At 70.3% G+C, this 107,054-nt stretch carries 130 protein-coding genes, 1 tRNA gene and 2 pseudogenes (2 of these 133 cut by a window edge); 33 read left to right on the forward strand and 100 right to left on the reverse strand.

Translation table 11 applies throughout. The features are described 5' to 3' along the window. Positions 1–276, reverse strand: partial view of a VOC family protein gene (locus tag AC07AG_RS06300; RefSeq protein ID WP_478752429.1) — the 5' portion only. 144 nt of this gene lie to the left of the window's left edge; 276 of the gene's 420 nt are visible here — the first part of the coding sequence; the start codon lies at positions 274–276; its stop codon lies off the left edge, out of view. 161 nt (positions 277–437) lie between these two features. On the opposite strand from AC07AG_RS06300, the gene AC07AG_RS06305 reads away from it, so the two are divergent. Both AC07AG_RS06305 and AC07AG_RS06310 read left to right on the forward strand, forming a co-directional pair. After that, positions 438–1,115, forward strand: a complete 678-nt coding sequence (locus AC07AG_RS06305) for a DUF4389 domain-containing protein (RefSeq protein WP_478752431.1) — start codon at positions 438–440, stop codon at positions 1,113–1,115. A 37-nt stretch (positions 1,116–1,152) separates the two neighbouring features. After that, positions 1,153–1,566 carry an NUDIX hydrolase gene (locus AC07AG_RS06310; RefSeq protein ID WP_361054409.1) on the forward strand — a complete coding sequence of 138 codons (414 nt, stop codon included), beginning with the start codon at positions 1,153–1,155 and terminating at the stop codon, positions 1,564–1,566. On the opposite strand, the gene AC07AG_RS06315 is transcribed toward AC07AG_RS06310, so the two are convergent. The 3 genes from AC07AG_RS06315 to AC07AG_RS06325 all read right to left on the reverse strand — a co-directional run bounded on the left by AC07AG_RS06315 (position 1,556) and on the right by AC07AG_RS06325 (position 6,787). Then, positions 1,556–2,317: a hypothetical protein gene (locus tag AC07AG_RS06315; protein ID WP_478753897.1), complete on the reverse strand. Its 762-nt coding sequence runs from the start codon at positions 2,315–2,317 to the stop codon at positions 1,556–1,558. The two genes, AC07AG_RS06310 and AC07AG_RS06315, sit on opposite strands and share 11 nt — an antisense overlap. A 71-nt stretch (positions 2,318–2,388) precedes the next feature. Next, the gene (locus AC07AG_RS06320; RefSeq protein WP_478752434.1) at positions 2,389–3,768 is read right to left on the reverse strand and encodes a hypothetical protein; all 1,380 of its coding nucleotides are present in this window, start codon (positions 3,766–3,768) and stop codon (positions 2,389–2,391) included. A 79-nt stretch (positions 3,769–3,847) separates the two neighbouring features. Then, positions 3,848–6,787, reverse strand: a complete 2,940-nt coding sequence (locus tag AC07AG_RS06325; protein ID WP_478752436.1) for a glycoside hydrolase family 2 TIM barrel-domain containing protein — start codon at positions 6,785–6,787, stop codon at positions 3,848–3,850. A 186-nt stretch (positions 6,788–6,973) separates the two neighbouring features. Here AC07AG_RS06325 and AC07AG_RS06330 point away from each other — a divergent pair, with 186 nt between their 5' ends. Continuing rightward, positions 6,974–7,654 (forward strand): pyridoxamine 5'-phosphate oxidase family protein, encoded by a 681-nt coding sequence (locus AC07AG_RS06330; protein ID WP_478752438.1) that lies wholly within the window; start codon positions 6,974–6,976, stop codon positions 7,652–7,654. A 33-nt stretch (positions 7,655–7,687) separates the two neighbouring features. Here the strand turns inward: AC07AG_RS06330 and AC07AG_RS06335 are convergent, their stop codons facing one another. The 5 genes from AC07AG_RS06335 to AC07AG_RS06355 all read right to left on the reverse strand — a co-directional run bounded on the left by AC07AG_RS06335 (position 7,688) and on the right by AC07AG_RS06355 (position 13,732). Next, positions 7,688–8,959 (reverse strand): hypothetical protein, encoded by a 1,272-nt coding sequence (locus tag AC07AG_RS06335; protein WP_478752440.1) that lies wholly within the window; start codon positions 8,957–8,959, stop codon positions 7,688–7,690. After that, positions 8,947–10,182, reverse strand: coding sequence for a hypothetical protein (locus AC07AG_RS06340; protein WP_478752442.1), 1,236 nt, complete (start codon positions 10,180–10,182; stop codon positions 8,947–8,949). The genes AC07AG_RS06335 and AC07AG_RS06340 overlap by 13 nt, the downstream gene beginning before the upstream one ends. A gap of 116 nt (positions 10,183–10,298) precedes the next feature. Continuing rightward, positions 10,299–11,189 carry a GAF and ANTAR domain-containing protein gene (locus tag AC07AG_RS06345; RefSeq protein ID WP_478752444.1) on the reverse strand — a complete coding sequence of 297 codons (891 nt, stop codon included), beginning with the start codon at positions 11,187–11,189 and terminating at the stop codon, positions 10,299–10,301. A gap of 24 nt (positions 11,190–11,213) precedes the next feature. Next, positions 11,214–13,136 carry a CheR family methyltransferase gene (locus AC07AG_RS06350; protein ID WP_478752446.1) on the reverse strand — a complete coding sequence of 641 codons (1,923 nt, stop codon included), beginning with the start codon at positions 13,134–13,136 and terminating at the stop codon, positions 11,214–11,216. After that, positions 13,136–13,732, reverse strand: a complete 597-nt coding sequence (locus AC07AG_RS06355) for a chemotaxis protein CheB (RefSeq protein WP_478752448.1) — start codon at positions 13,730–13,732, stop codon at positions 13,136–13,138. The genes AC07AG_RS06350 and AC07AG_RS06355 overlap by 1 nt, the downstream gene beginning before the upstream one ends. A 188-nt stretch (positions 13,733–13,920) precedes the next feature. Here AC07AG_RS06355 and AC07AG_RS06360 point away from each other — a divergent pair, with 188 nt between their 5' ends. Together AC07AG_RS06360 and AC07AG_RS06365 are read left to right on the forward strand one after the other, a co-directional pair. Continuing rightward, entirely contained in the window at positions 13,921–16,464 is a 2,544-nt protein-coding gene (locus tag AC07AG_RS06360) for a polysaccharide lyase family 8 super-sandwich domain-containing protein (RefSeq protein ID WP_478752449.1), read from the forward strand. Positions 16,465–16,660: 196 nt separating this feature from the next. Next, a complete protein-coding gene (locus AC07AG_RS06365) occupies positions 16,661–17,149 on the forward strand; it encodes an RDD family protein (protein ID WP_478752451.1) in 489 nt (162 codons plus the stop codon). 19 nt (positions 17,150–17,168) lie between these two features. Here AC07AG_RS06365 and AC07AG_RS06370 read toward each other — a convergent pair whose 3' ends face one another. Together AC07AG_RS06370 and AC07AG_RS06375 are read right to left on the reverse strand one after the other, a co-directional pair. Then, the gene (locus tag AC07AG_RS06370) at positions 17,169–17,375 is read right to left on the reverse strand and encodes a ferredoxin (RefSeq protein WP_478752453.1); all 207 of its coding nucleotides are present in this window, start codon (positions 17,373–17,375) and stop codon (positions 17,169–17,171) included. 17 nt (positions 17,376–17,392) lie between these two features. Next, positions 17,393–18,610, reverse strand: coding sequence for a cytochrome P450 (locus AC07AG_RS06375; protein ID WP_478752455.1), 1,218 nt, complete (start codon positions 18,608–18,610; stop codon positions 17,393–17,395). 351 nt (positions 18,611–18,961) lie between these two features. Here AC07AG_RS06375 and AC07AG_RS06380 point away from each other — a divergent pair, with 351 nt between their 5' ends. Then, positions 18,962–19,831 (forward strand): radical SAM protein, encoded by an 870-nt coding sequence (locus tag AC07AG_RS06380; RefSeq protein WP_478753899.1) that lies wholly within the window; start codon positions 18,962–18,964, stop codon positions 19,829–19,831. Positions 19,832–19,841: 10 nt separating this feature from the next. After that, positions 19,842–20,252 (forward strand): nucleotide triphosphate diphosphatase NUDT15, encoded by a 411-nt coding sequence (locus AC07AG_RS06385; RefSeq protein ID WP_478752457.1) that lies wholly within the window; start codon positions 19,842–19,844, stop codon positions 20,250–20,252. Here AC07AG_RS06385 and AC07AG_RS06390 read toward each other — a convergent pair. From AC07AG_RS06390 to AC07AG_RS06400, 3 genes are all read right to left on the reverse strand, one after another. Further along, on the reverse strand, positions 20,224–21,924 hold the full coding sequence (locus AC07AG_RS06390; RefSeq protein WP_478752459.1) for a hypothetical protein: 1,701 nt from the start codon (positions 21,922–21,924) through the stop codon (positions 20,224–20,226). The genes AC07AG_RS06385 and AC07AG_RS06390 overlap by 29 nt on opposite strands. A 43-nt stretch (positions 21,925–21,967) precedes the next feature. After that, the gene (locus AC07AG_RS06395) at positions 21,968–22,738 is read right to left on the reverse strand and encodes a S1 family peptidase (protein ID WP_478752461.1); all 771 of its coding nucleotides are present in this window, start codon (positions 22,736–22,738) and stop codon (positions 21,968–21,970) included. Positions 22,739–22,870: 132 nt separating this feature from the next. Next, the gene (locus AC07AG_RS06400; RefSeq protein ID WP_478752463.1) at positions 22,871–23,440 is read right to left on the reverse strand and encodes a hypothetical protein; all 570 of its coding nucleotides are present in this window, start codon (positions 23,438–23,440) and stop codon (positions 22,871–22,873) included. A gap of 173 nt (positions 23,441–23,613) precedes the next feature. Here AC07AG_RS06400 and AC07AG_RS06405 point away from each other — a divergent pair, with 173 nt between their 5' ends. Then, positions 23,614–24,456: a dienelactone hydrolase family protein gene (locus AC07AG_RS06405; RefSeq protein WP_478752465.1), complete on the forward strand. Its 843-nt coding sequence runs from the start codon at positions 23,614–23,616 to the stop codon at positions 24,454–24,456. Here AC07AG_RS06405 and AC07AG_RS06410 read toward each other — a convergent pair. Beyond that, the gene (locus AC07AG_RS06410) at positions 24,426–25,451 is read right to left on the reverse strand and encodes an AraC family transcriptional regulator (protein ID WP_478752467.1); all 1,026 of its coding nucleotides are present in this window, start codon (positions 25,449–25,451) and stop codon (positions 24,426–24,428) included. The genes AC07AG_RS06405 and AC07AG_RS06410 overlap by 31 nt on opposite strands. Before the next feature lie 70 nt (positions 25,452–25,521). On the opposite strand from AC07AG_RS06410, the gene AC07AG_RS06415 reads away from it, so the two are divergent. The 3 genes from AC07AG_RS06415 to AC07AG_RS06425 all read left to right on the forward strand — a co-directional run bounded on the left by AC07AG_RS06415 (position 25,522) and on the right by AC07AG_RS06425 (position 30,001). Continuing rightward, positions 25,522–27,168, forward strand: a complete 1,647-nt coding sequence (locus AC07AG_RS06415) for a flavin-containing monooxygenase (RefSeq protein ID WP_478752469.1) — start codon at positions 25,522–25,524, stop codon at positions 27,166–27,168. Between the two features lie 218 nt (positions 27,169–27,386). Next, on the forward strand, positions 27,387–28,529 hold the full coding sequence (gene rsgA / locus AC07AG_RS06420) for a ribosome small subunit-dependent GTPase A (protein ID WP_478752471.1): 1,143 nt from the start codon (positions 27,387–27,389) through the stop codon (positions 28,527–28,529). A gap of 119 nt (positions 28,530–28,648) precedes the next feature. Then, a complete protein-coding gene (locus AC07AG_RS06425; RefSeq protein WP_478753901.1) occupies positions 28,649–30,001 on the forward strand; it encodes a DNA-3-methyladenine glycosylase 2 family protein in 1,353 nt (450 codons plus the stop codon). Positions 30,002–30,172: 171 nt separating this feature from the next. Here the strand turns inward: AC07AG_RS06425 and AC07AG_RS06430 are convergent. After that, a pseudogene (locus AC07AG_RS06430) lies at positions 30,173–30,388 on the reverse strand (PNPOx family protein); the annotation flags it as partial. A 42-nt stretch (positions 30,389–30,430) separates the two neighbouring features. Here AC07AG_RS06430 and AC07AG_RS06435 point away from each other — a divergent pair. Next, on the forward strand, positions 30,431–32,074 hold the full coding sequence (locus tag AC07AG_RS06435; protein WP_478752473.1) for a recombinase family protein: 1,644 nt from the start codon (positions 30,431–30,433) through the stop codon (positions 32,072–32,074). 246 nt (positions 32,075–32,320) lie between these two features. Further along, a complete protein-coding gene (locus AC07AG_RS06440) occupies positions 32,321–32,560 on the forward strand; it encodes a helix-turn-helix transcriptional regulator (RefSeq protein WP_478752475.1) in 240 nt (79 codons plus the stop codon). Between the two features lie 58 nt (positions 32,561–32,618). Here AC07AG_RS06440 and AC07AG_RS06445 read toward each other — a convergent pair whose 3' ends face one another. The 30 genes from AC07AG_RS06445 to AC07AG_RS06590 form a co-directional block, all read right to left on the reverse strand. Continuing rightward, entirely contained in the window at positions 32,619–32,882 is a 264-nt protein-coding gene (locus AC07AG_RS06445; protein WP_478752477.1) for a hypothetical protein, read from the reverse strand. Beyond that, positions 32,860–33,198, reverse strand: coding sequence for a DUF397 domain-containing protein (locus tag AC07AG_RS06450; RefSeq protein WP_478752479.1), 339 nt, complete (start codon positions 33,196–33,198; stop codon positions 32,860–32,862). The genes AC07AG_RS06445 and AC07AG_RS06450 overlap by 23 nt, the downstream gene beginning before the upstream one ends. 246 nt (positions 33,199–33,444) lie before the next feature. Continuing rightward, positions 33,445–33,759, reverse strand: coding sequence for a hypothetical protein (locus AC07AG_RS06455; protein WP_478752481.1), 315 nt, complete (start codon positions 33,757–33,759; stop codon positions 33,445–33,447). Beyond that, complete coding sequence (locus AC07AG_RS06460) at positions 33,756–34,220, reverse strand: hypothetical protein (protein WP_478752483.1); 465 nt, start codon at positions 34,218–34,220, stop codon at positions 33,756–33,758. Before AC07AG_RS06460 ends, AC07AG_RS06455 begins: the two co-directional genes overlap by 4 nt. An 86-nt stretch (positions 34,221–34,306) precedes the next feature. Then, complete coding sequence (locus AC07AG_RS06465; RefSeq protein WP_478752485.1) at positions 34,307–35,146, reverse strand: helix-turn-helix domain-containing protein; 840 nt, start codon at positions 35,144–35,146, stop codon at positions 34,307–34,309. Continuing rightward, positions 35,143–35,883 (reverse strand): DUF6879 family protein, encoded by a 741-nt coding sequence (locus AC07AG_RS06470; RefSeq protein ID WP_478752487.1) that lies wholly within the window; start codon positions 35,881–35,883, stop codon positions 35,143–35,145. The genes AC07AG_RS06465 and AC07AG_RS06470 overlap by 4 nt, the downstream gene beginning before the upstream one ends. An 863-nt stretch (positions 35,884–36,746) precedes the next feature. Continuing rightward, entirely contained in the window at positions 36,747–37,034 is a 288-nt protein-coding gene (locus AC07AG_RS06475) for a hypothetical protein (RefSeq protein WP_478752489.1), read from the reverse strand. Between the two features lie 37 nt (positions 37,035–37,071). Continuing rightward, the gene (locus tag AC07AG_RS06480) at positions 37,072–37,458 is read right to left on the reverse strand and encodes a hypothetical protein (RefSeq protein WP_478752491.1); all 387 of its coding nucleotides are present in this window, start codon (positions 37,456–37,458) and stop codon (positions 37,072–37,074) included. Then, positions 37,455–37,700: a hypothetical protein gene (locus AC07AG_RS06485; protein WP_478752492.1), complete on the reverse strand. Its 246-nt coding sequence runs from the start codon at positions 37,698–37,700 to the stop codon at positions 37,455–37,457. Before AC07AG_RS06485 ends, AC07AG_RS06480 begins: the two co-directional genes overlap by 4 nt. A gap of 12 nt (positions 37,701–37,712) precedes the next feature. Continuing rightward, positions 37,713–38,630, reverse strand: coding sequence for an N-acetylmuramoyl-L-alanine amidase (locus AC07AG_RS06490; RefSeq protein WP_478753903.1), 918 nt, complete (start codon positions 38,628–38,630; stop codon positions 37,713–37,715). Beyond that, positions 38,630–38,944 carry a hypothetical protein gene (locus tag AC07AG_RS06495; protein ID WP_478752494.1) on the reverse strand — a complete coding sequence of 105 codons (315 nt, stop codon included), beginning with the start codon at positions 38,942–38,944 and terminating at the stop codon, positions 38,630–38,632. Before AC07AG_RS06495 ends, AC07AG_RS06490 begins: the two co-directional genes overlap by 1 nt. A 62-nt stretch (positions 38,945–39,006) precedes the next feature. After that, positions 39,007–40,623: a right-handed parallel beta-helix repeat-containing protein gene (locus AC07AG_RS06500; RefSeq protein WP_478752496.1), complete on the reverse strand. Its 1,617-nt coding sequence runs from the start codon at positions 40,621–40,623 to the stop codon at positions 39,007–39,009. A gap of 12 nt (positions 40,624–40,635) precedes the next feature. Continuing rightward, the gene (locus AC07AG_RS06505) at positions 40,636–43,953 is read right to left on the reverse strand and encodes a hypothetical protein (protein WP_478752498.1); all 3,318 of its coding nucleotides are present in this window, start codon (positions 43,951–43,953) and stop codon (positions 40,636–40,638) included. A gap of 6 nt (positions 43,954–43,959) precedes the next feature. Continuing rightward, positions 43,960–46,266: a phage tail protein gene (locus tag AC07AG_RS06510; RefSeq protein ID WP_478752500.1), complete on the reverse strand. Its 2,307-nt coding sequence runs from the start codon at positions 46,264–46,266 to the stop codon at positions 43,960–43,962. A gap of 227 nt (positions 46,267–46,493) precedes the next feature. Further along, positions 46,494–46,997 (reverse strand): DUF7426 family protein, encoded by a 504-nt coding sequence (locus AC07AG_RS06515; protein ID WP_478752502.1) that lies wholly within the window; start codon positions 46,995–46,997, stop codon positions 46,494–46,496. Next, on the reverse strand, positions 46,997–47,467 hold the full coding sequence (locus tag AC07AG_RS06520; RefSeq protein WP_478752504.1) for a phage tail tube protein: 471 nt from the start codon (positions 47,465–47,467) through the stop codon (positions 46,997–46,999). The genes AC07AG_RS06515 and AC07AG_RS06520 overlap by 1 nt, the downstream gene beginning before the upstream one ends. A 9-nt stretch (positions 47,468–47,476) precedes the next feature. Beyond that, positions 47,477–47,908, reverse strand: coding sequence for a minor capsid protein (locus tag AC07AG_RS06525; RefSeq protein WP_478752506.1), 432 nt, complete (start codon positions 47,906–47,908; stop codon positions 47,477–47,479). A 59-nt stretch (positions 47,909–47,967) separates the two neighbouring features. Continuing rightward, complete coding sequence (locus tag AC07AG_RS06530) at positions 47,968–48,318, reverse strand: hypothetical protein (RefSeq protein WP_478752508.1); 351 nt, start codon at positions 48,316–48,318, stop codon at positions 47,968–47,970. Next, complete coding sequence (locus AC07AG_RS06535) at positions 48,315–48,623, reverse strand: hypothetical protein (protein WP_478752510.1); 309 nt, start codon at positions 48,621–48,623, stop codon at positions 48,315–48,317. Before AC07AG_RS06535 ends, AC07AG_RS06530 begins: the two co-directional genes overlap by 4 nt. A 2-nt stretch (positions 48,624–48,625) precedes the next feature. Next, the gene (locus AC07AG_RS06540) at positions 48,626–49,033 is read right to left on the reverse strand and encodes a head-tail connector protein (protein ID WP_478752512.1); all 408 of its coding nucleotides are present in this window, start codon (positions 49,031–49,033) and stop codon (positions 48,626–48,628) included. 12 nt (positions 49,034–49,045) lie between these two features. Next, entirely contained in the window at positions 49,046–49,555 is a 510-nt protein-coding gene (locus AC07AG_RS06545) for a hypothetical protein (protein WP_478752514.1), read from the reverse strand. Positions 49,556–49,570: 15 nt separating this feature from the next. Continuing rightward, on the reverse strand, positions 49,571–50,128 hold the full coding sequence (locus tag AC07AG_RS06550) for a hypothetical protein (protein ID WP_478752516.1): 558 nt from the start codon (positions 50,126–50,128) through the stop codon (positions 49,571–49,573). After that, on the reverse strand, positions 50,125–50,487 hold the full coding sequence (locus tag AC07AG_RS06555; protein WP_478752517.1) for a hypothetical protein: 363 nt from the start codon (positions 50,485–50,487) through the stop codon (positions 50,125–50,127). Before AC07AG_RS06555 ends, AC07AG_RS06550 begins: the two co-directional genes overlap by 4 nt. Before the next feature lie 2 nt (positions 50,488–50,489). Beyond that, positions 50,490–51,554, reverse strand: a complete 1,065-nt coding sequence (locus tag AC07AG_RS06560) for a major capsid protein (RefSeq protein WP_478752519.1) — start codon at positions 51,552–51,554, stop codon at positions 50,490–50,492. 16 nt (positions 51,555–51,570) lie between these two features. After that, the gene (locus tag AC07AG_RS06565) at positions 51,571–52,374 is read right to left on the reverse strand and encodes a hypothetical protein (RefSeq protein ID WP_478752521.1); all 804 of its coding nucleotides are present in this window, start codon (positions 52,372–52,374) and stop codon (positions 51,571–51,573) included. 394 nt (positions 52,375–52,768) lie between these two features. Continuing rightward, entirely contained in the window at positions 52,769–53,908 is a 1,140-nt protein-coding gene (locus AC07AG_RS06570) for a phage minor capsid protein (RefSeq protein ID WP_478752522.1), read from the reverse strand. Further along, a complete protein-coding gene (locus tag AC07AG_RS06575; RefSeq protein WP_478752524.1) occupies positions 53,868–55,445 on the reverse strand; it encodes a phage portal protein in 1,578 nt (525 codons plus the stop codon). Before AC07AG_RS06575 ends, AC07AG_RS06570 begins: the two co-directional genes overlap by 41 nt. Continuing rightward, positions 55,429–55,632 (reverse strand): hypothetical protein, encoded by a 204-nt coding sequence (locus AC07AG_RS06580; protein ID WP_478752526.1) that lies wholly within the window; start codon positions 55,630–55,632, stop codon positions 55,429–55,431. The genes AC07AG_RS06575 and AC07AG_RS06580 overlap by 17 nt, the downstream gene beginning before the upstream one ends. Beyond that, on the reverse strand, positions 55,632–56,927 hold the full coding sequence (locus tag AC07AG_RS06585; RefSeq protein WP_478752528.1) for a PBSX family phage terminase large subunit: 1,296 nt from the start codon (positions 56,925–56,927) through the stop codon (positions 55,632–55,634). Before AC07AG_RS06585 ends, AC07AG_RS06580 begins: the two co-directional genes overlap by 1 nt. Before the next feature lie 9 nt (positions 56,928–56,936). Next, positions 56,937–57,431, reverse strand: coding sequence for a helix-turn-helix domain-containing protein (locus AC07AG_RS06590; RefSeq protein WP_478752530.1), 495 nt, complete (start codon positions 57,429–57,431; stop codon positions 56,937–56,939). 113 nt (positions 57,432–57,544) lie between these two features. Here AC07AG_RS06590 and AC07AG_RS06595 point away from each other — a divergent pair, with 113 nt between their 5' ends. Next, positions 57,545–58,090, forward strand: coding sequence for a PH domain-containing protein (locus tag AC07AG_RS06595; protein WP_478752532.1), 546 nt, complete (start codon positions 57,545–57,547; stop codon positions 58,088–58,090). Positions 58,091–58,540: 450 nt separating this feature from the next. Continuing rightward, the gene (locus AC07AG_RS06600) at positions 58,541–59,779 is read left to right on the forward strand and encodes an IS110 family RNA-guided transposase (RefSeq protein WP_478752534.1); all 1,239 of its coding nucleotides are present in this window, start codon (positions 58,541–58,543) and stop codon (positions 59,777–59,779) included. Positions 59,780–59,829: 50 nt separating this feature from the next. Here AC07AG_RS06600 and AC07AG_RS06605 read toward each other — a convergent pair whose 3' ends face one another. From AC07AG_RS06605 to AC07AG_RS06615, 3 genes are read right to left on the reverse strand one after another with little or no spacing between them, the layout of a single operon-like run. Next, entirely contained in the window at positions 59,830–60,042 is a 213-nt protein-coding gene (locus AC07AG_RS06605) for a hypothetical protein (protein WP_478752536.1), read from the reverse strand. 48 nt (positions 60,043–60,090) lie between these two features. Beyond that, positions 60,091–60,441, reverse strand: a complete 351-nt coding sequence (locus AC07AG_RS06610; protein WP_478752538.1) for a hypothetical protein — start codon at positions 60,439–60,441, stop codon at positions 60,091–60,093. Positions 60,442–60,460: 19 nt separating this feature from the next. Then, positions 60,461–60,808, reverse strand: a complete 348-nt coding sequence (locus tag AC07AG_RS06615; protein ID WP_478752540.1) for a DUF6011 domain-containing protein — start codon at positions 60,806–60,808, stop codon at positions 60,461–60,463. 109 nt (positions 60,809–60,917) lie between these two features. Here AC07AG_RS06615 and AC07AG_RS06620 point away from each other — a divergent pair, with 109 nt between their 5' ends. Together AC07AG_RS06620 and AC07AG_RS06625 are read left to right on the forward strand one after the other, a co-directional pair. Then, positions 60,918–61,136, forward strand: a complete 219-nt coding sequence (locus tag AC07AG_RS06620; protein WP_478752542.1) for a hypothetical protein — start codon at positions 60,918–60,920, stop codon at positions 61,134–61,136. After that, positions 61,133–61,474, forward strand: coding sequence for a hypothetical protein (locus AC07AG_RS06625; RefSeq protein ID WP_478752544.1), 342 nt, complete (start codon positions 61,133–61,135; stop codon positions 61,472–61,474). The genes AC07AG_RS06620 and AC07AG_RS06625 overlap by 4 nt, the downstream gene beginning before the upstream one ends. A 66-nt stretch (positions 61,475–61,540) precedes the next feature. Here AC07AG_RS06625 and AC07AG_RS06630 read toward each other — a convergent pair whose 3' ends face one another. From AC07AG_RS06630 to AC07AG_RS06680, 11 genes are all read right to left on the reverse strand, one after another. Then, positions 61,541–61,852, reverse strand: a complete 312-nt coding sequence (locus AC07AG_RS06630) for a hypothetical protein (protein WP_478752545.1) — start codon at positions 61,850–61,852, stop codon at positions 61,541–61,543. Positions 61,853–61,992: 140 nt separating this feature from the next. Then, the gene (locus AC07AG_RS06635) at positions 61,993–62,172 is read right to left on the reverse strand and encodes a hypothetical protein (RefSeq protein ID WP_478752547.1); all 180 of its coding nucleotides are present in this window, start codon (positions 62,170–62,172) and stop codon (positions 61,993–61,995) included. 84 nt (positions 62,173–62,256) lie between these two features. After that, entirely contained in the window at positions 62,257–62,466 is a 210-nt protein-coding gene (locus AC07AG_RS06640; RefSeq protein WP_478752549.1) for a hypothetical protein, read from the reverse strand. A 77-nt stretch (positions 62,467–62,543) separates the two neighbouring features. Beyond that, positions 62,544–63,170: a hypothetical protein gene (locus AC07AG_RS06645; RefSeq protein ID WP_478752551.1), complete on the reverse strand. Its 627-nt coding sequence runs from the start codon at positions 63,168–63,170 to the stop codon at positions 62,544–62,546. Continuing rightward, on the reverse strand, positions 63,167–63,676 hold the full coding sequence (locus AC07AG_RS06650) for a hypothetical protein (protein WP_478752552.1): 510 nt from the start codon (positions 63,674–63,676) through the stop codon (positions 63,167–63,169). The genes AC07AG_RS06645 and AC07AG_RS06650 overlap by 4 nt, the downstream gene beginning before the upstream one ends. After that, positions 63,673–64,197 (reverse strand): hypothetical protein, encoded by a 525-nt coding sequence (locus AC07AG_RS06655; RefSeq protein WP_478752554.1) that lies wholly within the window; start codon positions 64,195–64,197, stop codon positions 63,673–63,675. Before AC07AG_RS06655 ends, AC07AG_RS06650 begins: the two co-directional genes overlap by 4 nt. Further along, complete coding sequence (locus AC07AG_RS06660; RefSeq protein WP_478752556.1) at positions 64,194–64,397, reverse strand: hypothetical protein; 204 nt, start codon at positions 64,395–64,397, stop codon at positions 64,194–64,196. Before AC07AG_RS06660 ends, AC07AG_RS06655 begins: the two co-directional genes overlap by 4 nt. After that, positions 64,394–65,272 carry a protein transporter Sec31 gene (locus tag AC07AG_RS06665; protein ID WP_478752558.1) on the reverse strand — a complete coding sequence of 293 codons (879 nt, stop codon included), beginning with the start codon at positions 65,270–65,272 and terminating at the stop codon, positions 64,394–64,396. Before AC07AG_RS06665 ends, AC07AG_RS06660 begins: the two co-directional genes overlap by 4 nt. A 17-nt stretch (positions 65,273–65,289) precedes the next feature. Next, a complete protein-coding gene (locus AC07AG_RS06670) occupies positions 65,290–65,433 on the reverse strand; it encodes a hypothetical protein (protein ID WP_478752559.1) in 144 nt (47 codons plus the stop codon). 24 nt (positions 65,434–65,457) lie between these two features. Next, positions 65,458–65,847: a hypothetical protein gene (locus AC07AG_RS06675; RefSeq protein ID WP_478752561.1), complete on the reverse strand. Its 390-nt coding sequence runs from the start codon at positions 65,845–65,847 to the stop codon at positions 65,458–65,460. Beyond that, complete coding sequence (locus tag AC07AG_RS06680) at positions 65,844–66,041, reverse strand: hypothetical protein (protein ID WP_478752563.1); 198 nt, start codon at positions 66,039–66,041, stop codon at positions 65,844–65,846. The genes AC07AG_RS06675 and AC07AG_RS06680 overlap by 4 nt, the downstream gene beginning before the upstream one ends. 195 nt (positions 66,042–66,236) lie before the next feature. Here AC07AG_RS06680 and AC07AG_RS06685 point away from each other — a divergent pair, with 195 nt between their 5' ends. From AC07AG_RS06685 to AC07AG_RS06695, 3 genes are all read left to right on the forward strand, one after another. Beyond that, positions 66,237–66,533 carry a hypothetical protein gene (locus AC07AG_RS06685; RefSeq protein ID WP_478752565.1) on the forward strand — a complete coding sequence of 99 codons (297 nt, stop codon included), beginning with the start codon at positions 66,237–66,239 and terminating at the stop codon, positions 66,531–66,533. A gap of 2 nt (positions 66,534–66,535) precedes the next feature. Beyond that, positions 66,536–67,036, forward strand: coding sequence for a DUF6221 family protein (locus tag AC07AG_RS06690; protein WP_478752567.1), 501 nt, complete (start codon positions 66,536–66,538; stop codon positions 67,034–67,036). A 71-nt stretch (positions 67,037–67,107) separates the two neighbouring features. Next, positions 67,108–67,347, forward strand: coding sequence for a hypothetical protein (locus AC07AG_RS06695; protein WP_478752569.1), 240 nt, complete (start codon positions 67,108–67,110; stop codon positions 67,345–67,347). Positions 67,348–67,406: 59 nt separating this feature from the next. Here the strand turns inward: AC07AG_RS06695 and AC07AG_RS06700 are convergent, their stop codons facing one another. Continuing rightward, the gene (locus AC07AG_RS06700; protein ID WP_478752571.1) at positions 67,407–67,760 is read right to left on the reverse strand and encodes a hypothetical protein; all 354 of its coding nucleotides are present in this window, start codon (positions 67,758–67,760) and stop codon (positions 67,407–67,409) included. Positions 67,761–68,043: 283 nt separating this feature from the next. Here AC07AG_RS06700 and AC07AG_RS06705 point away from each other — a divergent pair, with 283 nt between their 5' ends. The 6 genes from AC07AG_RS06705 (at position 68,044) to AC07AG_RS06730 (ending at position 70,841) form a co-directional block, all read left to right on the forward strand. Beyond that, complete coding sequence (locus AC07AG_RS06705) at positions 68,044–68,292, forward strand: hypothetical protein (protein WP_478752573.1); 249 nt, start codon at positions 68,044–68,046, stop codon at positions 68,290–68,292. A gap of 66 nt (positions 68,293–68,358) precedes the next feature. Further along, on the forward strand, positions 68,359–68,625 hold the full coding sequence (locus AC07AG_RS06710; RefSeq protein ID WP_478752574.1) for a hypothetical protein: 267 nt from the start codon (positions 68,359–68,361) through the stop codon (positions 68,623–68,625). A 10-nt stretch (positions 68,626–68,635) separates the two neighbouring features. Next, the gene (locus AC07AG_RS06715; RefSeq protein WP_478752575.1) at positions 68,636–68,989 is read left to right on the forward strand and encodes a DUF6233 domain-containing protein; all 354 of its coding nucleotides are present in this window, start codon (positions 68,636–68,638) and stop codon (positions 68,987–68,989) included. Positions 68,990–69,127: 138 nt separating this feature from the next. Next, entirely contained in the window at positions 69,128–69,796 is a 669-nt protein-coding gene (locus AC07AG_RS06720) for an HNH endonuclease family protein (protein ID WP_478752577.1), read from the forward strand. 98 nt (positions 69,797–69,894) lie between these two features. Continuing rightward, positions 69,895–70,119 carry a hypothetical protein gene (locus AC07AG_RS06725; RefSeq protein ID WP_478752579.1) on the forward strand — a complete coding sequence of 75 codons (225 nt, stop codon included), beginning with the start codon at positions 69,895–69,897 and terminating at the stop codon, positions 70,117–70,119. A 98-nt stretch (positions 70,120–70,217) separates the two neighbouring features. Further along, positions 70,218–70,841: a hypothetical protein gene (locus AC07AG_RS06730; protein ID WP_478752581.1), complete on the forward strand. Its 624-nt coding sequence runs from the start codon at positions 70,218–70,220 to the stop codon at positions 70,839–70,841. 161 nt (positions 70,842–71,002) lie between these two features. On the opposite strand, the gene AC07AG_RS06735 is transcribed toward AC07AG_RS06730, so the two are convergent. The 32 genes from AC07AG_RS06735 to AC07AG_RS06890 form a co-directional block, all read right to left on the reverse strand. Next, a tRNA-Asp gene (locus AC07AG_RS06735) sits at positions 71,003–71,126 on the reverse strand. After that, positions 71,115–71,822: a hypothetical protein gene (locus AC07AG_RS06740; RefSeq protein ID WP_478752583.1), complete on the reverse strand. Its 708-nt coding sequence runs from the start codon at positions 71,820–71,822 to the stop codon at positions 71,115–71,117. Before AC07AG_RS06740 ends, AC07AG_RS06735 begins: the two co-directional genes overlap by 12 nt. 192 nt (positions 71,823–72,014) lie before the next feature. Beyond that, entirely contained in the window at positions 72,015–72,326 is a 312-nt protein-coding gene (locus AC07AG_RS06745) for a hypothetical protein (RefSeq protein ID WP_478752585.1), read from the reverse strand. After that, on the reverse strand, positions 72,323–73,252 hold the full coding sequence (locus AC07AG_RS06750) for a hypothetical protein (RefSeq protein WP_478752586.1): 930 nt from the start codon (positions 73,250–73,252) through the stop codon (positions 72,323–72,325). The genes AC07AG_RS06745 and AC07AG_RS06750 overlap by 4 nt, the downstream gene beginning before the upstream one ends. Before the next feature lie 378 nt (positions 73,253–73,630). After that, entirely contained in the window at positions 73,631–73,975 is a 345-nt protein-coding gene (locus tag AC07AG_RS06755; RefSeq protein WP_478752588.1) for a hypothetical protein, read from the reverse strand. Next, a complete protein-coding gene (locus AC07AG_RS06760) occupies positions 73,972–74,355 on the reverse strand; it encodes a hypothetical protein (protein WP_478752590.1) in 384 nt (127 codons plus the stop codon). The genes AC07AG_RS06755 and AC07AG_RS06760 overlap by 4 nt, the downstream gene beginning before the upstream one ends. Further along, positions 74,352–74,618, reverse strand: coding sequence for a hypothetical protein (locus AC07AG_RS06765; protein WP_478752591.1), 267 nt, complete (start codon positions 74,616–74,618; stop codon positions 74,352–74,354). The genes AC07AG_RS06760 and AC07AG_RS06765 overlap by 4 nt, the downstream gene beginning before the upstream one ends. After that, positions 74,615–75,100 carry a helix-turn-helix transcriptional regulator gene (locus AC07AG_RS06770; protein WP_478752593.1) on the reverse strand — a complete coding sequence of 162 codons (486 nt, stop codon included), beginning with the start codon at positions 75,098–75,100 and terminating at the stop codon, positions 74,615–74,617. The genes AC07AG_RS06765 and AC07AG_RS06770 overlap by 4 nt, the downstream gene beginning before the upstream one ends. Further along, positions 75,093–75,851 (reverse strand): hypothetical protein, encoded by a 759-nt coding sequence (locus tag AC07AG_RS06775; RefSeq protein ID WP_478752595.1) that lies wholly within the window; start codon positions 75,849–75,851, stop codon positions 75,093–75,095. The genes AC07AG_RS06770 and AC07AG_RS06775 overlap by 8 nt, the downstream gene beginning before the upstream one ends. A gap of 77 nt (positions 75,852–75,928) precedes the next feature. Beyond that, a complete protein-coding gene (locus tag AC07AG_RS06780) occupies positions 75,929–76,522 on the reverse strand; it encodes a hypothetical protein (protein WP_478752597.1) in 594 nt (197 codons plus the stop codon). Between the two features lie 34 nt (positions 76,523–76,556). Beyond that, positions 76,557–76,904 carry a hypothetical protein gene (locus tag AC07AG_RS06785; RefSeq protein WP_478752599.1) on the reverse strand — a complete coding sequence of 116 codons (348 nt, stop codon included), beginning with the start codon at positions 76,902–76,904 and terminating at the stop codon, positions 76,557–76,559. A gap of 37 nt (positions 76,905–76,941) precedes the next feature. Further along, entirely contained in the window at positions 76,942–77,646 is a 705-nt protein-coding gene (locus AC07AG_RS06790; protein WP_478752601.1) for a hypothetical protein, read from the reverse strand. A gap of 93 nt (positions 77,647–77,739) precedes the next feature. Next, positions 77,740–78,042 (reverse strand): helix-turn-helix domain-containing protein, encoded by a 303-nt coding sequence (locus AC07AG_RS06795; protein WP_478752603.1) that lies wholly within the window; start codon positions 78,040–78,042, stop codon positions 77,740–77,742. Further along, positions 78,039–78,914: a hypothetical protein gene (locus AC07AG_RS06800; protein WP_478752605.1), complete on the reverse strand. Its 876-nt coding sequence runs from the start codon at positions 78,912–78,914 to the stop codon at positions 78,039–78,041. The genes AC07AG_RS06795 and AC07AG_RS06800 overlap by 4 nt, the downstream gene beginning before the upstream one ends. A 94-nt stretch (positions 78,915–79,008) precedes the next feature. Beyond that, positions 79,009–79,446, reverse strand: a complete 438-nt coding sequence (locus AC07AG_RS06805; protein WP_478752606.1) for a hypothetical protein — start codon at positions 79,444–79,446, stop codon at positions 79,009–79,011. A gap of 22 nt (positions 79,447–79,468) precedes the next feature. Then, positions 79,469–79,750 (reverse strand): hypothetical protein, encoded by a 282-nt coding sequence (locus tag AC07AG_RS06810; RefSeq protein ID WP_478752608.1) that lies wholly within the window; start codon positions 79,748–79,750, stop codon positions 79,469–79,471. 34 nt (positions 79,751–79,784) lie between these two features. Next, positions 79,785–80,093: a WhiB family transcriptional regulator gene (locus tag AC07AG_RS06815; RefSeq protein ID WP_478752610.1), complete on the reverse strand. Its 309-nt coding sequence runs from the start codon at positions 80,091–80,093 to the stop codon at positions 79,785–79,787. Further along, positions 80,090–80,719: a hypothetical protein gene (locus tag AC07AG_RS06820; protein ID WP_478752612.1), complete on the reverse strand. Its 630-nt coding sequence runs from the start codon at positions 80,717–80,719 to the stop codon at positions 80,090–80,092. The genes AC07AG_RS06815 and AC07AG_RS06820 overlap by 4 nt, the downstream gene beginning before the upstream one ends. Further along, entirely contained in the window at positions 80,716–80,985 is a 270-nt protein-coding gene (locus AC07AG_RS06825) for a hypothetical protein (protein ID WP_478752614.1), read from the reverse strand. Before AC07AG_RS06825 ends, AC07AG_RS06820 begins: the two co-directional genes overlap by 4 nt. Beyond that, positions 80,985–81,824 (reverse strand): exonuclease domain-containing protein, encoded by an 840-nt coding sequence (locus AC07AG_RS06830; protein WP_478752616.1) that lies wholly within the window; start codon positions 81,822–81,824, stop codon positions 80,985–80,987. The genes AC07AG_RS06825 and AC07AG_RS06830 overlap by 1 nt, the downstream gene beginning before the upstream one ends. Then, on the reverse strand, positions 81,821–82,603 hold the full coding sequence (locus AC07AG_RS06835; protein WP_478752618.1) for an ERF family protein: 783 nt from the start codon (positions 82,601–82,603) through the stop codon (positions 81,821–81,823). The genes AC07AG_RS06830 and AC07AG_RS06835 overlap by 4 nt, the downstream gene beginning before the upstream one ends. Then, positions 82,600–83,649: a lambda-exonuclease family protein gene (locus AC07AG_RS06840; protein WP_478752620.1), complete on the reverse strand. Its 1,050-nt coding sequence runs from the start codon at positions 83,647–83,649 to the stop codon at positions 82,600–82,602. Before AC07AG_RS06840 ends, AC07AG_RS06835 begins: the two co-directional genes overlap by 4 nt. Continuing rightward, on the reverse strand, positions 83,646–84,140 hold the full coding sequence (locus AC07AG_RS06845; RefSeq protein WP_478752621.1) for a hypothetical protein: 495 nt from the start codon (positions 84,138–84,140) through the stop codon (positions 83,646–83,648). The genes AC07AG_RS06840 and AC07AG_RS06845 overlap by 4 nt, the downstream gene beginning before the upstream one ends. After that, positions 84,140–84,316: a zinc finger domain-containing protein gene (locus AC07AG_RS06850; RefSeq protein WP_478752622.1), complete on the reverse strand. Its 177-nt coding sequence runs from the start codon at positions 84,314–84,316 to the stop codon at positions 84,140–84,142. Before AC07AG_RS06850 ends, AC07AG_RS06845 begins: the two co-directional genes overlap by 1 nt. Further along, on the reverse strand, positions 84,313–84,984 hold the full coding sequence (locus AC07AG_RS06855; protein WP_478752624.1) for a hypothetical protein: 672 nt from the start codon (positions 84,982–84,984) through the stop codon (positions 84,313–84,315). The genes AC07AG_RS06850 and AC07AG_RS06855 overlap by 4 nt, the downstream gene beginning before the upstream one ends. Continuing rightward, the gene (locus tag AC07AG_RS06860) at positions 84,981–85,352 is read right to left on the reverse strand and encodes a hypothetical protein (RefSeq protein WP_478752626.1); all 372 of its coding nucleotides are present in this window, start codon (positions 85,350–85,352) and stop codon (positions 84,981–84,983) included. The genes AC07AG_RS06855 and AC07AG_RS06860 overlap by 4 nt, the downstream gene beginning before the upstream one ends. After that, entirely contained in the window at positions 85,349–85,720 is a 372-nt protein-coding gene (locus tag AC07AG_RS06865; protein WP_478752628.1) for a hypothetical protein, read from the reverse strand. Before AC07AG_RS06865 ends, AC07AG_RS06860 begins: the two co-directional genes overlap by 4 nt. Beyond that, positions 85,717–85,995, reverse strand: coding sequence for a hypothetical protein (locus AC07AG_RS06870; protein ID WP_478752630.1), 279 nt, complete (start codon positions 85,993–85,995; stop codon positions 85,717–85,719). Before AC07AG_RS06870 ends, AC07AG_RS06865 begins: the two co-directional genes overlap by 4 nt. Continuing rightward, on the reverse strand, positions 85,992–86,375 hold the full coding sequence (locus tag AC07AG_RS06875) for a hypothetical protein (RefSeq protein ID WP_478752632.1): 384 nt from the start codon (positions 86,373–86,375) through the stop codon (positions 85,992–85,994). Before AC07AG_RS06875 ends, AC07AG_RS06870 begins: the two co-directional genes overlap by 4 nt. Further along, complete coding sequence (locus AC07AG_RS06880) at positions 86,372–86,824, reverse strand: DUF6197 family protein (RefSeq protein ID WP_478752634.1); 453 nt, start codon at positions 86,822–86,824, stop codon at positions 86,372–86,374. The genes AC07AG_RS06875 and AC07AG_RS06880 overlap by 4 nt, the downstream gene beginning before the upstream one ends. A 91-nt stretch (positions 86,825–86,915) precedes the next feature. Beyond that, entirely contained in the window at positions 86,916–87,104 is a 189-nt protein-coding gene (locus AC07AG_RS06885) for a hypothetical protein (RefSeq protein WP_478752636.1), read from the reverse strand. Continuing rightward, complete coding sequence (locus AC07AG_RS06890; protein ID WP_478752638.1) at positions 87,101–87,373, reverse strand: helix-turn-helix domain-containing protein; 273 nt, start codon at positions 87,371–87,373, stop codon at positions 87,101–87,103. The genes AC07AG_RS06885 and AC07AG_RS06890 overlap by 4 nt, the downstream gene beginning before the upstream one ends. Before the next feature lie 287 nt (positions 87,374–87,660). Here AC07AG_RS06890 and AC07AG_RS06895 point away from each other — a divergent pair, with 287 nt between their 5' ends. After that, complete coding sequence (locus AC07AG_RS06895) at positions 87,661–88,074, forward strand: XRE family transcriptional regulator (protein WP_478752640.1); 414 nt, start codon at positions 87,661–87,663, stop codon at positions 88,072–88,074. Between the two features lie 155 nt (positions 88,075–88,229). Beyond that, on the forward strand, positions 88,230–88,508 hold the full coding sequence (locus tag AC07AG_RS06900; RefSeq protein WP_478752642.1) for a hypothetical protein: 279 nt from the start codon (positions 88,230–88,232) through the stop codon (positions 88,506–88,508). A 78-nt stretch (positions 88,509–88,586) separates the two neighbouring features. Here the strand turns inward: AC07AG_RS06900 and AC07AG_RS06905 are convergent. From AC07AG_RS06905 to AC07AG_RS06920, 4 genes and pseudogenes are all read right to left on the reverse strand, one after another. Continuing rightward, positions 88,587–88,751 (reverse strand): annotated as a pseudogene (locus AC07AG_RS06905) (pyridoxamine 5'-phosphate oxidase family protein); the annotation flags it as partial. Between the two features lie 9 nt (positions 88,752–88,760). Beyond that, on the reverse strand, positions 88,761–91,109 hold the full coding sequence (locus tag AC07AG_RS06910; protein WP_478752644.1) for a glycosyl hydrolase family 95 catalytic domain-containing protein: 2,349 nt from the start codon (positions 91,107–91,109) through the stop codon (positions 88,761–88,763). 190 nt (positions 91,110–91,299) lie between these two features. Continuing rightward, positions 91,300–91,782 (reverse strand): DUF456 domain-containing protein, encoded by a 483-nt coding sequence (locus AC07AG_RS06915; protein ID WP_249586990.1) that lies wholly within the window; start codon positions 91,780–91,782, stop codon positions 91,300–91,302. 243 nt (positions 91,783–92,025) lie between these two features. Next, the gene (locus AC07AG_RS06920; RefSeq protein WP_478752647.1) at positions 92,026–93,009 is read right to left on the reverse strand and encodes a helix-turn-helix transcriptional regulator; all 984 of its coding nucleotides are present in this window, start codon (positions 93,007–93,009) and stop codon (positions 92,026–92,028) included. Between the two features lie 204 nt (positions 93,010–93,213). On the opposite strand from AC07AG_RS06920, the gene AC07AG_RS06925 reads away from it, so the two are divergent. The 3 genes from AC07AG_RS06925 to AC07AG_RS06935 all read left to right on the forward strand — a co-directional run bounded on the left by AC07AG_RS06925 (position 93,214) and on the right by AC07AG_RS06935 (position 100,426). Beyond that, the gene (locus tag AC07AG_RS06925; protein ID WP_478752649.1) at positions 93,214–96,987 is read left to right on the forward strand and encodes a S8 family peptidase; all 3,774 of its coding nucleotides are present in this window, start codon (positions 93,214–93,216) and stop codon (positions 96,985–96,987) included. 130 nt (positions 96,988–97,117) lie between these two features. Continuing rightward, complete coding sequence (locus tag AC07AG_RS06930) at positions 97,118–98,620, forward strand: protein phosphatase 2C domain-containing protein (protein WP_478752651.1); 1,503 nt, start codon at positions 97,118–97,120, stop codon at positions 98,618–98,620. A gap of 63 nt (positions 98,621–98,683) precedes the next feature. Continuing rightward, the gene (locus tag AC07AG_RS06935; RefSeq protein ID WP_478752652.1) at positions 98,684–100,426 is read left to right on the forward strand and encodes a pyruvate dehydrogenase; all 1,743 of its coding nucleotides are present in this window, start codon (positions 98,684–98,686) and stop codon (positions 100,424–100,426) included. A gap of 7 nt (positions 100,427–100,433) precedes the next feature. On the opposite strand, the gene AC07AG_RS06940 is transcribed toward AC07AG_RS06935, so the two are convergent. Beyond that, positions 100,434–103,490 carry an alpha-mannosidase gene (locus tag AC07AG_RS06940; RefSeq protein ID WP_478752654.1) on the reverse strand — a complete coding sequence of 1,019 codons (3,057 nt, stop codon included), beginning with the start codon at positions 103,488–103,490 and terminating at the stop codon, positions 100,434–100,436. Positions 103,491–103,707: 217 nt separating this feature from the next. Between AC07AG_RS06940 and AC07AG_RS06945 the strand changes: the two genes are divergently transcribed. Further along, positions 103,708–104,190: an ATP-binding protein gene (locus AC07AG_RS06945; RefSeq protein WP_478752656.1), complete on the forward strand. Its 483-nt coding sequence runs from the start codon at positions 103,708–103,710 to the stop codon at positions 104,188–104,190. A 39-nt stretch (positions 104,191–104,229) separates the two neighbouring features. On the opposite strand, the gene AC07AG_RS06950 is transcribed toward AC07AG_RS06945, so the two are convergent. Together AC07AG_RS06950 and AC07AG_RS06955 are read right to left on the reverse strand one after the other, a co-directional pair. Continuing rightward, positions 104,230–105,294 (reverse strand): DUF2637 domain-containing protein, encoded by a 1,065-nt coding sequence (locus tag AC07AG_RS06950; RefSeq protein ID WP_478752658.1) that lies wholly within the window; start codon positions 105,292–105,294, stop codon positions 104,230–104,232. A 232-nt stretch (positions 105,295–105,526) separates the two neighbouring features. Further along, entirely contained in the window at positions 105,527–106,378 is an 852-nt protein-coding gene (locus AC07AG_RS06955; RefSeq protein ID WP_478752660.1) for a (2Fe-2S)-binding protein, read from the reverse strand. 180 nt (positions 106,379–106,558) lie between these two features. On the opposite strand from AC07AG_RS06955, the gene AC07AG_RS06960 reads away from it, so the two are divergent. Continuing rightward, on the forward strand, positions 106,559–107,054 hold the 5' portion of the coding sequence (locus tag AC07AG_RS06960; RefSeq protein ID WP_478753905.1) for a GntR family transcriptional regulator. 248 nt of this gene lie beyond the right edge of the window; 496 of the gene's 744 nt are visible here — the first part of the coding sequence; the start codon lies at positions 106,559–106,561; its stop codon lies off the right edge, out of view.

Genomic DNA, 107,054 nt, shown 5'->3' on the forward strand with positions numbered 1-107,054 from the left:
CGCCGCGTCGACGCCCTGGGGCGTCTCGCAGTGGAAGGCGAGGCCGATGCGGCCCGCGCTCTGCGGCGGCTCCCAGTTCTCGTCGAAGGAGCGGATGGTCTCCTCCGTGTCGAACGCGATGCGCAGACCGCCGGGGAGCGCCGCCTCGACATGCGGCTGGCCCTCGGAACCCTCGGGGAACTCCAGGCCCAGGCGGCGGTAGAAGGCGAGTGTGGCGGCCATGTCGGAGACGACGATGCCGACGAGGTCGAAACGGGGTGTGATCTTCGTGTTCATGCTTCGCAGCGTAGACAGTCGCCGTCGGCCCGTCTTGAAGAAAACGGACCGTGCGTAGGGGCACCGCGCAAACGGACGCCGCGCCACTCCTTGCCGCCGCCCGCGCACGGTCGTACATGTGCAGGAGGTCCACAGCACGGGGGCGAGGGGAGCTGACCGCCATGTCCGCCACGTCTGCCGCCGTGCCCGCGTCGCCCGATCTCGACAAGCACCACCCGGCAAGTCCGGTCCGTCTGGAGGTGCGGGACGACGACGAGGTGCTGTCCCGCTGGCTCTGGCTGGTGAAGTGGCTGCTCGTGATCCCGCACCACGTCGTCCTGTTGTTCCTCTGGATCGCCTTCCTGCTCGTCACCGTGGTCGCGTTCTTCGCGATCCTGATCACCGGCGGCTATCCACGCGCGCTGTTCGACTTCAACGTCGGTGTGATGCGCTGGACTTGGCGCGTCGAGTACTACGCGTACGGATCGCTCGGCACCGACCGCTATCCGCCCTTCTCGCTGCGCGAGGTCGCCGACTACCCCGCTCACCTGGACATCGCCTACCCCGAGCACCTCTCCAGGGGACTCGTCCTCGTCAAGAGCTGGCTCCTGATCCTGCCGCAGCTCCTGGTGGTCGGTCTGTTCACGGGCGGCATGCGCGTCAGCTTCGGCCTCGCCGGGATCATCACCTTCTTCGCGGGCGTGTCCCTGCTCTTCACGGGCCGATACCCCCGCGGCATGCACGAACTCAACGTCGGTCTGCACCGATGGGCCGCGCGCGTCCTGGCCTATGGCCTGCTGCTCACGGACGTGTACCCGCCGTTCCGCCTCGACCAGGGAGACCGGGAGCCCCTTGGCTGACTGTCCCGGTCCCCGAATCCTCGCTACGGTGGGTGCCATGGACTTGCCGAGCGACAACCGACTGGCGGCTGCCGTCGTGGCGCACCGCGGGCGTGTGCTGCTCGTGCGGCGCAGTGAGACCGAGCGGTTCCTGCCACGGGTGTGGGGCGTCCCCTGCGGGAAGCTGGAGCCGGGCGAGAGTCCGCTGGACGGGGTGCTGCGGGAGCTGAAGGAAGAGACGGGACTGCGCGGCGAAGTGCTGCGCAAGGTCGGCGAGTCGTCCTTCGTGAGCCGGTATCGCGGGCACGAGGTCAAGAACTGGCAGGACAACTTCCTGGTGCGGCCGCTGAGTCTTGAGGTGTCGCTGCCGCATCCCGACCAGGACCACCGCTGGCTCGCCCCTGCCGACCTCGGCACGGTCGAGATCGACGACTACAACCTGGACATCGTGCGGCAGGCGTTCAGCGGCTGAGCAGTTCCGCGAGCGACTCCAGCTCCGCCAGGTACTCCTTCACGTCCATCGGCCGCTTGACGACCGCCTCCGCGCGGCCGCCCACGCCTGAGCCCGAGTCGGTCGCGTCGGCGAACACGTCCGTGTACCGCCGCCGCCCCGCACCCGTCTCCAGGAACAGGGTCACCGCCGTCCCCGCCGATGCGCACCACGCGCGGTGCAGGGCGTACGACGGCAGTCCGTAACCGCTGCCCGTGCCGTACTCCGCGGTCTGCGTGAGCCGCAGCCGCGCCGGGCCCGCCGGCTCCAGGAGCCAGTGGCCCTCCACGTCCGACAGGGATTCCCTGAACCAGGACGCCGCGATGCCGCTCTCGCCCGGTTCGGCGGTGTTGCGCAGCGGCTCGTACAGCTCCATGCCGAGCGTGCCCCGCACCACGTAAGAGGCAAGCGGCGAGCGGTGGTTGTGGATGTCCTCGCGGCCCGCCGAGCGCGTGCCGGGGTGCCAGACGTGCGCGCGCAGCATGTGCCCCGGGCCGCCGTCGATCAGGAGCAGCTTGTCGAATCCGAGCACGTGGCGGTACGAGAGGAGCGCGCAGGCCGAGGGGGCGCCGACGCCCGACGCCAGTTCGCGCACCAGGTCGAAGAGCCGTCCGGGGGAGCCCAGTTCGGCGACGACCGCACGCGCCGCCCGCACCAGCTGGTCCTCGGGCAGCGCCGCGTCCAGGGTCCCTTCGAGAAGATGCCGGGCCCTGTGGACGTGCCGACCACCCATGCGGTCACTCTCCCCCTCGGTCGCGAGCGCGCCGCCGGGGATCAGCAGCCCGTGGATCGGTCGCCCGTGGATCAGCCGCCCGGCTGATACATCCATACGGCATGCGCCCGCAGCGCCGAAAGCCCTTGATAGGTCATCCACATCGGGCGGCCGAGATCGTACCCGTCCCAGTTCCAGATGCCGTCGTCCTGCTGGCGCCACACCGCGCCGACCGCGCCGGCCACCAGCGCGTGCCACGCCTCCTCGCGGCCCTCCTCCGCCGCGATCTCCCAGGCGCCCGGCGTGAGCAGCGCCCGCATCATCCAGGCGGCGGTGAAGTGCCGTACGGAGAGCACCTCTTGGCGCCAGGAGTCGACCGGATGCGGGCGGCGCACCTCCTCCTGGGTGTTGCGCAGGTCGGCGCAGTCCTCGTGGGCGGGGGCCGGGCAGGCGAGCAGCCAGCGGATGCCGTCCTCGCGGGCGGCGCGGGTGTTGTTGTCCTCGCCGAGCACGCGGGCCGCGCGGTCGAGGGCGACCACCGCCTGAGCCGTGTGCACCGCCGACGGGCGCGTGACCGGGGCGCGCAGGGCGGGGCCCCAGCAGCGCCGGTGCTCCCGCAGGGGATCGGTGACCGTACGGTCGACCAGCTCGGCCCGCAGCCGTGCCAGGTCGGGGGAGTCCGGCGCCGCGCGCAGCAGTCCGCGCAGCATGGTGGTCACGACATGGGTCCTGCCGAGGCCGGACGGTTCGAGCTCCTCGGTGAAGCGTGCCGCGCACTGCGCCGCCTCCTCCGCGAGGCGCCCCGGATCCGCGCCCGCCCGCGCGAGCGCGCCGAGCACGAGGGCGGTCACCTCGGGTCGCGGTGTCGACCCCTGCGAGCGCGCGGCCCAGCCGCCGTCCGCGAGGCGGAGGCGCCACAGGGTCTCCACCAGCTCGGAGGCTCTCAACCTCCCGTCGTGCACGCCGAGTTCGAGCACAATGTGCAGTCCGTACGCGGTGCCGGTCGGGGTGGGCCGCACCGGCAGCGTCGGCTCGTCGAGGGCGTGTGCCCAGCCGGTGAGGCGGCCGCTCCCCGGGGCGTCGACGGTGGCGAGCTCCGCGGTGAGCGTGGCATACGTGGCGGCGGCGAGCCGCGGGAACGGGCCGGAGGCGGGCGCGGCCCGCGGCCCCGGAGGTGCGGGCCGCCGGGTGCTGCCGTCCGCGTCCGCCCTGGCCCGGATCAGCGCGGCGGCCAGCCAGGCGGCGACGCCCGTGCCGATGCCGCTGACCGCGGCGATCGCATAGCGGGCGGTGTCGCCGGAGATCGAGTCCGGCAACACGCCCACCAGGGACTGGAACACCGCGTACCCCGTGGCGGCGCAGCCGAAGCCGCCGAGCCACCCCACGAACCGGCCGGGGCGTGAGTCGCCCGGCGGGGGAGGAGGGGTGAACGGTGGCCTCAACGGACTGCGGCCCAGCCGCGGTTGTGACAAGGGGTGCTCCCTCCCCCCAAGGCGGCACGTGGTTCGACGGTGACGTCCAGTCTAGTGCTGAGTCACCGGAAAACCCCGGTCAGAGCGAGGTTCGCTCCGGCGGAGGTCCTACCGGTGGCGGCACCTGGGGTGTGGCGTCGCGGCGCGAGAAGGTGAACGCGAACTCGGCGGGTGCCGCGTGGAGTTGGTGCTGCGGCAGCACCCCCGGCCCACAGGACTGCGAGCCGATGCCGTGCTGCCCGTGGTCGAGATGGACCCAGACCGTGTCGCCGGGCACCAGATCCGTGCGGTGCGTGGCCGCGTCCAGCTGCTCGGTGGTCCAGCGGCGCGCCGTGAACCAGAAGGCGGGCTCACCGACCACGCGCACCCCCGCACCGTCGAAGCCCGCCCGCAGCTCGGCCCAGCGGACGTCCGCGCGGGCGCCGTTCTCCTGCGGGCGCACATAGGGGGTCTGCATCCGGTCGACCTGCATGAACCAGGTGCCGATGCCGGAAGCCGCCGCCGTGTCCGGATACGCCTCGTGGGGACCACCGCCGAACCAGTGCGCGACTCCGTACGCCGCCGGAAGGCCGAGCCGGACGCCGAGCCGGGGCAGCGGCACGGTCCACTCGCCCTCGGGCATCACGGACACGGTGAGACGCAACTGGGTGCCGTCGGAGGTCCAGCGGTAGACGGTGCGCAGACCGATGTCGCGTGCGGCGGGTGCCACGCGGGTGCGGACGGTGAGCGCTTCGTCCGTCAACTCGACCGCGTCCAGGCGGTGTTGCATCCGGTGCAGACCGAGCTCACGCCAGACGAGCCCGTTGCGCTGCCCGCCCTGCCAGGAGGCTCCGTTGTCGTTGTCGGTGGGGGCGCGCCAGATGTCCAGGCGCGGCGCGCTGGTCAGGGGGATGTCGTTCAGGGTGCGCAGCTCACCGGTGCGGGAGTCGAAGGTGCCGGGGCCGAGGGTGATGAAGTCCCCCTCACGCTGCGGGCGTTCGCCGGTCGCGGCACGGATGGCGGGTCGTGGCGAGACGCGGAACTCGGCCCGCGCGACGCCGTGGTCCAGCTTCGTCCAGTTCGTCGTCGTGACGCCCACCGTCGCCGTCAGGTGCAGGAAGGTCTCGGCGTCGCGGCTCGCCAAGGGTGGATCGGGCAGCTTCAGCTCGACGGATTCACCGGGGCCGAGCTCCGGCGGCACGGCCAGCTCTCCGGCCGCGTAGGCCTCGTCGTGGTCGCTGATGTACGTCCACTCGAAGGACAGATGCGAGAGGTCCGCGAAGTCGTGCAGATTGGTGACCCGGACCGTCCCCGCGCCCGCGTCGTACGCGAAACCCACCGGCTGGATGACCCGCATGTACGCGTCGAGCCCCGGCGACGGCATCCGGTCGGGGAAGACCAGGCCGTCGCAGACGAAGTTCCCGTCGTGCAGCTCCTCGCCGAAGTCGCCGCCGTAGGCGTAGCCGAACTCCGGGTGCGCGAGGCCGTGGTCGATCCACTCCCAGATGAAGCCGCCCTGGTTGCGCTCATGGGCGTCGAACAGCGCCTGGTACTCGCTCAGGCCGCCGGGGCCGTTGCCCATCGCGTGACCGTACTCGCAGAGGATGAAGGGGAGTTGGCGTCGTGACCGCGGGCCTTCCGTGTCCTCGCGTCGGCCGATGCGCTCGACCTCGGCGTGGTCGGCGTACATGCGCGAGTACATGTCGGTGTCCGCGCAGGTCGCGTCGCCCTCGTAGTGGATGAGGCGGTCGGCGTCCCGTGCGCGGATCCAGCGCGCCATGGCGGTCAGGCCGCGGCCCGTCCCGCACTCGTTGCCGAGGGACCAGATGATCACCGAGGCGTGGTTCTTGTCGCGCTCGACCATGCGGGCGGCGCGGTCGAGGAGGGCGGGCGTCCAGCGGTCGTCGTCGACCGGGTTGCCGCGCCACCCCTGCTCGGTGAAGCCGTGGGTCTCCAGGTCGCACTCGTCGATGACCCACAGGCCGAGCTCGTCGCAGAGGTCGAGGAAGGCGGGGTGCGGCGGATAGTGGCTGGTGCGCACGGCGTTGATGTTGTGCTGCTTCATCAGCAGGACGTCGGTGCGCATGGTGGCGAGGTCGAGCGCGCGGCCCGTCTCCGGGTGGAACTCGTGCCGGTTCACACCGCGGAACAGGATCCGGCGGCCGTTGACCTTGATGAGCCCGTCCTCGACGGCGACCGTACGGAAGCCGATCCGCAGCGGGACGCGCTCACCCGCCGTGGCCAGGACCCCGTCGTACAGGCGGGGCGTCTCGGCCGTCCAGGGCTCGACGTCCACCGTCACCGACTCGCCCGTGGCGACATCGATGCCCAGCTCGGGCACGCTGACCCAGCCCTCCACATCCGATTCGACCCGCAGTGTCCCCGTCCCCGCGCGGTGGTCGTACGAGGCGTGCGTGAAGAAGTCGAGCGCGCAGCCCTCGGGGCGGTGCAGCAGGGTCACGTCCCGGAAGATGCCGGGCAGCCACCACTGGTCCTGGTCCTCCAGATACGAACCGGACGACCACTGGTGGACGCGGACGGCGAGGACATTGCCCGATGGCTTCAGGAGGTGGCCGACCGTGAACTCGTGCGGAAGCCGGGAGCCCTTGAAGTCGCCGAGCTCCGTGCCGTTCAGCCAGACGCGGGCGCAGGACTCGACGCCGTCGAAGCGCAGCGTCGCGCCGCCGGCGGTCGTCGTGGGCCAGTCGTCCGGCAGGTCGAAGGTGCGCAGGTGGTCGCCGGTCGGGTTCTCGGTGGGAACGCGGGGCGGATCGACCGGGAAGGGATAGACCATGTTGGTGTAGATGGGCGCGCCGTGCCCCTGCAGCACCCAGTGTCCTGGCACCGCCACGGTGTCCCAGGCCCCGGCGTCGTAGCCGTCCGCGGCGAAGGAGTCGTCGGCGGTGTCGGCGGCCGGGGAGAGCCGGAAGCGCCAACTGCCGTTCAGGGAGAGGGAAGTGGCGTCCGACCGTGCGTACCACGCGCGGGGCGGGAGGCTGCCGGTGCCGGGGGATACGTCCTCAAGGTAGGGGAGATCCATGGCTTCCATCAGACAGCGGGGAGGTGGGACGTCACAACCGTCACGCGGCGGGGGTTGTTGGATTCTCGGCGGCGGAGTTGGACGAAAGGTGCATGGGCTGCGGATTTCGTCGTAAGCAGCGGATGGGCTGGTTGTAATTCGTTGAGGGATGGCATTTCGGGCGCGATATCGGTAGCTTGAGGAAGCGTGACCACCAGCAAACAGCGGACCACGCTCTCGGAGACCGACCGCACCCGCCACAGGCGCCTGCGCGAACAGGGCAGCCTGGACCGCGCCGACCTCGAAGCGATCCTCGACGCGGGGTTCATCTGCCATCTGGGCGTCGTGGCCGACGGCCACCCCATGGTCGTGCCCACCGTCTACGGCCGCGACGACACCCAGCTGTATCTGCACGGCTCGGTCGCCAGCCGCAGCCTGGCCGCCGACCCCGGCGCGACGATCTGCGTCACCGTCACCCACGTGGACGGCCTGATCCTGGCCCGCTCCGTCTTCGAGCACGGCGTCAACTACCGCAGCGCGATGATCTACGGTGTCCCGCGCAAGGTCACCGACCCGGACGAGAAGCTGACGGGCCTGCGCCTGCTCACCGAGCACGCGGCCCCCGGCCAGTGGGACTACGCCCGCAGCCCCAGCCGCAAGGAACTCGCGGCGACGACCCTGCTCGCCCTCTCCCTGGAGGAGGCGTCGGTCAAGACGAGCGTGGGCCCTCCGGACGACGGCGAAGGGCCGGACGCCGGGCTCGGCATCTGGGCCGGGAACCTTCCCCTGACGGCCAGTTGGGGCGCCCCGGTCGCCGACCCGCTGCTCCCGCCGGGCATCGCGGTCCCGCCGCACATCGCCGAGCGCGGCGGGACGCGGCACGGCTGAGCCGCGCCAGTCGCTTCAGCCGCGTCAGTCGCGTCAGGGTTTGGCGGAGACAGGCGTCCCGCAGCCGTGCGCCTTCGCCGAGCCCTCCGCGAACGCCTTGAGAGCGGCGCGCTGATAGGCCAGGTCGGCCGGCGTGGGCTTGTCCTTCTCTTCCTGTTGGTACGAGGGCGATTCGGACCCCGGCGGCTCGACGGTGAACAGGGCACGCTCACCGCCCTTCTCGCACTCGGCGCTCACCCAGTAGCCGCCCTCCGGGAGGCGGCCGGAGGGTGCCGCGCCGGGGATGCGGTGCTGCGCCAGGTAGTCGTAGCGGTCCTGGTAGCGATACCGCTCGTCCTGCGCGTACGGGCCGTAGGAGGCGCGCAGCCGATAGCGCCCTCCCACGTCGTCGGTCGACCTGGCGACCGGCAGGCCGTCCCCCGTCACGGTCCCGGGCCCAAGGACACACACCTCGACCGGCGTCCCGCGACGCGCGCCCTCCCACGCCCGCGCGACCTCGGAGCCGCGCTCCGGAAGGCCCCGGCAGGACGCGGTGGCGTCGGCCCGCGGCACCGACTCGTCCGCGTTCACGGGCAGCTCCACCGTGCGCGGGGGCTTGCCCAGGTCGGCGTCGCAGCCCCAGTGGCCGGAGGCGTTCGCCGCCGTGGCGGTGGCGATCCGGGCGAAGGCGGTGCGCTGCCGGGGGTCGTCGAGGGTCACGCCCTCGTCCTCGGCGTCGACCGTGACCAGGAGCCCGCCACGCCCGCGCGCGCAGTCGAGCAGGACGGCGGTGGTGGCCGAGGCCTCGCCGCCGCTGGTCGAGTCGGTGGAGAAGACGCCGTTCCAGCCGGGGCCGACCGCGACCGGCGGCAGGGAGGAGTACACGTCCGGGTAGACCCCGTCGTACTCTCCGGTGACGTCCTCGCGCCGCCGCTCCCGAGCCTCGAGGCCGGTGTCGTCCTTCGCGACCCGCTCCGGCACCGCCCGCACGTTCACCTTCACCGAGCCGTCGCGCGTGGACCTGCCCGTGTGGTGCTCGGTGTCGCGGGCGATCGTGCAGTCCACGCGCAGCGAGGCATCGCTCAGTCCGCCTTCCGCCCGGTCGCGCGTATCGTCCTCGAACGGCCCCGCGCCCAGTACGTCACGCACTTCGGCGGCCGGGAGAACCCCCTCGCAGGCCCCGGCCACCAGACGCTGCGCCACCCACCGGTCGTAGCCCCCGCTGAACCAGAAGTACCCGCCCGCCACCAGCGCGAGGGCGAGCACCGCCCCGGCCGCCGTGGTGAGCTTCCTTCCCGCCCCGGACCGCCAGGTCAGCCCTGCCACTGCTCCACCTCTCCCATGATCTGCGTGTCACGGCAGTGCGAGCGCCGGGGCCAGCCGTCGTCGGCGGCCAGATAGCGGTCGAGCACGGCCCGCGCGTCCGCCGAGATCCGCCGCCATTCCTTCCTGTCCACGACGACCTCGTCCTGGTGCCGGAAGTCGAGGGCGGGCGTGACCGTGACCCGGTGGAACGTCGGCCCGCCGTCGCACACCGACCGCGCCCAGAGTGCGAGCAGCGGATCGTCACCCGGCGTGCCGAACGTCAACCGGCCCTCGGGTCCCCGCTCGTGGCGGCTCTGCTCGGTCCCGGGGACGTGGCCGCTGTCGCCGAAGCTCTCGTACGCTCCCGCCGCGAGGACACCGGACCAGCTCTGGGCGCCCGCCGCCTTGACCTTGAGATCGCCCGCCCAGCCCGCCGTGTCGTCCCACTGTCCGCCGCACGTGCCGGCGCGCTCGCTGTAGACCCTGTCGTTCTCGTCGAACCGCCACTCGCCCCGCGCGAACCTCAGCGCCTCGGGGGAGAGCCAGTCGCAGAGCGCGTCGGCGTTCCTCGGCTTCCCGGCATCGGCCAACGGCCGTGTACCGCAGCCCTGTTCGCGGCTCACCCAGTCGGCGACCCGGACCGCGGTGCGGGACGCCAGGAGCCGGTCGGACTTGGGCATGCCGTACTCGCTTTCGGCGTGCGAGGGCAGATCCACGGAGACGAGCAGGTCCTTCGACGGCCGGACCCGCCCGCTCAGCCCCTTCGGGCACTCGGTGAGCAGGGTGGCCGACACCTGGCCGCCGTCGAGCCGGTCGTCGCTGAAGCCTGTGCCGCCCAACGTGCCGCTCGGCAAGGGCAGTTCGAAGTCTCCGGCCGGTGCTCGGGCCTTGTCGAGCACGGCCTCGGCCCTGACCCGCGCCTGTGCGTCAGGCTCACGGCCGTCGGCGTCACCGCCCCACGACAGCGTGCAGTCGAGCAGCGCCCTGCTCTGCTTGCCCGGCGTCAGCAGCGTGCCGTACTCGTCCAGTACGCCCGCCGAGTCGTCCGGCACGAAGGAGCTCAGCTCATCGGGGAGCAGGCCCGCGCAGGCCCGGGTCAGCTGGTCCTGGTTGGCGGCGATGCGGTCGTCACGCTCCTGCGACTGCGTGACGGCGATCCCGGTGCCGGTGGCCGCGAGCGCGAGGACGGCCACTCCGGAGACCACCAGCCACGTACGTCTCCGGACGTCACGCACCCTGGGCATGGCGTTCCCCTTCCCCGCGAGCCATGTCAGATGACCATCGAGCCGACACGTCGCGATGACATGTCAAGATCAGAGGAGCGACGCTATCAACCGGGGGCAGGCCTCCCGGACGAGGGTCAGGCGAGCTTCAGTTCCCCGGAGATGGCCCGCCGGGCCACCGAATCGAGGGACTCGCCCACGGCGTACGCCCGCGCCCGGATGAGGGCCAGGGCGTCATCGACCGAACGGCCCGTCTGCTGGGACAGCACGCCCGCGGCCTGGTGGACCACGGCGCGGTGATCCGTGCCGCCATAGAGGTCGGGGTCCGCGTCCGGGCCGAGCAGGACGGACTCGGTCAGCGCGTCGGCGACGGCGTCGAACGCCCCGGCCCGGACGAGCTCGGGCGGGGGATCGAAGACGGTGAGTGCCCCGAGACAGCCACCGGGCACCCGCAGGGGAAGCGCGGCGACCGAGCTCAGGCCGAGGGCCGTGAGGCCGGAGCCGTAGCCGGGCCAGCGCCTCTCCAGGTCCGCCCCCGACGCGTGGACCGCACGGCGGCTGCGGGTCGCGTCACGCCCGGGGCCCGAGGTCATGACGTACTCCAGATCCTGGGCGCCGCGCGACCGCCGGTCCGAAGCGGCGACCGCGAGCTGGTTCAGGTCCACCCCGACGAGCGTGAGCGCGGCACTGAGCGTTCCGCAGGCCTCCGCGACCCCGGACATGAACAGGGGGCCGCGATCGTCCTCGCCTCCAGCGCGCGGCGGATCCGCGCGCCCCGCCGACCATGCCCTGACGCGGCGGGCATACGTCTCCTGCAGCCTGGCCGCCGTGCGATGCCGTTCCTCGACCGCGCGGTGCCGCTCGGCCATCGTCGCGTGGAACTCGCGTCCGGACTGCGCGTAGAGCCTCTCGTGCCGCTCGGCGGTCATCGATGCCAGCGCCGCGCGTTCGCCCGCGGAGACAGCACGCTGCCAGGCGGCGTCCGCCCGGCCGTCATCCGCGCACGAACTGCCTTTCATGGCGCTCATGTTCACAGGATACGACCGGAGTCGTCAGCTGCCTTCTCCGTTGGCGAGGTCTTCCATCAGGAGGACGACGCCGCCGTTGTGGCCGTCGAACGGAGAACAGATGATCGAACAGTTGATGCTCCGCCCGATGCGGTTCACGGCGGGGATCGTCACAGGGCCCGCGCGCTTGCCGGACGCGACGCACTCCTGGATGATCCCGCGCAGGCTGTCGGTGGGGAGCCCGAAGTCCAGGGCGAAGAAGTGCTCGCCAAGGACCTCGTCGGGCCGAAGCCCCCACAGGTCGACCGCGCCGCGGTTCCAGCTCTTGGCCCGCATGTCGGCGGAGAGCACCACCACCCCCGCCGCGATGCTGCTCACCACGCCCTCCAGGAAGGCGCGGGCCTCGTCCAGGTCCGTGGTGCGCAGGCGCATCTCGTCGTTCATGGTCTCGAGCTCTTCGTTGCCGGACTGGAGCTCTTCGTTCGTCGTCTCCAGTTCCTCGTTCGTGGACTGGAGCTCTTCGTTGGTGGTCTCCAGCTCCTCGATGCTCGACTGGAGTTCCTCGTTGGTGGTCTCCAGTTCCTCGTTCGTGGACTGGAGTTCCTCGTACGCGGTCTCCAGGTCCTCGCGTACGCGCTTGACCTCGGCTTTGAGCTGCATGGCCAGGGTGACGTCCGTGAAGGTGATGTTGGTGGCGACCGGCAGGCCGGGGCCGCTCGCGATCGGCTGGATGACGATGTCGAAGTACTGGATCTCGTTGCCGATGCGCCGTTCGGCACCGTTCACCCGCAAGGTCCGGCGCTCATGGATGGCCTGGTCGATCAGGGAGCGGAGCTCGGTGGGCCGGTAGGAGAGCTCCAGGTCCCGGAAGGGGCGTCCCACGTCATGGGCCGTGAGGCCGAACTGGGACCGGGCCTCGTTGTTGATCATCACCAGAACGCCGTCGCCGTCCAGGGCGACAGCGGCACCCGGAGCCGCGTCGAGGATCAGGTCGCGCAGCTGGCGGGTGCGCGTGGCCGCCTGCATCTCGATGCCCACACCGGGTCTGATCTTCATGGGAATCGAGGGGTAGGGAGCGGCGCTGCCGCCCGGCCGGCGCCGGAAGACGCGCTGGCGGATGCTGACCGCCTCGAACCGCTCACCGTCACTCAGGAGCATCTCGGCCTTGCCGAGGAAGAGGTAGCGGCCCTCGCGCAGGGCGAAGTGGAAGCGGTCGACGATCTGGGCCTGTGCCTCGACGTTGAAGTACATCAGGGCGTTGCGGCAGACGAGGAGGTCCAGGCGGGAGATCGGGGCGTCGCGGGTGATGTCGTGGCGGCCGAAGATCACCCGGCGCCGTAGGTCGGGGCGGAAGACGTAGTGGTTGTCATGGTGCTCGAAGTACTTGTCACGCAGCTCGACCGCGAGCGATTCGAGGCTTCTTTCCGGGTACTGCCCGGCGCGGGCGTCGCGCAGAGCTTCCTCGTCGACGTCCGTGGCGTAGATCTTGACGCGGTTCAGGCTCTCCTCGATGCCGAGCGCCTCCGCGAAGATGATGGCCAGGGAGTACGCCTCCTCGCCGCTGGAACAGCCCGCGCTCCACACCCGGATCTCGTCGTCGGCACCCAGGTCCGCGATCAGCTCCGGCACCACCTCACGCTGGAGAAGCTCCCAGGCTTCCGGGTCGCGGAACATCGAGGTGACGTTGATCAGGATCGTGTTGAAGAGGGTGCGGAACTCCACCGCGTCGGTCTCGAGCAGATCGCGGTAGTCGGCGTAGTCACGCGTGCCGACGTCGTCCATCCGCTTGCGGATGCGGCGGCCGAGGGTGGACCGCTTGTAGCCGGTGAAGTCGAATCCGCGCGAGTCGCGGATGAAGCCGAGCAGGTCTTCCAGCCCTTGGTCGACCGCCGGGCCGGGCGCACGCTCGGATTGTCCGGCTCGCGGCTCGGCGCCCTTATCGGTATCGGCGCCGGACGACTCACTCATCACTGCCTCTTGTCCTCGACAAGTTCGCGGACCGCCGCGGCGATTTTCTCAAGACGGAGTACGAAGTCCGCTGCTCCCGTGTCGACCGCCGCCTGGGGCATCCCCGCAAACTGTGCGGTCTCCGGATCCTCGACGATCACGGTGCCGCCCCGGTGCTTGACCGCGGCCACGCCCGTCGCGCCGTCCACGCCCGTGCCGGTCAGGACGCAGGCGATGGCCCGCGACCCGTACGAGTCGGCCACCGACTCGAAGAGCAGGTCGGCGGAGGGGCGCACGAAGTGCACGGGGTCCCTGCTCGACAGAGCGAGAACCCCGTCGGGCCCCACGAGAAGGTGCAGGCCGGGCGGCGCGAGATACACCGTCCCCGGCTCCACGTGCTCCTGGTTCTCCGCCAGCTTCACAGCCAGCTCCGTGCGCCGCGAGAGCACCTCGGCGAGGAGTGTCCGGTGGCGTGGATCGAGGTGCTGGACCACGAGCACGGGCACGGGAAGGTCGGGGCCGAGGCGGCTCAGGAGGGCTGCCAGGCCTTGGATGCCGCCAGCTGATGACGCGACAGCCACGACGGCGTACGGCCCTGAAGTGTGCTGTTCCGACATCACATGACGAGCCTAGCCGCTGGCGGTCCGGCAAGCTGCACATGGACGGCCGGGCACCGACCCTTGTCGGAGCCCGGGGCATCTGCTTGACTCCGCCCGCCCAGAACGCCAGAACACCAGCTCGACCAGAAGACCAGAACACCAGAACGCCGCATCGCCACATCGCCAACGCACCGGCGGAGGACGCCATGGAGATCACCCGCAGACGCCTGCTGTCCGCTCTCTCGGCCGCCGGTCTCCTGGCGGTGATCCCCACGCTGCCGGTGAGCGCCGCGGCAGCCGCGGCGGACACCGCGCGCCTCCTGGCCAACACCGTGGGGATCTTCGCGGGGACCGCCGATTCCAACGCGCGCCCCGAGACGGCCGCCAAGCTCGCGGCCATCGACAAGACCGCCCGGACGAACCTGAAGTCGATGGACGACGCGGGCGATGGCGAGCTCTTCGCCGGACTGGCGCTCGGCACGGACGACGCCAACCTCAACACGGCCTACAAACGCCTGTACGAGATCGCCCTCGCCACCCGCACCCCGGGCACCTCCTCGGACCTCTACGACAACACCTCCGTGCAGCGCCGCGTCATCGACGGCCTGGTCTGGCTGCACGAGCGCCACTACGGAGACCAGTCCAAGGGCTATTACGGCAACTGGTTCAACTGGGAGATCGGCATCTCCCAGTCCGTCAGCAAGACCCTCGTACTTCTTGTCGAAGAGGTGCGGACCTACAAGCCCGGCCTCATCGCCACCTACGTCGCCTCGATGGACGCCTATCTGCGCAACGGCACCGGCGGGGACGTGAACCTCGACTCGCGCTTCCACACCGGCGCCAACCTCGCCGACATCACCACCAACCGGATCCTGCAGGGCGCGCTCATCGGCGAAGGCGGCGAGGTCCGCATCCGCAAGGCGCTCACCGACCAGCTGACGGTCTTCGTCACCATCGACCCCTACCACCTGAACCACGGGGTGACGGACGGCCATTACGCCGACGGCTCCTTCATCCAGCACGCCTCCGTCGCCTACACGGGCTCGTACGGAAAAGGCCTGCTCACCCGCGTGATCCAGACCCTCAAGATCCTCGACGGCACGGGCTTCGCGCACGGCGAGGAGCTGGTGCCGACGGTGCGGAAGTGGGTGCGCGACGGCTTCGCGCCGCTCATCTTCGAGGGCTGGATGATGGAGATCGTCAAGGGGCGCGCGGTGTCGCGGCCCGACAGCGGCTACACCGATGTCGCGGTCGTCGTCGAGGCCGTCGTCGATCTCTCCTCGCTGGCGAGCGGCGCCGACGCCACCGCGCTCAAGAGCTACGTCAAGCACATCCGCTCGACCTCGCGCGCCACGCTCAACCCCACCGGCTTCGTCTCACCGGTCAGCATCGTGCGCTACACCGACATCATCGGCGACGCATCGGTGCCGCCCGCGGACCTGAACCCCGCCTCGCGCAGCGTCGCCTTCAACGCCATGGACAAGACCGTCCACCGCAGACCGGGCTACGCCTTCGCGCTCGCGCGCAGCTCCGATCGGATCAGCAAGTACGAGTACATGAGCGGCGAGAACCTCATGCCGTGGTTCCAGGGAGACGGTGCGTACTACCTCTACCTCTCCGGCCAGGACCAGACGCAGGCGTACGGGGTCGACTACTTCACCACGGTCTCCCCGTACGGCCTCGCGGGTGTCACCGCGCCGGTCGAGCAGCGCGGGACGGTCCCCGAGCTGTACGGGAAGCCGTACTACGACAACCCCGGCCACCCGCTGAACTTCACTTCCTCCTCCGAGTCGCAGAACAAGTACGTCTACTTCCCGCGCGGCACCAACCAGTACTCAGGGGGCGCCGTCCTCGGGGCGTACGGCGCGGCCGGGGCCGTGCAGTCCAGCGATGTCGCCTTCCACGACCGGGAGTTGCTGCCGGAGGACTTCGTGGTCTACCGGGGTGCGAGCGCGACGAAGTCGTGGTTCCTGCTCGACGAGGAGATCGTGGTGCTCGCCGCGGGGGTGGGCGACGGCGCGGGGCGTGCCGTGACGACGACGGTCGACGCGCGGACCGCGGCGCCGGACGACCAGGTCTCCGTGACGGGGGAGCTGCGTGACGGCACCCCGTGGAAGGGCGCGGGCACGGGTGACCTGCGGTGGCTGCGCTACGCCAACGCCACGCGGCGCACCTCCGTCGGCTACGTCTTCCTGGACACCCCGAAGGTGCGGGTCACCCTGGACGAGGTCACCCGCAGCCGCCGGGTCGTCCGCACCGCGAACCCGGACACCCCGGTGACCCGCAGGGTCCTCGGCGTGACGGTGGACCGGGCGGCCGGGGCCAAGCCCGTCTCCCTCGCCTACGCGCTGGTGCCGAACGCGGGCGACGCGGGGCTGAGGTCGTACCGGGGCGGGCAGCCGCTGAAGGTCCTCGCGAACACGGTGCGGCTGCAGGCCGTCAGCCACACGGGCCTCGGTCTGACCGCCGCGAACAGCTTCACGTCAGGCCGCCACGAGGCCGCGGGGATGCGGATCGAGGGCTCCGCATCGGTCCTCGTACGGCGCGAGCGGCGCGGCCGGACCACCGTGGCGGTGTCCGATCCGACGATGGACCGCGACAGGGTGAGCGTGCTGCTCCGCGGCCGTTCGCTGCGGGAGGTCACGGCCGACGAGGGGGTGCGCGTGAGCCGGGTCCAGGGCGGGACCCGGATCGACGTCGCCACCCGGCACGCCTACGGACGGAGCTTCACGGTGACACTGCGCGGATAGGGCGCCCGCCGGGGCGATTTCGCCGGTGCGGCATGCGGCATGCGGCATGCGGCATGATGCCGTGATGAATGATCCACGGGGGCAGTACCAGCAACACGTTCAGTCGCAGGCGCCTTACCAGCAACACGCTCAACCACACGCGCAGTACCCGCAACACGCTCAACCACAAGCCCCGCACGGCGTGCAGCCACCGCCCGTGCCGCATCCCGGCGGGCTGCCGCATCCCGGCCGACCGCCGCGCCTGGCCGGGGACGCGCGCCGCTACATCGCGGTGGTCGTCGACCTGGTCGTCGCTCTGTACGGCGCGGTGGGGATAGCCCGGCTGACCCCGGAGACCAGCCCGTGGTGGACCCTGTACGCCCTCATACCGGTGGTGTCCTTCACCAACCAGTGCGTCCTGACCCTGCTGCTGCGCGGCAGCGTCGGGAAGCTGCTCCTCGGGGTCCGTGTGATGCGCGCCGCCGACGCGGGCCGCCCCGGACCGGTCCGCGTCCTGCACCGCTGGCTCGCAGGTCTGTGCTGGCTGCCGCTGCAGCCCTGGTACTGGCTCCGGGAGAACTTCGGCGGCAGCACGGAGAACTCGGTCCGCAAGAGCTGGACGGGCGAGCTCTACGACACCGACATCGCCGGGCTCCGTTCCGTGCGCCGGGTGGACCTCGCCGCCTGGCGGCGGCGGGGTCACTGAGCCCGCAGGGGCGGTTGGTTCAGGAGTCGTCGACGGTGACGGTCACGGCCTGCACCGGGCAGGCCCGCACGGCCTCACGCACCAGGGGGTCGCCGCCCCCGTCCTCGCGGCCGGGGAGCACCTCGCTGAAGCCGTCGTCGTCCTGGGTGAAGACGCTCGGTGCGGTGAGTGCGCACATGCCCGCACCCACACACCGCTCGGACTCGACATGGACCCGCACGCTCATCTCGTCTCCTCCAACTCCTACCAGGTGACCGGCAGTTCGAGCATCCCCTGGATCGTGTCGCCCGGCTTGAACGGAATCTCCCGGGCGGGCACGGCCAGGCGGAGCTCCGGCAGCCGGTCGAAGAGCGTCCGCAGGGCGATCTCGATCTCGGCGCGGGCGAGGTTCTGGCCGAGGCACTGGTGAATGCCGAACCCGAAGGCCAGGTGGTGGCGGTTGTCGCGGTGGAAGTCCAGTTCCTCCGGAGTCTCGTAGGCCGAGCCGTCTCGGTTGATGAGGGAGGTGGAGAAGATGACGCCGTCGTCCGCGCGAATGGTGCTGCCCGCGACGTCGATGTCCTCCTTCGCCACCCGCAGCATGCCGTCCGCGATGGACAGGAAGCGCAGCAGCTCCTCCACCACCGCGGGCATCAGTGTCCGCTCGGTGCGCAGTTCGGCGAGCTGCGCCGGGTGCTGAAGGAGGGTGAACGTGCCCAGGGAGATCATGTTCGCCGTGGTCTCGTGCCCCGCGACCAGCAGGATCGTGGCCAGGCTGACCAGCTCCTCGCGGTCGAGCGCGCCCTCGGCGAGCTGCCGGTGGATGAGCTCGTCGAGGAGCCCGTCCCCGGGCTCCCGGCGCTTGCTCTCGATCAACGCGTGGAAATACGCGTCCAGTTCGTCCCGCGCGCGCTCGGTGTCCTCGGCGCGCGGGCCACGAAGCAGCCGGCGTGACTGCTCCTCGAAGAACTCGTGATCGGCGTAGGGCACGCCGAGCAGGGCGCAGATCACCATGGACGGAACCGGCAGCGCGAACGCGCCGACCAGCTCGGCCGGCGCACCCTTCGTGATCATGGTGTCGATGAGCCGGTCGACCGTCGCCTGGATGCGCGGCCGCAGCGCGGCGATCCGCTTGACCGAGAAACTGGGGATGAGCATGCGGCGCTGCGCGTTGTGCTCGGGGTCGTCGACGCCGAGCAGGGCGACACGGCGGTTGCGTACGTTGGCGAAGCGCTCGGTGGGCGCGGGGAACGCCTCGTTCTCGCGATCGGTGGACAGGCGCGGGTCGACGAGCAGGTCACGGGCCGTCCCCTGTCCGGTGACCACCCAGACGGAACGCCCGTCGAACAGGCGGACCCGGGAGAGCGGCCGGGCCTCGCGGAGCGGTTCGTACGACTTCGGCGGGTGGTAGGGGCAGGTGCGGTCCTGCGGGAAGGCGACTGATTCGGAGGCGACTGATTCGGACACGACTGATTCCGTCATGGACTTACCTCACAAGCGGAGGGGCTCCCTTTACCTGTTCCAGTAGATGCCTGGGGCATCTATTTGGTCCACGGTAAACCAAGCCAGAAAGCGCACTGTCCAGTGGTCGAATCTGGCCGGAATCACCCCCTCCGCTCAACCCTTCTGCGTCGGGGGGAACAGGTCGGCTCCGGTCGGCTCCGGAGCACGCGGGGCGTACGGACGCGCCGTGGGGGCGTGCGGTTCGCGGGTGCGCTTGTCCGGCGTGTGCCGAGGGCAGATGTTCGGTGTGCGCCCCCTTGGGGGATTCGGCGAGATCCGTGCCCCAGGTGTCGCTAAAGTCCCCCCATGCTCATCCCCGCCTTCGTCGATATGCGGCCCATCGGAAGGTGCAATCTCAGCTGCCCCTTCTGCTTCGGCCCGAGGCATGAAGTCCCCTCCATGCCCCGGGAGACCGCACTCCGGGTCGCATCCGCGCTCAAGGACGGGGGAGTGCGTGGCGTCGTCATCTCCGGGGGTGAGCCGACCTTGCTCTCCTATCTCGCGGAGCTCGCCGCGGTACTGCGCCGACCTCACGGCGACCACCCCTCGCCGCAGGTCGTCCTCAGCACGAACGGCCTCGCACCGCTGCGCACCATGGAGCGCGTGCTGCCGAGCCTCTCCTGGATCGCGCTGCCCCTGGAGTCCGCGGACGCGGCGGAGCACAGCGCCCTGCGCACCGGAGTCGCTCCGCACCGGGAGAAGATGCTGACCCTCCTCGGCGAGGTCCGCAAGAACCACCCGCACGTCCAGGTGAAGCTCGGCACGGTCGTCACCCGGCTGAACGTAGGGGGCGCGCCCGACGTGCTGAGCCTCATCGACGACGCCTGCCTGCCCGACGTGTGGAAGGTCTACCAGATGTCCGAGACCAACTACGGTTCGGACAACCGAGATTGGCTCTCGCTCGGCGACGAGGAGTTCGAGGACGTGGTCCACCGCTGCGAGGCGGCGGCGCGGGAGCGCGGCGTGAAGCTGAGGGTCTACCGCAACCGGACCCGCACGGGCAGCTACTTCTTCATCGACCCGGACTGCGAGGTCGTCGTCATCGACGAGCGCGGGGAGCGGCGGATCGGGAACTTCTTCGCACGGCTCGCGGACGGCGACTCACCACTGGCGCACCAGGTCACGGGGGACAGGAACGTCGAGAATTTCACCGGCACTTACCCGGAGACACCGACACCGGACACGCACCCGGATGCATGAGGAGTCCGCGATGACGACACAGGTACGCGTAGGGGTCCAGGCGATCGTCCGAGCGGGCGGCCGCGTACTGCTCGGCCTGCGGGCCAACACCTTCGGCGACGGCACCTGGGGACTGCCCGGCGGGCATCTCGAAGTGGGGGAGTCCCTCTCCGGCGCCGCCTGCCGCGAGCTGGAGGAGGAGACGGGCCTGCGCGCCATCGGCACGCGCGTCGCCTGTGTCACCGACCCCGACCCGGCGGCGAACCATCACATGCAGGTCGGCGTGGAGATCCTGGACTTCGCGGGTGAACCCCGGGTCCTTGAGCCCGAGCGTTGCCTGCGCTGGGAGTTCTGGCACCTGGACGAGTTGCCGGACCCGCTGTTCGTCGGCTCGGCGGGGGTGCTGCGCAGCATCAGGGACGGTGCTCTGCATCTCCCTTGAACCGGTCGTCCGACTGCGCGCGCACGGCGTCCCGCAACGCGGTCTTGTGCTGTTCCTCGCTCGCCTCGAACTGGTCCAGGGTGCTGGCCAGTTCCCACTGGATGTCGAACTCGGCCCGGCTGTCGGAGTAATACCTGCTGTCCTTGTGGAACTCCACCTCGAGCACATTGAGTTTGCGCCGGGTCCTGCGCTCCGGATTGGAGGTGATGTAAGGCTCGAAGAATCCGCGGTCCGTGGTGAGCAGGGTCGACCCGGGGATGTCGATGTGCGTGAGGCGCAACTCGATCCGGTCGTGATACGTCTCGCGGAGCGTGCGGTAGGCGTCTATGACGTGCAGAAAAGTCTTTGAGTAGTAGTCGCTCGCCGCGATGATGTCCACGATGTTGTGCGAGTTGGGGCGCTCCGCCGTCGCGTCGTGCTTGGTGAAAATGGCGAGGTTGTTCCAAGGGCTGCTGATGATGACGTAGAAGTAACTGCCCTGATTCAGGGCGTGAATGACCTGCGGATGGAAGAGCTTCAGGTCCTTCAGGAAGAACGAGGCACCCGCGTGCGCGACCAGCCTGATCACATTGCGCTCCTGCCGCAGGGCCTGACCCTTGGCCTTGTTGCGGGCGCTGTTCTCCTGGGGTGTGTAGACATGCTCGATGAGATAAGGGAGTTCGTCCGACGGTGTGGTGGCATCTCGCATGTCGGCGAGCGCCGCGCGCAGCGCGAGCGTCTGGGAGTGGTCACGGCCCAGGGTCCTGGCGGCCGTGACGGCCGCCGAGTCGAGCAGGGACACGGCCTGCTGCCTGCGTGACGCGCAGAACGCGGTGCCGTCGGCCGCGTCGAACTCCGCCGTGGCGAGCGCCGCCTGGGCGACCAGCGTCTCCTGGTGATCGGCCCCGAGGAGCGCGGCGGCGCGGAGGTGGGAGATCTCGAGCTCGGCGAGTTCCGCCTCGATCCGCTCCTCGTCCTGCACCGCCTTGGCCGCCTGGAACCGCGCCTGGGCCAGCGCCGAACGGGCCGCGACGGCCTTCGGGTCGACGTCGTCCGTGAAGCTCGTGTACCAGTCGACCGAGGAGGCGAAGTCGCCCAGGGTGCGGGTGAGTTCGGCGGTGTCCCGGCGTATCGACGCCACTTCGACCCGCACCCAGTCGGCGGTCAGCCGTGCCTCCGGGTCGCCGCCGTAGTACTTGCCCAGGACGGTGACCGCCTTCTGCGCCCAGACCCTGGCGTCCTCCAGATGCCCGGCCCGCAGGCTCACGGCGGCCAAGTTGGCGAGGATCCTGGCGAGTTCGGGTGCCGCCGCGCGCTGCGCCCGGTTGAGGGCGTAGTTCAGGACCATGCGGGCCCGGTCGAGATCGTCGTGCTCCGCGAGCAGCGAACCGAGTTCGTTCCAGGTGTCGGCCGCGAACAGCTCCTGGTCCGCCTCGGCAAGCTCCATGTGGCGCAGGGTCACCGCGGCCAGCGCGTGCGAGCGTTCCTTCATGTCGAGCGCGAGGAGAAGCTGCGCGAGGTTGATGTGCTGGCGGGCGTGGGGCCGAAGGAGCGCGTAGGGCGCTTCGGGGCTGGTGAGGCGCTCCACATAGCCCGCGAGTGACTCCTTGAGCTCGGACCGGGCCGTGCCGTCGGCCTCCAGGGCGTCCTCCGCCGTCGCCAGCCCTTCGCTGACGTTCGCGATCGTGGTCATGTCCCCTCCGGGAGACGGGCCGCCGTGGTGGGCGGCATGCTCTTCACGGCCGGGGCCGGTGCCAGCGCAGGTTGACATAGCTGGTCACGGCGGCCAGGCCGGCGGGCACCGTGCGGTCCTTGCGGGCCAGTGCTTCCGCCTCGTGGTCCTGGCGCACCTCGTAGATGCGTTCGGAGCCGGACAGTGTCGGTTGTGGTGCGGGGTGGAACTTGAAGGTGTCGAATCGCCGCACCGCCTCGTCGATCGTGCCGGCGAACAGCGTGTCCTCCGGCGCGTCCGTGGTGGCAGGCCGTGCGACGAGGAGCCCGAGGACGACCGAAGGCCGGTCGGGGTCGGGCTCACCCCGGTCGACGGGGCTGCCGGCGAACTTCCGCACGTCGTCGTGCGCACCGTCGTGGCTCAGCCGGTGGCAGTTGACGGCCTGTTCGCCCGTGCTCTGATAGATGACCGATACGTCGCTCACGGTTCCGCGCAGCATGCCGTCGCCCGGCCGGGGGTGGACCGCCGTCCACGATTCGCCTTCGCGCGCGACATCGAAGTGGATGCCGGGAAGCGGCACCCTTTCGCCTTTCTGGAACACGATCTTCAAGAGGGCCATGTCGGCGAGGAGATCGAATTGCTGCACCTCGCCGTCCAGGTGCCTGCCGTCCGGGAGGCGGAGGAGGACCGGGCGCATGCGGTGTTCTTTGTCATCTCCCAGACAGTGTGCGGCAGTCAGGGCGAAGTACCTGGTGAGGCGCACGCCGGAACCGATGTGATCGTTGTTCCGGAATACCTGGATCAAGTGCTTCTGGTGCGGCTCGTGATGCGACATGGGTTCGTCCCCCCCGTCCGATCCCAGGAGCGAGCAACTGCCCCGCGCAGGGGGTGGATGCTCTTGCGCTGTGAATATGCAATGGTAGCCACGAACGGTTCCAGGGCGGGAGCTGACGCACAAGAAACGTCCTCAGGCCCCGAGTTGAGGAGATCCCTCCGGATCCGCCCGCCGGAAAGGGCGCCATTTCCGCCATGGTCTTCTTGGTTTCCTCTTTCCGTGCACCTCATCGCGCAGGATGCCCAGGAGCCGGTGGTCGGAATCCTCCGATTCCTCGACGAGCTCGGTGAACCTTCTCCACAGCGGGTCGGTCTGGCTCACCCGGGGATTGGTCCCCTCCTGGTTGTCCCAGTCGTGCCACGCGTTGATCCAGGAACGCATCGCCTGGAAGGCCGCCCAGTGCGCTTCGAGCACCTGATCCGTGGCGTAGATCTCGAGCCGCGCGGCGAGAACATGGACATCGCTCACCGCGGCGCCGGTGGCGTCCGGCCACTCTCCCGTGCTCGACAACTGTGCGCGCAGGTCGCCGACCCGGTGGACGGCGACCATGGCTTCTTCGTAGACGTCCATGCACCGTGACCACACGCGGTTCTCGCGCTCGCGCCTGTCCGTCGCGTGCTGGGTGAGCCAGGCCCCGGAGAAGGAGGCGATGGCGCCCATGGTCATGCCGGTGATCGCCGCTTCGGCCGGATTGAGTCCCACTCCGCAAGCATGAAGGGTCGGCCGTGACGGCGCCGCATGGTTGCGGCTGGATTTCCTACTGTGGGGTAGGCCCGTACGGCGCCCTTGTTGTACGTTCCGTCCAGCAAGCCTCGGAGCGAGGGCCGTACGCGGCAACTCCGCGAGGCGGAAGTCGAGTTGGAGGACGTTGATCCGTGGCCGACCACGACCTGACGGGGTTCACGCGGAGCCTCTTCACGCACGAGGGCACCACCCGCAAGGTCCTGCGGCGCGGGGAAGGGCCCGCCGTCATCGTGATGGCGGAGGTCCCCGGGATCACGCCCAAGGTCCTTGCCTTCGCCGAGAAGGTGGCCGCCATCGGGTGCACGGCCGTGCTCCCCGTCCTCTTCGGCACGCCGGGACGCGACGCCAACCCCAAGGCCCACGGTGCGCTGAAGTCGAATCTCTACATCGCGTCGACCATGGTGAAGGTGTGTGTGAGCCGGGAGTTCACCGCATTCGCCACCGGTCGCAGCTCGCGCGTGGTGACCTGGCTGCGTGCCCTGGCCGCGCACGAGCACAAGCGGTGCGGCGGCCCCGGAGTCGGCGCCGTCGGCATGTGCTTCACCGGCGGCTTCGCCCTGGCGATGGCCACCGACGACCGGCTGCTCGCCCCCGTGCTCTCCCAGCCCTCGCTCCCGCTGCCCGTCAACGGCCGCCGCGCGTGCACCATCGACATCTCGGACGATGAACTCGCCGTGGTGAAGGGCCGTTGCGAGCGGGACGGGCTGCGGGTCCTGGGGGCGCGGTTCAAGGGCGACCGGCTGGTTCCCGGCGACCGGTTCGCCTTCCTGCGCCGTGAGCTGGGCGATGCGTTCACCGCCGTAGAACTGGACGACAGCGACGCGAACCCCGAGGGCGTCCTCGCGCCGCACTCCGTCCTGACCGAGCACCTCATCGACGAACCGGGCCAGCCGACACGGGCGGCGCTCGACGAGGTGCTCGATCTCTTCCGTACGCGCCTGCTTCAGGAGACCGGCGGCTCGGCCGCCTCATAGCCGCGCGCCCGCACCGCTCGCGGTGTCGCACCCCACCAGCGCCGGCAGCAGCGGTTCAGGGCCGACTGCTCGGAGAGGCCGAGCAGCAGGGCGACCTGGCCCAGGGGCAGGTCGGTGCCGGTGAGGTAGCGGCGGGCCGCGCTGCGCCGCTCCTCGTCGATGATCTCGGCGAAGGTCGTTCCCTCGGCGCGCAGGCGGCGCTGGAGCGTCCGCGCGTGGACGTTCAGGAGCCGGGCGACGGTCCCGATCTCCGGCGGCGACGTGCCGAGCGACCGCCCCACGACGGCGCGCACACCGCTGACGATGTCCGAGCGCTCACTGGGCAGTTGCTCGTCGAGGTAGGCGAGCGCGAGGCGGCGCAGATGCGCGTTGCCGCCGCCCAGCGGCCGGTCGGCCAGGCTGAGCGGGACACGCAGCAGGGCCGCGGGGCGGTCCGCCTTCACGGGTACGCCGAAGAAGTCCTCGTACACCGAGAGCGGGGCAAGGAGCGGATGCGGAAGCTCGACCGAGCCCAGGCCGTAGGGGCCGACCAGGTAGACGATGGCCCGGTGCATGAAACCCAGGGAGAGGTCGATGCCCTGGGGTGGTGCCTCGACCCCCTCGCGCACGCCGTAGCGCAGGGCGGCGACCCCCGGTGTGCCGTACGGATCGGGCTCCAGGCTGAGGCTCAGCGAGCGCGCGTGGACGAAGAGGTAGCGGGTGGTGCACTCCAGGGCGTCCCCGAGGGTGGCGGAGTTCTGGATGGCGAGCGCCAGGGCGCCGAGCATGCCCAGGTCCTGCCGGGCCGCGATGCGCAGACCGAGATCCGGGCAGCCGAGATCATCGGCGGCCAGCTCCAGAACCGTGGCCATCGCCTCCTCGGGCACCAGGAGGTCGTCCACGTCGAGGGCGGCCGTGGGGCAGCCCGCCTGCCGGGCGTAGGCCTCTGCGTCACCGCCGAGCTCCGCCACCGTGGCGCGGAACCCGCGAAGACCAGCCGATCTGATCACGGACATGTCGTCCAGGGTCAAAGATCTGTCGTCCTGGGTCAATTACTGCCGGGTGTGCTTCCGGACACTGAGAAGCATGACGCACACCGCAGACTCCCGCACCGAAGGCACCGAAGGCACCGAAGGCACCGAAGGCACCGAAGGCACCGAAGGCACCGAAGTCAGTGAAGTCAGTGATGTCAGTGAAGGTGCCGAGCACATCGACGTCGTGATCGTGGGCGCCGGTCTGTCCGGCGTCGGCGCCGCCTACCGGCTGCAGACCGAATGCCCCGAGCGCTCGTACGCGATCATCGAGGCGCGGCAGTCCATGGGCGGGACGTGGGACCTGTTCCGCTACCCGGGTGTGCGCTCGGACTCCGACATGTTCACGCTCGGCTATGCCTTCAAGCCCTGGCGCGATTCGAAGGTGCTCGCCGACGGCCGGTCCATCCTCGGCTACATCAAGGAGACGGCCGCCCAGTTCGGCATCGACCGCAAGATCCGCTACGGGACCAAGGTCGTCGGCGCCGACTGGTCCACCGCGACCGCCCGTTGGACGGTGACGCTGGAGCGCACCGAGCAGGACGGCAGCCGCACCCTGACCACCGTCACCTGCGACTTCCTGTACTCCTGCGCGGGCTACTACAACTACGACCAGGGACACGCCCCCGAGTTCCCCGGCGCCGACTCCTTCACCGGCACGGTCGTGCACCCGCAGTTCTGGCCCGAGGACCTGGACCACACCGGCAAGCGCGTCGTCGTCATCGGCAGCGGCGCCACCGCCGTCACGCTGGTGCCCGCGATGGCGCGGAGCGCCGCGCACGTCACCATGCTGCAGCGCAGCCCGACCTGGATCGGCTCGCTGCCCTCGCGGGACAGGCTGGCCGACGGCATCCGCGCCGTACTGCCCGCGAACGCGGCCCACCGGGTCGTACGGACGAAGAACATCCTCTTCGCCATCGGCCTCTACCAGTTCTGCCGGCGCAGCCCGAAGGCCGCGCGCAAGCTGCTCACCGGGCTCAACAAGCGCATCGTCAAGGACGACCAGCTGGTCGCCGACCACCTCACGCCGTCGTACGACCCGTGGGACCAGCGGCTGTGCGCGGTGCCCGACGCCGATCTGTTCGAGGTCCTGAGGACGGGCGAGGCCGAGATCGTCACCGACCACATCGACCGCTTCGTCCCCGAGGGCATCCGGCTGAAGTCCGGCCGCGTCCTGGAGGCCGACGTGGTCGTGACCGCAACCGGACTCCAACTGCTCGCCTTCGGCGGCATAGAGCCGCGCGTGGACGGCCGACCGGTCGAGCTGAACCGGCAGTTCGTGTGGCGCGGCGCGATGATGACGGGCGTACCGAACTTCGCGGTCTGCATCGGCTACACCAACGCGTCCTGGACGCTGCGCGCCGACCTCACGTCACGCCTGGTGTGCAAGGTGCTCAACCACATGCGCGAGCACGACTACGCGGCCGTGGAACCGAGGCCGACGAGCACGCTGAACGAACGCCCGCTGCTCGACCTGGCCTCCGGATACGTCCAGCGCTCCATCGACGCCTTCCCCCGGCAGGGCGACCGAGGCCCCTGGAAGGTCCGGCAGAACTACGTGCTCGACGCCGCGTCGACGATGCGCACCAACCTGCGCAGGACGCTCGCGCCCACGCCGCTCTCCGCCGTGCGCCGGGCCCGTGCGGCGGCGGCCGGGGAGCCCGTCGCCGCCGGGCGGGAAAAGAGGTGGCGCTCCGCCTGAGCCCGAAGCTAGGGTTCGTTCTGTTCGTCGGTGGCCGCTCGGCCGCCGGTGCCGGTTGAGTGTGATCCAGGAGGTGTGACCGATGGCTGTCGTTGAGATGGGCGCTGCCCGCATCGAGAAGTCCGTTCATTCCACCTCCGTGGTCACCGGCTGACCTTCCTCTTTTCCACGCGCCACAGTGCGCGTGCGCCGGGGCCACCCCTGTGAAGGGTCACCCCTTGTCTTCCTCTGCATCTCCGCAGCCTTCTTCTCCGTCCTCATTTCCGTCCTCTTCTCCGATTTCCTCGCACGCTCTCGCGCCCTACGGCTGGGACGAGGACTGGGAAGCCGACTTCACTCCGTACGCGGCGCAGGGTCTGCTGCCCGGCCGCGTCCTGCGCGTCGACCGCGGCCAGTGCGACGTCGTCACGCCGGTCGGCACGGTGCGCGCCGACACCGAGTTCGTCGTGCCCCGCGACCCGATGAAGGTCGTGTGCACGGGGGACTGGGTCGCCGTGGACCCGGAGGGCGGCGATCCGCGGTACGTCCGTACGCTGCTGCCGCGCCGCACCGCCTTCGTGCGCTCCACTTCCTCCAAGCGGTCCGAGGGGCAGATCCTCGCGGCCAACGTCGACCACGCGATCATCGCGGTCTCGCTCGCCGTCGAGCTCGACCTCGGCAGGATCGAGCGGTTCCTCGCCCTGGCCTGGGAGTCCGGGGCCCAGCCCCTTGTCGTCCTCACCAAGGCCGACCTGGTCCCTGACGCCACGGGCCTGTCCTATCTCGTCGAGGACGTGGAGACATCGGCCCCTGGCGTCCAGGTGCTCCCGGTCAGCGCCACCACCGGGGAAGGCGTCGACGTCCTGTGCGCCGTCGTCTCCGGCGGTACGTCCGTCCTGCTCGGCCAGTCCGGAGCGGGCAAGTCGACCCTGGCCAACGCGCTGGTCGGCGAGGACGTCATGCAGGTCAACGCCGCCCGTGACGTGGACGGCAAGGGCCGCCACACCACGACGACCCGCAATCTCCTCGTGCTCCCCGCGGGCGGTGTCCTCATCGACACGCCGGGCCTGCGAGGGGTCGGCCTCTTCGACGCCGGGAACGGCGTCGGCCAGGTCTTCTCCGAGATCGAGGAGCTCGCGGCCGACTGCCGCTTCCACGACTGCGCCCACACCGCCGAACCCGGCTGTGCGGTACTCGCGGCCGTGGAGGACGGCACGCTCCCGGACCGCCGCCTAGAGAGCTACCGCAAGCTGATCCGCGAGAACCAGCGCATCGTCGCCAAGACGGACGCGAAGCTCCGGGCTGACATGCGGCGCATGTGGAAGCTGCGGGGCGCGGAGGGCAAGGCGGCCATGGAGGCCAAGCGGGGCCGGATCCGCTAGGTAGCGGCAGCGTCGCGGGGGTGTCGCGGGGCGTTGCGGGGGTGCTCAGGCGCCCCCGCAACGCGGTGTCCGATTTCCGCCAGCCGAAGCGCCGGCGAAGCCGCACACTGGAAGACGTGATCGATGAAGAGACCAGGTACGAGGCGGTTCGCAGCCGCGACGCGCGCTTCGACGGGGAGTTCTTCTTCGCCGTCGAGACCACAGGGATCTACTGCCGGCCAAGCTGCCCCGCCGTCACCCCGAAACGCAAGAACGTCCGCTACTACACCACCGCGGCAGCCGCCCAGGGCTCCGGATTCCGGGCCTGCCGACGCTGCCGCCCGGACGCGGTGCCGGGGTCCGCGGAGTGGAACGTACGCGCGGACGTCGTGGGCCGCGCCATGCGCATGATCGGTGACGGCGTCGTCGACCGCGAGGGCGTCCCCGGTCTCGCCGTGCGGCTCGGCTACAGCTCCCGGCAGGTGCAGCGGCAGCTCACCGCCGAGCTGGGGGCGGGGCCCGTCGCCCTCGCCAGGGCCCAACGGGCGCACACCGCGCGGGTGTTGCTGCAGACCACGGGACTGCCGATCACGGAGATCGCGTTCGCGGCGGGGTTCGCCAGCGTGCGGCAGTTCAACGACACCATCCGGGCGGTGTACGCCCTGACGCCCACCGCGCTGCGGGCCGCCGCGCCGCGTGGCGGGGGCGCGGGGCGGGCCACTCCGTCCGCAGGGGTTCCGCTGCGGCTCGCCCACCGGGGGGCCTATGAGGCGGGTGCCGTCTTCGACCTGCTCTCCGATGAGGCCGTCGACGGGGTGGAGCAGGTCTCCGGGGAGCGGGGCGGGCGCACCTACCGGCGTACGTTGCGGCTGCCGTACGGCACGGGGATCGTGGCCGTCGAGGAGAGTGATCACGGGGTCGGCGGATGGCTGGACGCCCGCCTTCACCTGACGGACCTGCGGGACCTCACCACCGCCGTGCAGCGGTTGCGGCGACTGTTCGACCTGGACGCGGATCCGTACGCCGTGGACGAGCGGCTCGGCGCGGACGCGAGGCTCGCTCCGCTGGTCGCGGCGCGGCCCGGCCTCCGCTCGCCGGGGGCGGCGGATCCCGAGGAGTACGCGGTGCGGGCGCTTGTGGGGCGCGAGGAGGCTGCGCTGCTGGTGGAGCGGTACGGGAAGGCGCTGGACGCGCCGTGCGGATCCCTCACCCACGTCTTCCCCGAGCCGGGGGCGCTCGCCGGGGAGCCGGGGCCCTTGGGGGAGCTGGCCGCTGCGCTTGCCGATGGGCGGGTTCGGCTTGATGCGGGGGCGGATCGGGAGGATGCGGAGGCGGGGCTCTCGGCGCTGCCGGGGCTGGATGCGGGGACGGTGGCCGTCATTCGGATGCGGGCGCTCGGGGATCCGGATGTGGGGTTGCCGGGGGTAGGCGTGAGCGAGGGGTGGCGGCCTTGGCGGTCTTATGGGGTGAGGCATCTGTTGACCGCGGGGTAGCCGCCTTTTCTTTCCCCAACCCCGCCCCTTCCCGAAAACCCGCTCCGGCGCGGGGGCTGACAGTTCAGCCCGGCCGGCGTTTGAGGCCATCTTTTCGGGGTCTGGGGCGGAGCCCCAGGTAGGCCCGGGGCGCAGGCACGGTTTTCGGGAAGGGGCGGGGTCGGGGACTATTTACTGCTCCAGCCCCCAGCTATGGATCCGCCGAGGATGAATCCGGATCAGCTCCTCACTGAAGTGAGGCCCCAAGTCATGCGGCCCCGTGAGGAGTTCGGCATCCCCCCGGATGTCGACCCCCCGCACCTTCCACGGCCGCTCACTCACCATGTCGTCCACGACCAGCGACACCTTCGGATTCCCCTGAAGATTGCGCCACTTCTTGGTGGTCCCGAACACCTGCGGAAGACACCTCTAACCTGCCATGCTCAACAGGTGCCTCTCGACAGTGCAATTGCCGTAGTCCGCCGCGTCGTCCGCTGCTTCATCTACGCCCGCATCAGCGAGGACCGCGAAGGCGCCCACCTCGCCACCGAGCGGCAGATCGAGGACTGCACCGAGCTCCTTGAACAGCTCTCCACGCCACAAGTCGAATACCGCCTCGTGCACGCCCCGTTCGAGGACAACGACCTCAGCGCCTACAGCGGCAAGCCCCGCCCCGACTACATCACCATGCTCGCCGCCCTCCGCAACGGCGACGCGGACTGCGTCATCGCCTGGCACACCGACCGCCTCCACCGCTCGCCCACCGAGCTGGAGGAATACATCGACGTATGCGGCCCCCGCGGAATCGACACTCGCACCGTCAAGGCTGGACAACTCGACCTCTCCACGGCCACCGGCCGCATGATCGCCCGGCAACTCGGCGTGCAAGCCCGCTACGAAGTCGAGCGGATGATCGAACGGTCCCGCCGAGCCCGGGACCAGAAAGTCGAGCGCGGCGAGTACAGCGGCGGCCCGCGGCCCTTCGGCTACGAACCCGACGGGGTGACCCCTCGCACCCTGCTGTGCCGGGACTGCGGGGCCACCGGACCGGAGGGCTTCACCAAGCGCCGGCAGTGCGACGACTGCCAAGCCATCGACCAGTTCACGTCGAAGCTGGTCTGCAAGGCCTGTGGTGCGGACGCGCTGCGGGTGACGTTCGTGTGCGACGGCTGCGGGGCCGAAGCCGCCTTCCTGGAGGGGTCGGAAGCTGACGCCGTCGCACGCTCCCTTAACGGGCTCCTCGCCGGCGCGTCGCTCGCGTCGATGGAGGACCAGCTGCTGAAGGAGGGGATGCGCACCAGCCAGAGCAGCAAGGAACGGGAGCCGCATCAGCTGAACCTCCGGTCGATCCTGATGCGGCCGCGCAACGCAGCTCTCGTGCAGCACCGCGGGGAGATCGCGGGGCGGGCGGACTGGATGGGGCTGACAGACGAGGCGACGTGGCGCAGCGCCGTCGCTGTGCTGAAGGACCCGTCCCGGATGCCGTCCGCGACGAACGCTCGCAAGCACCTCGGTTCGAACATCTATCTGTGCGGGGTGTGCGGGGCCACGCTGAAGGCGTCGTCCAAGCCGAATCGGCGGGGCGGTGGCACACGTCCGGTGTACCGGTGCCGGGTGAAGGATTGCGTGACGCGGGATCTACCGGACCTCGACGCGTACGTGATGCTGAACCTGATGGACCGCCTCGCGAAGGAGCGCATGGGGGAACTCACGGCGCGGAGGGAGGACCCTGTCGACGTGCGGTCTCTGCAGAAGCAGATGCGCTCGGCGCGGCATCGGCTCGACGAGCTCGCTACGGCGCTCGGCAACAGCGAGATGGACATGCAGGAGTGGCGTGCCGCGGCGGGGCCTGCGCGCGCTCGTCTCCAGGCGGCCGAGGACAAGATGAAGGATGCCGTGACGCGGAATCCCGCGGCCGAGCTGATCGGCGCCGACGACCCGGTCTCGGTGTGGAACAGCCCCGATTTCGATCTGTCGCGGAAGCGGTCGGCGCTCGACTATCTGGTGAGGGTGACGGTGCATCCGGCTCGGCGGGGTCGGATGCCTGGCGGTTCGTACTTCGATGAGTCGACCGTGGATGTCGAGTGGAAATGACAGCGGCCCTCGACTCGGTGAGGAGTCGAGGGCGCTGCGGCCGGCCCTCCGAGGCCTGGGGGGCTGTCGGAGGGGGGCCGGTCTGTGTAGGGCCGATGCTTGAGTGGGTCTTTGCCGCTGGCAAGGTCCATTAGTCCATTTCACTCGAACGTGTGCTCTATTCGCACAGGATGCGCACGCCCTCTGAACACGTGATCCAAAAAAGCCTAATTCATTGGGCAGACATCTGACCATGGTCGGCTTGAAGTGGGGCAGGTGCGAGACCTGCCCGAGGACGACAGCTGGATCACCGACGACCGTCGGGCCATCGGCGCAGCCATTCGCGCGGCACGCCACCACCAGGAGCTCACGCAGGACGACGTCTATCTCGCCGCCCGCATGAGCCGGTGGACCTTCCAGCGCGCAGAGGCTGGCGAAGAAATCACCATCTCCACGCTCCTCCGCATCGCCAGAGTCCTTGGTGTCCCGCTCCGCGACCTCGTGTAGCGGCGAGAGGGCTGCCGACCCCAGGCGTAGGCCGGCAGCCCCACATGCCGCGTCTCCGCTACGTGCACCGCCCCGGCTGACTCCAGTACCCGACGCGCTCGAACCGCGCCTTCGCCCTCCGGACGATCATCCGCGTCTCCTCATGCGTGCGGCCGAGCGGCGTACAGACCGGGCAGATCCAAGCGCCGCTCCAGTCCCGCTCCGTCTCCAGGGGCGGGCCCTCGTGCACATCGCAGATCGCCCCGCCCGTCAGGGACTTGGAGTTGTCCGCCGGGGCGCGGTAGATCGGGGCGGTCTCGTCAGCCTGCTGTGACGCTGGCATTCCGAAGCTCGTCCGCGCTCGCCCGGAAGTCGTCGAACTCACCCGCGATCACCCCGTCAAAGAATTTGCTGATCTCCAGTCGGCTCATGTACAGCACCGGCGACTGAGGGTCCTTGTCGTCGCTGATCGCGACCATCCGCGTGCCGTCCGGGATGCTGTGGTGCGGATGACCCGCAGCGTCAGGGGCTGCCGCCAGGATCACGCAGTCCTTCAGGATCGGGTCGAGGTCCGTACGGCCAGCCTTCCGCCAGTCCAGGCCAGGCGCGGCATGGTGTTCGTAAGGGATGGTGGTCTTGCCGTTCGTGAGCGTGCCCATCGTGAACCTCCTGTGGTGGATGGATCGGGCGTCCCTCGCCCCGGGGTGTGATGAGCGCGGCGTAGAGCGCTCCCCGGGGCGAGGGGGTGTAGGGGTGGCGCCGGACGTACTTGGCGCGCTCCGCGCAGGCTTCGTGCAACCGGACCGCGACGCCACCGGCCGAGATGGAGACCTTCGCGTAGGTTCTGACCTTCTGGCCCTGAGTGATCGGCTGGTCGCAGTGCCCGCAGAACCAGGTGCCCCCGCTCACCGCCGAGCCTCCTTCAACACCTGCCGCAGCGCGGCGCCTTCGGTGCAGCGGGCGGCGTCGTCGGCGCACTGCTCGCAGCTCTGCATGTGGTCCAGGAGCGCCAGATATGCGGGCCGGGAGGCGCAGAATCGGCAGGAGCGGGGGAACCAGGTAAAGCCGTTGTCACCCCTACGCTCGCCGAGCTCTACCGCCGTCGTCGTACAGAGCGCGACGGCGCACCAGACGCAGGCACGGCCGCACGTCTGCGCCACGGACAAGGTGGTGAGCGCCGGGAGAGCGGCTTCGAGGGCAATCTCTCTGAGGTCGGTCATCCGAACGCCTCCGCGGGAAGTCGGGGGCCACCGCCAGGGCCGAGTGCGGCAGCGAGGTACACGGAATCCGTGACGCGCCCGGAGCCGTCGGGGAGGACGAGCCAGAACCGGCCGGCGGCCGGGCGGCGTGTGGACGGACAGTGCAGGGGCCAGCCGACGGGCTGCACCGTCATGTGTCGGACGTCCGCGAGTTGCTCGGCGGCGTCGAGAGGGACGAGCCACCACGCGGTGTCGAGGCCGGGATCCAGGAGGAGCGGGCCGCGAGCGCCCGCCGGTATCCGCTTCATGGCCTGGAGAGCGGTGGCGAGTGGCAGCTCCGCCGCGAGCCAGCGGGTGCAGTGGATCGGGGCGAGGCCGTCCATGTCCCACACCTCGTGGGCCAGTGCCGGGCGCCGGGCGCAGTTGGCGAGCCAGGTGTCCCCTGCGTCTCGCTCGGGTGTGGTGCGCGTCTTTGCGGCCATGACCAGGACCGTAGGGAGTACGCGGGCTCGGTTGTTGATCGATTGCGCCCGATTGCATCTAACGGTTCGTCAGTTGCGTGGGTTGCTCAGGAAAGATCCAGCGACGCGCGTGCCCGGCCGATCAGCCGCCGCGCCGTCGGCCCGCGCTCCGCCGACTCGGCGAGCCAGTCCCAGGCCCGCTCGTACAGCCGGATGTCTTCCTCGGCCGTGAGCCACAGCTCCTCGGCGATCGTCTCCACGATCACCTGCCGACGGTCGTAAATCCAGAACGCATGCGGGGCCGTGCGCCGCAGCTGCGTCCCGAACGGGAGGATCCCGAGATCCACGCGGGGCATGCCCACCACCCCGTAGAGCCGGTCGAGCTGCTCGGCCATCACCGACTTGGGGCACGAGCGGTGATAGAGGGCGGCCTCGCACAGGAGGAACCGGAACTCCTTCCCTGGCTCGTACAAAGCCTCTTGCCGCCGCATCCGGTTCTCGACGGCCTGCTCGGTCGTGGCGGGGATCTCGCGGAACTCAGCATTCGAATCGAAGATCACGGCGGCGTAGTCGCGAGTCTGGAACAGGCCCGGGATCCGCGAGACCTCCAACGCCCGCACCAGGGCTGTCGCCTCGGTCTCCCGGATCGCGAGCTTCTGCCGCTCGGAGTGACCTCCCGCAAGCTGCCGCCGCCACGACCGGTGCTTCATCTCCACGCCCGCGCGCAGCCCCTGCAACTCAGGCTCCACATCCGCGCGGCCCACCGCAGCAGCCCACGCCGTGACGTCCCGCGCGCTCGCCGTCTGCCTGCCGTTCTGGATGCGGCTCACCTTGGACGGCTGCCAACCGATCTTGGCAGCAAGATCTTTACCCTCCATGCCCGCCTCGGCGCGCAGCTCGCTTAGGCGCGCGCCGAGGATCTGCCGGGCCTCTTGGAAGTCACTCACACATTGGAACGTACCCGCCGCTGAAACTCGCTGGTAGACGTCGCGTGATGCCACGCAGCGTCGCGGGCCTGACAGGCGGCGAGGACTTCAGCAGGATCCTCCGTGACGTACACGCCGAGGGTGACGTCCTCCTCGTCGAAGTCGAACCGCACGAGGGTCTTGGAGTCGAAGAGCCAGAAGTCGAAGTCAGGCAGACGCAGGGCCTCGCCCTCCGAGCGGGCCAGGTTGCGGATGTCTTCGCCCGCGGCGACGTTGCCCAGACCACTCGCGAGGAGGAACTCCTGTCCCTGCGTTGCCGGTTCGTCGACGAGGCGGACCCGCTCGAACCGCTTGCCCTGTGCGACCTGCGCGCGGACGTTCTCGCGCCACGCGTTGTCGGGGCCAGCGGCAATGTCCTCGCCCGCGAGCCACCGATCCCACTTCGCGCTCTTGCGGTCGGAGGCGTAGCCGCGGCGGGTCTCCAGCCGCCAAGCCGTGTGCCGGAACTCCGCGAACAGGTGCGAGATCGCCGAGAAGGGCTGCAACTCCGGTGCCGGGGTGCTCGGCGCGTAGCGGGTGAGCAGCGAGCGGGGCACCCGGACGAACGACTCGGACGGCTTCACGTCGCGCAGCTGCACCAAGTGCTCGGGGTCGGTCTCGATGTCGCCCTGGACGAGAATCTCGTCCGTCTCCGGAATCTCGTACAGGGTGGGGCAATCACCGTCATCGCTGGTCGTGCCGATGAACCTCAGCGTCATGTGGACCTCCGTCAGCGGATGTTGGACGACCAGCATGCGCCCGCGGCCCCGGGGCGTGGAGAGGGATTGCGGCAGATTGCAGATACGCCCCGTGGTTGCTGGATTGCGCGCAACCAGGCATGACGAAAGGCCCCCTCCCACCCCGAAGGGTGAGAGGGGGCATGCGTGCAGTCAGGGGTACTGCCGGCGGAACGGATCCAGAGCCGCCGCCTCCGGCGAGGAGCCGCCGTCATCGTCATCAGGAGCAGAGTCGCGGCGGCAGACGAGGGCATCGGGATCATCAGGCGGGGGCTGAAAGCTGTAGCCGTCCGGGCACGCCTGCCCATCCGCGCCGTCCCGCCCGTCTTGCCCGTCCTCGCCCGGCGGACCCTGGGGTCCGTCCGGGCCTACCGGACCGGCCTCACCCTGAGGCCCAGGCGGACCAGCGGGACCGGCATCCCCCGACGTACCGTCCTTGCCCGACGTCCCGTCGGCTCCATTCGCTCCATCGCTTCCGTTCGGGCCGGGCGACCCCGACGAGCCGGGCTTCCCCGTCGGCCCCACATCTCCAGGCGGGCCTGGTGGCCCCGGGATTGGGACCGGGACTTCGGCACGGTCCGGGAGATCCTCCACCGCTCGTGTCGGGTCAGGGGCCACAGGCGTGCCTCCCTCCGCCTTCACCTGCTCCCGCAGCGCGCGCACGTCACCGGCCAACGTGCTCACTGCCTCACCGCGAAGGTTCGCCTCCTCCACTGCGTAATCGGCCCGCCCGGACGCGCGATCGATCAGGAGGAACGCGACACCGAGTCCACCCGCCAGAGTCACCAGGATCGCGACGAGCAGCAGGAGCTGCCGTTTGCGGTACAAAGCCGCCTGCCTGGCCGTCATGGCGCACCCCCCAGCGCCGCCACCTGAGCCCGCAGCCGCGCGACCTCCGCCTCCAGCGCCGCCACCTTCGCTTCCGCCGCGGACGCCCGCGCCCCCGCCGCCTTCTCGTCCATCTCCGCCTTGTCTCTCTCGGCGACGAGGCGCTGCGTCAGCGTGTCGTACCCGCCGATGACGCCGCCCTCGCGGGCTGCTCGGTTCGCGCCTCGGGTTCCGTACATGACGGCCGCCGCGGCCACGGGTCCGCCGATCAGCGCTGCGATCGCCGTCACCATGGCCGCGTCCACGCCACCACCTCTCCCACGGCGTCTTCACGGGACAGCGTCAGGCGCCCGCTGCGTGCGAGCCCGGAGACACCGGGCTCGACTGCTCGATCCGCAGTTGTGGCACCGGGGCGGTCACCTCGCGGTGCAGGACCAGCGCCACGAGGCCCTCGACGCCGAGCATCCACAGCGCCTGCGTCTCAGCGGGCATCTCGAGCCCGAACGCCATGAACAGAGCGAGGCCGCCCTGCGCCAGGTTCACGATGGCCGCGGCTGCGGCGCCGGTCTTCAGCACGAACGCCGCGGCCACGGCCACGACGAGGGAGAGAAACGCCATGATGGCGCCCTGCTCGGTGTCGGAGACGTCGAGGCCGTAGGCCGCGGACAGCTTCAGCACGATGGCGATGAACGCCAGGATGTAGACGGGCTCACGGCCGAAGATCTTCATGGGATGTCCGTTCGGGAGTCGGGGCGGGGGACGTCGAGAGCGGCCCGGACAGCGCAGTCCTTGGCCTCCAGGACCTTGCGGAGCGCGGCCGTCAGTTCGGGGCCGTCGGGGAGCTCGGCGACCAGGCGGTGCGCGAGGTCGCCGCACAGCCTGCTGACGCGCGCGAGGTGTTCGGGCAGGTGGTCGCTGGTGAAGTACTTGAGCAGGTGCTCGGTGGCAGGGTGCCGCAGCGGATCGGACATGGAGGGTCCTCCTCAGGAGGTGACGGCGAAGCCGTGCGCTGCGCCGAGCTTGGACAAGGTGGTCTTGCCAGGGATGCCATCCGCCGCGGCACCCGAGTAGCCGCACCGGCGCTGCCACTTCGCGTAGGCCGTGACCGTGGCTGTACCGAAGTGCCCGTCCAGGAGCGGCTTGTCGAGGAGGCCCGCGTCGACGAGGGCGGCCTCCACCGTCCGCGTGCCTGCGTACGACACCGGCGTGCCCTTCGCCGCGGGGTCCCGGCGCGCCGCGGTGGCCAGCTTCGACACGGACACCTTCGGCGCCTGCGGCAGAGGCAGCGGCGTCCCGGGAGGCTTCACTCCCAGGCGCTTAGCGACTCGCTTCTCCACGTCCGCCCAGTCCATGCCGGGGCCGCGCGGGTCGACCTTCCCCGGCTGCCAGTCGAGGTGCCGGAGGGCGGAGCGGGGGCCCCAGCCGTGGCGCCTGCACAGGGCAGTGCACACGCGGACGATGGCCTCGATCTGTGCGTCGGGCCACGGGTCTTCGCCGTCGCCGAGGTTCTCGCACTCGAAGCCGTAGAAGTGGCGGTTGCCGTCGGTGTTCGCCTCGTTGTCGGCGGGGAGCGCCTTCTCAGCGATGACGGCCTGGAGGACGTCGTCGTCGCCCATCCCAGCGTGGTTGGTGCGGCCGTAGCCGACGAGATGGACGCGGCCGTCCTTCGTGATAACGCCGTGGCACAGCGGACCGGGCAGGGAGGCGTGGCCTTTGCGGCAGATGTCGACCGTGGTCTTGGAGCCCTTGGTGACGGTGTGGTGGATCATCACCCCGTGCACGGGCCCCCATGGGCCCTTGTGGTTGCGGTTGTGGTCTTCCCAGTCGCCGACCTCGACGACGGTCACGCCCTCGTCACGCAGTGCTCTAAGGAACGTGGCGGGAGCCAGCGGCGGCGCCATCAGACGCGCTCCGGCCACGACCAGTGGCCGTCCTCGGCGCCCTCGGCGCGCGACGTCGCCCAGTAGGTATCCGCGCCGTCGAGCAGCACCTGAAGATTGCAGGTGACGGTGCTCTCGTTCCACACACGGACGATGACCGCCGGGAAGAGATCCCCCGTCGCGGTGCGGTTGCCCACGTGGCCGACGAAGCCCGTCTGCTGATCGGCGCTGCGGCTCTCGTGGAAGTCCTTGCGCCGCCGGTTGATGGCTTCGGCGTCGTGCTCGGTGAGCCGGTAGTGGACGATCCGCCCGATAGACGGTGACTGCGGGGCCATGAGGTCTCCAGACATGAGAAAGGCCCCGGCCAACGGCGCGGGGCGTACAGGGGGAAGCGGGTCTACTGGATGTCGGTCGCGGTCGTGTTCGGCGACGTCGAGGCGTCATCGATGCCGTTGCCGCCGGCGCCGGACCACGTGCCTCTCATGTCGTTGCCGAAGCGGTGGATGCCGGTACCGGAGCTGATGGACAGGCCGCGCACTGCCTTCGTGGCCGAGCTGCCGGGGCGGCACTTGTTGCCGCTGATCGCGATCGCCACGGGGTTGGTCGAGACGCGGATGCCGTAGGCGCTGGATGCGACGCGGTTGGCGCCGTCCACGAAGTTGTCGCGCAGCTGAATGTCCGTCCCGCCCTGGACGAGTACGCCGCTGTTGGCCGGGTCGCGGATGTGGTTGCCCAGGATGTCGCTGTTGTCGCTGGTCACCATCGTGATCCCGTGGGCTCCAGCCGTCCAGATCACATTGCCGTTGAGGACCGAGTTGTTCTGGTTCTCTGTGCTGATCCCGCTCCCCGCGACGTTGGCGACGATGTTGTCCGCGATCACAGCGCGGGATACCCGGTCGAGGCGGATACCGGCCTGGCCGCCGGTCGTGCCGTCGATCGCGTTTCCGACGATGGTCAGGTTGAGGACCGTCCCGGACACTTCCCCCAGGGCGATGATCGCGTTGTCGTAGCCGCCACCCGATCGCATGGTGTTGCCCACGACAGCGATGTTGCGCATGTTCTGCGACGCCCCGGTGGGATTTCCGTTGACGTCCTTCGTGTCCTCGGCATCGGACAGGATCACCACGCGGATACGCACGCCGCTGCCGCAGGACACGAACGTGTTGCCGGTGACGGTGGCGTCCTCCCAGTTGTACGCGCTGATCGCGTACTGGAGGACGCCCTCGAACGAGTTGTTGGCGATGCGGATGCGGCGGTGCCAGCGGCCGATCGTCGCCGAGTGCGAGCCGATCCCGCGCGGCCACGCGGTCGTTCCCGCCGTGCCGGAGGCGCCGAAGTGACAGCCGGTGATCAGTACGTCCTCGCACGGGGTGTGGTCGTAGGGGCCGAAGCCGCCGAACACGGCGGACGACTTGGCCAAGTCGAGCTGTACCGCCTCGGAGAAATCCCTGCCACCTGGATCGACATAGCCCCTGAACTGGCAGCCGCTGATCGTGCCGTGGGTGGTGCTGTTGAGCTCGATGGCGTGGAACCCAGGCAGATCCCTGATCTCCAGATCACGGATGACGATGTCCGTCGCGTGACCGATCGAGATGCACATGGCCGACCCGGTCAAACCGGCGGTCGTGCCGCGCATGTTCCACAGGCCGCCCTCGATGATGATCCGAGAGTGTCCGGTGTACCCGCCGAACGCCTGGCCCGAATCCCCGTTGATCAGCATCGTTCCGGCGTGGTTGCGCCGGAACTCCGCGCCGGACATCAGGGTCAACCGGGTGTTGGTGTAGATCCGCAGGGTCTGTGCCAGGAGGTACACGCCGGGCGGGACCATGACCTGCGCGCCGCCGATGTCGCGCGCCCAGTCGAGTGCGAGCTGGATGGCGGGCGCCGCGTTGATCGAACCTGAGGCGTCGGCACCGTAGTTGGTGACCATCACCCAGCCGCGCTGGTTCATGGACTCCAGGCGGCCCGCGGTGATGTCGTCACCGGGCAGCCATTTTTCGATCGGGGTTGCCAAGGCGGGCCCTCCTTACAGGGATGCGATCGCGGGACGGGCCAGCCGAATGGGAGTGCCGATCGCGTGCGGCTTCACGACGCCGTTGACGGAGCGCACGACGGTCATGCGCTGCCCGCCCACCACATCGAAGTTGTCGAACTTCAGAGACGGAGAGACGTTGGTGTTGCCCGCGAAACCGGACGCCGTCAGGCCCACGGCGCCCTCGGCGATCGCGTTGGCGCTGATCTCCTGGTCCTGGTGCCACACCGTCGGCTCGACCGCAGCGACCGGCCACACCCGCATCCGGACACGGTTGCCGTCCAGGCGCACCCGCACCTCGAACTCGTCGCCCGCGGCGTAGGTGTAGGGCAGCGCGGGAGTCCCACCCACCTGCGTGGTGTCGCGGGTGATGCTGGTGAACATGCCGCCACCGGTGCCGAAGTGGACGCGCGCCCGGTAGTACACGGACGTGGAGACATAGCGAAGCAGCACGGCCGGAACGAGGCTCGCCCCGGTGGACACCTGCGCGGCAGACATCCGACAGCGCACCTCACAGTCCTGCACCCCGGACACGAGCGTCTGGAAGCGCACAGAGGACACCGACGAAGGCAGCGTCACCACGCCGCGGACACCGTCCACGGAGCGCTCCGCCCCGGCGCCACCAGCCGTCGCCCACGCCTGCCCACCCGACGAGGTCCCCCAGCCGCCCGAAACGCTGCGGGTGAAGGTGTCGGCCAGCGGCGCGATCGCGGTGGCGGACACCTCCTCGCCGCCGAGCTGGAGCGGAATGGGCATCGCGGCCAGTGCCGTCGTCCACGGCAGACCGGAGCTCACCACGTCCAACGCGGTGGCCGTGGCCGTCGCTGCGGCGGCCAGAGAGCATCCGTCGGTGTCGGCCTTGGCGTATACGGGGTGATCCGCTTTCGCGGTCATCCAGGGGCCGGCGGGCTGGCAGGTGAACGTGATCTCCCACCTGCGTGGAAGCAACACCTCGCTGTACCCGGTCACAAGCAGGTCCACAGCCCCGTTCGACGTCCAGAACGGCAAGTTCACGATCCGGAGCACATCGCCCTCGCGGAGCGCAATCACATCCGCAATCAGCGCGGGACGCCGGTGCAGCAGGACCCGCACCGCCGGGTAGCGGGCCCCGTCGTACGTGCCCAGGTGCAGGTGCCAGAACGCGTGCGGCTCGGCCTGCACATCGTCCGCCAGCGACAGCGTCACGGCCTCGTCGTACAGGCCGATCCCGGCGGGCGGCTGGGCCACCGACAGCGGGCCTTCCTCGAGGACCGCGCGCGCCGAGCTCCCGCCCTGGCGGGTGATGGTGATGTCGTTGCGGGTCGCCTGGTCGTCGTCGACCGGCTCCAGCGGTGTGGAGATCACCCCGGCCGCGTAGTCGAGGACGAGAGCGGGCTCCTGCGTGTAGAGGCTGCTGCGGTCGCGGTAGAGCAGGCCCGCACGGTGCCGGTCCTCCAGGAGGAGCCCGCCGTCCACATCCGCGGCCTCCCGCAGGAGGTCGACGAGGGTCTCCGGGCGCTGCGGACCTACCCGCTCCGGCTCCAGCGGCCCGGCGATCCGGGCCAGCGGGATGGATTCCTCATTGGCCAGGCGCAGCATGCGCGCCCATGCGGTCTCGCCGGAGTACGCGAGGTCGCTGCCCGTGTAGAGCGAGGATTCGGCGACCGGGAGGACCGACAGGTGCCCGATGGCCCATCCCTCGGTGGCCGCACCCCAGGTGGCGGTGACGGCGGTGACGCGGCCCGTGGTGCCGCTGACCGTGCGCGAGATACCGCCCGCGGCGCCGCCCGGGTCCTGGAAGAACAGCCCCCACGTGACCACCCCGGCCGTCTCGGTGGCCCAGAAGCGCAGGCGCACCCAGCCGTGGAAGACATCCGAGCCCAGCCCAACGAGCTGGTCGACGATCGCCGTTCCGGACGCGTCGTAACCGTAGACGCGGCCGGATCCGTTGCGCATGCCCACCGACCAGCGGCGCACCGTGCCGGTGGCCGAGATGCTGATGACTTCCGGGTGCGGCTCGGCCGCCGCCGGGGCCTTGTCGTCAGCGGCGTAGACGAACTCCACCTGCCACTGCGTGGGCGTGGGGTACGCGGGAACGATCGCCGAGAGGGTGGCGGCCCCGCTGAGCTTGGGCAGGGCCCGCGAGCTCGGCAGGGTGTCAACGGCCGCGAACTCCAGGCCCGTCACCGCGGCGGGGCTCACGCCCTTGATCGGCGAGTAGGCGCGGGTGGCCTCCCGCTCCTCCTCGAACGGCCAGTAGGCGAGCGGCGATCCGCTCGGGATGCGGCGGCGCAGGGTGGAGTCGAGGGCCTTCTGACCCTGCCCGTAGCGGCGCAGGATGCCCGCGGCCTCCACCGGCGTCCACACCGCTTTCTCGGACGGAGTCCACTTCTGCGGCCACGTCGAGACCTCGCCCACAAACCGCTCCTGACGGTCCGCGATCGCCGCCCCCGTGAGCGTCCACACGCGGCCGGCCGAGTCCGTGAACCCGGACGTGCCAAGCGGCAGCGCCTCGAAAGCGGGGGCGGCCACCACTGTGCCGCCGATGCCGGAGCGCACCTCGGCGGCGTACACCGGGCCCTCCATCGGCGGACGCGGGATGGACGAGGTGAGGTCGGTCGGTGCCACGGACAGCGGGGCCGTGCTGGTGTAGATGGGGGCGGTGCCCGCGAGGAGTATCGGGTCCGCGAACTCTGTCCACGGCCCGGCCAGGGTCTCGGCCCAGTAGAAGCGGACGGTATGCCCGCCTGCTCCGTCGTCGGCGTCCAGCGTGGTGCGCAGGGCCGCACGCTCGGGCAGCGCGGGCAGGCGTCGCGCGTGGAAGAAGCTCCCGGCGGCGGTGCCGTCGGTGGAGTAGGTGAGGTAGAGCGAGCCGTCCTGGAGGCGCATCAGGTAGGACCGCTGGTCGCCGGTGGGCTCCCACTTCCCAATCAGGGTGCGGGCTCCGGCCTGGTACCAGGAGGCGGCGGCCTCGACGCGGAGGTCAAGGTCGCCGGTGATGTCGAGGGCTGCCGTGTCCGGGGTGGTGGCCGCGGTGCCGGGCTGCCCGTCGAGGTCGAGGAAGTGCGGGCCGCCGGGGATCCAGATGCGCACGGGCGTGTTGTGTCCGATGGCCCCGTAGTACGGGCCCATCGGGTTGCGCGGCGAGAAGCGCCCGTCCTTGTTGTCGATCTTCAGTGGGCAGGTGGCGTGCTCGGCGGACGTGCCGGAGTTGCGGATCCCGCGCGTGTGCGTGATCGGGTCCGCGACCTTCACGTCCGCCGTGATGTCCGTCCACACGAGCCCCGTGCGGAACTCGACGCGCACGCCCAACGGGTCCTCAGGAAAGGCCATGTCGTCTCACCTCCCGAGTACGAATTGGACGTTGCCGCCACGTGAGCCCACCGCGTCGCGGAGGGTGCCGACGATGAGGTCGCCGAACCCGCTGCCGTCCGAGCGGATTTCCACGACCCGGGGCGCCCTGGCCCGCATGCCGCCCCCGCTGGCTCCCGCACCGGCCGCGCCGGCGGCCATCGCCATGGACGCGGACGGGGTGGGGGTGTTGACCAGATTCGACATGGCCGTGTCGAGCACGCCCGCATTGCGGGTGACGCCCTGCGCGATACCGGCGGGGATCCACCGGCCCACCTGGTCGGCCATGAGGCGAGACGGCGAGGAGATGCCCAGGGCGCTCGCGATGGGGCCCGGGATCATCGACTTGGCGAAGTTGATCAACTGGTTCTTCAGCCACGAACCCATGGCCTTGATGCCGTTCCACAGGCCGCGGATCACATCGCGCCCCTTGGAGACGAGCAGACCGGACAGGGACCCGATGGCGCTGGAAATCCGCCTGGGCAAGCCGCGCACCCAGGAGACGAACGCGGAGGCCCGCGAGACCGCAGCGGAGCGGAAGGCGTTGAAGCCGTTCGTCGCCGACGAGCGCAGGACACCGAGCAGGCTGGCCAGAGCCGACCGGATCCGCCCCGGCAGGCCCCGCACCCACCCGACCAGTTCCATGGCCTTGGATACGGCGCGGGCCTTCATGTCGCCGAACCACCCCGCGACCCAGCCGGGGATCTGGGCGAGCCACCGCACCCCGGCGAGGATCATGTTCACGGCCGACTGCACCGCGCCCCACACCGCCGTCCAGGCCGTGATGGTCCACTGTTTGACGGTCTCCCAGTTGGCGACCACCAGCGCGACCAGGGCGATGACGGCCATCGTGATCCAGCCGATCGGGCCCATCGCGATCAGCCACTGAGCGGCCATCACCGCAGCCCACGCGATCGCCCGCGCCGCCATCAGAGCGAACTGCCCGACCGCCACGAGCGCGGTGCGGATCATCTGCGCCGCGAACGTGGCCATCGACCGCAGCGCGGCACCCGCCCACGCCGCCGCAGTCGTCGCAGCCGAGGCGACCGCCGAGGCAGCGATACGCACGTACGCGGCCACACCCACGGCCATCATCCGCACCCATCCGCGGATCGCAGCAAGTGAACTGCTCGCCATCAGCGCGTTCGCAGTGGCCACCACGCGAGCACCGATCGCCCACGCCTTCATGCCGATGACGACAGCCGCAATGGTCGTCGCCAGCACCGACAGCACCTCAGGCGGCAGAGCGTTGATGATCCGTGCCAGCGCAAGCGCCACCTGCGTCGTCACACCGATCAGCGGGCCGAGCGCGACCAGTAGATTGCCGACGGCCAGGGCCAGTTGGCCCAGCGTGGTCCCGCCCTGGCGTGCCAGCTCCAGGAACGTCGCGAACCCCTCGGAGCCCTTCAGGGACGTTCCCCAGTTGGCGAACGCCTCGGTCATGCTGACGAGCCCGCCCGTCATCTGGCCCGAGACAGGCAGGAACGCTTGGAGGAGCCCGCCGAACCCAACAGCGAGGTTCTTGATCACTTCGAGGAAGTTCCGGAGCGCCGGGCCCGCCGCCTCGGCCATGTCCTTGGCCCAAGCCTTGAACCCCGCCGACTTCACGCCCTTGCCGACGTCGTCGAGGAACCCGCTGATAGCGCTCGCCGCGGCCTTCACGAACGGCGTCAACATCGGTAGCAGGTCCCGGAGGATTCCGATCCCCTTGGTGAAGACCGGCATGGTCGTGCCGGACATCTCGTCCGACCAACCCTTGTAGTCCTTCTTCAGGCCGATGAACGCCTTAGCCGTCTGCTGCGTAGCAGGCGGCAGCTGTGCCATCGCGTCCTTGTACGCCTTCTGCTTCTCGGCAGCATCCGATGCCCCAGACGCGACAGCCTTCTGCGCTTCCTCGGCGAGCTTGGAGACCTCGGTGACCGACTCCATCTGCGGGCCCGCCGCGAGACTGAATGCCTTGTAGGCGAGCCCAGCCGCCGCGGCGCCGGCGGCCAACCCGCCGAGCGCGGCCGTCGCTGCGGCGATCACCGGAAGGCCGGCCCCGATACCAACCGCCGCCGGGGCCACCTTGCGCAGTGCGGCCACGGCCGCGCGGGCACCGCTGCCAATGCCGTAGGACAAGCTGCGGCCCATGGCGTCGCCGTCCCGGACGAACCGGCCGTTCATGTCCCGCAACTGGCCGTTGACGTCGCGGGTGAGGCCCCGCATGGCCAGCTCGGCGCGGGTCAGGCTGCGCGTGAACGGAGCATCGTCCGCGCGCAGTCCTGCGACCAGCTCGCCAAGGTTGAGGGCCATGGGTGCACCCCCTTGGGGAGATCAGCGTCGGGGTGCGCGCGGCGCCTTGGGCTCAGGCGGGGCGAAGTGCCGGGAGAGCCGAGATTCGGCAGAGAGCAGGCCGAGGATGCGGACGCGCAGCCACCGCCACGTGCGCTGTTGCATGAGGCCGGGGGTGTCGAGGTCGATGCCTCGGTCCTGGAGGTCGCACTCGATCAGCGCCCACTCATCGAGGAGGGCGCCCCACGTCAGGTCTTCGCGTCCTTTCGGGCGCGGCCGGTGGCCTTGCGGGTGCTCGTACCACTCGAAGAGCCCCGTTTCTGGGTCTTGCTCGCCGCAGCCGATGAGGCCCGGCGTGCCGCCCGATTCGGGGCCACCCGAGAAGGGTCGCCATCGGACTCCCAGTACTTCTCGGCCGATTCCAGCCCGGCAGTGATCCACATGACGGCGGTCATGGCGACATGCCGGAACCGGCTCCAGCGCAGCCCGGCGGACATGAGGTCGTCATAGGCGTCGCCGAGGGCCGTGCGGTACAGATCAAGCTCTTGAGCGTCGTCAAGGACCTCTGTGTCCATGGCTGCCCCGGAGTCGGCCATGCGTGCGGTCTGCTCCATGAGGGTCTGTACGCGGAGCCCGTCCTCGGCCGAGGGTGAAGGGATGCGGAACTCCTTCACCTTGCCGTCCGGGAGGCGGACGGGCAGCGTCAGCGCGTCGTCCTGGAACTCCTCCAGGACCTTGAATGCCCCGGCCATCAGGCGGCCAGCGGGTTCGTGATCGGGGTGAGCGGGCCCGTGCCGGTGAACGTTGTCTGCACCTGGTCCAAGTCGCGGGCCTCGCCGCCCTGGGGCTCCCAGTTGGGCAGGCCGTAGCCCTCGTACGCCTCAGGCAGACCGTTGCGGTCCATGAAGCGGAGGTGCACCTTGGACGGCTCGCCGTACGCGAAGAACGCAAGACGGATCTTCTCGTGCACGGCTGAATACGTGGTGGAGTCGGGCGAGGCCTTGCGGTTGAAGGTGACCTCGACTTCCCAGTCCTGGCCGGTCTTGGTGTTCTCGCCCCACCCGTCGGTGTCGTACGAGGTGTCGTCCTCCAAGTTCGGCTCGGCCGTCCACTGGAACTCAGTGATCGCCGGGACGAGCTGCCAGTCCGGCGCTTCCGCCGTGGCCATGTTGATCTCAAGCCGCCAGCGGCGGGCAAGAGCGGTCTCGGTAGGCGTCGACATGACGGCCTCCTATTCGTTGACGTGGATGCTCGGTCGAGACGAGCGGGCGTAGTAGTTGCTGGTCAGCTCTTCGCGGCCGTGCTCGTCCTGGCCCATCGGGGCTTGTGAGTCACGCCAGATCAGGGACAGCCGCACTCCGCCGACGACGAGGGCCTCCCGCATGTGCAGGAGGTCGCGGACGGCGTCGGCCATGTCGAGGACGTCGCGGGGGTCCGGGCCGGCGCGCATACGGATCTGCACGCCGTCGGTCACGTCGGACAGGCCGGTGTCCTCGACCGGGTACGGAGTGATCGCGAACGCTCGATCGGGGGCCTCGGGTAGGCGGTGCAGGAAGATCCCGGTCTCGCCGTCCGCCACTACCCCGGTGGGCCGGTACACGCCGAGCCCTTCGGCGGCGAACAGCTCAGCGAGGCCGTTGACGATCGAGCTGGTGTGACCCACGGCGACCCTCCGGACATGCGAAAACCCCCGCGCTGGGCGGGGGTTCGGGCGGATGAAGGTCAGCCGCGGAAGAAGCGGCGCAGCGTCACGGCCATGAGTTGGAGCATGATCTCGCGCTCGTCGTTCATCGCCGACTCCAGGTACTTCGCCCGACGTCCGGGCAGGTGCTTCCAGGTCAGCTCTTCGTGCTGCCGCACCGCGTACACGGTGTCGTAGGAGATCGCCCCGTTCAGGCCGTCCACGTCCACGCGGCCGGACCGCTCCAAGGTGCCTTCCTCCAGCGGCACGCGCTCGTTCGAGACTTTCAGGCCGTGCTCCAGGGCCCGTTGGAGACCCTCAGATGCCAGGCGCCGGCCGCGGGAAGTCCATAGCCGGGTGCCCTGCCAGTTCATGCGCGCGTACTGCGTCACTGGAGCTGCACCTCCAGATGATCCGGTACGGGCAGGCCCGCGCCGTCCTGCCGCACGGCCGCGATCACGGTCGTCTTCCTGCCGTCAGGCAGCTGCACGCGGCTCTTCGCGGGTGCCACCGTCTCCAGCGGTGCCCGGATCGTCGAGGACGAGGTGACCTGCTCGCCCGCCGCGTTGCGGACGAGCCGGGTCTTCTGTTCCAGCAGGCCCCGCACCTCAACGGCGGGACCGTACACGGCCCCAGTGGAGGAGTTGCCGAGGAACGGCTCCACCACCACCGTGTGCCGCAGTAGGAAGCGCGGCATCCTCACGTCGACCACACCACCTGGTACAGGTCCAGATCGGCGAGGATCTCGGAGGCTTCCGGCACCAAGTCGGTGTCCGCGGCCGTCTCCGTCGGCGCCGACTGCCGGGAGAACGACAACCCGCCCGCCGACACCGACGTCCACGGACTCGCCGCCGGATCATCGCTCTCCCCGGACGCCGCTGCGTCCCGCCGCGCCCACTCCGCCACCTGCGCGCACGTGGCGTCACGGAACGCCTCCCGGATGTCGGTGTCCGTCGGGTAGCCCGCCGGATCCGTGTCGTACAGCGCCGCTTTCGTGGCTGCCGACACGAGCCGCGAGGCCCGTGCCAGCAGCCGGACAGCGTTCGCAGGGGCGGGCTGCCCGGTGAAATCCTCGTACTCCGCTGGTGTCGCGTAGACCCTGGCCACCGGGCACCCCCTCTACGCGGACGCGCCGATGATGACGACGTCGTACGTCACCGGCGTGCCAGCACCGGAGTTGGCGACCTTCAGCAGATCGCCCGTGCCCGCAGTGACCGCGTAGCCCACCGCATCGGCGGCACCAGCGAAGACACCCACCGTCGCACCAGGGCGCAGGGTGAGCGTGTGCGTCGCACCGAGGAGCGTCGCCCACGGGTTCGTCGACGCCGCGCCGACTACCACGTTGTTCGTGTTGCCGGCGGCCGCCGAGATGATCAGGCCCTTGACGCGGGCGAACGTGATCGCGGCCCCGAAGGCGTCCAACAGGACACCCGCGAGGTCGAGATCCTCAGTCGCCGACGCCGCCAGCGTGCGCCGGTCGGAAAACACCTTGTCCGCCTTGCCCACACCCGTACCGGACGCGAGCGCCACCGACTTACGGACCTGGAGCGGAGCCCGCCCCGTAGTGAGGTCGAGGGCCGCGGACAGTTCCGCAGTCGCGGCGATCGAGAGGCTACTCGTGAGAGCCATAAGTGAGCCTCCGGATCAGGTCGCGATGACGAGCGGAACCTGGCGCTTGAACGCCGGGGAGGCGATCGACGCCGGAGCGGTACCCGTCAGCGACGAGCCAGACGTGCGAGCGAGGTCCGTCTCTCCGGTAAGGAGCGACTTCGCACCGAGAGAGCCGATCAGCGTCGGCGGAGTCGTCGCCGTGACGTTGACCGCAGCCTTGTACCGGCCCGATCTCGTGGCCCGCTGCGCTGCACCCAGCGCGAGCGTCTTCCACGTGTCCGCCGCCCACGCCGCCGTCAGCTGGTCCGCCGACTGCGACAGGAGAGCACCGGTCGGGTCGTACAGCGCGAACCAGTAGTTGGTAGGCGTACCGGCCGCGGTACCGCCGGACAGGAAGGACAGGCTGGTGACGAGGTCGCCCTCGTTCAGCCACAGGTCAACCGACGTCATCACGCCGGTGGCGAGTGCGGCCACGTCGTCCAGGCCGACCCTGGGGAGGTTGGCCCGATGGAAGACGTCAGGACGGCCACCGGTGTCGAGGTAGCCGAGACTGTCGCGGACGTTGCCGCGGAATGCGCCGTGAACGGTCATGCCTCGGCTCCCTTCTGGAGGACGGTCTTGCGGGCCTTGCCGGACTTCTCGGCGTCGAGGACGCGCGCGATCTCGTCCTCGTCGGTGGTGGAGTCGAGGTACGCGATGACCTCGCCAGCGTCATGCTCCGACGGGTCAAACGGCGCGGGGGCCGAAGGCGCGGCGGGCTCCAGCGGCCCGTCCTGCTCCTCGTCCGCGCCGTCCCGCGTGAGGGTGTAGCCGCGGCGGCGGAAGTACTCGATGGCCGCCCGGCCCTCCTTCGCCTCGTCGGTGACGTGGCCGACGCCGCCCCGGAACGAGACACCCGCCGACTCGCCGCTGAAGTCGCCCACAGGGGCGTGCACAGTGAAGGCGTTCATGATCAGGCCACCTTCACGTTGCGGAGGACGCCGGCGGCCTTGGTGTTGCGGAGCACCATGGCGACCGGGCCCATCTCGATCTCGCCCGACTTGACCGCACCCGCCTGCGAGAAGTCGGGCATCCACGTCTCCATCAGCGGCTTACCCGCCACCGATGCGCCGTGCAGTGCATCCAGGCCGAAGCTGACCGCGTACAGGTCGGTCAGGTTGGTGATGTTGCCGCCACCGCCCACACCGTCCGCGTCGCGGGTCTCGACCGGCACGATCGGCGCGGCGCCGAGCGCGTTGTCGCCGAGGTCGACCAGCGCCCACGGCCCGTACATCTCGACCGCGCGACCGAGGTCGTCCTTCGACTGCGCGTAGATCCCGGCCCACCGAGCGAGCGCCCGCATGCGAGTGATGCTCTTGGTGTTGCCGAGGATCGCCTTCAGGCCCGGCGGGAGCGAGCCCGGAGAGCCCTGGTCCCCGCCGCCGGTGTGGGACGGAACGATCCGCGACAGGAAGTCGTCGATCACGTCGAGCTGAGACATCGCCTCGGCCTGCGTGTCGATCGTGCCCCGCGTCCAGTCCAGGTAGCCCGAGGTGACGCCCTCGCTGACCGGCAGGTACTCGGTCGCCGTGCCCGTCAGGGCCTTGTCCAGGCCGTCGAAGCCCGCCGAGTCGACCGCCGTGTCACCGTTGATCAGCTCGTCCTGGAACCGGGTACGGACCCCGGTCAGGAGCTGCTGCATCTGGAAGGTGACTTCGTTGGTCTGCGCCGGTCCGAGATTCGCGAGCACCCGGTCCACGGAGAACGCGCCACCGAGCGGCTTGAGGTCCACCGTCTGCCGGCCGCGGGTGGCCTGCGAGGCGGTGTACTCCTGGTTCAGCTCGCGGAACTGCGCGCTACGCGCGGCGGTGAGCCGGGTGTAGCCGTAGGTGAGGGTGCCGCCGCCCGTTCCGGGGGTGACGGTGTCGTCGAACACGATCTGGTCGAGGAGCCACGAGTAGCGGCGCAGGTTGTCGATGACCGCGTAGTCCACGTCGGCCTGTGTGTTGAGCTGCGCCTGAGCGAGCGTTACGGGCATGGGTTACTCCTGATCTTCAGGTTTGGTAGTGCGAGCCGACGGCCCCGGAGAGGGAGCCGGTGCGCTTCTTGGCGGTGCCTTCGCCGGTGCCGCCGGAGAGGTCGCCGCCGCTCTTCCCCGCGGAGGCGACGGCCGCGAACGCGCCGTTCTCCTTCACCGCTTCCTTGATCGCGGTGTCGAGGGCGGCCGTGAAGCCCTGCTCGGCGATGTCGAGATCGGCGAGCTTGGCGACGAACGAGCGCGAGTCGAGCAGCGCGCCCGCGCGGACCTGGAGCTTGTCGGCCCGCATCCACACGGCGAGCTCGACGTCCTTCGCGCGGATCACCGAGTCCTTCTCGGAGATCGTCGTGTCCTTCTGCGCGATCGCTTCGGCGAGCGCCTTCGGGTCCGGCGGGGTGTCGTCGTCCTTCACGAACCCGAGCGCCTTGCCGAGCTGCTGCGTCAGCTCCTTGACCGCGTCGTCTGCGGCCTGCTGCTTTGCTGCGGTGCGGGCCTTGCCCGCCTCCCCGCGCGCGTAGGCGAGTTCCTTCTCCAGCCGCTTGACCGTGGCTGCCAGGTCGTCGCCGTCCTTGCCGCTCTTGCCCTGCCCGGTGTCCTTACCGGCACCGCCGTCACCTGAGCTGCCGCCGTCCCCGTCACCGGAGCCGCCGTCACCTCCCGTGCCGTCTCCACCGTCACCGTTCCCGTCTCCGCTGCCGGATCCGGAGCCGTCGCCGTCTCCTCCGTCCGCGTACAGGAACGGGGAGAAAGGGGCAGCACCGTAGGGGTGTGCCCATCCGGCGCCCGCGAGTCGGTATCGGGGCAGGGTCTTCTTCGGCATGAGCCCTCCAGGGCCTGTGTCGCCCGCGCCTGGCGGGCTGGGGATCGGGCCGCGCCTGGCGTGCCCGGTGAATGTGCAAGCGGCCCGCGCCCGGCGGGCCTCAGGAGTGACCCGCACCAGGCGGATCGGTGTTCCCGGCCCGCACCAGGCGGGCCGAAGTCTGTGACTGGTTGACGCGGCGTGGGTACCGTCGAGAGATGGACGTGCACGAGCGAGAAGAAGAGACTTCCGAGCGCTGCCCTCGCTGCCAAGGCTCGAAGAAGCAGCGGCTTCAGCGTCGAAGTGCCGGGTGGGGAGGCGGGGCCCCGGGCGCTTGGCAACCGGTGGGTGATCCGCGCTGCACGGCCTGTTCGGTACAGGAGTTGCAGCAGTTCGAGAGGCAGCAGGGGCGGGGTTAGCGGGCCGTGTTGATCTGCTCGCGCTGACGATTACGTCGCAGGTCCTCATGGGCGGTTACGTGCTCGCGCATCGCGGCTTGCCACGCGAGAACCTTCGCCCCAGCCTTCCGCCGGGCGTCCTCGCCCATCGCGGCGGCCCGGACGCGCTTCCAGCGGCGGATGTGCCGCTCGATCTCCCGCTGCCGCTGCGTGTCCTCGTACGACGTCCCCGGCGTCGCATGATGCGGCGGCCGCGTCGTCACACCGGGCAAGTACGCGGCCAAGGAGTGGCGGCAGTTCGGATGGAACAGACCCTTCGCGCGCGCCTCGACGAGCGACCCGGCCACGTGCACGACGACCGTCCTCCTCGGCGTGAACAAGCCGCTCGGCTGCACCGCATGCTCAGCCACGACCGTGTGCGGCCCGGCCTCCCCGGACAGCTCCAGAACCTCGCCCTCCCACATTCTGCAGAGCGGGCATTCGAGCGGTGCATCCGACACGATGACCAGCCCGACGCCGATCTCCGCGAGCGCGTCCGTGTGCCCCTCGATAGCCGCACGGGCGGTCACGGAGCGCACGGCCATCTCCGCGTACGAGGCCAAGTTCCATGAGCGGCCTGCCTTGTCGACAAAGCCTGTGATGCCGCGCGCCGCGAACTGATCGAGTGCCCGCTGCGATGCCTGCCGCCGCGTCATGCCGCCGAGGAGCACCCCGCCGGACACGCGGCCCACGATCGAACGGAACGCGTCCAGGACCGCGCGCGTGATGCGCACGTACAACGGACGAGTGTCCTGCGCGAGGGACGCGGCGAGCCGGTCCACGGCCGGCGCATTCGGCAGGACGCGACGGGCAACGAGCTCCCGCCCGATGTCCAGCGCGCCGAGCTCGGCCACGGCCGCCTGCCTGCCGCGGTTGTACGCGGTGACGAGGGCCTCTCGGACCTTGCCGTCTGCGTCGGCCTGGAGCGCCTGGGCGATCGTCTCGACGGCCGTACGGAGGTTACCGATCGAGGCGAGCTTCAGCTCCGCCCACAGAGGCGATTCGAGGTCCGCCTCCAGGGCCTTCGCCAGCCGCTCCAGGAGGGCGCCCTCGGCGTCCGCGTACAGGCGGCCTACCTCACTCGCCAAGTCCTCCGCCATCGCCGGGGAAACCGGCATTCGGCACCCCCTCACCCTCGGCCCCGGTGAGGGCCGGGTCGGCGACGTCGCGGCCGGACTCCTTCAGGATCCGGGCCACCTCCTCGCCCTGCTCCTTCTCGTCCAAGTCGGGGCGAGTGATGGCGACGAGGGTCTCGGTGGACGCAGCCTCGGCCCGACGCAGCAGCTCGGCGGTCTCGGCGAGAGTCTTGATGTCGTCCTGTACCGAGTCCTGGAACTCGACGTCCGGTCGCGCCACCTCGACAGACGGTGCACCGGGGAACATGCCGGAGGTCAGGAGCATCAGCCACGACTCGGTGATGTCCGCGATCCCCGGCGCCGCCAACTCGGCCTTGCGGGCGCGGGTGCTCATGCTCCGCGCGGTGCGGGCCTTGATCTCCGTGGCGGTCACCGCAGCGCCATCGGAGTCATCGCCGAAGGTGTTGCCGGAGTACCCGGCATTGCGGATGACCTTGCCCGCGAGCTCCTCGATCGTGGCCCGGTGCTCCTCGTGCCTGATCGCGAACTGGTTCAACGTGATCTCGTGATCACTGGTCGGCGGGATGTTCATCGCCGCGTAGACCTCGCGGTCCTGCCACAGAGAGCCTCCACCAGGCCCGTTGGACTGGAGGTAGCCGGACGGGACGATGATCCGCGCCTTCGCGAGACGGATGTCCCGCATCCACGACGTGTACGTCTCGTCGATCGCCGACAGGAACGTCTCCGCCCCCTGGAAGTCCGATGTACCGAGCCCGGCCGCGCCGGGGATGTCGACCCAGTCCGGGGCATCCATGGTGTTCGGGATGTACGCGGCGAGGAGTCGCTTCTCCATGCCGGCCGGGAGCTGCCGGGAGGGGAGGAGGTCCTTCGTGGCCGTGAAGTCGCCGAGGGTGCGCGGCTTGCCGAGGTTGTCCTCGGTGCCTTCGTACACGCCGTGCAGGACGTAGCCGGGCTCGTGCCGCTCCAGGTGGCGGACGACCTTCTGCCCGTCGGCTTCGAGGACCGTCCAGAAGGTGACCGCCTTCAGCTTCTCGCCGTGAGCGAACTCCGGGATGGCCGCGTCCCCACGGACTCGGCCGATCCACGGGGTGGGGCTGAGGTCGGCGTCCCACACGATCCGCAGATAGCCGCCACCGAGCGCGGCCCCTGTCTCGCCAGAAGCGATCAGGGTGCGCTTGAGCCCGGTGTTCAGGAGCTCTTCGAGGACTTCCTGAGTGGCTGTGTGCTCGACCTTCAGGGCGGGCGGCTCGGAGTACAGGAGGTCGGAGGAGGTGCGGGCGATGTCCCGGGCGAGCGGCATCAACAGGTTGGCGCGCTTCTCGCCGAGGGGGGTCGGCTCGCCCCAGAACCAGCGGCTGACGCGGCCGACGACGCCGCCCCGGTACTGCGAGGGCCGGTTCTCGGCGGGTCCGAAGCGGGCGTTGTCGCGGTGCCGGTTGAGGTACCTGTACGCCAAGCGGTCTGGGTTCGCGGCGAGCCAGGCGGACCAGTCGGCCATGTCGGCCTGCACGGCGGGGTGGACGGGCGGCCACGCGATGCCCTTATCGGGGAGCGGCATTGTCGACTCCCTTGGTGCCGTCGGGGCGCTCCAGAATGTCCACGACACCGCGGAGGAAAGAGGCGGTCTGCCGCCGGATCTTCTCCTCGGTGACGGGGAAGTCCTCCGCGGTGAAGGTGATCGTTCCCCACCGCGCCTCGGTCTCCCCGACCCTGACGATCACGGGCATGACGACTTCAGCAGCCACTACGCCGCCACCTCCAGACTCGTCACCGGCAGCAGATGCCGCCACTCATGCGCCGAGCTGTGCAGCCCGTACCGCAGACCGTCCACGCTGTGGTCGTCGACCTTCAGCGGCTTGTCCTCGCCCTTCGCGCTGGCCTTCTCGTCCCACACGTACGAGGGCAACTCGTCGAGGAGCCCCGTGCACGAGCGGTGGATCGAGAGGACGTTCTCGCCGAACGCCGTGCTGACGCTGCGGATCCCGTCCTTCACGTCGTTGTCGGCCTTGGCCACCCCCGGCATCCCGTCCGCCCACAGCTGCGTCATGAACGACGCCGCCGACGGGTCCACGAAGATCCATGACGGTGCCACGCCCTTCGTTCCCCGGTGCTCGTACGTCGACAGCCAGCGCCGCACGCCCACGCTGTACTGCGCGTCGGTCATCTGCCTGCGTGCGATCCGTGAGTCGTGCCGGTATTCGCTGGCCACGTACAGCCGGCCATCAGTGCCGATGCCGATCAAGAGCGCAGCGAAGGGGTTCACGGTGCCGTAGTCCAGGCCCACGCACATCCACCGGTTGACGTCCGGCACCAGGTCGACGACGTGCTTGGCCTCGTCGAACGCGTCGTAGATGACGCCCTCCGCGAGGCACCACTCTCCGAGGATGTACCGCCGGAAGAACAAGCCCTGGTGCGACCGCCGCAGCGAGGCCACATAGTCGGACGGCAGGGTCGGATTGTCGTCCAGGGTGAAGCTGAAGCGGTGCAGATCGAGCGCGTCCGAGTCCAGCGTCTCCACGAGTGTCCCGTCACGGCGCAGGTGCAGGCGGGCCCGGTCGAGGTACTGCTTCTTCAGCCAGTGGTTCGGCCCCTCGGGGTTGGTCGTCGCGAACCACTGGGCCCCGGCGATCGAGAGGCGCGTCTCCAGCATCTGGAAGAACGTTTCGGGGTACGTCGTCAGCTCGTCGCAGTACGCGCCCGCGAGGGTCAGGCCCTTGATCTTGTCGACGGCCTTCTCATCGTTCGCCCCGGCCACGTAGATCGTGCGCCCGAAGATGACGACCTCGCCAGCGCCCGCCCGGTACACGCAGCGCCTCTTGCCAACCATCTGCTCGATGACGTCGATGATGTTCCGCTTCAACGTCCGCTCGGTCTTGCCGACCATGAGGAGCGCCCCCGGTGGACCGCTGCGGATGTACCGCAGCCACACCATGATCGACCCGATCGTCTTGCCCGAACGGACCGCGCCCTCCCACAGGTTGCCGCGAGCCGCTGCCAGCGTGGTTGCGCGCAGGCCCTTCCCTACCAGGGGCTTGAACATCTGCGCCCCCTACTCGCCGCCGATCATTCCCCTCAGCCACTTGTCGACGGCCGCCAGGCCCTCCGTGTCCTCGCGCTCCGGGGGAACGAGCTTCAGGCTCTTCTCGATGGCGATGCCGGCCGACGCCATCAGGTTCTTCTTCGCGTCCGCGGGCGGCTCGTCGACTTCCTTCTCGGTGTAGGTGTTGCCGGAGCCGCCGATGTTGAAGACCTTCGCGGGCCGCCACAGTTGCTCGGTCAGCCGCTCCGCGTCGTCTTGGAGCGCCTCGGCGAGCATGGCGCGCCGGTCGGCGAGTTGGGCCACACGGTGCCGGGTGGCCTCCTCGGTGAGCGTGACGTCGAATTCGAGGCCCTCCTCCTGACAGATGAGGGACACCGTCCGCGAGGAGCGGCGAGTGGCTCGCGCGATCTTGTTGCGGCCGAGGCCCTGGCCGTGAAGGCGGATGATCTCGGCGCGCTCCGCGTCGGTAACGAGGCCGCCCCTACTGAACTTGGGTCGTGTCACGCGGTCACCTCCGCAGGCTGCATATCGGGCGCTACGCTCTTGGCCTCATCGCGGCGGGGCGCGATGCCGCAGAGCAGCAGCACCCCGCCGCAAGACGTGGAGGGGTGCCACAGATGGTGGACGTCAACGTGCGGCCGGACATCGATGCCGCAGCAGCGAAGCTCAAGAGTGCGATCGGGTCGAAGCGGGAGATTCAGCGGCTGCCCGAGGTGCTGTGGGAGGGCGAGACGGTCGAGATGCTCGCCCCCGGCGTATACGGAAAGGGCAACGGCCTGGTGGCGATGACGAGCCAGCGGCTGATTTTCCTCAAGCACGGCGTCATGTCGCAGCAGGTGGAGGACTTCCCGTACAGCCGGATCAGCTCGGTGCAGTGGTCGGGCGGCATGCTCATGGGGACGCTGGCCGTGTTCTCGTCGGGCAACAAGGCCGAGATCAAGCAGATGCCGAAGGACGCGGGGAAGGCCTTGGCGGATGCGCTGCGGGCCCGTCTGGCTGGCGCGGTGGGGGCGCCGTCCGGTGGCGTGCCGCAGGCTGCTCCGGCTCCTGCCGGCGGAGACGTTGCTTCTCGTCTGGCGACGCTGGATCAGCTGAGGGCGGCTGGGGCGATCACGGATGAGGAGTACCGGGACCGCAGGGAGAAGATCCTCGACAGCCTGTAGAGCTTGGACATGCCTGAGCCCCCAGCCAGGGATGTTGGCTGGGGGCTCCGTACGTTCTGTTTCCGGGCATGCCGGATCTGCGGCTCAGTGTGGGACATGATCGGCAGTATTGCAACTACGGGCGTAGTGGCGGGTGCTGACGGCCGATCTTTCGGGACATGCGAGGGCCCGCCCCGGTGGTGACTGGGGCGGGCCTTCTGCTGTGTGGGGTTAGTAATCCGAGCCCCTGACGGGGCCACCCTGAGCGGGTGAAAATCGGTGTGTGGCCGTCCGGCGGACGTCGACGCGCCTTGGCGTGATCCGAGCCCGAGGGTTAGTAGGACGGTGGGGGTTTGTTGACAGGCACCCGGAAGTGCTGCTTCGAGCGCGCGTATTAGACTCTTCCGCCTGCTAGACCCCTGCCGGGCGGTCACGTGCTCGCGGCCGACGTCGAGAGGGGGTGCCGGGGCAATGGAAGTGCTGCACGAACGCTGTGCGGGGATCGACATCAGCAAGGCGGACGTGAAGGTGACGATCCGCGTGCCCGGCACCGGCAAACGGCGCCGCAGCGAGACCCGCACCTTCACCACCATGACCCGCGGCCTGCTGGCCATGCGGGACTGGCTGCTCGCCGAGGGCATCACCCTGGTCGGCATGGAAGCCACCGGTATCTACTGGAAGCCGATCTTCTACCTGCTCGAACACGACCTGGAGTGCTGGCTCCTCAACGCCCGCCACATGAAGGCCGTCCCCGGTCGCAAGACCGACGTGAAGGACGCCCAGTGGATCGCCCAGCTCGTCGAACACGGCCTGGTCCGGCCCTCGTTCGTGCCCCCGGAGCCGATCCGGCAGCTGCGCGACCTCACCCGCTATCGCACCGAGGTCATCCGCGAACGCACCCGCGAGACCCAGCGGCTGGAGAAGCTCCTGGAAGACGCCGGGATCAAGCTGTCGACCGTGGTCTCCAACATCCTCGGCGTCTCCGGCCGGGCCATGCTGGAAGCCCTGATCGCCGGGCAGCGCGCCCCGCAGGTGCTGGCCGAGATGGCCAAGGGTTCGATGCGCCGCAAGACCGACAGCCTGGTCGAGGCTCTGACCGGGAACTTCGGTGACCACCACGCGTTCTTGGCCCGCACCATGCTGGACCGGATCGACGCCTGCACCGCGACGGAAACCCGCCTCAGCGAGCACATCGACACCCAGCTCGGCCCCTTTCGACGCCGGATCGAGCTCTTGCTGACTGTCCCGGGGATCAACACGCGGGCCGCCGAGGTGATCCTCGCGGAGATCGGCGCGGACATCGCCCGGTTCCCCTCCGCGGGCGACCTCGCCTCGTGGGCCGGGGTCTGCCCTGGCAACCACGAGTCCGCCGGCAAGCAGCCGACCGGCAAGACCCGGCACGGCGACCCCTGGCTCAAGGCCGCGCTCGGCCAGGCCGCCGTGTCCGCGGCCCGGACCAAGGACACCTACCTCGCCTCCCGCTACCGACGCATCGCCGCCCGCCGGGGCAAGAAGCGCGCCCTGGTCGCGCTGGAGCACTCCATCCTCATCGCTGTCTGGCACATGTTCACGAACGACGTCGAGTACGCGGACCTCGGCGGCGACTACTTCCTCCACCGTGTCGGGCGTGCTCGGCAGACCCGGCGGCTGGTGAGCCAGCTCAACCAACTCGGCTATCAAGTGGTCCTCCAACCCGTCGAGGCTGCATGATCTGCGGCTACGGACAAGGGGCGCGGGATTTTCGTATTAGGTGGTGAGGGTCACGAGCGCGGGGTCCACCGGGCGAGAGAGGTGCCCTCGTCGATGACGATCACCTGCCCCCGGATGGCGACCTCCTGCCCTTCCTCGTTTGCGTGGATGACCTCGGCTTCGACCATGGCGGAGCAGTTGGTGTTGGTCGGGATCCAGGTCTGTCCGACGTTGTCGGAGTACTCGTGGTCGTACTGCTTGCTCTTGTCGAGGCCGTAGGCCATGGCGTTGTCCTTTCGGTCAGGCGGCGAGGAGGAGGCGGGCGGGGCGGGTCAGCCCCTGCTTAGGACGATCACCGGCTGACGCTTCGGGTACGTGACCTTGTCGCCGTTGGAGTAGGACACGACAACTGCGTCCGCCTGCTCCTCGACGCGGTCCACGAGGTACGGGAACGGGTCGTCCTCGCGGATGACGCGGTCGTTGCGGGTGAGGCTGTCGGCGGTGGCGATGCTGGCCGTGGGGGTCTCCTCGGCGGCTTCGTGCCACGCATGACCGGGGCGACGGCAGATGACGGTCAAGTGGGGCTTGTCGAAGGCGAGTTCGGTGGCGGTCTCCCGGTCGGAGCAAGAGACGATTTCGACGTTGGTGGCGCGGACGGCCCAGTCGAATTCGGTGGTCTGCATGGTGGGTCTCCTCGTGAAGTCAGGCGGCGAGCAGGAGGCGGGCTGCCAGCTGGTGATAACAGCGGCTGCCCTTGATTCCGGCGGGGCAGGTGCAGGCGGTGGGGGCGCTGCGGTAGGTCTCGGTGCCGTCGGTGGAGACGGCGAGGAACACGACGCTGCGGAGGGGGATGATCGCGGCGTCGGCGATCAACTCGCGGGCGCTGGTGATCTGGTGGGGCTTGTAGTCGGTGAGGTCGATGGTCCGCTCGGCGGCGCGGAGCTTGGCGGCGCAACGGGGGCCGCGTCCGGCGGCGATGGACTTCGGCGAGGTGAGCTTGCGGCCGCATCCGAGGCAGGTGGTGTGCTGCTCGGTGGTGGTGTTCTGCATTGCGGCCCCCTCGGTGCGACTGGCTATGGCTACATAGTAGGCCTACTCAGTCCTCATGTCTACAGGGTTGGCATACCCAGTTCGCCTACTGAGATGGCATACTGAAGTCATGGCAGACACCGACGAGCAGAAGATCGAAGAGATCCAGAAGCTCACCGAACGCATGGCCCAAGACAAGGCCCGTATCTTCGAGTTGATCCCGCAGGTCTTCCCGGAGAAGCGCGGCGAGGAGCCCGTGCGTGGCAGGCTGAACGAGGTCGTCAAGGCGTCCGGATTCACCCGCGAGTACGTCGCACGCATCCGCGACGGGAAGGTCAAGCCGTCATGAGCGAGCTGGAAACCCTGCGTTTCGCCGTCGCCGAGGAACTGTCCTACCTGTGGACCGACCTCCAGAGCGCCCGCCGCAGCGCTCAGAACGGGAGCTGGTCCGTTGGCTGCGACTGGTTCGAGGAGCGGATCAAGACCCTGACTCCGCTTGTTGGCCCGACGCCGTGGGAGAAGATGGACATCCAACTGATCGAGGACGGCGTCTATCAGCGCATCCACGCCGAGTTGGGCATCGACGCCCCGTACGACGAAGAGGGAGTGCGCCAGCACCGGGCCTACCTCGACGAGTCCACGAGGACAGCGCTCGGCGGCGGGCGCCCGGAGCGCCCCGGCAAGTAGCCCACCGCATGACGAAGGCCCCGCCCGGACACCTCCCGGACGGGGCCTCTCCGCGACCGTGTGCCGCTAGTTGTCGAGGGACTCCTCCAACATCTTGTTCTCGTCGAACTTCCCCTCGTCGTCCAGCCAGCCAAGGTCATCCATGGACTTGTTCATAGCCAAGGCCAAGTAGTCGTCCCGGTCGACGTCTTCACACCCAGGGATCGTGTCGCCCTCGGCGACGGGATTGGCGTCGAAGTCGTAGGCGGCGACGGCCTTCTCGCAGCGCTTAAGTTCGTCGGCGTAGGTGGGCTGGACGATCCTCCAGGCTGTGAAGGCGACTCCGGCGGCGATGACGAGGGCGGCGATGATGATGTGGCTTCTCTTGAACTGGCGCATGGTCCCCCCAAGCGTTGTGAGGCGTGGAGCGTAGCGGGGCCGGCGGGTATGGCGGGCGGGAACGGCGAAGCCCCACCGCATCGGGGGGATGCGCGGTGGGGCTTCATGCCGGGCGCGACCCGGCTCGAACCTCCAGTGTGTCAGCCGTGCTCGCCCGGCCGTGTGGCGTTCTCGCCCATGACCGTGTTGGAGGCGGCGGCGTAGCTCGCGCGCTGCTCGGAGGTCCACCGGGCCGGGTTGCTCGGCAGGTCCTTCAACGTCGCGTCGAGGACCGTCTCCGAGGTGGTCCGCTCGGGCTCGTCCTTCTTCCAAAATGCCATGATGGCGCTCCTGTCTCGTGTGATCGGGATGGGAAACCGGGGCGGCCGTCAGCTGCCAGGCGGGGGCCGCCCCGGGGTCTGATGTCAGCCCTCGCCGAGGGCGTTGCCGGGGGCCATGCGGACGATGCCGTCCTCGGTGTCGGCGGCCACCCAGTCGTGGTGCTCGCGGCAGTAGTAGAGGCCGGTGGCCTTCGGCTCGCCGCAGTACGACTCCCGGGAGTCCCACCCGTTGGTGGACAGCTGGTAGCCGCACGTCTGGCTGCTCCGTGCGGGCTCGGTGCGGACGATCTTCATTGCGGGCTCCCAAGGGGCGGTAGATGGTGGGGAGATGGGCGGGTAGACGGCGGTAGACGAGGCGGTAGACGTGCAGGTCAGACGGCGGTAGATACGTCGGTAGACGTCTCCTGCGGCGCGGGCGGGGAAGGGGCCAGATCCTCACGCCGGACACCTCGAGTGGGGCCCCCGCCGTGCGCCTTGACCTTGGGGTGGACGGGGATGTCCAGAGCCTTCAACCGGGCGCGCAGATCGGCGATCTTCCAGCGGGCCGTCAGGGCGGCCGTCGGGGGGTGCTGTTGGAGGTAGGCCAGGACGGTGCGGAGGTGCACCGCGGAGCCCGTCCCCATGAGGTCCAGAAGGAGGGCGCGGATGGCTTCACCGTTGGGCTCCGCGGGGGCCTGTTCGGAGGGTGTCTCTGGCGCGTCTGTGGGTTGGTTGCGGACGGCCTTCCACGCGGCTCTCAGCCACAGCGCGCCGAGGAGCCACAGCAGCCATGGCAGGGCGCGGACGATGGCCCACAGCACGTAGGCAAGTACGCCGAGGACGACGAGCCGCGCGAGTGGGCCGAGGGCGGCCTGCCAGCCGGTGAGGTCGTCGCGGCGGCCGGCGCGCACCCACCGGGTCAGGGCATCGGTGCGGCGGCGCAGGACGAGGAGACTGCCCTCGTACAGCCATGCTTGCGCGGGGAGCCGCATCACGGTGCGGGCGATCAGCTTCCTCACAGCAAGCCCGCCCCCTGCGCCCCGTCCTTGATGACTGTTCCGGCCTGGTTGATCAGGTCGGGCAGGAAGGAGAGGGCCCCGGCGACACCGGCGGTCAGGCAGAGACAGACCCCGCAGAACAAGCCGCCGACCATGCGCTTGCGCTCGTCCTTGCTCGCTGACCTGTAGGCGAAGACCGTGCCGCAGGTGATCAGGAAGACCACCGCTGCGCCCTCCGCGGTGAGCTGGCCCAGGCTCCCGTTCGTCACCGCGCCCTGCGGTGTCTGTCCGGTGACACCCTGAACACCCTTGCCGCCGCCGGTGTTGGCGAGCTTGGTGGAACATCCGGCGAGCCAGCCGAGGACACCGCCGGCGCACATCGTCGACAAGGCGCCGAGGAGCGATCCGGTGCCGAAGCTCTTCAGCTTCGCGGGGTCGCGGTCGCCCTTCCACCAGGGGCGCAGGTTGGCCCACAGGACGACGAGGACGAGGGCGAGGCCCGCGACGGTCAGGCCTGCCCCGGTCATCGGTGTACCCCCGTGGTGAAGGTGACCGGGTCGTACCAGTCGAGTGCTCCGGTCGCGCCGATCACGGCGGTGACCAGGAGGACGCGGGGCAGGAACCGGCCGGTGCGGTCGAGGAGCAGTGCGGTGCCGAGGGCGACAGCGGCGAGGACGTACGCGGCGTCGATGCTCTGCGTGGTGCGGGCGTCGTTGAGGGCTGCGGCCCAACCGGTGGCTGCGCTCCAGCCGTTGAAGAGGGGCAAGAGCGCGAGCGCGGCGGCGGCGAGGGACTGCCAGGGGCGCAGCCAGTCCCATAGCCACTGCCAGCGTGACGGCTCCGGAGGGGTCGGCACGGGCTCGTAGGTGACGCGGACCTCGATGGGCCCCGGCTGCGGAGGGGGCGGTGGGATCGGCGGTGCGGCCACCGGCGGGGGTGGCGGAGGCGGCATACGCCACGGCGGGACCTCACCGGGTGCGGGCGGTCGGGCTGGCAGCGGTGCGCCGGCGGGGATGATGCGGGTCGGGGTGATGGGCTTGTCGGTCATGTCAGGAGTGCCTCGGTGAGCTGGTGGAGGGCGGCGAGGAGGAAGCAGAACGCGGCGATCGCGAGGGCGAGGGCACGCACCAGGGTCAGGAGCCAGTGGGGCGGCTCGGTGCTGCCAAGGGAGACGGCGGCGAGGGCGGCGCACAGACCGACGACGGCGATGCAGATGACGGCAAGGGTCAGCCCCCCGACCGCGATCACGAGGCCGCTGCTTCGTTGCGGAGGTCGCGGAGGTAGCGGATGACGGTGTCCGGAGAGACCGGACGCCCGACGAGGTTGGCGATCTCACGGACCGCCTCGTCCTCGCCGCGGATTCCGCGATCCCACACGATCCGCGCCGCGTCCTTGGTGGTCAGCGTGCGGCGGGGGTTCCGCGAGGCGGACGAGTCCGGATGGCCCGCGGATTCCTCCGGACGGTCCGGATCCGCGAATCCGTCGGATTCCGGGGATCCGGATTCCGCAGCGCGGGCCAGCTGCTCCGCCTCGACGAGGGCCTCCCCACGGACGAGTTCACGCCGCACGGGGATCATGGCGAGCTTGCCGTCCACCGCGGCGCGCCGCTTCGCCACCCACTGCGCGGTGCGCGGGTCAAGCGGGCGGGCGTGGGCGCGCATGGCGATCGTCCACCCGCCCTTGGCGAGCAGCGACACGGCGGCCCCGGCCGCGCCGACCACCCACTCCCCGGTGAGATCACCGTGGGCGTACACCGCGGCCATGGACACCAGGAGCGCCACGTGCCCGGCCCGGCGGGGCAGCGCCGCGCGCTTGGGGTCGTAGCGCAGGAGCCACTCGACGGCCATGCACAGGATCCACGCGGCATCGAAGGCGACACCGGCGCCGTACGCGACAGCGGCGATGACGGCCATGGACAGCAGGTCGCCGATGCTCGCGGTCGTCCAGATCAGCGAGACCGTGACGAGTGTGCAGGCGAGGACGGTGACGCTGTGGCGGACGATGCTGTCCCAGTCGCGGGGCGGGAGGGGTACCTCGACGTCGTACTCGTCGAGGACGAGCTCGGTGTCGCCGTCGACGGTGTGTGGGACGAGGGCCTTGCGGCGGATCGTGCGGGTCTTCACGGTGACTCCTGGTCGGGTCAGCGGCGACGGCGCCGGGCGGCGCGGATGGCGTGTTCGATGCGCCACGACGCGACACCGATCACGACGGCGAGGGCCATGGTGGTGATCGCGGTCGGCCAGGGGTGGGCGACCGCCCACGAGCTGAGCTGGTTGGCGTTCACGAGCTGGTCCTCCGTGACCGTGGGTCAGAGGTCTGCGAGGCAGAGGGTGTAGGCGCCGGCGCGGCGGACGGTGGTCGTCTCGGGTGCGTCGTGGCAGTCGCCGGTGCGGGTGTGGAGTGAGGCGACGACGCGCAGGGTCCCGCTCGTGCAGTCGGTGCGGACTGCGGCCTCGGTGACGCAGCTGCCTGCGGGCCAGGGGTGCCGGGTGGCGCGGGGTGCCGGAGCGGGTGCGCCTTGCGGTGAGGGCTGCGGTACGGCCTCGTGGCGCGCGGGTGCGGCTGCGGCGGGGCTGGTACTCGCCGCGCCGGTCCACCATTCGCTGTTGCTGAGCCAGTCGTAGGTGACGGCGGCGGCGACCGCGGGCCCGCTGAGTGTCAGCAGGACCGCGGTCACCATGCGGGCGAGGCGCCTCATGCGCCGCCTGCCTCGTGGACGCGGGCGCGGGCGAGGGCGAGTTGCGCGGCGGCTTCGGCTTTCGTGGCGGGGTCCTGCGCGTGTGCGTAGTCCTCGTCGGCCTGGCGGTGGAGCTCGGCGACGCGCTCGGCCTCGGTGGGCTCGGGGTGCGTGGGACTGGGCTGCTCAGGGGGCTGATCGGTACGCTCGGGCATTGCCTGCCCTTTCGTGAGAGTCAGGGTGGGCGGCCCCGACCCATATGGAGTGGCGACTCCCGGGCCGGGGCCTACTTGTTGATCACGGAAGGGAAGCGAAACCCCGACCGTTGTATGGGGACCGTACAGCGCTGTATGGTCCCCATGCAAGAGAGTCGGAGCGTGCCGCTACCCGCCAGCACGAGAGGAGCGGGCGTGGACGACGCGAGCGAGGAGGTCCTGCGGGTGTCAGACGCCCTGAAAGCAGTCGACGAGATCCCAGACCTGGAGGAGCGCGTCCGTGCACGGAATGAGGTCCTGGCGCTCCAGGCTCAAGTGGTGAAGGACTGGCACGCCGAGCGTCGAGACCTCGTGCTGAGCATGCGCGCACAGGACCCGCCGGTCACGATTCGGGCCATCGCTACGCGGCTGAAGATGTCGCCGGGCGTGGTGCAGGACATCATCCGGGGGCACACAGGCTCGTGGAAGAACCGGCCGCCGAAGGAGGCGTAGCGGTGGATGATCTCGTGCAGTGGCTCGGCGAGCAGTACGACATCGACGCGGCAGGCGTGGAGGCCGCGACGTGGGCCGATGACGCGACGACCTGGCACGCCGCTCCGTCGCCGTACGACACCCGGGGCAAGAGCGAGCGCTGGTACGTCGAGGATGCGATGGAAGAAGGCGTGATCACGCACGTCGATCCGAAGGCTGCCCAGGACGAGGGGGTGGCGCGGCACATCGCGGAGTGGGATCCGGCGCGGGTACTGCGCGAGATCGACGCCAAGCGGCAGCTGCTCGCCGACGTGCTGTCCGAGCCGCACCTCCGCAACGAAGAGGACAACTGGTACACGTGCGCTGCCCTCGTGGACGAGGACGGCGATCCCGTCTGCATCAATGACTCGCGCGCCCCAGGCCCGTGCGACTGCGGCCGGGACGCTCGGGTGAAGCGGTACGTCGGTCTACTCGCCCGGCCGTATGCGGACCGGCCCGGCTACCTGGAGACGTGGCGGCCGTAGCTTGCCGCCGGTGGAGCCCCTGCCTTGCGGGTCGAGGTGGGGGCCTCCTGCTGTCCGCCTAAGATCCGTTCGTGGCTGACATCACCGACGAATTGATCACGCTGGAACGGTCCTCCGAAGAAGCACGCGCCAAGCTCGCCGGGCTCGACGGCGAGGAGTACGCGGCGCAGTGGCGCGCATGGGCCGCCGCCGCTGAGGCGTTCCAGGCGGCCGTCACTGTGCACGCGAAGGAGACCGGTCAGCCGCGACATGAGGTCGAGATGGCCGCGAAGAAAGCCGTGCGGCACGCCGAGGAGGATCCAGTCGAGTAGCTGGGCATGTGTGTGCCCCCGCCTCGATTCGTGTGGCGGGGGCGCTCGCGCGTCTGCGGCTAGCCGAACTTCACTGAATGGGGCGGGAACATGATCGTGTCGTGCCCCCACATCGGCTCCAGCCGACGGTGGGCCTTCAGCGTCACCGTCAGCATGTCCTGGGCACAGTCGGCCCCGTAGTAGAGCGTGGCGTCGGTGTCGGTGTCGTTGCTTCGCCAGGCGGCGCCTTCCTCCTGGGGGTCTGCCAGCTTGTAGCACTGACCGTTGACCGGGTCGGTGAGGGTGATGTCCATGCCCTTGGCGTTGCGGAAGGTGGCGGCGCCCTGAGCTGCCTGAGCGGGCGCGGCCGCGAGGGTCAGGACGACGAGGGGCGCGGTGGCCATGGCGGCGAGGGCGGTGAGTGAGCGGCGCAAAGGACTCTCCACGTGTTCGAGCGGTCACGCTGTGTGCGCGATTCTCAATTTAGCTACCCGGAGGGTGATGTTCGCTCAGGTCGATAGCGCGGCGAGCAGCACGCCGAGTACCGAGGTCGAGATGGCCCCGAAGAAGGCCGTACGGCATGCGGAGGAAGATCCGGTCGAGTAGCGGTCTGACCTCCCGCCGGAAGAGCGAAACCAGCAGGATTCCCGAGCGGTCAAGATCCGTCGCGGTATGTATCGCCGCGACCGTCCCGACCTGACTCGTTAGGAGTCGTCCATGCGTACTCTGCTTGGCCGTGCTGCCGCTGTCGCGGCTCTCGCTTCTCTTCCGCTCGCCGGTGCCGCCTCGGCTGCACCGCAACTGCGCCACGCCCCTGTAGCCGATCCGTTCCCGATCGCTGACGAGACTGGTCTAGTCCAGGTCGCCGACACGATGGACCAGCAGGCGACCTGTCATGTCGAGGACGGCGAGGTGGTGTGCTACCACGTCACAAACGACGTCCTTGCCGATCTCGGCATCGGATGACAGTGCGCTCGGCGTCACCCGTGCGGGGTATCGCCGCTCGGATCCGACCGCGCTACATTCGAACATATGGGCGACGCGCGAGACGCTGAAGCGGCCCCGGCTCCGGACGGCGGAACCGGGGTTCACTGCTACGCGCCCGACGAGGTCGTACGGATCAACCTGCGGATCGAGGGTGCGCCCTACCGTGGCGTGGTGCGCGCCCACCGTGACGTCGACGGACGCCGGGCCTACGACCTCTTCCTCTGGCCGCGCCCCGACCAGGCCCCGCACGGCTGGTACTGGTTCGACGAGGCGCGGATGACCCGACGGGATTACCGCAGCTCACAGCCGTAGACTCGAACATGTGAACGATCCGGCTCCGCTTACCCGCCTCGACCAGCTGCGCTTCGCCCGCCGCGTCGTCGAGCAGCAGGCCACCCGGAACCTCGCGGAGATCGACCGATGGATCGCCGACGAAGAACGCCGCGAAGCCGAGCAATCCCGCCGCGAGGAAGCCCGCCCGCCTGACCCGGACTGGATCGTCGAGCGAGGCATCGGGAACGGTGGCCCGCCCGTCGAGGTACACCGCGGAGACTGCGGCGCGGCAGGGGAACGGCGCAGGCCGGTCACGCGGGATGAGGCGCGGTGGGAGCTGGCCCGCGGCATCCGCGCTTGCATTCACTGCCGGCCTGATACCGAGCTCGGCATGCTGGACTGAGGTGCGTCGGGCGAGTAACGGCGGCCTCTCTCCACGGACTTACTCGAAACGTTTCTCCGGTGAACCTCTTCCCCCACTCGACTGAGGTTCCTGCCGAACGCCCGCTCCACCAGACCGCAGGTCGCTAGACCTGTCGGAGTGATCAAGAACTTCTGCCGCGGCCTCGCCGCGCTCAGCCTGTCCCTGGCCCCCCTCCTTGCGCCTGCACCGGCGCAGGCCGCTCCCACCGAGACCACGACTCTGGCCGACGCCGTGCACCGAATCCCGGCCGCCGACGAACACCGCGACGGCTACGTCCGGACCGCGTTCAAGCACTGGAACGCCGGTGCGGTGCCAGACGACGGCTGCAACACCCGCGCCGAGGTACTGATCGCCGAGGCCAGCGAGGCGCCGTCCGTCGCCACGGGCTGCAAGATCACCGGCGGCGAATGGCTGTCCTACTACGACGCCCAGGAAGTCGAAGACGCCAAGAAGCTCGACGTCGACCACATGGTGCCGCTCGCCGAAGCCTGGGACTCCGGCGCCTCCCAGTGGAGCGCAGCCCGCCGCGAGGCCTACGCCAACGACCTGGACGCCCCCACGTCCCTGGTCGCCGTCACCGCCCGCACCAACCGTGCCAAGGCCGACAAGGACCCCGCGCAGTGGCTGCCGCCGCTGCCCACCGCGCACTGCCGCTACCTCTCGGAGTGGGTGTCCACCAAGCTGCGCTGGGACCTGGCCGCCGACCCGGCAGAGCTGGACGCTATCGCTGTCTTCGCCTCCGGCCAGTGCAAGGACACCGCGGTCACCTACACCGCCGCCCCGTAACCGACCGGAGGCTGACCGGCCGCGACTTATCCACAGGCCCGCGCGGGATCTTCGCGCGGGCTTTACCGTGCTGCTCCTGTGGATCACAAGGGGGCGTTATGCACAGGGTGGATCTTGCGCGCGCGGCTGATGAGGCGCTGTGGGCGCTGCCGGATGATGTGCACGAGGAGATGCTCGCGCTCATCGACGAGGTGGCCGACGCGCGCGAGCACGGCACCGAGCCGATGGCCGCGGCCGACGCGGTACTTCGGGGGCGCTGCTGGTTCGTCTACACGGCGATCGGCGGGCTCCTGCTGGTATTCGACGCGGGCCGAGTCGGCTGACGAGCCACCTGCACGTGCGGCGAGTTGCCCGATATCCGCCCCTGAAGCCACCGGTGCGGAGGAGACTGCCGCTCACACTTGTGAGACCCAGGGGGACCATGACCGACACCCCGCGGCGCCCGCCGCGCCCGGACGAGGAACTCGCGCGATTCCACAACGGCGACACCCTCGACAACATCCCCATCGTCCGCCCGTCGCCCGCGCCGGATCGCCCACGGCATGGGCGGCTCGCCCTCCTGGCGCTCGCCATTGCGGCAGTGGGTGCGCTGGCCGGGGTTGGGATCGTCTCCCTAGCCGACGGCGACGCTCCAGCCGGGAAGGAGCAGGCGGCAGTGCCGCCTACGAGGACCAGCGTGCCGCCGAGTACGTACTCCGCGCCGAGTGACCCGGCGCCTTCGTCCACGGTGCAGACCGCGAGGGTGGAGCAGGTGCGGATCATCCAGACGCCACAGACGGGCGGTGATCCCTCATCGGACTACTGCCTCGTCTACACCGGCTCATTCTCCGGCCCGGCTCGGGAGGCGATCCTGCTCATGGGGGCGCCCGCGTATCAGTGCTCGGAGCTGCTGCCGTTCGATCCCAGCGGGGAGACGTCGGCCTTCACGGTGGATGTGCCGGAGTGTGTGGCGCCCGCGCGGCCTGCGGTGGTGACGTTCGCGGAGCCTGGGGGTTGGGAGGGCGAGGTGCAGTACACGTGCCTGACTGAGCACAACGGCGCGTAGTCCGGCCGGTGTTCGCGAGATGCTTCACCGGCGGAATGGCAGATATGACGAAGCCGTCCACCTGGTTCCCCCATGGCGGACGGCTCGCGTCTAGGTGTTCAGAGATCAGACTCGGCGGCGGCGACGTAAGCGTCCTCGGCCGCTAGACGACACCGGCCAGGGGCCGGCGACGGGATTCGAACCCGCGTTGCTCTCTTGACAGGAGAAGTAGCCGCAGCCTGCGCACCTGAACAGTCATCACCGTAGTCATCGGGCCTGCCGCGAGCACCTGAATTACACCGCGGCGACGAGCCCGCCCTCCGTCCAGGTTCGCCCGCATCCCGTGCAGTGCGCGAGGGGTTGCCGGCCTTCCCCACCGTAGACGTCGATCGCCCCGCCGCAGGTGCAGTGGCGTTCCAGGGTGCGGCGTTGCGCGGCGATGTCGAGGGCCCGTTCTACCCGCTCGGCTGCCCCTTCGGCCACTGCCCCGATGCGGGCCCGCTGCCCGCCCGTGAGCGTGGTGAACGGGCCTCCCGCACCTTCGATGCGGGCGAGGAGCCAGAGCGCGGCGATCGGTGCCGTGCGGTGCCCGTTGTACCGCCAACGGCGTGGGTCGGCTGCGTCCTTCATGGCGAGGAGCTCGCGGCGGACGCGGTCTGCGGCCGGGTAGGTCTTGGGTAGGAGCCCCATGGGGGAGCGCTGCACCTCGGCGGCGGTGATGTCCGCGCACTCGACGAGGGCACTCTCGACGGCGCACATGGTGTCGAGGACTGGGATACGCAAGGGGGCGGGGCGTTCCCCGAGCTGGATCGGGTCACGTTCCTGGGAGCGGAGGTGTGCGGCGTGGGCGCGCTCGTATTCGGCGTCGTGGTTGTCGAGGGCGGCGAGGTAGCCGCGGAGGCCGAGGCCGAAGGCGCCGAGGGTGGCGGGGGTGCCGAGGACGTCGTGGAGGTCTCGCCAGTGGAGGGCGATGGTGCGGAGGTGGGTGGCGGTGGTGGTCATCGTGAGTGCTCCTGTGGTGCGCGGGAGGTACGGTGATCAGCACCTGAGGGGCGTCCTGGTCTGGGGAGACTGAGAGGGCGCCCCTTCGTCGTGGTCAGCGGCGGGGGTATCTGTGCTTCGTGGAGGCCCAGATGCGGGCGATGATGATCGCGGTGACGCAGACGATGAAGATCGCGGCAAAGGTGTTGTCGCTCAACGTCGCCTCCTCGGGGGCCCGTACGGCGACTGCCAGGCGGGTCGGTCCGGGCGTCTGGTGGGCTTTCCGTTGTCCTCGACAAGCTGCGCCTCGCGCATGGTCTGGAACACGCGGCCGACCTCTTCGAGGAGCGGGCGGGCGGCTTCCGCGTAGGCGCGCATGAGCGCGGCCATGGCCTCCTGAAACTCGCGGATCCGGTCTGCGACGGCGCGGGCGGTCGGCTCGTCGTAGATCACGATGTTGGTGATGCCGTGGAGGGGCTGCCATTCGCCGTTGTCGTCGAGGAGCTCGACGCGGGTCGGCTTCATCGGTTCCTCGCGATCTCGCAGCGTCCGGTTTCGGTGTGCATCTCGGAGCACTCGGGGCCGCAGTTCTCGGTCCTCGTGGTCTGGTCGGGCGGGAGGATCGCGTCGTGGAGTTCGACGAGCCGGGCATCCCACCAGCGGGCCATCAAGGTGCCGAGTGGCGGAGCCCCGGCCTTCACCCACTGCTCGTACAGGGCGATGACGCGCTGCACGTCGGCCTCGGCCGCGCGGGCGAGAGTGGCAGTTGTGCGGGCTGGGGGCAGGACCACACCGAGAACGGCCGTGATGATCTCGGTCAGGATTCCTTCGTGCTCGTCGGTGCGGTTGTGCTCGGGGTACTCCAGGAGCGTGGGTTCGATGGCCGCACGGAGCTGCTGGCGGAGCGCGGGGGCTGCGGGCTCGGTCGCTTCGGTCGCTGCCAGGCCGGTCTCGTCGAGGGCGGCCGGGGTGGCTTCGTAGTTGCCGTCCGGCCAGGTGGGCGAGAGCAGGCCGAGGATCTGACTCGCGTTGATCATGCCGCTGGGGCCGACACGGTCACGGACTGCCTGGCAGCGGTCGCGCACGCGCTCGGTGGCGGCCTCGGCGCGCTCGGCGCGGACCATGTACCGGGTACCGAGCCGTGACGCTGCCTCCGCCCACTGCTCGGCCGACGCCGTGCCGGGCTCCGCCACCTCGTACGTCGCGGCGAAGATGTCCGGCTTGCAGGGATAGAACGTGCCAGGCTTCCCGTCAGGGATGATCCAGTCTCCGTGTCGCGCCGGCGCTTCGTCGCCGTGGACGGTGGTCAGGATCAAGTAGTCCGGGTTCTTCTCGGTGGGGCCGTAGATCCCGTCCGCACCGAACGCGTCCCAGATTTCCTGGACGTTGTCGCCGGTGAACTGGATAGCTGCGGTCTCGATGGGCTTCTTGCGGTAGCGGGTGACGGTCACTTCGTGTTCCTCCGTGCTGCGCGTTTGGCTGCGCGCCTGGTGGCTCGGTTCGGTCGGGGGTCGGGTGCGTCGTCGTCGACCGGCTGCTCGGTACGGACGATGCGGGGCTGCCAGGTGGCGCCCGGGGCGGGCGTGTGCTCACCCCGGGGTGCGCTGCTCGGGCCGCTCACGATCGCCTCGCGTGACGTCGTCGAGCGCGCCAGAGTGCGAACTGGAGGCCGGGCCGAGTGCGGGCTCGGCCGGAGGCGATGCGGTCGAGACCGATCCATGCCTGCCAGATGTACGGGCCCGTGCCGTGCAGCTCGACGTCGAAGTCGCTACCAATCGGCAGAGGTTCGGCCGGGCTCCAGGAGCCGTCAGGGTTCTGCTGGTGGGTGCTCATGCTGCGCTCCGGTGATCGTTCTTCGGGCAGTCGTCTTCGTGGCCGGCGCCGTCGGTGACGATCCAGCTGACGCAGCAGACAGCGCGGGCGCGGGCGGTGGCGTGTTCGTCGGCTCGTGATGCGGCGCGTGCCTCGTACTCGGCGTGGATGGCTATGTCGCGCTGCTCGTCTGCGAGTTCCGTCTCTCGGATGACGGAGATCACGGGGACGAGGGAGCCCGCGGCGAATGCGATCACCATCCACGTCGGGCCGTCGTTGCGGGCGGTCTGTACGGCGCAGTAGGCGAGCCAGGTGCCGAGGAGTCCGTGGAGGCTGCATAGGGCGCGGGCGAGTCTGCTCACGGCTGACCCCCGTTGATCGCGCGGGCGACGCCGAGGAGCGCCTCGGTGGTGGAGCCCTGGACGACGTCGCCGTCCTGCTCGACGCTGGCGGCGGCCTCGTCGAGGGCCGTGGCGAGGGCGAGGCCGACGGTGGGGTCCATGGCGGCGATGTAGTCGCCGACTGGAGCGGACACGTAGGCGGGTGGGCGCCCGCGTCCGCCGCCGCCTCGCATGAGCGGGCGCGCGCCGGTGGCCCACAGGGCGGTGTATCCGGCGTCGGGCTGCTCGGGGAAGTGGCGGGCCGCGTGCCAGGTGGCGTTGCCGCTGTCGTCGGTTGCTGCGGTGGAGAGTGCGCGCAGAGTCTCGGCGGCGGCGCGGAGTTCGGCGGCGGGGTCGGTCATGGGTGCTCCGATCGGTGAGGCTCTGTGTGGCCTGTGGAGGCGCTGGTGTGGGTGCGGGTGAATTCCCGGGCGCTGCGCCTCCCGTGAGCCCAGGAGGGGCGTGTGGGGCGCCGTCGCAGGGCGCGCCAGGCCCGCGCGGCGGCGGCCACCAGGGCGGAGGCGAGGGCGGCGATGCCGAGGAGGCCGCAGGCGACGATCAGACCGACCACTACGCACGCGCCGATGATGATCAGCGTGATCGAGTCGGTGAGGTCGACGATCACGGGGCGGCCCCCGATCCCGGGCCGAGGAGTCCGAGCTGCCAGCCGAGGGCGACCGCGTGGGCACCGGTGTGGGCGTCCAGGCGCCGGTACAGGAACCGTCGTTGCGTGTTGGCGGTATCGCGGGCGATCCCGAGTTCGGATGCTGTCTGCGCCACGCTCAGACCTCGTGTGAGGGCTGTGAGGCTCTGTGCTTCCCGCCGTGGGAGGGGCGTGAGCGGGTTGTCGGGTGGGGTGGGAATGGTGAGGTAGCCGTGCGCGTAGGCGTGGTGCACGAGCTGGGGGTGGGTGAGGCCGTGGATGTTGAGGCGGTGTGCGGTGTAGGCGATACGGGATTTGAGGGCGACGTTGGTGAGGCCGAGCTGGGCCGCGATGTGGTGGGTACGGTGGCCGAGGGCGAGGCCTGCGATGACGCGGATTTGGTGGCGGGTGAGGGTCACGGTGGCGAGGAGTCCGGCGTCGGTGGTGCGCGGGGTGTCAGCCACGGTCGGCCTGCGTCTGCCGCGCCTCGTCGGCCCCAAGGCCGTCATGCCGAGGCGGGAGGCCCCCGGCGGTCCGGCAGTCGTCGCGGTCTACGTGGTAGTACGGGCCGTTCGGTGGGCCGAAGTGGGTGAGGCCGTTACCGGTGATGGGCTGGTCGCAGTGGGAGCAGCTGCGCTCGGGCTCAGCCTGCTGCACCTCGTCGGCCAAGCGGCGGAGCAGGGTCTCGGCGCGGGTCATCCCTCGCCGCCACGCACCCTTGCCGCTGCCGGGGAGGGCCGAGTCGCGGTCCAGCGCCACGGCGTCAGCGCCCTCGCGCAGTACGGCGGCCCGGTCGGCGGGCTGCCGCTCCAGCTCGGCGACTCGGTTGATCAGCCACTCGACAGCCGGAAGCAGGGCGTCCCCAAGAGGGAAAGGCACCTTACGGGCCTCGCCGTTCGGGGAGAGTGCGCCGCGGGTGGCGAGGGCGTCGTTCTGGAGGGCGACGAGCCGGGCGTGCCTGTGGGCCTGCTGCTCCTCGGCGGCCCGATCGGCGGGTGCGGGGAGGACGGCCAGGGCGGCGTCGGCGTGGTGGGCGAGGAGCGCGGCGAGCTGGCCGCGGTTGAGCGTGATGTGGTCGGCGGGCGCGGACGGCGAGGCAGGTTGCTCGGTCGGCGTGGAGCCGAGGCACTGGAAGGGGCGGCAGTACGCCTCGTACACATGCGCGTCGTGGCGATCGTTGCGGCGGCAGGGGCTGAGCGGCGGCCGTTCGGTCATGGTCGTCTCCGGGGTGGTCGTGGTGGACTGGCCGGGCCGGCCGCCGCAGGTTCGGGCCGCGGCGACCGGCGCCTTGCTCAGACGTGGCGGAACGTGATCTCGGCGAGCTGCTCGCGGGCCTCGGCGATCGTGGTGCGGCCGTTGGCGAGGTCGTAGATCAGGCCGACGGCGTGGTACTCGCCGCTGTCGGTGGCATCACGGAGGCGTCCGGCGATGCCGGAGATCAGCGCGAACACGTCGCTGTCGGAGTCGCCTTGCTCGTCGAGGGGCGAGCTCGTGAGGGATGCCTCGGCGTCGTCGAGTGCCTGCTCCAGGCCCTCGACGAGAACGGTGCGGATCTCGTCGGGCATGTCCGGCTCGTACGCGAAGTGGATGCGGGCGATCGGCCGGCCGCCGCCGTCGAGGGTGATCTCGTGCTCGGTGGACGGCACGAGGCCGTCGGCGCCGAGGTTGACGGCCCACGCGGACACGTCGGCCGCCTTGGACACCAGCTCGACAACGGACTCCCGGAGCTGGTCCTCCTCGTCGCCGCCCACCTCGACGTGAGCCCAGGCGGGATGGCCGTTCAGGACAGCGTCCGCATCGGCAGGGTTCGGCTGGATGGTCAGGGCGTAGTGCATGAGAGCTGCGGCGGCGCGGAGGTCGTCGTCGGTGTACGGGCGGTCGGGCATGAGGCTCCTTCGTGGTGGCAGGTTGGCGTGCGGGTCACGGCCGGTCGGTCACAGCGAGGGCCGGCCACGGGATGGGCAGGCCCGTCCGGCCGGACGGACGGTCCGTCTCGGGCTCGTCGACGTCGGCGGGCAGGTGGTCGGTGATGATCTGCCGTAGCCACGGCGGGAGTTCCGCGACGGGTGGCCACAGCTCGGCCTCGCTCGCCCACTCGACGGCGAGGTCTATGCGGGTGATGTCGGTGCGGGCGCCATAGGTGATGCGCAGTCCGTGGGGCTGGCGGGTGCGGCCGAGGACGTTGGTGAGGGTGGGTGCGTCTGTGAGGTTGATGCGGACGGTGGCGCTGATCTCTCGGACTGTGGCGACGAGTGCGGTGTGTGCCATGGCGGCCTCCGTGGGCGTCGGTTGGCGGGCGTACGGCTCATGCGCAGATGACGCAGCGGTGGTCGGCGGACTCGTTGTCGTGGCAGCGGCCGACGCAGGCGCGGCAGTACGGGGTGGCGGCGTGCTGCGCGTGGCCGTCGAACCTCGTGTTGGTGGGGTCGAAGGGCCGGCGGCACTTCCCGCAGGCGACCGGCTGCTCCTCGGCGGCGGTGCGGCGGGCGATCACGTCGCCGAGCGTCATGGACGCGACGGCGAGCACCTGGCCGCCGCAGAATTCGCACACGGTGTCAGGGGTGACCTCGGCGGCCGTGAGGGGCTGTGCGCCGGTTTCCTGTCGTGCGCAGGTGAGGCAGTACGGCGACCTGGTGCCACGGGTGCGGTACGCCACGATCGTCTCGGCCAGCTGCTTCTCGACGGCGTTCCGGCTGTCGATGTCGGCGATCCACGCGGCGCACACAGCGGCGACTTGGACGAGCTCGGCGCGCAGCTTGGCCGGGTCGGACTCGGCGAGGGCTTCGTAGACCTCCTCCAGGAGGACGAGCGCCCACTCGGGGCCGCTGTGCTGCGCGACGAACCGCTCGACGTCGTTACGGGCCTTGTCGGCCATGCCGACGTAGTACTCGGCGCCGGTGCCGTCGGGGTGGTGCTGCTCGCCGAACTTGTCGATCTGCCGCTGGCGTTCGGCGTCGAGCTCCTCGGCGAAGGCTCGGATGCCGGGGGTGGTGAAGAGGGCGGGGTGCATGGTCGTCTCCGTTGGATGCGAGTTCGGTTGGGTCGGCTCACGCGGTAGGGATCGTTTGGATCGCGCGTGGCTGGCTGTAACCGAGTGCGGCGCTCAGGCGGCAGCGGTGGTCTCTCGGTCGCGTGCTCGCCAGCGGTAGACGGTGCGTGGGGTGACGCTGAGGATGCGGGCGATCTCTGCGGCGGAGAGGCCGAGGGCAGTGAACTGTGTTGCGGCTGCTCGGCGTTCGCGGGGGCGGAGTCCGGGTGTGGCTCGGTGGTTGGTGACGGTGGTGGTGATGGCGAGGGCGTCGGTGTGGGCGTTGCGTTCTCGGCGGGTGCGGTTGCGGCAGGGGTAGCAGCGGGCGCCGTGTTGTCGGGGTCGGCGGCATCCGGTGGTGCGGCAGCGGTGGTTCATCCGGCTTCACCTGTCTCGCGGTCGCGTTGGCGGTCGGCTTCGGCGGCGGCGTCGAGTTGGCGTATGCGCTGCTCGTAGGAGGGGGGCGTGGGGGTGGGAGGTGTGGCTCCGCCACCAGGGAGGCCGACGAGGAACGCGCCCTGCGTTGGGGGGTCTGCGCGTTCGCGGGTGAGCCAGGTGACCCAGAGGGGGCCGAAGTTGGTGGCGCGGGTGGCGCGGGCCTGGTGGTGGCGTACGAACTTCGCGGTGGCCGTTGCGGCGCCGGCGGGGCCGAGGCGGTCGAGGTCGGCTTTCGCCTTGTCGAGGTCGGCGTGGCTGGGGTGCCAGTCGGGTGTGATCAGTGAGAGAGCGGCTTCGTCTCGCGCGTCACTACGGACACCTCTCTCTCTACCTGCACCACTAGTAACGGGCCGGGACGGGACGGGCCGGGACGGGGCAGCGTCTCTGACACCGTCACGAGACGCGTCGTGAGATGCATCTGTAGACGCGTCTACATCGGGGGTGTTGCCGGGCGGGTCCGGGTCGGGTGCGTTGCCCTGCTGCTTCTGACGCCACCTCTGCTGACGTGCGGTTCTCTGCGCGCGGTCGGCGCGGACTTGCTCGGCGGTGGGGTTGTACTCGTGGTAGTCGTGGATCTTCCAACCGACACCGTCTAGGGCTTCGAACAGGCCAGCCTCGACGAGCTCTTTCGCGCGCGTTCGTGTCGCCCTCACGTCGGCTACGAGTCGCAGTTCTGCCGTCTTCACGACGCCGTCGGTGAGATTCTCGGCTGACCAGCAGATCGCGGAGACGTAGAGGCGGAACGCTCCGTCGCTTAGGAGGCGCACCTTCCGGTTCGATGGGAACCGGTCGTCGAATCGTGCCCAGGGCATCGGTGCTTCTTTCGGTAGACGCCGTGCGGCGTGATGTTGCGGAACCGTTGCGGCAAGATCCGGGGCGGCGGGCGAGGCCGCCCCGGGGTGTCGGTCACCTCACGTAGTCGGAGCGGCGGCGATCCTCGACGCGGCGCTTGTGAGCCTTCAGCTCGTCCTCGGTGGGCTTCGTGGCCGTGACGTCGAGGAGTGCGGCGTCGGGGCGTTGCGGTCCCTCGCCGACCTCGTCGAGGGTTCCGTCGATCTGTCGGCCTCGCCACATGGCGCGCTTGGCGTCGGCCAGGGCGGCGGCGTCCTCGGTGCTGCGGGCGACTTCGCACTCGGTGACGCGGACCTTGACCTGTGGGTCCTTGTCCTCGCCGTCGGCGTGCCCGGTGTAGCTCTTGGAGGTGAGCGCGACGATCGCGTACACGGTCGTGCCGGGCCTCTCGAAGAGTCCGCGGCGCTGCTCGTGGGAGAGTGACGCTTCGATGTGCGCGGCGCCGGCGTCGAGCTTGACCTCGGGGACGTCGGCCGGTGAGAGCTTGGGCATGTGCTGTTCCTTTCGGGTGGGGCTACTTGCGCTTGCGGCGGGGCCTGGTGAGTGAGTGGCAGAGAGCGGCGTACTGGCGGTGGGCCTGTTCGCGGACCTCGGGGCTCGGGCAGGAGTCGCGGCGGTGTCGCTGTGCGCGGATGACGAGCTGCTCCGTCTCCGCGTAGCCGACGGCGTCCTCGGCGTGGCCGCACGGGCAGGTGAAGTCGGCGGACGCTAGGGACTTGGCCTTCGCGTTGTCGAGACGGACGCGGATGCCGTAGCCGGGGTGCGGGTTGCCGATCGTCGGCCCGAGCCCGTTCATGCCGAAGCTCGGGCGCGGCGGCGCCGACGGGTGGTCACGCGAGCTGTCCGCGGCGCTTGAGGATGCGGTAGGTGTTGAGCCGCTCGCGGCCGGTGAGCCCGGCGACGACCCCTTGGCGGGCGTCGTCGCGCCGTGCGCCTTCGACGCGGATGATGTTGCGCAGGCAGGTCTTGTAGACGGGGCAGTCGACGCAGACGGCCTTGGCCTTGGCGATGTCGTCCGGCAGTGAGCCGGGGAACATCACCTCGGGGTCGACCGGCGTGCAGTTCCCGCGCCGCTGCCAGTTGTCGGCGCCGGTGGTGGTGTTGGGAGTGGAGCGGCTGAAGGTGGAGTGCCGGTTCACCGGGCCACCGCCACGGTGGTGGTGGGCCAGTGCACGCCGTCGAGGGCGCGGCGCTGCTGTGGCGGGAGGTCGAGGAGCGGGTAGCCGAGCCAGTCCATACCCATGGCCGCGAGGGTCGCCGCGTCGCTGGCATCGAACTTGCCGGTGCCCTCGCACCAGATGCCGAGCTGTTCGACGACGAACGCGTTGACCATGCCCTTCGCGATGCGGGCCCGCTTCTCCTTCGGGTGGTCCTTCGCGGGGAACGCGGAGCCCGTGGCGTAGATCGTCCGGTTGTGGGGCGAGGCGACGGCGTAGGGGATGCTGCGCTGCCACAGGCCGTGGGTGAGGATCCACCAGAGGCCGGCGGTTTCGTGCTGGCCGGGCAGCATCTTCGAGCCGTACGAGGGGCCTTCGATGACGACGAGGTCTGCGGCCTTGGTCCGGTCGAGGACCTCTTTGCGGAGCCACTCGATGCGGTAGTGGCCCTTGTCCTCGTGCTTCCAGCGGAGGGCGTCGGCGGAGTCGGGGGTGGCGATGCCGAGGCTGGTGAGGCTGGAGTCGATTCCGATGACGAGGGGGCGGGGCCCCGCCGCCGACCGGATGGCCGGGGCGGGGTCTTGCTCGAACAGGGTCGGGGTGCTCACTGGCCGTCCTCCGTGGTGTGCTGGCACTCGAAGCACGTACGACTGCCGTCGCTGTGCAGCGCGTGCGGACGGGTGGCCTGCTCGGCGGGGCACCAGGCCTCTTCGATCGGCTCGACCTCGCCGTCCTCGATGAGCGCCTCCAGGTCGCGCGGGTCGAGGAGCGCCTCCCGGTTCTGCTCGGCGGCGAGCAGCGTCCGGTTGAAGGTCGGGCGGCGGTGCTGGCCGGGGCCGCGAACGATGTGGAGGAGTGTGCGGATGGGGCTCATCAGGCGTCGCCTCCCGCACGCTGCGCGGGGATCGGGCGCAGCGGCCACGCCCCATCGATCACGGCGTCCGGGTCGTGCTTGTCCTTCGCCTTCACCGGGTTCCGCAGCCACGCCTGGTATCCGGCGGCGTCCTCGCGGTACCACTCGACCTGCCGCTCGTGCAGCTCCTCGACGGCGACGTCCCGCAGCGCGTTGAACCGGTTGGTGCGCAGCGCGAGGACCCAGTCCGGGCGCTGCCGGTAGGGGGTGTGAGCGATGACGCCCATCCGGTATGCGGCCCGCGCGGACATGAGTGCGTCGTACTCGGCGCCGTGCGCCTGGTCCTCGTCCCACGGCAGGCCGTACGTCTCGGCCGTCGTCCGCATCTGGTACGGCCCTTGGTCCTCGGAGATCCGCTTACGGAACGGGGCGCACTGCCGGTCGAGGACCATCGTGTCGATGACGCGGGTCAGCGGCTGACGGCAGATCCCTTCGAGGCTTTCGCTGAGGTGGCGGCGGCACTCGCGGTTGAGGAGGTTGAGGTCGTAGCCGCCGATGTTGTGGCCGACGAGCGGCACGCCCGCGGCGACTACCTCGGCGAGAGCTTGCGCGATGTCGGCGATGCCGTGTGCGGCGGGCATGCCGTGCTGGGCGGCGTACTCGTCGGTGATGCCGTGGACGGCGATCGCTCCGGGCTCCATGGGGATGCCGGGGTTGATCAGCCAGGTGCGGGTGTCGGGTGTGCGGCCTGCTCCGCCGAGGATGAGGGCGCAGGTGACGATGCGGGCGGTGTCGGCGTCTTTGTCGCTGGCCTCGAAGTCGAGGGCGGCCATGTGCTGGAGGTGCCAGGGGCTGCTCACTGGCCACCCCCGGCGAAGCGCTCCTGACCAGTCCGGTAGAGGAAGGCGCCGAGGGCTTCCTCGTCACCGGTCTCGTTGATCACCTTCGTGTCGAAGAGACCCGCCTGCTTGATCTCGTAGTTGATCTGCGCCATGCGCTGACGGGACGTGCCCAGTTCCAAAATCTCGTCCCGGTACGAGGCCGCAGTGCGGGGCGGGGCCTCACCGCGCTCGACGTTGGTGGAGTCCGGGTCCGCGTCGTTCGTGGGCACCAGGCCACCCAGGAAGAGCAGCGACCGCAACGCCGTCGAAAGGGCCTTCGCGGTGCCCTTGTCAGCCGAGTCCATCGACTCGCCCGCGGACTGCACTTCGATGCTGTCGCCGGTCGGGCCGATGATCCGGTAGGTGACGGTGGCGGTGCACTCGCGGGACGGCTTCCCGCCGGACGTCTTCACGTCCCGGTAGGCGGTCTCAGTGCGGATCGGCAGGACGAGCACGCCGTGCAGGCGACAAGCCGGGCCGAAGGCGTTGAGGGCGGAGTCCACGCCTCGGAACTGATAGCTGCCGCTGGTGTTGGCCTTGCCGTACCAGTTGCCCTTGCTGACGCCGCGGACCTCGCCCATGACGCGGGACCAGGCCACCCACACGGGCACCCGCTCCGGACCGTCGGGGCCAGGCTCGGCGATGCCGGGGTCCTGGAGAGGGGCCGGGGTGTACGTCGGTGCCGGGGCCGGATCGGCGGCTTCGGTCTCGGCGGTGCGGCCGGCGGCTGCGGCGGCCCGCTCGGTGATCGTGCTCATGCGTTGTGCTCCTCACGGACAGCGCGGGGAATGCTGATCTGGCGGTGGGTGCGGTCCTCGACGCAGTCGGCGTACGCGTCGGGCCAGCGCTCGGCGAGGCGCTTGGTGTCCGTCCACTCCTTGGAGCGCTCATCGAGGGACACGTACGGCTTGTCGAGGACCGTGGCGGCCTCGGCTGCGCCGAGCCCGGCGAGGATGCGGGCCTTGGCCGCCTTCTTGCGCTTCTCGGCGGCGGCGTAGTCGGTGTGGGCGTCGAGGTACTCCTCGACGGCTTCCTGCGTGTCGACATCGCGGGTGATGTCCAGGACTCCGGCGCGGTCCGGGTGGAGGCGCCCGTACAGGTCGAGGAGGACGTCCGGGTCGGCGTCGTGCGCCAGAACGGGCGGGCGCCGCTCGATGATCTGCTGCCAGGCGTTGGCCCCGGCGGTGCGCAGGTCGGCGATCAGGTCGGCGTGGTCCCGGACCCGGATCACGTACTGCCGGTAGTCGTTGCCGCCGATCAGGACCGCGGCGTGGATGTGGTCGTACCCACACACGTCGGCCTGCCACAGCGTCTGGACGAGGACGTCGTCTGCGACACCGGCCCGGAACTGGGAGGCCTTCATCTTGTCGCGGCACTTGATCTCAACCGCGCACTTCTCGCGCCCGTCGGCGAGCGGGCACTCCAGGACGCGGCGGTCCAACGTGCACATCTGCCAGGGGCGGTCGATGTTCTGGACGAGGCCGACGCGGCGGACGACGGAGCGGTTGCGGCGGGCCCACTCGCGGGCCACGGTCTCCTCGAACGCGCGCCCCCAGAGGGCGGGTTCGCTGTCGTCGCTCTCCAGCGGGAGGCCGCCAGTCTTGTCGTGCCAGACGGACAGGGCGTTGCCGTACCTCGAGATACCGAGGATCGCTGCGACGTCGCTGGAGCCGAGACCCTCGCGGCGGGCGAGGAGCCAGTTCGCGCGGTCGGCGTCGGCGGAGAGGATGAGGCGGCCGGTCGGTGTGACCCGGCGGCCGGCGGCCGGGGCGGTGGTGGCCCCGGCCGTGGTCGTGTTCGTCATGCGGCATCACCGCTCAGCGCCGCGAGGGCGTCGTCCCACGCCATGTCGTCCGCGGAAACCGCGGGCTCCCCGACGTACCGGACGAGCGCCTCGGCGCCGAACTCCGTCTGCCGGGTGTCCGTCTCGAAGGCGCCTGCGGGGGTGTAGTGGTGGCCGCTGCCGGGCTTACCGTTCCCCGCGGTGCGGATGACCCAGGCGGTGGCGGTCGCCGACGGGAGAGAGCTGTACTTCCCGACTACGACCCAGACGCCGGGTTCGTGGCGGGCTCGGGTGGCGACGGCGGCATGGTCGGTCTGTGGCCTGCGGGTGGGGTACGTGACGATGGGCTGCGGCGGGCGAGGGTGGGCCGGGGCCCATGCGCTGCCGTATGCGGCTTCTGCTTTGGCTGCGATCTCGCGTGCGGCGTCACGTCCGGCGCGGACTTCACCGCGGGCGATCTGACCGAGGACCCGCTCGGTGTCGGACATGGGGGCCATGACTCTGGTGCCCATCAAGCACCGTCCTTCCGGGGGTTGTTCCACGCATTGCGGCGGGCCTGGTGGGTGTCGTGGCGGCGCTCGCGGGTGCCGCTGTGGCTGGTGCACAGGTCGCCCGGTGCGGCCTCGCAGGACGGGCAGGTGATAGCGATCTGCGGCAGAGCGAGCGCGGGCGCGTCGTCGTGCGTCATCGGTTGCCCCCGCCCCTGGGGGCGGTGAAGTACCGGACGCCCTTCTCCTCGTGCTGTACGAGCGCTCCGGAGTCGCGGAGAGTCGCGAGGTCGAAGCGGGCCGCGCGGACGCCGAGGTTGGGGAAGCCGTTGACGCGGTACCAGCGGACGACGCCGCCGGATTTCCACCGGCCGCCGAGGGCGATCTCGTGGAGGAGTCGTGCGCGGCGGTTGGTGTCGGTGGGAGTGGCGATGGCCTCGCGGCTGCTCTTCTCCCTGGCCATCGAGCGCAGCGTCCGCGCGGCCTCGCGAACCAACTCGGCAGACCCGGGGCCGATCCCGGACCCGGTGCCGTAGTGCTCGGCGACGCGGGCCTCGGTCTCGTCCGCGATCCGGTCGAGTGCGTCGGCGCCCTCGTTCAGCACCTCGGCGCGGTGCTCCCGCTTCAGCCCACGGAGCAGAGTGGCCGTGTCCAGGCCGCCCGTGTCCACGAACTCGATGTCGGGGTGCATGTACTGCGCAGCCCAGATGGACCAGCCGCGTTCGGCGCCGAGCGCCTGGATCTCGACGGCCATGTCCCGCAGCACCTCGGCGCGGTAGGCGTCGAGCAGATGCGGCAGCCCAGCGCTCCGGTACGGGCTGTCGGACACGGCCTGCACCATGTTGAGGATCGAGTCGCGGGTGCTCACGCGTCCTCACCGCCCCGACGATCCGCAAGCGGCACGATCCCGCGCTCGGCACGGAACTCAGCGATCGCCTCGCGACAGCACACCGGCTCGCCCTCGACGCTGTGCTCGTCCTGGGTCGTCGACTCGTCGGCCGCCTCCTCGGCGGTCAGCGCCTCGAACTCCGAGCGGCAGTGCGTGCACAGGGTGATGTCGTCGGCCGTGAACGCGGCGCTGTGACCGGGGTAGTTCTCGGCGAGGAACTTCTGCACGGCGGGCCAGACCTCGGACCGCATGGTCGCGGTCTCGTGCGCGAAGTCCGCCTGTGTCCAGTGCGCGCTGAGGGGCGGAGTGATGGTCAGGCGGCCGTTGATCTTTGCGGGCTGTTTCATGCGGTGCGCCTCCGCTCCTGCGCAGGCACCGGACGCGGAGCCGCGATCTCTGCGACCGCCGCCCGCAACTGCCCCAGCCCCGTCGTGTACAGCGGCACCGTCCCGCCGTCCGCGTACGTGTCGACGAGCTTGTCCATCCGCTCATCGAGCTCGTGCCTTGCGTGACTGTCCGGGCCCTGGTGCAGCGCGGACCGCAGCAGCTCGCCCATGTCGGTGAGCTCCTCGACCACGCCCTTCGGGTCATCGACCGCCTGACTGATCAGCTCGGTGAAGACGGCGCGGATCAGGAAGGCGCTGATGTTGAGCTCGGCACCGGTTGCGGTGGTGTCGATGGTGAGAGGGAACGGGCCCTCGATCCGGTGCGTCATCGGAGTGCGCCCTTCTTCGGAGCGGAGAGGATGGGGCGGTGGGTGGCGATCAGCAGCAGCCACGACACGACCGCCAGCAAGGCGCGGTCACGGACCTGCGCGGTGCGGAGCCGGGTGATCTCGACGAGCAGCCGGTCACCGGCACGGGTCTCGATCAGCTCCCGCCGTGTCGGCCACGTGGGGTCATCGACAATCAGCAGCAGCGGAATGCTCGCGGCGGCGAACACGCTGGTGGCCAGCGAGAACGCGGCGGGCATGGACTCAGGCAGCATCACGACGCACCACCTGCGAGGGGCTTGTCCAGGCGCAGCGTCTGTGTGGGCGCGAGGAGCGCAGTCAGCGCGTCCGCGGGGGCATCCGCCGGGTTGTACGGCAGCGCCACGCCGAGCACCTCGGCAACCTGCTCCCACGCGCTGTACTCCGCCTCAGCGGCCTTCAGCTCGGGGAACGTGCCCTGTTCGATGCACGGCTCGGTGGGCAGCAGCGTCAGCAGCACATCCCGCCGCGCCTGCAAGTCGGCCAACTCGACGGCGACCCGCGGAGACTGGAGCAGACTCGCAGCCTCCAGCGCGCAAGCGATACCCGCCGCCGTCCGGTCCCTCGCCTGCGCGGCGAGGATGACGTCCGCCGCAGCGTTCACACGTCGGGTATTCACGCAGCCACCCCGCAGGCATCCGCAGCCGCCTCCAGCACCGCGACAGCCGACTCGGCCGTACGCCCCTCGACGTCACCCCACGAGTCCACGTGGAACGCGAGGGCCAGTTCGTCCTCGCCGTACGGGCCCTGCTCGTTCACGAGCAGCCGGTGCGCAAGAGCCGCGATCGCAGCCCGCGACAGATCAGAGGGCAGATGCGGATCACCGGACACCGCGCAATTCAGCGCGGCCACGATCGACATGGGCCGCTCGGCGTGCGGGGTAGTGAGCTCGCGGTTGAACGTGTCCGGGATCAAGTCGCCCTTGTGGAGACCATTCGCGGAGATGATCCGGGCCGCAGCCCGCTCTACCTCGCGGACGGTCGACGGCGGGCGGTGGGGGACGGTGATGCCGGTGACGAGCACCGGACGCCGGTGACCGGCGGGAAGATCGGTAGGCTTCGTTTTCACGGTGGCCTCTTCTTTCTGAGTGGTTGAGGCGCCGAGTCGTGGGGTCGCCGGGCCTGCAAGCGGGCGGCCCTGCGGCGCGTTCAGGGGTGAATCAGGCGGCGTTGGCCGCCGGTGCCTGCGGCGTCGCGAGGGACACCGGGGCGAACAAGCTGCGCAGGAACTCGCGCTGCTCCGGACGAAGCGGCGGGGCCGACGCGGCATTGCGGCGCGCGGCATCAACCGCTGCCGGTCCGAGGCTCCGTTCGATCGCGGCGCGGTCGAACACGGGACCCGAACTCATGCCGGCACCGCGGCGAGGTGCTCCGGCTCGATCGGCGCAGGGTTGGCGCGGCCGGTCGGTACCCAGATCACGAAGAGGTCGACTCCAAGCCTTTTAGCTATGGCCTTGGCTTCGTCCTCGCTGGCTGTCTCGCGCTCTCCGGTCCGCAGGTGGCCGATCTTGCTGGGGTGGCATCCGGCGGATTCGGCGAGTTCCCGGACGCTTACCTCGCGGCCGTCTCCGGTGCGTTCCATGAGCTGACAGAGGAGGTCAGCGCTCACGAGTTGCATGGGGTTCTGCTGGGGGCGCACTTATTCACCTCCGTAGACGCTGTGTGCGTTTCCGTGAACAAGGACGACAGTACATCTCGGTAGACGTGCTGTCTACAGAAACGCACGTCCACCAAAATTCGGTCATCACACCCCGTGGGGATGGCGCACACGGGGTGTGCGCGTAGACACTGTGTTGTCTGGCGTGAATGGTTGCGTCGACTGACCTGCGACTTACTCGGCTTTCGAGGGCCGTAACGTAGACATCAGCCGTCACTCAACGGGAGCTAAGAGGCACAATGACCGCCATGGCTGAGCAGCAGAGCACTGACTTCACCGACCTCGTGCGCGAGCGGCGCGCGGAGCTGGGCATCAGCCTCCGCGAGCTGGAGGCGCGATCGGTCGACCCCGAGTCCGGTGTGCAGGCCAAGTTCGGATGGCTGAGCAAGGTCGAGAACGGCAAGCCCATCGACACCCCGTCGCTGGAGCAGATGCGTGCACTCTCCGTCGGTCTGGAGATTCCGCTGCCCGTGCTGCAAGAGTCAGTCGCCGCCGAGTTCCTCGGCATGCAGACGCGAGAGGTCTGGAGCCGGGACCGGTCCACGCGCATCCTCGCCGCACGCATCGAGGAAATGAACGCCACCGAGCGCCGGCAGCTGGCCGAGATCGCTGAGACCTTTGCCCGTAGGCGCACCCAACGTGACGGAAATGCAGAAGATTAGTACGACTTTCTGCTACCGAGTGGTTCACTCTGGTCACACCCTGACCGGTATGGCACAGTCAGTGATCCGCCTGGGGGGCGCATAGGGATCACCTCGCTCGCGCGCTCGAACGCTTGATCGGTCGTGCGCGGGCATGGCTCAGGGAGGCGCGTGCGATGGCGGACGGGGAAGGTATGCGGCCGGAGGGCGGCGAACCCGAGAAGACGCGAGACGCCCCCGGCAAGGAAGAGGCCCAGCCGAAGGCCGAGTTCCGGATGGAGCTGCGCGACAGCCTTCCCGGAGACCGGGCGGTGATCGGCGTGGAGCAGGAGGGCGAGTTCATGTGGCTCGCGTCCAGAAAGTACGTACACCCCAAGGCTGTTGACGAGCTTGTCGATCAACTGCAGCGCATAGTGCGCGAGGGTCTGTGGGTTCAGAACTGGGCTGGCCAGTAAGCGAATTCGGCGCCAAAAGGATCACGAACTAGGCCCGCAGGTCTCTGACCTGCGGGCCTAGTGGTGTCCTTCATGACACTTGGGGGTCCCCAAGGCATACCCGCCGATCAGGATCGTCCCGTCGTCCTGCGGGAAGAACCCGACAGGATTGGCCTGCGGCTGCCCCGTCGCGTCGACGCTCGCCATCCGCCCCAGACGCTGGGACTTGAGGTACGCCCGCTCGGCCTCGCTGAATTCGGTCATGACGCGAGCCTAAGCCGCAGGGAGCCCCCATCGCGGCGCCGCCTCGTTCGGTCGGACCGGCGTGATCCGCAGATCAGGACGGTCACCCTTCGCGGTGATCAGTGCGGACTCGCCCCGCCGGAGAGCGATCCTGACCGCACCCCCGTCCCCGTCTCCGCCCACATCCTCGTACGACAGCTGCCGCCCCCGCCCGTCCCGTACCTTGATCGCCCCCGCGATGCCGTGCCGCACGACGCACGGCGCCCCCGCCTCGCTCACGACCCGCACCCACCGGGTCGCCCCACCCTCCCGCACCGCGCTGAGCAGGAACGCCCCCTGCGTACGGAAGTTGTGCACCGTGAGGTCGGCCCACGCCGACGGCAGCGCGGGGAAGACGCGGATGACGTCGCCCCAGGACTGGCAGACCATGTCGTGCAGGGACTGCGCGGCGGAGAGCGGGGTCTCGATGACCGGGCCCGACTCCTTGTACATGGTGTTGGGCTGGATGAACCGCGTCATCAGCTCACCCAGGTACTTCAGCGCGTCCTCTCCCTTGCCGAGCAGCGCCGACATCGACGCGGCGCCGGTGAAGGTGTAGCCCTGCAGCGCTCCCTCGAAGCCGACCCAGTGGGCCAAGGACCGCTCGATCAGGGCGCGTTCGTCCGCCGTGCGGCCCGTCACCTCGTACAGCGGGTACACCGCGAGCATGTGGGAGTAGTGGCGGTGCGACTTCGCGAAGGGGATGTCCGCGCCGATCATGTAGCCGTTCGCGTCGGTCGGGTACGCGGCCAGCCTGCTGCCGACCTCCCTCCAGCGTGGCGCCAACTTGTCTTCCACGCCCAGGAGTTCGGCGGCGTCCAGCAGCGTGCGGCAGCCCCACTTCACCAGCATCAAGTCGTAGTTGCAGTCCCGTGAATTGCCGCCGTACTCGGGCGAGTAGGTCGCCGGGAGGTGCAACTTGCCGTCCGTGCCCGGCTCCAGGAAGTGCAGGTAGTAATTGATCGCCTTCCGCAGCAGCGGGAAGAGGACGTCTCGCAGGATCGACTCGTCCATCGTGTGCCGGTAGCTCAGCCAGACGTTGTGCAGCGCCCAGGTGAGGTTGCCGACCTCGGGGGTCGGCGGGTCCTGGCCGGGGATGCCGACCCCGTAGCCGCCGTCCGTCACCGATGCGCCATTGACGAGGGACGGGTCCGTGGTGCGGGGGATGCCGAGCGAGTCGGCGCGGTAGGGGGCCGCCATCTCCTTGGTGAGGTTGGGCCGGAACTCGCTCAACGCACGTGTCACCGCGTCCAGTTCGAGGTGGTTGGAGCCGTGGATCAGCCAGTACTCCAGCTGCACGTTCAGGTTCCACCAGGTGTTGGGCCACGGCGTCGGCTCCAGCCACGGGCCGCAGGTCGCCATCACCGGGGCGTCCCGGCGGGCGGCGGCCGCCGTCTTGTAGAGCTGGATCCAGTAGAAGCGCTGCATCCGGGCGTCGGGCAGCGACAGGAAGCTCTTGCGGTAGTACGCGTGCCACCAGGCCCGGTGCGACGCCGCGAGACCGTCGTACGAGAGGCCCGCCGCGCCCCGCACCGCGCGCACCGCACGGTCGCGGGCCGTGGTGCCCGGGTGCGAGTGCGCCACGTTCACGTACAGCGTCCGGGCCCCGCCCCGCGTCCGCTCCCGCCACGCGGTGACGTGCTGCCCGCCCGCGAGCAGCGGCTGCACGGCGGCCGTGACGCCGTCGTACTCCTTCACCTCGGCGGGCGGGTTGCCCCCGTACCCCTCCGGCAGCGGCTTGAACGCGGCGCGCGGGCTGATCGCCTCCGCGGGGTGGAACACCCAGCGGAAGCCGCGCTCGCCCGCGCTCGGGGTGACCTCTACGGCCATGACGGAGCGCGTGTTGTGCACCTGCGCGCGGAGCTTCAGGGTGCCCTTGTCCGTGGTGAGGGTGCCGGTCAGCTCGGCGTCGCGCAGCCGCAGGCGCCAGTCGATGCCGGTGATCTTCCCGACGGGTTCGAGGGTGAAGTGGCCGATCGGCAGCCGGGCGAGGCCGAAGAGGGAGCCGAACTCGGGGCGGTGGTCCTGGACCTCGGAGTGCTGGATGTTGAAGCGCAGTGCCGTGATCGCGCCGTCCGGCTGCGCGCTCGGCTCGGCGTAGATCCCCGAGCCGAGGAAGCCGTTGCCGAGGTAAGGGCCCTCGTACCAGGTCTTCGGCAGCTTCTGCCAGACCAGGTCGGCGTCGTCGAGCACCGTGCGCCAGGGGTCGCCCGGCGCGCTGACCTCGGTCGACTCCCGGGTCGCGGCGGTGGCCTGGGCGGGCAGGCCGCCGGCCATCAGGGCGCCGCCGACCGCGGTTCCGGTGGTGGCGAGCACGGTTCTTCTGGACGGGCTTGGCATCGCTTCTCCCGGAGTCATCGGAGCTTTACCTCGCTGAAAGCTAGAGAGGGTGCGGCATCCAGTCAATGAGTCAGGAGAGATCCGATGGGGGTATGTGTATGTGAACGTGTGCTGTGTATGCGTTCGGCCACGGATCGGCTGGTCCAGCCGGGGACCAGCCAGGGGAGGGGGCTCGGTCGGCTCGGCCCGCTCACCCCCAGATCACGGCCCCCAGCCACGCCCCCGCGATCAGCAGGCACGCGAACAGCTCGGTCAGCACGCTCCAGCCGCCCGCCCGCATGGCCGTCCGCGTCGCCGTCACCGCCTCCCCGTGCCTGCCGAGCCGCAGCCGTTCGCCCAGGTAGATCCCGCCGATGAACCCCGGGATCGACCCGATCACCGGCACCACGCAGAACCCGACAAGCGCCCCGGCCCCCGCGTACACGGCCGTCCGGCGCGTGGCACCGCTCTCCCGGAAGCGCCGGGGCGGCAGCAGCCATCGGATGCCCTGCGCCACGAGGAGCACGACGGACGCGCCCACCAGGACCCACCAGGCGACCGGCTCGGGGTCCTGCAGCGCCCACCACAGAACCGCGGCCCACACCAGCCACGGCCCCGGCACACCGGGCACAAGCACCCCGCCGATCCCGAGCAGCAGCACCACCGCGACCAGCAGGAGTTCCCACGCTCCCATCTGCCAAGCGTGCAGGAAACGGGAGAAAACCGCAGGTCGCGCGAGCTTCGCACGCCCGTGCTAACGCGCCACCCGCCCCGGCCCTACCCCGCGCTCAGCGCACCACCCGGCCCGGCACCGTGCCAGCGCGCCACCCGGCCCGGCCCTACCCCGCGCTCAGCGCACCACCCGGCCCGGCACCGTGCCAGCGCGTCACCCGGCCCCGCACCGTGCCAGCGCGCACCACCCGGCCCCGCCCCACCCCTAACGCGCCACCCAGCCCCGCTCGTACGCGTGCCAGCCCAGCTGGAGCCGCGTCGTCACGCCCGTCAGCTCCATCAGGCGCTTGACCCGGCGCTGCACCGTCCGAAGGCCCAGGTCGAGCTGTTTGGCGACGCTCGCGTCCGTCAGGCCCGCGAGCAGCAGCGAGAGGATCTCCAGGTCCGCGCCGTCGGGGCCGTCGGGGGCGTCCTCGGTGACCGAGCGGCCGTCCTCGCCGAGCCGCAGCGGCAGCGCGTCGCGCCACACCGCCTCGAAGAGCCCCGTCAGGGATTCGAGCAGGCCGCTCGCGTGCACCACGAGCGCGGCGGGCTCCGCCGTGCGCGAGGTGAGCGGCACCATCGCGAGCGAGCCGTCGGCGATCACCAGCTTGGTCGGAACGCGGTCCACGACGCGCACCTGTTCGTTGCGGCCGATCGCCGTCGACAGCTCGATGAGGCCGGTGGGAAGCGCGAGCACGGAGCGTTCGACCACCACGCGGTAGGTGACGCCACGGCCCGCGGCCTGCGCCTCCGCGTCGTTCTCCATGCCGGTGATCGCCACGGGGTTGCCGGTCACCAGGGCGCACACCTCGTCGCTCGCCCCCAGCTGGAGCTGGAGGAACCGCTGCGAGACCGCGCCCGCTCCGGTGACCACCTCGACCAGGTCGTGCACCGCGGGCTCCGCGGCCTGCGCGCGATACTCCTCGGCGAGCAGCTTCGCCGCCAGCTCCGCCTTCTCCAGTTCGTGCCGCTGCTGGGTCAGGAGCGCGCCGAGCGCGACACCCGGCGGGGCCGCCACCCACCGCCCCGCCTTGCCCGACGCCTGGGCCGCGAGGCCGTGCAGCTCCAGGTGGCGCAGCGCGCGCACCGTGTCCGGTTCGCCCAGCGAGAGCCGCCGCGCGAGATCGGGCACGTCGGCGGCGCCCACCGCCACCAGGGCGCGATACGCCGATTCGTGCGTCTCGTCCAGGCCTATCGAAGCCAGCATGCGGCGACGTCCCTCCCCAGGATCCGTTCCGACGGCGCCCTGGCGGAAAACAGCCACGGCGTAAACCCGCCCCGGGACATCATCCCCGCACCTCCCGCCTCTCTGCCAAGGTGACGCCACCGCAGCACCAACGGCAGCCGCTAATACGGCCTTTGGTCCGATATCGGCTGTGGTTCCGCATGCCCGACAACCTTGGGGAGAGCGATGCGCCCGATATCGCGTACGGCCTTGGGGGCGGCGTCCGCCGCCGTCCTCGCCGTCACCGCGGCCGTCCCGTCCGTGGCCGAGCCACGCGCTGCCGAGGCGGACACGAGTCCGCTGGTGGGGGGTGCCCCGCGGGGCGAGGGAAGCTCCGTCGTCACCCTCGTCACCGGTGACCGCATCCTGGTGACGTCCGACGGCAAGGACCGCGCGGGCGCGAGCGCGCTGCCCGGCGCCGACGGCACGATGCCCCTCATCCAGACCAGGCGGTCCGGCAAGGACCTGTACGTCTACCCCGAGGGCGCCGTCCACGCGATCGCCGAAGGCAAGGTCGACGAGGAACTCTTCAACGTCACCGGGCTCGTCCGCCAGGGCTACGACGACGCGCACGCCAAGAAGCTGCCGCTGATCGCCGTGTACGACAAGTCCGTCGACGTCACGCGCTCGGTGCCCGCGACGCCGCGCGGCGCCGAGCGCGGCCTCGTCCTCAAACCCGTCGACGGTGTCGCGCTGAAGGCCGACAAGAAGAAGGCAGCGGACTTCTGGGCGGACGTCACGTCCCCCAAGTCCCGCTCCGCGTCCGACCTGAAGAAGCTGTGGCTGGACGCCAAGGTCAAGGCCACCCTCGACCGGTCGACCAAGCAGGTGCACGCCCCCGAGGCCTGGGCCGCGGGCTACGACGGCAAGGGCACCAAGGTCGCCGTGCTCGACACCGGCGCCGACGCCGAACACCCCGACCTCAAGGGCAGGATCGGCGCGACCAAGAACTTCACCGACTCGCCGGACAACGAGGACCGCCAGGGCCACGGCACCCACACCACCTCCACGGTCGGCGGCACCGGCGCTGCGAGCGACGGCAAGAAGAAGGGCGTCGCGCCCGGCACCGGGCTGCTGCACGGCAAGGTCCTCAACGACAGTGGTTCCGGGGCCACTTCGTGGATCATCGCGGGCATGCAGTGGGCCGTCGACGAGAAGGCCGACGTCGTCTCCATGAGCCTCGGCAACCCGGCGCGCACCGACTGCACGGATCCGATGAGCACGGCCACGGAGGAGCTCGCGCAGTCGAGCACGGACACCCTCTTCGTCCTGGCCGCGGGCAACACGGGCCCGAGCCTCAACTCCGTCTCCTCGCCCGGCTGCGCGCCGAGCGTCCTGACCGTCGGCGCCGTCGACCGCGACGACTCGACGGCCTCCTTCTCCAGCAGGGGGCCCGCGTACGGCTCGCACACCCTCAAGCCGGAGATCGCCGCGCCCGGCGTCGACATCTCCGCCGCGGCGGCGGGCGGCAGGGGCGTCTACGCCTACCAGTCCATGAGCGGTACGTCGATGGCAACCCCGCACGTCGCGGGCGCCGCCGCCCTGGTCAAGCAGCGCCACCCGGACTGGAGCGCACAGCAGATCAAGTCGGCCCTCGTCTCGTCGGCGGACAGCGCCATCCCCGGCGACGTCACCGAGACGGGCGGCGGGCGGCTCGACGTGAAGGCGGCCGTCGACCAGAAGGTGCTCGGCTCGCCCGCCGTGCAGGGCGGCACCTTCGGCTGGCCCCAGGACGACTCGGACCGCACGACGGTCGACGTCCCGTACACCAACACCACGGACAAGGCAGTGGAGTTGAAGCTGTCCGTGCAGGGCGTCACCGGCAACGACGGCTCGGCCGTGCGCCCGAGCATCGCCAAGCTCGGCGAACGCACCGTGAAGGTCGCCGCCGGTGCCACGGTCAAGGTCCCGCTGAAGCTCGACCCCGCCGCGGACCTCAAGAAGGCGCAGTACGGCGACGTGACCGGCCGCGTCCTGGCGAAGGCCGACGGGGGCGTCGCGGTCTCCACGCCCTTCTCCCTCTACGTGCAGCCGGAGACCGTCAGCCTCCGCGTCAAGCTCGTCGACCGCGCAGGCAAGCCCGCGGACGGCCCGTCGTCCGTCGACCTCATCGGCACCGACGACGCCAGCGGTGAGCGCCGCTTCAACGAGGGCGCGAACGACCAGACGTACCAAGTCCGCCCCGGCGCCTACTTCCTGACCGGATTCATCGCGACCCCGGACGCGGACGGCGGCACGCTGACCGACTCGCTCACGCACATGGCCCGGCCCCAGGTCGAGGTCAAGAAGGACATGACCGTCACGCTCGACGCCCGCAAGGCGCACCGCCTGTCCGTCAAGACGGACAAGGAGTCCGAAGTGCGCGGCGCCACCCTCGGGTTCGCCCGCACCTGGGGCACCGACAACTGGCTGCACGCGGGCACCGCGTCAGGGCCGCGCTCCATCCGCGGCTTCTACCAGTCCGTCGAGGGCAAGGCGACCGACGGCACCTTCGAGTCCGGCAGCTACTGGCGCGCGGCGGCGCCCCAGCTCTCCGAACTCGCCGTCGTGGGCGGCAAGTCGCTCCATCCCGTGACCGCGTCCACCGGATCCGCCAACCTCGACGGCACGGGCAGGGCTGCCCTCGTGGACGCCAAGTCCGGTACGCCCGAGGAGCTCGAAGCCGCCGGGGTCAAGGGCAGGATCGCCCTCGTCAAGGTCCCGGACAGCGGCAGCGCGAGCGCCGTGGCGACGAACGCGAAGGCGGCGGGAGCGCTCGCCGTCATCGCCCACCGCGCGGCCCCCGGCCGCTGGTACCCCTCGACCGGCTTCACTGGATCCCCGCTCCCGGTCCTCGGCGTCCAGACGGCCGAAGCGGCTTCTCTCCTCGCCCGACTGGCCGATGGACCCGTCGAATTGAAGTGGAAGGGAACGGCGAAGAGCCCCTACGTTTACAACCTCGCCTTCCCCGAGACCGGCCAGATCCGCGACGACCGCACCTACCGGGTGCGGGACAAGGACCTCGCCGCGAACGAGGCGACGTACCGCGCGATGGGCACGGCCACGGACTACGTGGACCTGCCGTCCGCCGTCCGTCCCTCGGGCCTGGAGGTGTACTTCGCCGACATCGAGTCGGTCCCGGCCCCCGGCAAGCGCACCGAGTACTACTCGGCGGGCACGACCGGCTGGGGCCACCAGGTGTCCAGCAGCTTCCCGTTCGGCGAGTTCATGATCGACCCGGTGCGGACGTACGAGAAGGGGGAGCGGCGCAGCGAGAAGTGGTACGAGGGTGTGCTGACGCCCGCGGCACCGCGTGACGCCCAGGGCAAGGAGGCGCTCGCGGCCGAGCGGCAGGGCAACCTGATCGGTGTCGCGCCGGGCTTCTGGGACGACGGCCAACACGCGGGGATTCAGGGCGGTTTCGGCGACATCGGCGGCCTTGAGCTGAAGCGGGACGGCGAGGTCGTGGGCGATTCGGGCTGGCCGTTCGGGGTGTTCTCGGTCCCGGCCGACGACGCGGCGTACGAACTCACCCTCCACACCAACAAGATCGGCTCGAAGGTCTGGCAGCGGTCCCTGGGCACGCAGACCACGTGGGCGTTCCGCTCGCACCTCGACGAGGAGGTCTACTCGCAGGGGATCCCGATGCTGTTCCCGCGCTACCAGCTGCCGGAGGACGGCATGAAGACGCTGGCGGCGAAGGACGGTCAGCGCATCGGGCTCACGGCGACGGGGCACGCCGGCTACAAGCCCGGCGCGCTGAAGTCGGCGGCCCTGTCCTACTCGTACGACGAGGGCAAGACCTGGACCAAGGCCGAGACGTCCGCCTCCAAGGGCTCCAAGGGCTCCAAGGGGGAGTGGACAGCGACCGTCAACCACGCGGGCGCCTCGGGGAAGCAGGTCTGGCTCAGGACCGAACTGACGGATGCGAACGGAAGTTCCGTCACTCAGACGGTGGCTCGCGCCTACGACGTGCGCTAAACACACAGACACCGCCGGGCGGTCCTCCCGTGGGGGGTGGGCCCGCCCGGCGGCCATCATCACTCTTCCGGTGGCCGGAATTTCCGGATGAACCGTTTTCGTACGGCCTCTGCGGTGGACAATAAGGGGCATGAGCCAGCAGGGGGAGAGGCACGACGGGGCCTCCGGCCAGGAGGACGACTGGTGGGGTCAGCTGTACGACGACTCCGCTCATGACACGGGTCCGGCCGAGGCGGCCGACACCCTCGACGACAGGTTCGCCTCGGCGGTCTCCGCGGCGGCGGGCGACGGCGGCTTCCCCGACCCGGAGCCCCGGACGCCGGATCCCGGACCTCCGGGGGAATCGTCCGTCCGCGGCGCGGGTCCTGGGCCGGGCGAACCGTTCGCTCCACGCGAGCCCCTGGTTCCACCCGAGCCGGTGGCGCCGCCCGAGCCCCCGCCCGCCGCCCGCATCCGCCCGGACGTCGCCCCCTGGGAGCCTCCCGCCGCACCCACGGGCCCTGTGACCTTCCCGGCGGGGCCGTCGAAGCCTCCCGGCGACCCGAGCCGCACCACCGCCGTCCCCGCGCCCCGCGCGCCCGAGGAGTCCGCGGTCGCGGATCAGCGGGCACCCGCCCCGGTGGAACCGGAGCCCGCCCTGGCGGCAGCAACGCCGGACGCCGTCTCGTACGTAGGCGACGGACCGCCCACGTACGACGCCGAGCCCACCGTCCTGCCCGCAGCCGACCCCGACGACCTCGGCGACCTGGTCGCCGACACCGTCCTGGACGGCGCCCGCTACGGAACCTCCACCCTGCGTGCCGTCTCCGTGCGCGGGGACTCCGCGCGCTATCGGGGCGAGCCGCGGCGCGACTCGCTGCTCACCGCGCGGTTCGGGACCGGGGAGGGCGCCCTCGTCCTGGTGGCCATGGCCACCGGCGCGCGGGCCACGCCGGGCGCCCATCGCGCCGCCGCGGAGGCCTGCGCCTGGATCGGCCGTGCCGTGGGGCGCAGCCATCAGCGGCTGTCCGAGGACATCAGGGCAGCCCGGCGCGGGGACCTCAAGAGCGGTCTGCACCGGCTCACTGACCGCAGCCTCGGCAAGCTCCGCGCGCACGCCGTCGACCTCGGCATCGAGCCCGAGGAGTACGCGGCGTCCTTGCGCTGCCTCCTCCTGCCCGCCGACCCCGAGTGCCGCACCCGCGTCTTCTTCGGCGTCGGCGGCGGCGGTCTCTTCCGGCTCAGGGACGGGGCATGGCAGGACATCGAGCCCCACGTCAGCGACTCCGCGGGTGACCCGGGGCCTCCGGTCGTCGGCTTCGGTTCGGTGCCCCCGGAGACCCCGGACGGCGATCGGCTCACCATGGACATGGGGATCATCACGCCCCCGAGTCCGTACGAGCCCGCCCCCGAGCCACCGGCCCGCGAACCCTTCCGCTTCCGGGCCTCCGTAGCCCGCCCGGGTGATGCCCTGATGCTCTGCAGCGGCGGCCTCGCCGAGCCCCTGCGCGGCGAGCCCGAGTTCGCCGCGCATCTCACGCAGCGGTGGGCCAAGAGCGGTCCGCCGGGTCTCGCGACCTTCCTCGCGGACGTCCAGGTCAGGGTCAAGGGGTACGCGGACGACCGAACGGCGGCCGCCGTTTGGGAGGCGTGAGCGCCCTCACTGTGAATTCATGGACCCCAAGAGAATCAAGGGGACTGAAGGGTTCGTGAAGCCATGGCCAAGCAGAACGTCGCCGAACAGTTCGTCGACATCCTCCACCGCGCCGGTGTGCGCCGCATGTACGGAGTCGTGGGCGACAGCCTGAACCCTGTCGTGGACGCGATCAGGCGCACCAAGGGCATCGACTGGGTGCAGGTCAGGCACGAGGAGACGGCTGCCTTCGCGGCGGGCGCCGAGGCCCAGATCACCGGCAGCCTCGCCGTCTGCGCCGGTTCCTGCGGCCCCGGCAACCTCCACCTGATCAACGGCCTCTACGACGCCCACCGCTCCATGGCGCCCGTCCTCGCCCTGGCCTCGCACATCCCGTCGAGCGAGATCGGCCTCGGGTTCTTCCAGGAGACCCACCCCGACCGGCTCTTCCAGGACTGCAGTCACTACAGCGAAATGATCTCCAACCCGCAGCAGATGCCGCGGCTCCTTCAGACCGCCATCCAGCACGCGATCGGGCAGTCCGGCGTCAGCGTCGTCACCCTGCCCGGAGACATCGCCGACCAGCCCGCCCCGGACAAGTCCCCCGAGAGCGCCCTCGTCACCTCGCGGCCCACCGTGCGCCCCGGAGACACGGAGATCGACAAGCTCGCCGCGATGATCGACGAGGCCGACAGGGTCACCCTCTTCTGCGGCAGCGGCACGGCCGGCGCGCACGCCGAGGTCATGGAATTCGCCGAGAAGATCAAGTCCCCGGTGGGCCACGCCCTGCGCGGCAAGGAATGGATTCAGTACGACAACCCGTACGACGTCGGCATGAGCGGACTCCTCGGCTACGGCGCCGCCTACGAGGCCACTCACGAGTGTGACCTGCTCATCCTCCTGGGCACCGACTTCCCGTACAACGCCTTCCTGCCCGACGACGTCAAGATCGCGCAGGTCGACGTGCGGCCCGAACGCCTCGGCCGCCGCTCCAAGCTGGACCTCGCCGTCTGGGGCGACGTACGCGAGACCTTGCGCTGTCTCACCCCGCGCGTCACGCCCAAGACCAACCGCAAGTTCCTCGACAAGATGCTGAAGAAGCACGCGGACGCGCTCGAAGGCGTCATCAAGGCCTACACGCGCAAGGTCGAGAAGCACATCCCGATCCACCCCGAGTACGTCGCGTCCGTGGTCGACGAACTCGCCGCCGATGACGCCGTGTTCACCGTCGACACGGGCATGTGCAACGTCTGGGCCGCCCGCTATCTCTCGCCGAACGGCAAGCGCCGCATCATCGGCTCCTTCAGCCACGGCTCGATGGCCAACGCCCTGCCGCAGGCGATCGGAGCCCAGTTCACCGACCGCAAGCGCCAGGTCGTCTCCATGTCGGGCGACGGCGGGTTCTCCATGCTGATGGGCGACTTCCTCACCCTCGTCCAGTACGACCTGCCGGTGAAGATCGTCCTGTTCAACAACTCCTCGCTGGGCATGGTCGAGTTGGAGATGCTGGTGGCCGGGCTCCCTTCGTTCGGCACGGCCAACCACAACCCCGACTTCGCCGCCGTGGCCCGCGCCGCCGGTGCCTACGGCGTGCGGGTCGAGAAGCCCAAGCAGCTCGTGGGCGCCCTGAAGGACGCCTTCGCGCACAAGGGGCCCGCCCTCGTCGACATCGTGACGGACCCCAACGCCCTCTCCATCCCGCCGAAGATCAGCTCCGACATGGTGACCGGCTTCGCGCTCTCCGCCAGCAAGATCGTCCTGGACGGCGGAGTCGGCCGGATGGTCCAGATGGCACGCTCCAACCTGCGGAACGTGCCCCGCCCCTGACGCCCGGTCAGGCATGTCGCAGACGCAGCGTCAGGATCTGGAACGGACGCAGCGCGAGCACGAGCCCCGCGTCGTCGGTGTGGGCCGGTTCGAGCGGGCGCTCCAGGAGGTCGGTCACCTCGGCCGTGCTCACCGCGAACGACGTGGTGAGCGCGGCCGCCGCGCGCCCGCCCCGGGACTCGTACAGACGCACCACGACATCGCCGCTCCCGTCGTCCGCGAGCTTCACCGACTCCACGGTCACCGCCGGATTGTCGACGCTCACCAGGGAGGGCAGGACGGGCGCGGCGGCGACCCGCAGCGGCAGATTCAGCGCGAGCCCCTCGGCGACCGCGTCGCCCGTCGTCGCGCCGGGCAGCAGCGCGTACGTGAACCGGTGCACGCCAAGGTCCGTCTCCGGGTCCGGGCTGTGCGGGGCGCGCAGGAGCGTGAGTCGAACGGTGGTGCCGAGCCCGTCGCCGTGCGGCGTACGCGTCACGTCATGGCCGTACGTCGAGTCGTTGAGCACCGCCACGCCGTACGCCTCCTCGGCGACCCGCAGCCACCGGTGCGCGCAGATCTCGAAACGGGCCGCGTCCCAGCCGGTGTTGGCGTGCGTGGAGCGGTGCACGTGCCCGAACTGGATCTCGGCCGCGGACCGTTCGGCATGCACGTCCAGCGGGAACGCGGCCTTGAGCACCTTCTCCGACTCCTGCCAGTCCACCTCCGTGACGACGTCGATGCGACGGCTGCCCGCCGCGAGGCGGATCTCCTGGGTGATCCGAGAATTCCCGAAGGCCCGCACCACGCGGACGGCGACCCGCAGCGGCCCGTCCTCGACCAGCTCCACGGACTCGGCGTCCGTGAGGTCGGTGTGCGTGTTGCGGTAGTGCTTGTCGAGGTCCCACGCGTCGTAGTGCGTGGGGTGGTCGGGGTGCAGCTGCAGGAGGTTGCCGCGCGTACCGGGGGACAGGACCTCCCGCTGTGCGTCGACGTCGTGCACGGAGGTCAGCAGACCGTCCGCGTCGATGGCGACGCGCAGGTGCTCGTTCAGGAGCTGGATCTCGCCGTCGGCGAGCAGGGCGGTCGCCCCGGTCTCCCGCGTGTACGAGGCCGCCTCTTCGAGGCTCTTGCTCCCCAGGGCCGGGACATCGACGTGCACCAGGGTGCCGTCGTCGGCCGTGACGACCTCACTGCGCGCGTACGGCGACGCGTTGAGCGCGGCGGGTCCACCCGGGCCGAGGGAGCGGACCGCCGCCGCGGTGATCTCATCGAGCTCGGCGAGCACGCGCTCATACGTGTCGCGGGCCTCGCGGTGCACCCAGGCGATCGACGACCCCGGCAGGATGTCGTGGAACTGGTGCAGGAGAACGGTCTTCCAGAGCCGGTCGAGGGTCGAGTACGGGTAGACGTACGCAGGGTCGCGCACCGCGGCGGCGGTACACCACAACTCGGCCTCGCGCAGGGCGTGTTCGGTGCGGCGGTTGCCGCGCTTGGTGGCCGCCTGCGTCGTGTACGTCGCGCGGTGCAGCTCCAGATAGAGCTCGCCGGACCAGACGGGCGCCTGCGCCCCGTACTCCTCCTCGGCGGCGGCGAAGAACGCCGAAGGACGCTCGATCTCGACGCGCGGCGAACCCTCCAGGGAGCGCAACCGCCGGGCCTTCTCCAGCATTTCGCGGGTCGGGCCGCCGCCTCCGTCGCCCCAGCCGAACGGCACGAGGGAGCGTGACGCGCGGCCCTTCTCGGTGAAGTTCTTCTCCGCGTGCGCGAGTTCGGCGCCATGGATCTGGGAGTTGTAGGTGTCCACCGGAGGGAAGTGCGTGAAGACGCGCGTGCCGTCGATGCCCTCCCACCAGAAGGTGTGGTGCGGCATCTTGTTGGACTGGTTCCAGCTCAGCTTCTGGGTGAGGAACCAGCGGACGCCCGCGAGCTTCGCGAGCTGCGGGAACGCCGCCGTGTAGCCGAAGGAGTCCGGCAGCCAGATCTCCTCCGTCTCGACCCCCAGCTCCTCGCGGAAGAACCGCATCCCGTGCGTGATCTGCCGGGCCAGGGCCTCGCCGCCCGGCATGTTGGCGTCCGACTCGACCCACATGGAGCCCACCGGCGACCAGTTTCCGTCCGCGACGGCCTTCTTGATGCGCTCCCAGATGTGCGGCTGGTGCTCCTTGACCCAGGCGTACTGCTGGGCCTGTGAGCAGGCGAAGACCAGCTCGGGATAGTCCTGGGCGAGGGCCGTCACATTGGCAAAGGTGCGGGAAGCCTTGCGCACCGTCTCGCGCAGGGGCCACAGCCAGGCCGAGTCGATATGGGCGTGCCCGGTGGCCGATACGCGGTGCGCGCTGGCGTGGGCGGGGCTCGCGAGGACCTCCGCCAGCTCGGCGCGGGCCGCGGCCGCGGTGCCCGGCACGTCGTGCAGATCGAGCGCGTCGAGCGACCTCTCCAGGGCGCGCAGGATCTCGTGGCGCCGCGGACGGGCGGCGTCCAGTTCGTACATCAGCTCCGATAGGACCTCGATGTCCAGTGTCAACTGCCATACGTCCTCGTCCAGTACGGCGAGATCGGCAGACGCGAATCGGTAGATGGGGCGATCGCCCGCGGTCAGTACGTCGCCAAGGGGCGTGGGTTCGAAATCGTGCAGAACGGCCGGGTTGGCGGCCGCCTCCAGGAGGAGGTGCACCGGCTCGCCGCCCTGCGCGGAGGACGCGACGGGGATGTGCCGGTTGCGGGGGTGAATGCCCTTGATGGGCACACCCGTGGCGTCGTACACGAGCCCCTCCGCCTGGAAGCCGGGACCGTCACCGGTGAAGCCGGGGTCGACGACCACCTCGACATGGCGCCCGCGCCAGGATTCGGGGACCTGGCCGCGCAGCCGGAACCAACTGGTTGACCAGGGTTTTCCCCACTCGGTGCCCGTCTCGAAGGGTTCGTACGAGGCGTCGACGGCCTCGGCGACGGGGACGGGTTCGCCCGGCGCGTGCCAGACGGAGAGGGTGAGCGGCACACGGTCCGCGTACTGGGCGGGGCGGATGAACTGCCGCAGGGCGCGCTCCAGGCGTCCCTCCACCAGCAGTCGGTCGTCGTGCACGGCGGCTCCTCGGAAAGCTCGGGCGGACCCGGCGCGGCGCGGTCGGGCCCGGTCGGGATCATGCGGAAACGGTCCACCGCTTCACTTCCCCGCCGGGCTCGGGTGCACCCACTCCGAACGTTGATGAATGGACATGAGTGCCGCCAACCGGGTGGGGAATGCATTCCGTGAGCGTGTTCGAGCAGGAAGGAACTGACTCGTTTTGTGGGCGGGGGTCATGACAAGGCAGGTAAGAGGGGGCGGTCCCATTCATCTCGGGACTTCTTCGCCGAAAGCAAGGGACGAGCCGACCGACGGCAAACCGGACGAGCCCCATAGGGCTCAACTCCGGCGCAGATTGGGGCGATCCGACCTGCGGGCGGTGCCTGAAGTGAGGGGTGCGCTGCGCGAACTGCTCCGGTCCTGGGGGAGGCCCGGAAGAGCCGAGATAGCCGAGTTGCTGACCAGCGAACTGGTCACGAACGCCCTGGTGCACACCGACCGGGACGCCATCCTGACGGCGACCGTGCGGCCCGGCAGGCTGCGGGTCGAGGTCAGGGACTTCGTGGGGCGCCGCCCGAAGCTGTGCGTGACGAACGCCGACTTCAGCACGCACGGCCGCGGCCTGGTGCTCGTGCAGTCCCTCGCCGACGCGTGGGGCGTGCGGGCGCACGGGGTCGGGAAGGTGGTGTGGTTCGAACTGGACGGCGGCCCGGCCTGAGCCGGGCCGCCGTCCAACTCCCGTCCTGCGCTGCTGACATCAGCCGAACTGTTGCTCCAGATCCTTGAGCTTCTGCTCCAGGGAGTCGAGCCGTGGCAGCGTCTGGGTGTCGTCCTCGGCGGTGAGGTCGACGGTGACGGGTTCAGAGCCGTTCTTCACGGCCTGGAGGGAGGGACGGGAGCGCAGCGGCAGTTGTTCCTGAGGCTGCGCCGCTATGGCAGGGTCCGCGCCGACTTGCGCGGACCCGGCGGCCGGCGCGACCGCCGGCAGGTCGACCTGGCGGCCCTGGCCACGACCGGGGAGGCTGCGGTGGCCGCGGCTGATCGCCTTGAGCTGCGCACGCTCCAGCTTCTCCCGGTCCCTCCTGGTGGTCCGGGTGCGCTCCTTCTCGCGCCGGTCCTCGCGGACCTCCTCGACCGCCTCGTCCAGGGTGCGTACGCCTTCGAGGAGCATCAGCGACCAGGCGCCGAAGGTCTCCCGGGGCGCGCGCAGCCACCGCACGATCCGGATCTGCGGCAACGGCCTTGGCACCAGGCCCTGTTCACGCAGTGCCGCGCGGCGGGTCTGCTTCAGCGCGCGGTCGAAGAGCACCGCGGCCGAAAGCGACATCCCGGCGAAGAACTGCGGGGCGCCCGCGTGGCCGAGGCCCCTGGGCGCGTGCACCCAGTTGAACCACGCCGCCGCGCCCGCGAACGTCCACACCAGGAGCCGCGAGCCGAGGGCCGCGTCACCGTGACTCGCCTCGCGCACCGCGAGTACGGAGCAGAACATCGCCGCGCCGTCGAGCCCGAACGGGACCAGGTACTCCCAGCCGCCGGTGAGGTTGAGGTTCTGGCGGCCGAAGCCGACCAGGCCGTGGAAGGAGAGTGCGGCGGCGACCGCCGCACAGCAGAACAGCAGAACGTACGAGGCCGTTCCATAGACGGCTTCCTTGCGCCTGCGGCGCTCCTCGCTGCGTTCCCAGGTGTCGTCGCTGGAGGCACCGGCGGCCGCCTTCTGCCCGGCGCGCTTGCCGCGTGCGAGTACCGCCACCGCCACCAGCATGCCCAGGAGCAGGACGCCACCCGGAAGCAGCCAGTCCAGCGATATGTCGGTCAGTCTCATCTGGGGTCCCTTGCGTCGCGGTAGGGCGTTCGGGCGCAATAGTGACCCAATCCCGATGGCCCCCAGAGGGGTTTCGGCGCAAGAGAACGCCAAGGGGGGTGCAAAGGGGTGCGGCGCGCGCCGTTTTGCTCGAACTCAAGGCCCGGCAAGGGGAGTTGAGTTCGATTAAACGGACACGAAAGGGTGGTTCAAGGGGGAGGGGCTGCGGTTTCGGCGGGGAGCGGGGCTCCGGTCAGGCCGCCGCGGCGGCACTGAGGCGCTCGACGCGCTCCGCGTCACAGGTGCGCGGGCAGGTCACGCAGGTGTCCTCGGGGCGCAGCGTGTAGAACATGCAGCAGCTCGCGCGGTCGCGCGTCGGCAGGGACTCGCCGTTCGGCCCCCGCAGCTCACGGAAGCCCGCCGTCCCCACGTACGGCTTGGTGGCGCCCGGAAGCAGCCGTTCGAGCTCGGCCGTGGCGCGCTGCTCCTCGCCGAGGAGATGGGCGATGTACCAGAGCCCCTCGACGATCTCGTCCGTCGCGACGCTCCACAGGGCGCGCGAGCGGCGCCGCATCCGGGGCCCGAAGGCGTCGAGAAGCGGTCCCAGATGCTCGGCGACGGCGGCCCGCACCTCCCCGCGCAGCGCCTCCTCGTCCGGCACGACGCGGGCGCCGGGCAGTGAGGCGGCCGGATCGTCCGGCAGACAGGCGAAACCCGTGCTGCGGACGGCCAGACGGCCGAGGGTGCGCTGGAAGGAGACGTTCTGTACGGGGTAGCGGGGCACGCGGCGGTGCAGGAACCACGGCATGGTGATCAGGAGGGTGGCCGGCCAGGCATAGCGGTGCAGCGCGAAGCTGGCGATGACGTCCGGACGCCCCGCCTGTCCGTAGTCCTTCCGTACCTGTGACTCGTCCCACGCCATGAAAGCGTCGAGGTCGGCCCCGCCCTCCGCGAGCCGGGAGGCGGTGACCCAGCCGCCGCCCTGTGGGGCCTGTTCCTCGTCGACGAGCTCGGTCACGCGCAGTCCGGGGAACACCTCGGTGAGGCGTGCGTAGGCGTCCGCGAGGGCGCTCGGGGCGCGCTTCGCCAGGGTGGGAACGGACATAGGGGGACCACCGAATCGCGATCGATTGCAGGTAAGCCTAACCTTACCCGGAATGATCGAGGTTTCAACTGCGGGGCTGTCCGCCTATGGTGCCTCTCGTACCTTTCGGACCGAGCGGACTTTGGGGTGGACCTCGTGGAGCAGGCCAGAGCGCATGACGCGTACCGCCTCGCCGTCCGTGTGCCGGAGCAGGTGCGGGCCTCATCGGCCCCGGCCCCGACCCCGGCATCGCCCCCGGCCCGTGGTGAGCACACCCACGGGGAAGCCGCGGGAGCGGCGGTGCCCGCGCCCCGCAAGACGGTGCAGCGGAACTCGGTCCGCGGACAGATCCTGGACGCCCTGCGGGCCGCGCTCGTCGGGGGCGACCTCGCGCCGGGCGAGGTGTACTCGGCGCCCGTGCTCGGCGAGCGCTTCGGGGTCTCGGCGACTCCCGTGCGCGAGGCGATGCAGCAGCTGGCGATCGAGGGAGCGGTGGAGGTCGTACCGAACCGCGGCTTCCGTGTCACCGAGCGGAGCGCGCGCGAGCTGGGGGAGCTCGCGGAGGTACGGGCGCTGATCGAGGTGCCGGTGATGCTGCGCCTGGCCCGTACGGTGCCCGCGGCGCGGTGGTGCGAGCTGCGGCCGCTCGCGGAGGCGAGTGCGGTGGCGGCGGCGGGCGGGGACCTGGCCCGGTACG

It is taken from the genome of Streptomyces sp. NPDC044044 (assembly GCF_056434405.1).

What these genes read in the sequence shown, in the direction of transcription:
- AC07AG_RS06775 (WP_478752595.1), bottom strand. Translation starts at nt 75,851, where the DNA reads ATGACCGAACGGCCGCCGCTCAGCCCCTGCCGCCGCAACGATCGCCAC.
- AC07AG_RS06595 (WP_478752532.1), top strand. Translation starts at nt 57,545, where the DNA reads ATGGTGGACGTCAACGTGCGGCCGGACATCGATGCCGCAGCAGCGAAG.
- AC07AG_RS06835 (WP_478752618.1), bottom strand. Translation starts at nt 82,603, where the DNA reads ATGAGCACGATCACCGAGCGGGCCGCCGCAGCCGCCGGCCGCACCGCC.
- AC07AG_RS06455 (WP_478752481.1), bottom strand. Translation starts at nt 33,759, where the DNA reads ATGACCGACCTCAGAGAGATTGCCCTCGAAGCCGCTCTCCCGGCGCTC.
- AC07AG_RS06350 (WP_478752446.1), bottom strand. Translation starts at nt 13,136, where the DNA reads ATGAGTGAGTCGTCCGGCGCCGATACCGATAAGGGCGCCGAGCCGCGA.
- AC07AG_RS06305 (WP_478752431.1), top strand. Translation starts at nt 438, where the DNA reads ATGTCCGCCACGTCTGCCGCCGTGCCCGCGTCGCCCGATCTCGACAAG.
- AC07AG_RS06360 (WP_478752449.1), top strand. Translation starts at nt 13,921, where the DNA reads ATGGAGATCACCCGCAGACGCCTGCTGTCCGCTCTCTCGGCCGCCGGT.
- AC07AG_RS06495 (WP_478752494.1), bottom strand. Translation starts at nt 38,944, where the DNA reads ATGGCCCCGCAGTCACCGTCTATCGGGCGGATCGTCCACTACCGGCTC.
- AC07AG_RS06370 (WP_478752453.1), bottom strand. Translation starts at nt 17,375, where the DNA reads ATGAGCGTGCGGGTCCATGTCGAGTCCGAGCGGTGTGTGGGTGCGGGC.
- AC07AG_RS06615 (WP_478752540.1), bottom strand. Translation starts at nt 60,808, where the DNA reads ATGCAGAACACCACCACCGAGCAGCACACCACCTGCCTCGGATGCGGC.
- AC07AG_RS06640 (WP_478752549.1), bottom strand. Translation starts at nt 62,466, where the DNA reads ATGAAGATCGTCCGCACCGAGCCCGCACGGAGCAGCCAGACGTGCGGC.
- AC07AG_RS06355 (WP_478752448.1), bottom strand. Translation starts at nt 13,732, where the DNA reads ATGTCGGAACAGCACACTTCAGGGCCGTACGCCGTCGTGGCTGTCGCG.
- AC07AG_RS06895 (WP_478752640.1), top strand. Translation starts at nt 87,661, where the DNA reads ATGGCTGAGCAGCAGAGCACTGACTTCACCGACCTCGTGCGCGAGCGG.
- AC07AG_RS06535 (WP_478752510.1), bottom strand. Translation starts at nt 48,623, where the DNA reads ATGCCGCGCTTCCTACTGCGGCACACGGTGGTGGTGGAGCCGTTCCTC.
- AC07AG_RS06415 (WP_478752469.1), top strand. Translation starts at nt 25,522, where the DNA reads ATGACGCACACCGCAGACTCCCGCACCGAAGGCACCGAAGGCACCGAA.
- AC07AG_RS06955 (WP_478752660.1), bottom strand. Translation starts at nt 106,378, where the DNA reads ATGTCCGTTCCCACCCTGGCGAAGCGCGCCCCGAGCGCCCTCGCGGAC.
- AC07AG_RS06945 (WP_478752656.1), top strand. Translation starts at nt 103,708, where the DNA reads ATGACAAGGCAGGTAAGAGGGGGCGGTCCCATTCATCTCGGGACTTCT.
- AC07AG_RS06395 (WP_478752461.1), bottom strand. Translation starts at nt 22,738, where the DNA reads ATGTCGCATCACGAGCCGCACCAGAAGCACTTGATCCAGGTATTCCGG.
- AC07AG_RS06620 (WP_478752542.1), top strand. Translation starts at nt 60,918, where the DNA reads ATGGCAGACACCGACGAGCAGAAGATCGAAGAGATCCAGAAGCTCACC.
- AC07AG_RS06375 (WP_478752455.1), bottom strand. Translation starts at nt 18,610, where the DNA reads ATGACGGAATCAGTCGTGTCCGAATCAGTCGCCTCCGAATCAGTCGCC.
- AC07AG_RS06745 (WP_478752585.1), bottom strand. Translation starts at nt 72,326, where the DNA reads ATGAAGCCGACCCGCGTCGAGCTCCTCGACGACAACGGCGAATGGCAG.
- AC07AG_RS06795 (WP_478752603.1), bottom strand. Translation starts at nt 78,042, where the DNA reads ATGAACCACCGCTGCCGCACCACCGGATGCCGCCGACCCCGACAACAC.
- AC07AG_RS06920 (WP_478752647.1), bottom strand. Translation starts at nt 93,009, where the DNA reads ATGCTGGCTTCGATAGGCCTGGACGAGACGCACGAATCGGCGTATCGC.
- AC07AG_RS06760 (WP_478752590.1), bottom strand. Translation starts at nt 74,355, where the DNA reads ATGACCGACCCCGCCGCCGAACTCCGCGCCGCCGCCGAGACTCTGCGC.
- AC07AG_RS06570 (WP_478752522.1), bottom strand. Translation starts at nt 53,908, where the DNA reads ATGCCGGTTTCCCCGGCGATGGCGGAGGACTTGGCGAGTGAGGTAGGC.
- AC07AG_RS06785 (WP_478752599.1), bottom strand. Translation starts at nt 76,904, where the DNA reads ATGGCACACACCGCACTCGTCGCCACAGTCCGAGAGATCAGCGCCACC.
- AC07AG_RS06705 (WP_478752573.1), top strand. Translation starts at nt 68,044, where the DNA reads ATGCGTACTCTGCTTGGCCGTGCTGCCGCTGTCGCGGCTCTCGCTTCT.
- AC07AG_RS06780 (WP_478752597.1), bottom strand. Translation starts at nt 76,522, where the DNA reads ATGCCCGACCGCCCGTACACCGACGACGACCTCCGCGCCGCCGCAGCT.
- AC07AG_RS06860 (WP_478752626.1), bottom strand. Translation starts at nt 85,352, where the DNA reads ATGAAACAGCCCGCAAAGATCAACGGCCGCCTGACCATCACTCCGCCC.
- AC07AG_RS06890 (WP_478752638.1), bottom strand. Translation starts at nt 87,373, where the DNA reads ATGCAACTCGTGAGCGCTGACCTCCTCTGTCAGCTCATGGAACGCACC.
- AC07AG_RS06380 (WP_478753899.1), top strand. Translation starts at nt 18,962, where the DNA reads ATGCGGCCCATCGGAAGGTGCAATCTCAGCTGCCCCTTCTGCTTCGGC.
- AC07AG_RS06865 (WP_478752628.1), bottom strand. Translation starts at nt 85,720, where the DNA reads ATGACGCACCGGATCGAGGGCCCGTTCCCTCTCACCATCGACACCACC.
- AC07AG_RS06505 (WP_478752498.1), bottom strand. Translation starts at nt 43,953, where the DNA reads ATGGCCTTTCCTGAGGACCCGTTGGGCGTGCGCGTCGAGTTCCGCACG.
- AC07AG_RS06845 (WP_478752621.1), bottom strand. Translation starts at nt 84,140, where the DNA reads ATGGGCACCAGAGTCATGGCCCCCATGTCCGACACCGAGCGGGTCCTC.
- AC07AG_RS06635 (WP_478752547.1), bottom strand. Translation starts at nt 62,172, where the DNA reads ATGGCATTTTGGAAGAAGGACGAGCCCGAGCGGACCACCTCGGAGACG.
- AC07AG_RS06710 (WP_478752574.1), top strand. Translation starts at nt 68,359, where the DNA reads ATGGGCGACGCGCGAGACGCTGAAGCGGCCCCGGCTCCGGACGGCGGA.
- AC07AG_RS06345 (WP_478752444.1), bottom strand. Translation starts at nt 11,189, where the DNA reads ATGAGCGCCATGAAAGGCAGTTCGTGCGCGGATGACGGCCGGGCGGAC.
- AC07AG_RS06930 (WP_478752651.1), top strand. Translation starts at nt 97,118, where the DNA reads ATGAGCCAGCAGGGGGAGAGGCACGACGGGGCCTCCGGCCAGGAGGAC.
- AC07AG_RS06900 (WP_478752642.1), top strand. Translation starts at nt 88,230, where the DNA reads ATGGCGGACGGGGAAGGTATGCGGCCGGAGGGCGGCGAACCCGAGAAG.
- AC07AG_RS06725 (WP_478752579.1), top strand. Translation starts at nt 69,895, where the DNA reads ATGCACAGGGTGGATCTTGCGCGCGCGGCTGATGAGGCGCTGTGGGCG.
- AC07AG_RS06560 (WP_478752519.1), bottom strand. Translation starts at nt 51,554, where the DNA reads ATGCCCGTAACGCTCGCTCAGGCGCAGCTCAACACACAGGCCGACGTG.
- AC07AG_RS06510 (WP_478752500.1), bottom strand. Translation starts at nt 46,266, where the DNA reads ATGGCCCTCAACCTTGGCGAGCTGGTCGCAGGACTGCGCGCGGACGAT.
- AC07AG_RS06840 (WP_478752620.1), bottom strand. Translation starts at nt 83,649, where the DNA reads ATGACGAACACGACCACGGCCGGGGCCACCACCGCCCCGGCCGCCGGC.
- AC07AG_RS06610 (WP_478752538.1), bottom strand. Translation starts at nt 60,441, where the DNA reads ATGCAGACCACCGAATTCGACTGGGCCGTCCGCGCCACCAACGTCGAA.
- AC07AG_RS06550 (WP_478752516.1), bottom strand. Translation starts at nt 50,128, where the DNA reads ATGACCGTTCACGGCGCATTCCGCGGCAACGTCCGCGACAGTCTCGGC.
- AC07AG_RS06675 (WP_478752561.1), bottom strand. Translation starts at nt 65,847, where the DNA reads ATGAGGCGCCTCGCCCGCATGGTGACCGCGGTCCTGCTGACACTCAGC.
- AC07AG_RS06480 (WP_478752491.1), bottom strand. Translation starts at nt 37,458, where the DNA reads ATGAAGATCTTCGGCCGTGAGCCCGTCTACATCCTGGCGTTCATCGCC.
- AC07AG_RS06485 (WP_478752492.1), bottom strand. Translation starts at nt 37,700, where the DNA reads ATGTCCGATCCGCTGCGGCACCCTGCCACCGAGCACCTGCTCAAGTAC.
- AC07AG_RS06790 (WP_478752601.1), bottom strand. Translation starts at nt 77,646, where the DNA reads ATGCACCCCGCCCTCTTCACCACCCCCGGCATCCGAGCCTTCGCCGAG.
- AC07AG_RS06810 (WP_478752608.1), bottom strand. Translation starts at nt 79,750, where the DNA reads ATGAACGGGCTCGGGCCGACGATCGGCAACCCGCACCCCGGCTACGGC.
- AC07AG_RS06630 (WP_478752545.1), bottom strand. Translation starts at nt 61,852, where the DNA reads ATGCGCCAGTTCAAGAGAAGCCACATCATCATCGCCGCCCTCGTCATC.
- AC07AG_RS06490 (WP_478753903.1), bottom strand. Translation starts at nt 38,630, where the DNA reads ATGGCGCCGCCGCTGGCTCCCGCCACGTTCCTTAGAGCACTGCGTGAC.
- AC07AG_RS06390 (WP_478752459.1), bottom strand. Translation starts at nt 21,924, where the DNA reads ATGACCACGATCGCGAACGTCAGCGAAGGGCTGGCGACGGCGGAGGAC.
- AC07AG_RS06740 (WP_478752583.1), bottom strand. Translation starts at nt 71,822, where the DNA reads ATGACCACCACCGCCACCCACCTCCGCACCATCGCCCTCCACTGGCGA.
- AC07AG_RS06325 (WP_478752436.1), bottom strand. Translation starts at nt 6,787, where the DNA reads ATGGATCTCCCCTACCTTGAGGACGTATCCCCCGGCACCGGCAGCCTC.
- AC07AG_RS06565 (WP_478752521.1), bottom strand. Translation starts at nt 52,374, where the DNA reads ATGCCGAAGAAGACCCTGCCCCGATACCGACTCGCGGGCGCCGGATGG.
- AC07AG_RS06605 (WP_478752536.1), bottom strand. Translation starts at nt 60,042, where the DNA reads ATGGCCTACGGCCTCGACAAGAGCAAGCAGTACGACCACGAGTACTCC.
- AC07AG_RS06445 (WP_478752477.1), bottom strand. Translation starts at nt 32,882, where the DNA reads ATGCCAGCGTCACAGCAGGCTGACGAGACCGCCCCGATCTACCGCGCC.
- AC07AG_RS06800 (WP_478752605.1), bottom strand. Translation starts at nt 78,914, where the DNA reads ATGCCCTGGGCACGATTCGACGACCGGTTCCCATCGAACCGGAAGGTG.
- AC07AG_RS06655 (WP_478752554.1), bottom strand. Translation starts at nt 64,197, where the DNA reads ATGACCGACAAGCCCATCACCCCGACCCGCATCATCCCCGCCGGCGCA.
- AC07AG_RS06825 (WP_478752614.1), bottom strand. Translation starts at nt 80,985, where the DNA reads ATGAGCCCCATCCGCACACTCCTCCACATCGTTCGCGGCCCCGGCCAG.
- AC07AG_RS06730 (WP_478752581.1), top strand. Translation starts at nt 70,218, where the DNA reads ATGACCGACACCCCGCGGCGCCCGCCGCGCCCGGACGAGGAACTCGCG.
- AC07AG_RS06585 (WP_478752528.1), bottom strand. Translation starts at nt 56,927, where the DNA reads ATGTTCAAGCCCCTGGTAGGGAAGGGCCTGCGCGCAACCACGCTGGCA.
- AC07AG_RS06915 (WP_249586990.1), bottom strand. Translation starts at nt 91,782, where the DNA reads ATGGGAGCGTGGGAACTCCTGCTGGTCGCGGTGGTGCTGCTGCTCGGG.
- AC07AG_RS06340 (WP_478752442.1), bottom strand. Translation starts at nt 10,182, where the DNA reads ATGCCCAGGGTGCGTGACGTCCGGAGACGTACGTGGCTGGTGGTCTCC.
- AC07AG_RS06460 (WP_478752483.1), bottom strand. Translation starts at nt 34,220, where the DNA reads ATGGCCGCAAAGACGCGCACCACACCCGAGCGAGACGCAGGGGACACC.
- AC07AG_RS06315 (WP_478753897.1), bottom strand. Translation starts at nt 2,317, where the DNA reads ATGGGTGGTCGGCACGTCCACAGGGCCCGGCATCTTCTCGAAGGGACC.
- AC07AG_RS06925 (WP_478752649.1), top strand. Translation starts at nt 93,214, where the DNA reads ATGCGCCCGATATCGCGTACGGCCTTGGGGGCGGCGTCCGCCGCCGTC.
- AC07AG_RS06410 (WP_478752467.1), bottom strand. Translation starts at nt 25,451, where the DNA reads ATGTCCGTGATCAGATCGGCTGGTCTTCGCGGGTTCCGCGCCACGGTG.
- AC07AG_RS06885 (WP_478752636.1), bottom strand. Translation starts at nt 87,104, where the DNA reads ATGAGTTCGGGTCCCGTGTTCGACCGCGCCGCGATCGAACGGAGCCTC.
- AC07AG_RS06850 (WP_478752622.1), bottom strand. Translation starts at nt 84,316, where the DNA reads ATGACGCACGACGACGCGCCCGCGCTCGCTCTGCCGCAGATCGCTATC.
- AC07AG_RS06555 (WP_478752517.1), bottom strand. Translation starts at nt 50,487, where the DNA reads ATGAACGCCTTCACTGTGCACGCCCCTGTGGGCGACTTCAGCGGCGAG.
- AC07AG_RS06515 (WP_478752502.1), bottom strand. Translation starts at nt 46,997, where the DNA reads ATGGCCGGGGCATTCAAGGTCCTGGAGGAGTTCCAGGACGACGCGCTG.
- AC07AG_RS06680 (WP_478752563.1), bottom strand. Translation starts at nt 66,041, where the DNA reads ATGCCCGAGCGTACCGATCAGCCCCCTGAGCAGCCCAGTCCCACGCAC.
- AC07AG_RS06545 (WP_478752514.1), bottom strand. Translation starts at nt 49,555, where the DNA reads ATGGCTCTCACGAGTAGCCTCTCGATCGCCGCGACTGCGGAACTGTCC.
- AC07AG_RS06470 (WP_478752487.1), bottom strand. Translation starts at nt 35,883, where the DNA reads ATGACGCTGAGGTTCATCGGCACGACCAGCGATGACGGTGATTGCCCC.
- AC07AG_RS06950 (WP_478752658.1), bottom strand. Translation starts at nt 105,294, where the DNA reads ATGAGACTGACCGACATATCGCTGGACTGGCTGCTTCCGGGTGGCGTC.
- AC07AG_RS06600 (WP_478752534.1), top strand. Translation starts at nt 58,541, where the DNA reads ATGGAAGTGCTGCACGAACGCTGTGCGGGGATCGACATCAGCAAGGCG.
- AC07AG_RS06520 (WP_478752504.1), bottom strand. Translation starts at nt 47,467, where the DNA reads ATGTCGACGCCTACCGAGACCGCTCTTGCCCGCCGCTGGCGGCTTGAG.
- AC07AG_RS06910 (WP_478752644.1), bottom strand. Translation starts at nt 91,109, where the DNA reads ATGCCAAGCCCGTCCAGAAGAACCGTGCTCGCCACCACCGGAACCGCG.
- AC07AG_RS06650 (WP_478752552.1), bottom strand. Translation starts at nt 63,676, where the DNA reads ATGACCGGGGCAGGCCTGACCGTCGCGGGCCTCGCCCTCGTCCTCGTC.
- AC07AG_RS06935 (WP_478752652.1), top strand. Translation starts at nt 98,684, where the DNA reads ATGGCCAAGCAGAACGTCGCCGAACAGTTCGTCGACATCCTCCACCGC.
- AC07AG_RS06805 (WP_478752606.1), bottom strand. Translation starts at nt 79,446, where the DNA reads ATGCCCAAGCTCTCACCGGCCGACGTCCCCGAGGTCAAGCTCGACGCC.
- AC07AG_RS06625 (WP_478752544.1), top strand. Translation starts at nt 61,133, where the DNA reads ATGAGCGAGCTGGAAACCCTGCGTTTCGCCGTCGCCGAGGAACTGTCC.
- AC07AG_RS06450 (WP_478752479.1), bottom strand. Translation starts at nt 33,198, where the DNA reads ATGGGCACGCTCACGAACGGCAAGACCACCATCCCTTACGAACACCAT.
- AC07AG_RS06385 (WP_478752457.1), top strand. Translation starts at nt 19,842, where the DNA reads ATGACGACACAGGTACGCGTAGGGGTCCAGGCGATCGTCCGAGCGGGC.
- AC07AG_RS06310 (WP_361054409.1), top strand. Translation starts at nt 1,153, where the DNA reads ATGGACTTGCCGAGCGACAACCGACTGGCGGCTGCCGTCGTGGCGCAC.
- AC07AG_RS06575 (WP_478752524.1), bottom strand. Translation starts at nt 55,445, where the DNA reads ATGCCGCTCCCCGATAAGGGCATCGCGTGGCCGCCCGTCCACCCCGCC.